This is a genomic window from Clostridium kluyveri DSM 555 (assembly GCF_000016505.1).
Lineage (GTDB): Bacteria > Bacillota > Clostridia > Clostridiales > Clostridiaceae > Clostridium_B > Clostridium_B kluyveri.
On the sequence record NC_009706.1, the window covers coordinates 230,495 to 345,837 of the forward strand.

Annotated in this window: 117 protein-coding genes, 4 pseudogenes and 2 riboswitches (2 of these 123 running past the window's edge); of the genes and pseudogenes, 73 read left to right on the plus strand and 48 right to left on the minus strand. The window is 35.1% G+C overall.

Translation table 11 applies throughout. The features are described from left to right. The 6 genes and pseudogenes from CKL_RS01255 to tnpA all read left to right on the plus strand — a co-directional run. On the plus strand, positions 1 to 292 hold the final stretch of the coding sequence (locus CKL_RS01255; protein WP_011988834.1) for an energy-coupling factor transporter ATPase. 563 nt of this gene lie to the left of the window's left edge; only the last 292 of its 855 coding nucleotides appear in the window; its start codon lies beyond the left edge, outside the window; the stop codon is at positions 290 to 292. Positions 293 to 304: 12 nt separating this feature from the next. After that, on the plus strand, positions 305 to 1,117 hold the full coding sequence (locus tag CKL_RS01260) for an energy-coupling factor transporter transmembrane component T family protein (protein WP_011988835.1): 813 nt from the start codon (positions 305 to 307) through the stop codon (positions 1,115 to 1,117). After that, the gene (truA, locus tag CKL_RS01265; protein ID WP_011988836.1) at positions 1,114 to 1,848 is read left to right on the plus strand and encodes a tRNA pseudouridine(38-40) synthase TruA; all 735 of its coding nucleotides are present in this window, start codon (positions 1,114 to 1,116) and stop codon (positions 1,846 to 1,848) included. Before CKL_RS01260 ends, truA begins: the two co-directional genes overlap by 4 nt. A 178-nt stretch (positions 1,849 to 2,026) precedes the next feature. After that, entirely contained in the window at positions 2,027 to 2,461 is a 435-nt protein-coding gene (gene rplM, locus CKL_RS01270; protein WP_011988837.1) for a 50S ribosomal protein L13, read from the plus strand. Positions 2,462 to 2,486: 25 nt separating this feature from the next. Continuing rightward, the gene (gene rpsI / locus CKL_RS01275; protein ID WP_011988838.1) at positions 2,487 to 2,879 is read left to right on the plus strand and encodes a 30S ribosomal protein S9; all 393 of its coding nucleotides are present in this window, start codon (positions 2,487 to 2,489) and stop codon (positions 2,877 to 2,879) included. Positions 2,880 to 3,065: 186 nt separating this feature from the next. Continuing rightward, a pseudogene (gene tnpA, locus CKL_RS01280) lies at positions 3,066 to 3,437 on the plus strand (IS200/IS605 family transposase); the annotation flags it as partial. 11 nt (positions 3,438 to 3,448) lie between these two features. Here the strand turns inward: tnpA and CKL_RS01285 are convergent. The 8 genes from CKL_RS01285 to CKL_RS01325 all read right to left on the minus strand — a co-directional run bounded on the left by CKL_RS01285 (position 3,449) and on the right by CKL_RS01325 (position 10,590). Beyond that, a complete protein-coding gene (locus CKL_RS01285) occupies positions 3,449 to 5,128 on the minus strand; it encodes a recombinase family protein (protein WP_011988840.1) in 1,680 nt (559 codons plus the stop codon). Positions 5,129 to 5,268: 140 nt separating this feature from the next. After that, entirely contained in the window at positions 5,269 to 5,532 is a 264-nt protein-coding gene (locus CKL_RS01290) for a DUF6870 family protein (RefSeq protein ID WP_009064822.1), read from the minus strand. A gap of 141 nt (positions 5,533 to 5,673) precedes the next feature. Then, complete coding sequence (locus CKL_RS01295; RefSeq protein WP_011988842.1) at positions 5,674 to 5,874, minus strand: hypothetical protein; 201 nt, start codon at positions 5,872 to 5,874, stop codon at positions 5,674 to 5,676. Between the two features lie 455 nt (positions 5,875 to 6,329). Beyond that, positions 6,330 to 6,749 carry an RNA polymerase sigma factor gene (locus tag CKL_RS01300; RefSeq protein ID WP_009064814.1) on the minus strand — a complete coding sequence of 140 codons (420 nt, stop codon included), beginning with the start codon at positions 6,747 to 6,749 and terminating at the stop codon, positions 6,330 to 6,332. 487 nt (positions 6,750 to 7,236) lie between these two features. Next, entirely contained in the window at positions 7,237 to 7,425 is a 189-nt protein-coding gene (locus CKL_RS01305) for a cysteine-rich KTR domain-containing protein (RefSeq protein ID WP_011988843.1), read from the minus strand. 240 nt (positions 7,426 to 7,665) lie between these two features. Then, positions 7,666 to 8,529 carry an aminoglycoside 6-adenylyltransferase gene (locus tag CKL_RS01315; RefSeq protein WP_011988845.1) on the minus strand — a complete coding sequence of 288 codons (864 nt, stop codon included), beginning with the start codon at positions 8,527 to 8,529 and terminating at the stop codon, positions 7,666 to 7,668. A gap of 53 nt (positions 8,530 to 8,582) precedes the next feature. Further along, positions 8,583 to 9,425 carry a histidinol-phosphatase HisJ family protein gene (locus CKL_RS01320; protein WP_012620084.1) on the minus strand — a complete coding sequence of 281 codons (843 nt, stop codon included), beginning with the start codon at positions 9,423 to 9,425 and terminating at the stop codon, positions 8,583 to 8,585. A 4-nt stretch (positions 9,426 to 9,429) separates the two neighbouring features. After that, positions 9,430 to 10,590 (minus strand): MFS transporter, encoded by a 1,161-nt coding sequence (locus tag CKL_RS01325; RefSeq protein WP_009064824.1) that lies wholly within the window; start codon positions 10,588 to 10,590, stop codon positions 9,430 to 9,432. A 111-nt stretch (positions 10,591 to 10,701) separates the two neighbouring features. Between CKL_RS01325 and CKL_RS01330 the strand changes: the two genes are divergently transcribed. Beyond that, a complete protein-coding gene (locus CKL_RS01330) occupies positions 10,702 to 11,598 on the plus strand; it encodes an AraC family transcriptional regulator (protein ID WP_009064827.1) in 897 nt (298 codons plus the stop codon). 82 nt (positions 11,599 to 11,680) lie between these two features. Here the strand turns inward: CKL_RS01330 and CKL_RS01335 are convergent, their stop codons facing one another. Both CKL_RS01335 and CKL_RS01340 read right to left on the minus strand, forming a co-directional pair. Next, positions 11,681 to 12,103, minus strand: a complete 423-nt coding sequence (locus tag CKL_RS01335) for a 2-thiouracil desulfurase family protein (RefSeq protein WP_011988846.1) — start codon at positions 12,101 to 12,103, stop codon at positions 11,681 to 11,683. A 30-nt stretch (positions 12,104 to 12,133) separates the two neighbouring features. Next, positions 12,134 to 12,658 carry a nitroreductase family protein gene (locus CKL_RS01340; RefSeq protein ID WP_009064821.1) on the minus strand — a complete coding sequence of 175 codons (525 nt, stop codon included), beginning with the start codon at positions 12,656 to 12,658 and terminating at the stop codon, positions 12,134 to 12,136. Positions 12,659 to 12,800: 142 nt separating this feature from the next. On the opposite strand from CKL_RS01340, the gene CKL_RS01345 reads away from it, so the two are divergent. Further along, positions 12,801 to 13,397, plus strand: coding sequence for a TetR/AcrR family transcriptional regulator (locus tag CKL_RS01345; RefSeq protein ID WP_009064831.1), 597 nt, complete (start codon positions 12,801 to 12,803; stop codon positions 13,395 to 13,397). Between the two features lie 562 nt (positions 13,398 to 13,959). Here the strand turns inward: CKL_RS01345 and CKL_RS01350 are convergent. Then, on the minus strand, positions 13,960 to 15,342 hold the full coding sequence (locus tag CKL_RS01350; protein ID WP_479723172.1) for a relaxase/mobilization nuclease domain-containing protein: 1,383 nt from the start codon (positions 15,340 to 15,342) through the stop codon (positions 13,960 to 13,962). Between the two features lie 98 nt (positions 15,343 to 15,440). Beyond that, positions 15,441 to 15,740, minus strand: a complete 300-nt coding sequence (locus CKL_RS01355) for a CD1845 family protein (protein ID WP_009064829.1) — start codon at positions 15,738 to 15,740, stop codon at positions 15,441 to 15,443. 151 nt (positions 15,741 to 15,891) lie between these two features. Here CKL_RS01355 and CKL_RS01360 point away from each other — a divergent pair, with 151 nt between their 5' ends. Continuing rightward, the gene (locus CKL_RS01360; protein WP_148204820.1) at positions 15,892 to 16,860 is read left to right on the plus strand and encodes a DUF5677 domain-containing protein; all 969 of its coding nucleotides are present in this window, start codon (positions 15,892 to 15,894) and stop codon (positions 16,858 to 16,860) included. Between the two features lie 73 nt (positions 16,861 to 16,933). Here the strand turns inward: CKL_RS01360 and CKL_RS01365 are convergent, their stop codons facing one another. From CKL_RS01365 to CKL_RS01455, 19 genes are all read right to left on the minus strand, one after another. Beyond that, positions 16,934 to 17,281, minus strand: coding sequence for a plasmid mobilization protein (locus tag CKL_RS01365; RefSeq protein WP_011988850.1), 348 nt, complete (start codon positions 17,279 to 17,281; stop codon positions 16,934 to 16,936). Beyond that, complete coding sequence (locus tag CKL_RS01370) at positions 17,278 to 17,460, minus strand: DUF4316 domain-containing protein (protein WP_011988851.1); 183 nt, start codon at positions 17,458 to 17,460, stop codon at positions 17,278 to 17,280. Before CKL_RS01370 ends, CKL_RS01365 begins: the two co-directional genes overlap by 4 nt. Positions 17,461 to 17,511: 51 nt before the next feature. Continuing rightward, complete coding sequence (locus CKL_RS01375; RefSeq protein WP_011988852.1) at positions 17,512 to 18,099, minus strand: defense against restriction DarA-related protein; 588 nt, start codon at positions 18,097 to 18,099, stop codon at positions 17,512 to 17,514. A gap of 141 nt (positions 18,100 to 18,240) precedes the next feature. Further along, positions 18,241 to 18,618: a cysteine-rich VLP domain-containing protein gene (locus tag CKL_RS01380; protein WP_041700746.1), complete on the minus strand. Its 378-nt coding sequence runs from the start codon at positions 18,616 to 18,618 to the stop codon at positions 18,241 to 18,243. 205 nt (positions 18,619 to 18,823) lie between these two features. After that, positions 18,824 to 19,501, minus strand: a complete 678-nt coding sequence (locus CKL_RS01390; protein ID WP_011988854.1) for a DUF4366 domain-containing protein — start codon at positions 19,499 to 19,501, stop codon at positions 18,824 to 18,826. Beyond that, entirely contained in the window at positions 19,498 to 19,767 is a 270-nt protein-coding gene (locus tag CKL_RS01395) for a DUF4315 family protein (RefSeq protein WP_009064758.1), read from the minus strand. Before CKL_RS01395 ends, CKL_RS01390 begins: the two co-directional genes overlap by 4 nt. A gap of 24 nt (positions 19,768 to 19,791) precedes the next feature. Further along, positions 19,792 to 21,771 (minus strand): C40 family peptidase, encoded by a 1,980-nt coding sequence (locus CKL_RS01400; RefSeq protein WP_011988855.1) that lies wholly within the window; start codon positions 21,769 to 21,771, stop codon positions 19,792 to 19,794. After that, positions 21,764 to 24,127 (minus strand): VirB4-like conjugal transfer ATPase, CD1110 family, encoded by a 2,364-nt coding sequence (locus CKL_RS01405; protein ID WP_011988856.1) that lies wholly within the window; start codon positions 24,125 to 24,127, stop codon positions 21,764 to 21,766. Before CKL_RS01405 ends, CKL_RS01400 begins: the two co-directional genes overlap by 8 nt. After that, positions 24,075 to 24,470: a PrgI family protein gene (locus CKL_RS19600; protein ID WP_009064709.1), complete on the minus strand. Its 396-nt coding sequence runs from the start codon at positions 24,468 to 24,470 to the stop codon at positions 24,075 to 24,077. The genes CKL_RS01405 and CKL_RS19600 overlap by 53 nt, the downstream gene beginning before the upstream one ends. A gap of 47 nt (positions 24,471 to 24,517) precedes the next feature. Continuing rightward, the gene (locus CKL_RS01410) at positions 24,518 to 24,913 is read right to left on the minus strand and encodes a DUF7007 domain-containing protein (protein ID WP_009064699.1); all 396 of its coding nucleotides are present in this window, start codon (positions 24,911 to 24,913) and stop codon (positions 24,518 to 24,520) included. 38 nt (positions 24,914 to 24,951) lie between these two features. After that, on the minus strand, positions 24,952 to 25,413 hold the full coding sequence (locus CKL_RS01415; RefSeq protein ID WP_009064773.1) for a SpoVG family protein: 462 nt from the start codon (positions 25,411 to 25,413) through the stop codon (positions 24,952 to 24,954). 88 nt (positions 25,414 to 25,501) lie between these two features. Continuing rightward, positions 25,502 to 26,368 (minus strand): VirB6/TrbL-like conjugal transfer protein, CD1112 family, encoded by an 867-nt coding sequence (locus tag CKL_RS01420; RefSeq protein WP_009064771.1) that lies wholly within the window; start codon positions 26,366 to 26,368, stop codon positions 25,502 to 25,504. A gap of 11 nt (positions 26,369 to 26,379) precedes the next feature. Continuing rightward, the gene (locus tag CKL_RS01425; protein WP_011988858.1) at positions 26,380 to 26,592 is read right to left on the minus strand and encodes a Maff2 family mobile element protein; all 213 of its coding nucleotides are present in this window, start codon (positions 26,590 to 26,592) and stop codon (positions 26,380 to 26,382) included. Positions 26,593 to 26,684: 92 nt separating this feature from the next. Beyond that, the gene (locus CKL_RS01430) at positions 26,685 to 28,517 is read right to left on the minus strand and encodes a VirD4-like conjugal transfer protein, CD1115 family (RefSeq protein ID WP_011988859.1); all 1,833 of its coding nucleotides are present in this window, start codon (positions 28,515 to 28,517) and stop codon (positions 26,685 to 26,687) included. Then, positions 28,507 to 28,980 carry a PcfB family protein gene (locus CKL_RS01435; RefSeq protein ID WP_011988860.1) on the minus strand — a complete coding sequence of 158 codons (474 nt, stop codon included), beginning with the start codon at positions 28,978 to 28,980 and terminating at the stop codon, positions 28,507 to 28,509. Before CKL_RS01435 ends, CKL_RS01430 begins: the two co-directional genes overlap by 11 nt. A gap of 75 nt (positions 28,981 to 29,055) precedes the next feature. Then, the gene (locus CKL_RS01440) at positions 29,056 to 29,853 is read right to left on the minus strand and encodes a DUF6674 family protein (RefSeq protein WP_011988861.1); all 798 of its coding nucleotides are present in this window, start codon (positions 29,851 to 29,853) and stop codon (positions 29,056 to 29,058) included. Positions 29,854 to 29,901: 48 nt separating this feature from the next. Next, positions 29,902 to 30,606 (minus strand): antirestriction protein ArdA, encoded by a 705-nt coding sequence (locus CKL_RS01445; protein WP_011988862.1) that lies wholly within the window; start codon positions 30,604 to 30,606, stop codon positions 29,902 to 29,904. Continuing rightward, the gene (locus CKL_RS01450) at positions 30,599 to 30,952 is read right to left on the minus strand and encodes a DUF7768 domain-containing protein (protein WP_011988863.1); all 354 of its coding nucleotides are present in this window, start codon (positions 30,950 to 30,952) and stop codon (positions 30,599 to 30,601) included. The genes CKL_RS01445 and CKL_RS01450 overlap by 8 nt, the downstream gene beginning before the upstream one ends. Before the next feature lie 300 nt (positions 30,953 to 31,252). Continuing rightward, positions 31,253 to 32,770, minus strand: coding sequence for a ParB/RepB/Spo0J family partition protein (locus CKL_RS01455; RefSeq protein ID WP_009064745.1), 1,518 nt, complete (start codon positions 32,768 to 32,770; stop codon positions 31,253 to 31,255). Between the two features lie 501 nt (positions 32,771 to 33,271). Here CKL_RS01455 and CKL_RS01460 point away from each other — a divergent pair. The 15 genes and pseudogenes from CKL_RS01460 (at position 33,272) to CKL_RS01530 (ending at position 47,783) form a co-directional block, all read left to right on the plus strand. Continuing rightward, positions 33,272 to 33,877, plus strand: a pseudogene (locus CKL_RS01460) (recombinase family protein). A gap of 460 nt (positions 33,878 to 34,337) precedes the next feature. Beyond that, positions 34,338 to 35,231: an Rpn family recombination-promoting nuclease/putative transposase gene (locus CKL_RS01465; protein WP_011988867.1), complete on the plus strand. Its 894-nt coding sequence runs from the start codon at positions 34,338 to 34,340 to the stop codon at positions 35,229 to 35,231. A 94-nt stretch (positions 35,232 to 35,325) separates the two neighbouring features. Beyond that, complete coding sequence (locus CKL_RS01470; protein WP_041700750.1) at positions 35,326 to 35,595, plus strand: hypothetical protein; 270 nt, start codon at positions 35,326 to 35,328, stop codon at positions 35,593 to 35,595. A gap of 515 nt (positions 35,596 to 36,110) precedes the next feature. Then, entirely contained in the window at positions 36,111 to 36,827 is a 717-nt protein-coding gene (gene cwlD, locus CKL_RS01475) for an N-acetylmuramoyl-L-alanine amidase CwlD (protein ID WP_011988869.1), read from the plus strand. Between the two features lie 285 nt (positions 36,828 to 37,112). Beyond that, positions 37,113 to 38,090, plus strand: coding sequence for a GntR family transcriptional regulator (locus CKL_RS01480; protein ID WP_011988870.1), 978 nt, complete (start codon positions 37,113 to 37,115; stop codon positions 38,088 to 38,090). 111 nt (positions 38,091 to 38,201) lie between these two features. Next, positions 38,202 to 39,494: a methylaspartate mutase subunit E gene (locus CKL_RS01485; RefSeq protein WP_011988871.1), complete on the plus strand. Its 1,293-nt coding sequence runs from the start codon at positions 38,202 to 38,204 to the stop codon at positions 39,492 to 39,494. Between the two features lie 42 nt (positions 39,495 to 39,536). After that, complete coding sequence (locus CKL_RS01490; RefSeq protein WP_011988872.1) at positions 39,537 to 40,379, plus strand: fumarate hydratase; 843 nt, start codon at positions 39,537 to 39,539, stop codon at positions 40,377 to 40,379. A 51-nt stretch (positions 40,380 to 40,430) separates the two neighbouring features. Further along, a complete protein-coding gene (locus CKL_RS01495) occupies positions 40,431 to 40,997 on the plus strand; it encodes a Fe-S-containing hydro-lyase (protein ID WP_011988873.1) in 567 nt (188 codons plus the stop codon). Between the two features lie 211 nt (positions 40,998 to 41,208). Next, positions 41,209 to 41,904 (plus strand): citrate lyase holo-[acyl-carrier protein] synthase, encoded by a 696-nt coding sequence (gene citX, locus CKL_RS01500; RefSeq protein WP_011988874.1) that lies wholly within the window; start codon positions 41,209 to 41,211, stop codon positions 41,902 to 41,904. Positions 41,905 to 41,999: 95 nt separating this feature from the next. Then, positions 42,000 to 42,713 (plus strand): tetratricopeptide repeat protein, encoded by a 714-nt coding sequence (locus CKL_RS01505; protein ID WP_011988875.1) that lies wholly within the window; start codon positions 42,000 to 42,002, stop codon positions 42,711 to 42,713. Between the two features lie 40 nt (positions 42,714 to 42,753). Beyond that, the gene (gene ptsP, locus CKL_RS01510) at positions 42,754 to 44,370 is read left to right on the plus strand and encodes a phosphoenolpyruvate--protein phosphotransferase (protein ID WP_011988876.1); all 1,617 of its coding nucleotides are present in this window, start codon (positions 42,754 to 42,756) and stop codon (positions 44,368 to 44,370) included. A 104-nt stretch (positions 44,371 to 44,474) separates the two neighbouring features. Further along, on the plus strand, positions 44,475 to 45,251 hold the full coding sequence (locus CKL_RS01515) for a DUF4652 domain-containing protein (protein ID WP_011988877.1): 777 nt from the start codon (positions 44,475 to 44,477) through the stop codon (positions 45,249 to 45,251). Further along, positions 45,244 to 46,476, plus strand: coding sequence for a tetratricopeptide repeat protein (locus tag CKL_RS01520; RefSeq protein ID WP_011988878.1), 1,233 nt, complete (start codon positions 45,244 to 45,246; stop codon positions 46,474 to 46,476). The genes CKL_RS01515 and CKL_RS01520 overlap by 8 nt, the downstream gene beginning before the upstream one ends. 85 nt (positions 46,477 to 46,561) lie before the next feature. After that, on the plus strand, positions 46,562 to 46,879 hold the full coding sequence (gene trxA / locus CKL_RS01525) for a thioredoxin (protein ID WP_011988879.1): 318 nt from the start codon (positions 46,562 to 46,564) through the stop codon (positions 46,877 to 46,879). A 49-nt stretch (positions 46,880 to 46,928) separates the two neighbouring features. Beyond that, entirely contained in the window at positions 46,929 to 47,783 is an 855-nt protein-coding gene (locus CKL_RS01530; RefSeq protein WP_011988880.1) for an NAD(P)/FAD-dependent oxidoreductase, read from the plus strand. A 127-nt stretch (positions 47,784 to 47,910) separates the two neighbouring features. Here CKL_RS01530 and CKL_RS01535 read toward each other — a convergent pair whose 3' ends face one another. Beyond that, positions 47,911 to 48,435, minus strand: coding sequence for a cell wall hydrolase (locus CKL_RS01535; RefSeq protein WP_011988881.1), 525 nt, complete (start codon positions 48,433 to 48,435; stop codon positions 47,911 to 47,913). A 1-nt stretch (position 48,436) separates the two neighbouring features. Continuing rightward, positions 48,437 to 48,570, minus strand: a riboswitch (cyclic di-AMP (ydaO/yuaA leader). A 124-nt stretch (positions 48,571 to 48,694) separates the two neighbouring features. On the opposite strand from CKL_RS01535, the gene cdaA reads away from it, so the two are divergent. From cdaA to CKL_RS01615, 17 genes and pseudogenes are all read left to right on the plus strand, one after another. Continuing rightward, the gene (gene cdaA / locus CKL_RS01540) at positions 48,695 to 49,558 is read left to right on the plus strand and encodes a diadenylate cyclase CdaA (protein ID WP_012620095.1); all 864 of its coding nucleotides are present in this window, start codon (positions 48,695 to 48,697) and stop codon (positions 49,556 to 49,558) included. Next, entirely contained in the window at positions 49,525 to 50,778 is a 1,254-nt protein-coding gene (locus CKL_RS01545) for a CdaR family protein (protein ID WP_011988883.1), read from the plus strand. The genes cdaA and CKL_RS01545 overlap by 34 nt, the downstream gene beginning before the upstream one ends. Then, on the plus strand, positions 50,759 to 52,360 hold the full coding sequence (locus tag CKL_RS01550; protein ID WP_011988884.1) for an NAD(P)/FAD-dependent oxidoreductase: 1,602 nt from the start codon (positions 50,759 to 50,761) through the stop codon (positions 52,358 to 52,360). Before CKL_RS01545 ends, CKL_RS01550 begins: the two co-directional genes overlap by 20 nt. Before the next feature lie 635 nt (positions 52,361 to 52,995). Further along, the gene (gene glmM, locus CKL_RS01555; RefSeq protein WP_011988885.1) at positions 52,996 to 54,345 is read left to right on the plus strand and encodes a phosphoglucosamine mutase; all 1,350 of its coding nucleotides are present in this window, start codon (positions 52,996 to 52,998) and stop codon (positions 54,343 to 54,345) included. A 568-nt stretch (positions 54,346 to 54,913) separates the two neighbouring features. Next, on the plus strand, positions 54,914 to 56,740 hold the full coding sequence (glmS, locus tag CKL_RS01560) for a glutamine--fructose-6-phosphate transaminase (isomerizing) (RefSeq protein WP_011988886.1): 1,827 nt from the start codon (positions 54,914 to 54,916) through the stop codon (positions 56,738 to 56,740). Positions 56,741 to 57,013: 273 nt separating this feature from the next. Next, positions 57,014 to 58,249, plus strand: coding sequence for an MFS transporter (locus tag CKL_RS01565; RefSeq protein WP_011988887.1), 1,236 nt, complete (start codon positions 57,014 to 57,016; stop codon positions 58,247 to 58,249). A 66-nt stretch (positions 58,250 to 58,315) separates the two neighbouring features. After that, positions 58,316 to 58,590: pseudogene (locus tag CKL_RS01570) on the plus strand (GNAT family N-acetyltransferase). A 536-nt stretch (positions 58,591 to 59,126) separates the two neighbouring features. Beyond that, positions 59,127 to 59,315 (plus strand): hypothetical protein, encoded by a 189-nt coding sequence (locus CKL_RS21160; RefSeq protein WP_242652517.1) that lies wholly within the window; start codon positions 59,127 to 59,129, stop codon positions 59,313 to 59,315. A gap of 19 nt (positions 59,316 to 59,334) precedes the next feature. Next, positions 59,335 to 60,096, plus strand: coding sequence for an EFR1 family ferrodoxin (locus CKL_RS01575; protein ID WP_011988889.1), 762 nt, complete (start codon positions 59,335 to 59,337; stop codon positions 60,094 to 60,096). Between the two features lie 841 nt (positions 60,097 to 60,937). Then, complete coding sequence (locus CKL_RS01580; protein ID WP_011988890.1) at positions 60,938 to 61,477, plus strand: helix-turn-helix domain-containing protein; 540 nt, start codon at positions 60,938 to 60,940, stop codon at positions 61,475 to 61,477. A 668-nt stretch (positions 61,478 to 62,145) separates the two neighbouring features. Next, complete coding sequence (locus CKL_RS01585; RefSeq protein ID WP_011988891.1) at positions 62,146 to 62,922, plus strand: glycyl-radical enzyme activating protein; 777 nt, start codon at positions 62,146 to 62,148, stop codon at positions 62,920 to 62,922. A 60-nt stretch (positions 62,923 to 62,982) separates the two neighbouring features. After that, positions 62,983 to 65,385 carry a trans-4-hydroxy-L-proline dehydratase gene (hypD, locus tag CKL_RS01590; RefSeq protein WP_011988892.1) on the plus strand — a complete coding sequence of 801 codons (2,403 nt, stop codon included), beginning with the start codon at positions 62,983 to 62,985 and terminating at the stop codon, positions 65,383 to 65,385. A 200-nt stretch (positions 65,386 to 65,585) separates the two neighbouring features. Then, positions 65,586 to 66,077: a hypothetical protein gene (locus CKL_RS01595; protein WP_011988893.1), complete on the plus strand. Its 492-nt coding sequence runs from the start codon at positions 65,586 to 65,588 to the stop codon at positions 66,075 to 66,077. Between the two features lie 72 nt (positions 66,078 to 66,149). Continuing rightward, entirely contained in the window at positions 66,150 to 66,776 is a 627-nt protein-coding gene (locus CKL_RS01600) for a hypothetical protein (protein ID WP_011988894.1), read from the plus strand. A gap of 62 nt (positions 66,777 to 66,838) precedes the next feature. Beyond that, on the plus strand, positions 66,839 to 67,645 hold the full coding sequence (gene proC / locus CKL_RS01605; RefSeq protein ID WP_011988895.1) for a pyrroline-5-carboxylate reductase: 807 nt from the start codon (positions 66,839 to 66,841) through the stop codon (positions 67,643 to 67,645). Positions 67,646 to 67,792: 147 nt separating this feature from the next. Continuing rightward, entirely contained in the window at positions 67,793 to 68,074 is a 282-nt protein-coding gene (ppnP, locus tag CKL_RS01610) for a pyrimidine/purine nucleoside phosphorylase (RefSeq protein WP_011988896.1), read from the plus strand. Positions 68,075 to 68,457: 383 nt separating this feature from the next. Beyond that, positions 68,458 to 68,934 (plus strand): SAM-dependent methyltransferase, encoded by a 477-nt coding sequence (locus CKL_RS01615; RefSeq protein WP_011988897.1) that lies wholly within the window; start codon positions 68,458 to 68,460, stop codon positions 68,932 to 68,934. A gap of 192 nt (positions 68,935 to 69,126) precedes the next feature. Here CKL_RS01615 and CKL_RS19615 read toward each other — a convergent pair. The 3 genes and pseudogenes from CKL_RS19615 to CKL_RS01625 form a co-directional block, all read right to left on the minus strand. Further along, positions 69,127 to 69,335, minus strand: a pseudogene (locus tag CKL_RS19615) (HoxN/HupN/NixA family nickel/cobalt transporter); the annotation flags it as partial. Positions 69,336 to 69,422: 87 nt separating this feature from the next. Beyond that, the gene (gene larB / locus CKL_RS01620) at positions 69,423 to 70,169 is read right to left on the minus strand and encodes a nickel pincer cofactor biosynthesis protein LarB (protein WP_011988898.1); all 747 of its coding nucleotides are present in this window, start codon (positions 70,167 to 70,169) and stop codon (positions 69,423 to 69,425) included. Positions 70,170 to 70,250: 81 nt separating this feature from the next. Further along, positions 70,251 to 71,384, minus strand: a complete 1,134-nt coding sequence (locus CKL_RS01625) for an aldo/keto reductase (RefSeq protein WP_011988899.1) — start codon at positions 71,382 to 71,384, stop codon at positions 70,251 to 70,253. Between the two features lie 252 nt (positions 71,385 to 71,636). Between CKL_RS01625 and CKL_RS01630 the strand changes: the two genes are divergently transcribed. The 5 genes from CKL_RS01630 (at position 71,637) to CKL_RS01650 (ending at position 75,225) form a co-directional block, all read left to right on the plus strand. Beyond that, on the plus strand, positions 71,637 to 72,023 hold the full coding sequence (locus CKL_RS01630; RefSeq protein WP_041700752.1) for a MerR family transcriptional regulator: 387 nt from the start codon (positions 71,637 to 71,639) through the stop codon (positions 72,021 to 72,023). 77 nt (positions 72,024 to 72,100) lie between these two features. After that, positions 72,101 to 73,300 (plus strand): nickel pincer cofactor biosynthesis protein LarC, encoded by a 1,200-nt coding sequence (larC, locus tag CKL_RS01635; RefSeq protein WP_011988901.1) that lies wholly within the window; start codon positions 72,101 to 72,103, stop codon positions 73,298 to 73,300. 611 nt (positions 73,301 to 73,911) lie between these two features. Continuing rightward, positions 73,912 to 73,971: riboswitch (Fluoride riboswitch) on the plus strand. Between the two features lie 76 nt (positions 73,972 to 74,047). Then, positions 74,048 to 74,491 (plus strand): fluoride efflux transporter CrcB, encoded by a 444-nt coding sequence (gene crcB, locus CKL_RS01640; protein WP_011988902.1) that lies wholly within the window; start codon positions 74,048 to 74,050, stop codon positions 74,489 to 74,491. Positions 74,492 to 74,493: 2 nt separating this feature from the next. After that, entirely contained in the window at positions 74,494 to 74,859 is a 366-nt protein-coding gene (crcB, locus tag CKL_RS01645) for a fluoride efflux transporter CrcB (protein WP_011988903.1), read from the plus strand. Between the two features lie 24 nt (positions 74,860 to 74,883). Next, positions 74,884 to 75,225 carry a DUF190 domain-containing protein gene (locus CKL_RS01650; RefSeq protein ID WP_011988904.1) on the plus strand — a complete coding sequence of 114 codons (342 nt, stop codon included), beginning with the start codon at positions 74,884 to 74,886 and terminating at the stop codon, positions 75,223 to 75,225. Between the two features lie 485 nt (positions 75,226 to 75,710). Here the strand turns inward: CKL_RS01650 and CKL_RS01655 are convergent, their stop codons facing one another. Genes CKL_RS01655 through CKL_RS01670 form a run of 4 tightly spaced genes read right to left on the minus strand, consistent with a single transcriptional unit; the run spans position 75,711 to position 79,875 of the window. Further along, positions 75,711 to 76,799, minus strand: a complete 1,089-nt coding sequence (locus tag CKL_RS01655) for a GerAB/ArcD/ProY family transporter (RefSeq protein WP_011988905.1) — start codon at positions 76,797 to 76,799, stop codon at positions 75,711 to 75,713. A gap of 21 nt (positions 76,800 to 76,820) precedes the next feature. Continuing rightward, the gene (locus CKL_RS01660) at positions 76,821 to 77,039 is read right to left on the minus strand and encodes a hypothetical protein (RefSeq protein WP_011988906.1); all 219 of its coding nucleotides are present in this window, start codon (positions 77,037 to 77,039) and stop codon (positions 76,821 to 76,823) included. A 49-nt stretch (positions 77,040 to 77,088) separates the two neighbouring features. After that, complete coding sequence (locus CKL_RS01665; RefSeq protein ID WP_011988907.1) at positions 77,089 to 78,273, minus strand: Ger(x)C family spore germination protein; 1,185 nt, start codon at positions 78,271 to 78,273, stop codon at positions 77,089 to 77,091. Positions 78,274 to 78,276: 3 nt separating this feature from the next. Next, a complete protein-coding gene (locus CKL_RS01670; protein WP_011988908.1) occupies positions 78,277 to 79,875 on the minus strand; it encodes a spore germination protein in 1,599 nt (532 codons plus the stop codon). 373 nt (positions 79,876 to 80,248) lie between these two features. Between CKL_RS01670 and CKL_RS01680 the strand changes: the two genes are divergently transcribed. After that, a complete protein-coding gene (locus CKL_RS01680) occupies positions 80,249 to 80,821 on the plus strand; it encodes a MarR family winged helix-turn-helix transcriptional regulator (protein ID WP_011988909.1) in 573 nt (190 codons plus the stop codon). Between the two features lie 38 nt (positions 80,822 to 80,859). Continuing rightward, positions 80,860 to 81,309 carry a Fur family transcriptional regulator gene (locus CKL_RS01685; RefSeq protein WP_041700756.1) on the plus strand — a complete coding sequence of 150 codons (450 nt, stop codon included), beginning with the start codon at positions 80,860 to 80,862 and terminating at the stop codon, positions 81,307 to 81,309. 139 nt (positions 81,310 to 81,448) lie between these two features. Here CKL_RS01685 and CKL_RS01690 read toward each other — a convergent pair whose 3' ends face one another. Then, positions 81,449 to 81,967, minus strand: a complete 519-nt coding sequence (locus tag CKL_RS01690) for a nitroreductase family protein (RefSeq protein ID WP_011988911.1) — start codon at positions 81,965 to 81,967, stop codon at positions 81,449 to 81,451. A gap of 505 nt (positions 81,968 to 82,472) precedes the next feature. Here CKL_RS01690 and msrA point away from each other — a divergent pair. Then, positions 82,473 to 82,955 (plus strand): peptide-methionine (S)-S-oxide reductase MsrA, encoded by a 483-nt coding sequence (gene msrA / locus CKL_RS01695; RefSeq protein WP_011988912.1) that lies wholly within the window; start codon positions 82,473 to 82,475, stop codon positions 82,953 to 82,955. A gap of 121 nt (positions 82,956 to 83,076) precedes the next feature. Next, complete coding sequence (locus CKL_RS01700; RefSeq protein ID WP_011988913.1) at positions 83,077 to 84,063, plus strand: NADH:flavin oxidoreductase; 987 nt, start codon at positions 83,077 to 83,079, stop codon at positions 84,061 to 84,063. A gap of 48 nt (positions 84,064 to 84,111) precedes the next feature. Here CKL_RS01700 and CKL_RS01705 read toward each other — a convergent pair whose 3' ends face one another. Next, a complete protein-coding gene (locus tag CKL_RS01705) occupies positions 84,112 to 85,935 on the minus strand; it encodes a serine hydrolase (protein ID WP_011988914.1) in 1,824 nt (607 codons plus the stop codon). A gap of 189 nt (positions 85,936 to 86,124) precedes the next feature. After that, entirely contained in the window at positions 86,125 to 86,457 is a 333-nt protein-coding gene (locus CKL_RS01710; protein ID WP_011988915.1) for a cupin domain-containing protein, read from the minus strand. Positions 86,458 to 86,976: 519 nt separating this feature from the next. Between CKL_RS01710 and CKL_RS01715 the strand changes: the two genes are divergently transcribed. The 3 genes from CKL_RS01715 (at position 86,977) to CKL_RS01725 (ending at position 89,879) form a co-directional block, all read left to right on the plus strand. Beyond that, positions 86,977 to 88,221 carry an HD-GYP domain-containing protein gene (locus CKL_RS01715; protein ID WP_011988916.1) on the plus strand — a complete coding sequence of 415 codons (1,245 nt, stop codon included), beginning with the start codon at positions 86,977 to 86,979 and terminating at the stop codon, positions 88,219 to 88,221. A 185-nt stretch (positions 88,222 to 88,406) separates the two neighbouring features. Then, positions 88,407 to 88,646 (plus strand): hypothetical protein, encoded by a 240-nt coding sequence (locus CKL_RS21165; protein ID WP_242649444.1) that lies wholly within the window; start codon positions 88,407 to 88,409, stop codon positions 88,644 to 88,646. Positions 88,647 to 88,772: 126 nt separating this feature from the next. Continuing rightward, entirely contained in the window at positions 88,773 to 89,879 is a 1,107-nt protein-coding gene (locus CKL_RS01725) for a helix-turn-helix domain-containing protein (RefSeq protein WP_011988918.1), read from the plus strand. Positions 89,880 to 89,988: 109 nt separating this feature from the next. On the opposite strand, the gene CKL_RS01730 is transcribed toward CKL_RS01725, so the two are convergent. Then, positions 89,989 to 90,540 carry a dioxygenase family protein gene (locus CKL_RS01730; protein ID WP_011988919.1) on the minus strand — a complete coding sequence of 184 codons (552 nt, stop codon included), beginning with the start codon at positions 90,538 to 90,540 and terminating at the stop codon, positions 89,989 to 89,991. Further along, positions 90,528 to 90,782 (minus strand): dioxygenase family protein, encoded by a 255-nt coding sequence (locus tag CKL_RS21680; RefSeq protein WP_011988920.1) that lies wholly within the window; start codon positions 90,780 to 90,782, stop codon positions 90,528 to 90,530. The genes CKL_RS01730 and CKL_RS21680 overlap by 13 nt, the downstream gene beginning before the upstream one ends. A gap of 159 nt (positions 90,783 to 90,941) precedes the next feature. Here CKL_RS21680 and CKL_RS01740 point away from each other — a divergent pair, with 159 nt between their 5' ends. From CKL_RS01740 to CKL_RS01765, 6 genes are all read left to right on the plus strand, one after another. Next, the gene (locus CKL_RS01740; protein WP_011988921.1) at positions 90,942 to 91,745 is read left to right on the plus strand and encodes a lipid II flippase Amj family protein; all 804 of its coding nucleotides are present in this window, start codon (positions 90,942 to 90,944) and stop codon (positions 91,743 to 91,745) included. Between the two features lie 235 nt (positions 91,746 to 91,980). Beyond that, positions 91,981 to 92,544: a sigma-70 family RNA polymerase sigma factor gene (locus CKL_RS01745; RefSeq protein ID WP_011988922.1), complete on the plus strand. Its 564-nt coding sequence runs from the start codon at positions 91,981 to 91,983 to the stop codon at positions 92,542 to 92,544. Further along, positions 92,541 to 93,578 carry a hypothetical protein gene (locus CKL_RS01750; RefSeq protein WP_011988923.1) on the plus strand — a complete coding sequence of 346 codons (1,038 nt, stop codon included), beginning with the start codon at positions 92,541 to 92,543 and terminating at the stop codon, positions 93,576 to 93,578. The genes CKL_RS01745 and CKL_RS01750 overlap by 4 nt, the downstream gene beginning before the upstream one ends. A gap of 144 nt (positions 93,579 to 93,722) precedes the next feature. Further along, complete coding sequence (locus CKL_RS01755) at positions 93,723 to 94,658, plus strand: helix-turn-helix transcriptional regulator (protein ID WP_011988924.1); 936 nt, start codon at positions 93,723 to 93,725, stop codon at positions 94,656 to 94,658. Between the two features lie 74 nt (positions 94,659 to 94,732). Continuing rightward, a complete protein-coding gene (locus tag CKL_RS01760; RefSeq protein WP_011988925.1) occupies positions 94,733 to 94,990 on the plus strand; it encodes a zinc ribbon domain-containing protein in 258 nt (85 codons plus the stop codon). Positions 94,991 to 95,193: 203 nt separating this feature from the next. After that, entirely contained in the window at positions 95,194 to 95,958 is a 765-nt protein-coding gene (locus tag CKL_RS01765; RefSeq protein ID WP_011988926.1) for a MerR family transcriptional regulator, read from the plus strand. Between the two features lie 124 nt (positions 95,959 to 96,082). On the opposite strand, the gene CKL_RS01770 is transcribed toward CKL_RS01765, so the two are convergent. After that, positions 96,083 to 96,391 carry an MGMT family protein gene (locus CKL_RS01770; protein WP_011988927.1) on the minus strand — a complete coding sequence of 103 codons (309 nt, stop codon included), beginning with the start codon at positions 96,389 to 96,391 and terminating at the stop codon, positions 96,083 to 96,085. A gap of 32 nt (positions 96,392 to 96,423) precedes the next feature. Further along, positions 96,424 to 96,909 (minus strand): peptide deformylase, encoded by a 486-nt coding sequence (locus CKL_RS01775; RefSeq protein ID WP_011988928.1) that lies wholly within the window; start codon positions 96,907 to 96,909, stop codon positions 96,424 to 96,426. 165 nt (positions 96,910 to 97,074) lie between these two features. Between CKL_RS01775 and CKL_RS01780 the strand changes: the two genes are divergently transcribed. Beyond that, positions 97,075 to 97,749, plus strand: coding sequence for a response regulator transcription factor (locus CKL_RS01780; protein ID WP_011988929.1), 675 nt, complete (start codon positions 97,075 to 97,077; stop codon positions 97,747 to 97,749). Then, positions 97,746 to 98,768: a sensor histidine kinase gene (locus tag CKL_RS01785; RefSeq protein ID WP_011988930.1), complete on the plus strand. Its 1,023-nt coding sequence runs from the start codon at positions 97,746 to 97,748 to the stop codon at positions 98,766 to 98,768. The genes CKL_RS01780 and CKL_RS01785 overlap by 4 nt, the downstream gene beginning before the upstream one ends. Positions 98,769 to 98,833: 65 nt before the next feature. Here CKL_RS01785 and ahpF read toward each other — a convergent pair whose 3' ends face one another. Continuing rightward, positions 98,834 to 100,363, minus strand: a complete 1,530-nt coding sequence (gene ahpF / locus CKL_RS01790; RefSeq protein WP_011988931.1) for an alkyl hydroperoxide reductase subunit F — start codon at positions 100,361 to 100,363, stop codon at positions 98,834 to 98,836. 12 nt (positions 100,364 to 100,375) lie between these two features. Continuing rightward, on the minus strand, positions 100,376 to 100,939 hold the full coding sequence (ahpC, locus tag CKL_RS01795) for an alkyl hydroperoxide reductase subunit C (protein ID WP_011988932.1): 564 nt from the start codon (positions 100,937 to 100,939) through the stop codon (positions 100,376 to 100,378). A gap of 318 nt (positions 100,940 to 101,257) precedes the next feature. Here ahpC and CKL_RS01800 point away from each other — a divergent pair, with 318 nt between their 5' ends. From CKL_RS01800 to nirJ1, 12 genes are all read left to right on the plus strand, one after another. Further along, positions 101,258 to 102,046 (plus strand): ABC transporter ATP-binding protein, encoded by a 789-nt coding sequence (locus tag CKL_RS01800; protein WP_011988933.1) that lies wholly within the window; start codon positions 101,258 to 101,260, stop codon positions 102,044 to 102,046. Continuing rightward, positions 102,046 to 103,959 carry an FtsX-like permease family protein gene (locus CKL_RS01805; RefSeq protein ID WP_011988934.1) on the plus strand — a complete coding sequence of 638 codons (1,914 nt, stop codon included), beginning with the start codon at positions 102,046 to 102,048 and terminating at the stop codon, positions 103,957 to 103,959. Before CKL_RS01800 ends, CKL_RS01805 begins: the two co-directional genes overlap by 1 nt. A 163-nt stretch (positions 103,960 to 104,122) precedes the next feature. After that, on the plus strand, positions 104,123 to 105,040 hold the full coding sequence (locus CKL_RS01810) for a helix-turn-helix domain-containing protein (protein ID WP_197530248.1): 918 nt from the start codon (positions 104,123 to 104,125) through the stop codon (positions 105,038 to 105,040). 119 nt (positions 105,041 to 105,159) lie between these two features. Then, on the plus strand, positions 105,160 to 106,959 hold the full coding sequence (locus CKL_RS01815; RefSeq protein ID WP_011988936.1) for an ABC transporter ATP-binding protein: 1,800 nt from the start codon (positions 105,160 to 105,162) through the stop codon (positions 106,957 to 106,959). Next, complete coding sequence (locus tag CKL_RS01820) at positions 106,952 to 108,697, plus strand: ABC transporter ATP-binding protein (RefSeq protein ID WP_011988937.1); 1,746 nt, start codon at positions 106,952 to 106,954, stop codon at positions 108,695 to 108,697. The genes CKL_RS01815 and CKL_RS01820 overlap by 8 nt, the downstream gene beginning before the upstream one ends. Positions 108,698 to 108,948: 251 nt before the next feature. Beyond that, positions 108,949 to 109,104 carry a Spo0E family sporulation regulatory protein-aspartic acid phosphatase gene (locus CKL_RS19620; protein ID WP_011988938.1) on the plus strand — a complete coding sequence of 52 codons (156 nt, stop codon included), beginning with the start codon at positions 108,949 to 108,951 and terminating at the stop codon, positions 109,102 to 109,104. Positions 109,105 to 109,620: 516 nt separating this feature from the next. After that, on the plus strand, positions 109,621 to 111,171 hold the full coding sequence (gene anfD / locus CKL_RS01825; protein ID WP_011988939.1) for a nitrogenase iron-iron protein, alpha chain: 1,551 nt from the start codon (positions 109,621 to 109,623) through the stop codon (positions 111,169 to 111,171). 30 nt (positions 111,172 to 111,201) lie between these two features. Next, on the plus strand, positions 111,202 to 111,552 hold the full coding sequence (gene anfG, locus CKL_RS01830; RefSeq protein ID WP_011988940.1) for a Fe-only nitrogenase subunit delta: 351 nt from the start codon (positions 111,202 to 111,204) through the stop codon (positions 111,550 to 111,552). 14 nt (positions 111,553 to 111,566) lie between these two features. Next, positions 111,567 to 112,955: a Fe-only nitrogenase subunit beta gene (anfK, locus tag CKL_RS01835; RefSeq protein ID WP_011988941.1), complete on the plus strand. Its 1,389-nt coding sequence runs from the start codon at positions 111,567 to 111,569 to the stop codon at positions 112,953 to 112,955. A gap of 130 nt (positions 112,956 to 113,085) precedes the next feature. Further along, on the plus strand, positions 113,086 to 113,796 hold the full coding sequence (locus CKL_RS01840) for a type 1 glutamine amidotransferase (protein WP_011988942.1): 711 nt from the start codon (positions 113,086 to 113,088) through the stop codon (positions 113,794 to 113,796). 15 nt (positions 113,797 to 113,811) lie between these two features. Then, positions 113,812 to 114,333, plus strand: coding sequence for a pyridoxamine 5'-phosphate oxidase family protein (locus CKL_RS01845; protein WP_011988943.1), 522 nt, complete (start codon positions 113,812 to 113,814; stop codon positions 114,331 to 114,333). Positions 114,334 to 114,393: 60 nt separating this feature from the next. After that, on the plus strand, positions 114,394 to 115,343 hold the 5' portion of the coding sequence (gene nirJ1, locus CKL_RS01850; protein ID WP_011988944.1) for a putative heme d1 biosynthesis radical SAM protein NirJ1. 229 nt of this gene lie beyond the right edge of the window; 950 of the gene's 1,179 nt are visible here — the first part of the coding sequence; the start codon lies at positions 114,394 to 114,396; the stop codon falls past the right edge of the window.

The following is a 115,343-nucleotide window of genomic DNA, read 5'->3' on the forward strand; positions in this document are numbered from 1 at the left end:
AAGTCTGCAGAAAGAATATAAGTTGACCATAATATTAGTATCTCATAGTATGGAAGATGTAGCTAAACTTGCAGATAGAATAATTGTAATGCACAATGGAAAGTGTATACTTGATGGGTCGCCAGTACAGGTTTTTAAGGAAATTGATACTTTGGAAAGTGTAGGACTTGCAGTACCTCAGGTGACTTATATGGTAAGAAAGCTTAAACATAAAGGAATAAATATATCAGAAGACATATTTACTATAGAACAGGCAAAAGAAGAAATACTCAGATTACTAAATAAAGGTTAGGAGAGCTATGAAATGATTAAAGATATTACAATAGGCCAATATGTACCTGGTGATTCTTTTATACATAAATTAGATCCAAGAGTTAAGATATTAATATCTTTAATATACATTGTGGATTTATTTATAGTGAATAGTTTTAAAGGATACATATTTATAGTAGTATTCACCCTGATTTCAATACTTGTGTCCAAAGTGCAATTTACATATATATATAAGGGCCTTAAACCTATATTTATATTGGTTCTTATAACTGCAGTATTAAATATATTTATGACTGGAGGAGCTAATCCGCCCTTGTTTAAATGGAAATTTTTAGTGGTATATAGAGAAGGGCTTATTATGGCTGCATTTATGGCATTAAGGCTTGTGTTTTTAATTATAGGAACATCACTACTAACTTTAACTACTTCTCCCATTGAATTGACTGATGGAATAGAGAAACTCTTAAAACCGGTAAGTAAAATAGGAGTACCTTCTCATGAATTAGCTATGATGATGACTATAGCATTAAGGTTTATACCTACTTTAATGGATGAGACAGATAAAATAATGAAGGCACAAATCGCAAGAGGAGCCGACTTAGAATCGGGAAATCTTATACAGAAAGCTAAAAATTTAGTTCCTATTTTAGTTCCGCTTTTCATAAGTTCTTTTAGGAGAGCTGATGAATTAGCTATGGCCATGGAAGCTAGATGCTACAGAGGAGGGGATGGCAGAACTAGAATGAAAGAGCTTAAATTAAGTAATAGGGATTTTATAGCTTCCTTATGCGCCCTAGTGTTAGTCTGTATTTCCATATTGAGCAGAATATGGTGGGGCAAGTGAAAAATATAAAATTGGTCATAGAATATGATGGTACAAATTATTCTGGATGGCAGAGACAATATAATGCTATTACCATTCAACAGAGATTAGAAGAGGCAATTGAAAAAGCTACAGGTGAATTTTCACCAGTTATCGGTTCTAGTAGAACAGATGCAGGTGTACATGCTAGGGGATTTGTGTGTAATTTTTTTACTGCCAGTAAAATACCTACCTCAAATATTAAAATGGTGTTAAATACATTATTACCTGAAGATATAGCTGTATTGGATTCAAAAGAGGTAGACAGTAGTTTTCATTCTAGATATTTTACAACAGGCAAAGAGTATAGTTATACTATAGTAACAGGAGACAGACCACCAGTTATTGGACGGCAATATGTGTACTACTTTAGAAGAAAATTGGATATAGAAAAAATAAAAAATTCCTGTGAGTATTTTATAGGGACTCATGATTTTTCCGCATTTAAAAAAAAAGGAAGTACAGCTAGATCTTCTATTAGAACTATAAAAGAACTAACGGTTTTAAAAGAGAAAAATATAATTAAATTTAATATTGTTGGAGATGGGTTTTTATATAATATGGTGAGGATAATAATTGGAACTCTTTTAGAAGTGGGATTAGGAAGGTTTAGTATAGAATATGTAAAATATATTTTAGAATCTAAGGACAGAGCAAAGGCAGGAAAGCCTGTACCAGCTAAGGGACTCTGCTTGGAAAAAGTATTTTATTAGATTGACACGCCAGGAGCATTGTATTATAATATAAATGTTTGTATTTTGAGTATAAAGGATTCATTAGCCCCGGATCTTTATATAGAGAATAAGTATATTCGAGTTTTATAAATTTCATTTTTGTAAGATTAGAGATAAGAGAGGAGTTGAAAACCGTTAATCATATAACGGGAAAGCCATGAAATCATATATAGCAAAAGCTGAACAGATTGAAAGAAAATGGTATGTTGTTGATGCTGCCGGAAAACCCCTCGGAAGAGTGGCAAGTCAGGTTGCTTCAGTGTTGAGAGGTAAACACAAACCTATATTTACACCACATGTGGATACAGGTGATTTTGTAATAGTAATAAATTCTGAAAAAGTACTTTTGACTGGTAAAAAGTTGGATCAAAAAATGCTGAGGCATCATTCATTATATCCTGGCGGATTAAAAGAAACTCCATATAGAGAAGCTTTAAATAAGAAACCAGAATTTGTATTTCAAGAAGCTGTAAGAAGAATGCTTCCAAAAGGAGTATTGGGAAGAAAGATGTTGAAGAAATTAAAAGTATATAGAGGTACTGAGCACAATAACGAAGCTCAAAAACCAGAAGTATTAGAATTAAAATATTAGGGTAAAGCTGGAAGGAGGATGAAAAATGGCTAAAGTTCAATATTTTGGTACGGGAAGAAGAAAAAAATCAATAGCAAGAGTTAGACTTGTTCCAGGTGAAGGCAAGATAACTATAAATAAGAGAAGTATAGAAGAATATTTTGGATTGGAGACTTTAAGGGTTATAGTTAATCAACCCTTAGTTTTAACTTCAACAAATGGAAAATTTGATGTATTAGTAAATGTTCATGGAGGAGGATTTACTGGTCAGGCTGGAGCTATAAGACATGGAATATCAAGAGCTCTTTTAAAAGCAGATGAAAATTTGAGATTAGAACTTAAAAAGGCTGGATTTTTAACAAGAGATCCGAGAATGAAGGAAAGAAAGAAGTATGGACTGAAAAAAGCAAGAAGAGCACCGCAGTTCTCAAAGAGATAGTTGGTATAAATTTTCAAGTAAAAGAGTTACAGAAGTGTGACTCTTTTATTGTTGTACAATAAAACCTTCGGATTGTCCGGGGGTCCCAAAAAGCTTTAGCGGAGAGATAATGAAAAAAAACCTCTATTGTATAATTAAAATGCGGTCTGCCAACTGCAAATAAAAATACAATGGAGGAAATTTGCGATGAATAATATACATAGTTTATCACACAGTAAATGGTGTTGCAAATATCATGTAGTATTTGCAACGAAATATAGGAGAAAGGCATTTTATGATGAGAAAAGACTTGAAGTAGGAGTAATCTTAAGAAATTTGTGTCAGTGGAAAGGTGTAAATATACTTGAAGCAGAAGTTTGTATTGATCACATTCATATGTTGTTAGAAATACCACCCAAAATGTTAGTATTAGGATTTATGGGGTTTCTGAAGGGAAAGAGCAGTCAGATGATATATGAAAAATGGGGAAATGCAAGATTTAAATATAGAAATAGGAGTTTCTGGTGCCGGGGATATTATGAGTGTTATATATTAGGAAAACCAACAAGCTCTGTTCGTGTGTAGGTGTCTTATCCTACCTGTAAATGCGAGTTGACTTCGATATACTGGATAATGCGGCGCAGCTCGTCGGCAAACTTAAACCGTATGCTTATGTCGCCGCCCTCGTATACTTTGATATGGTCAACCAGTTCGATTAAGATTTCTCTTGTCAGCTTGTCGATGTTCTCGTATTTTCGGAAAGTTGCTAAAAAAGGATTTTCGGTGTCAATGCCATTTTCCAGTTCGTCCCGCTCTTTTTTCAGATTGGCAATCACTGTGCCAATGGCTTCATTTTGCTGTTCATAATCTTCACTCATGTGGCGGTAATCATTATGTGTGATATGACCGTCTTTCCAGTCCTGATAAAGTGCTTGCTTGTACCGCATGATTTTGGTAAGCTCTTTTTCTTTTGCGGTAATCAGTTCATTCAGCCGTATCGACTGGCTTTTTTTGAGCGGAGCCAAGTTAATTTTTGATACAATAGCGGAATAGCTGACTGCAAGATGTACCTGTTGCCGGATTGCATAGAGTACAGCCGCTTCAAGCCTTGTGCTTTTAATAGAGTGCATAGTGCAGGCTTTTTTAGAAAGGCTCTTATATGTTCCGCATTGGTAGTAAACGTACAATTCCTTGCTTGCTATCCGCGACATTGCCCGGCCACAATCCGCACAGCGGAGAAAGCCGCTAAACAGATAAAGCTGTTTCTGTTTTGGAGAAGTGCGGGTGTCACGCTTTAGCAGTTGCTTAACCTTTTCAAAGGCTTCGCGGTCAATAATCGGTTCATGGGTATTCGGGACAACAATCCAGTCTTTTTCAGGTACAGCTTCGATTTTGTGTATCTTGTAGCTTTTCACACGGTTTCGCCCCTGTGCCATATCTCCAACATAGACGGGATTTTTCAGCATATTGCTGATAGTAATGGTACTCCACATGGGCTGTGTCTGTCCGTTGGGGCATTTGTACTTTAATCCCTGACTTTGCTTGTAAACGGAAGGACACATAACACCGTGGTCGTTCAGATGATTCACAATAGCCCTGACGGTCATACCGCTTAGACACATGGAAAAAATCTGCTTTACCACTTCGGCGGCTTCATGGTCTACCAACAAAGCGTGTTTATCATTGGGGTCTTTGATGTAGCCATAGGGGGCATAGGAGCCAATAAATTCGCCATTACGTTTCTTGTAGTCAAACACCTGACGGATTTTCTTTGAAGTTTGGTAACAATACTGGTCGTTCATTACGTTCGTTATAGGAACAAGAATACTTGATACGCTGTCAGGGTTCAAATAACTGTCTACGCCCTCTGCCAAGCTGATAAAGCGTACATTCATCTGAACAAACAAATTTTCAATCAGGCTCCCGGCGTCCGTATAGTTACGGGAAAGACGGGAAAGGTCTTTGACAATCACGCAGTTTACCTTTTTCGCGTAAATGTCGGCCAGCAGTCTTTGAAAATCTGCCCGGTTCGTGTCTGTACCTGTGCAACCGTCATCAACATAGGTTTCGGCGCTTTCAAATTCATCAAGGTGCTGTCTGTAATAATCATCAAGCAACTTTTTTTGATTGGTGACACTGTTGCTGTCGTCCTTGCCACGATTCAAGTCCTCTTTGGATAACCGGATATATTTTGCAAGATTCCACCGTGTAGGATTATACGAAAATTGAGAAACAGCAGTATTTGTTTCCCTGTTTTTGGTTCGTGCCATGCTTCCTCCTTCCTATCACATTACACTTACATTATACCATTTCAGCATAATGCGAACAATGTTGTCGAGGGCTTAAAAATACCGTTAGATAGCTGATATTACCGACTTCGGGCCAAGTTGGCCCGAAGTGGCATGACCGATTACAGGCCGCTTTTCTGCCGTATAAGAAAGTTTGTAATTACATCCTGCAAGGGGGGGCCGTCCTCCGGGAACTCTACCTTTACCGCAGTATCTCCATGACGGAAGCAGTAAGGGTTTTTTACCTGCTTCAAAATATGTGCCGCACGTTCCCTTTGAGGCAGGCTGTTATCAAAGTCGATTCCGCTAACATCTGTCAACTGTGATTTATCCACTGTGGCAATATCCACATCTTGCATTGTGATGATCTGTTCCAGATTTACCATCGCTTTGTGCCTCCTTCTCAAATGAAAAATGTACTTTATGTTTCCTGCTGTCCTATGAGGAAACATAAACAGTCACCACTTTATAAGCAAAAGTGATGGCTGTTAATCTTTCCTCATACTTCGGGCCGAGTTGGCCCGAAGTCAATAGGGACTGTTCCGGTAATGCCCGTCTGCTTCGTGAATGGATTTGAAGTCAAATCTTTCGTTCAGTTCCATAACCACGCGCCGAATATCATCAGAGCTAAAACCACAGCTTTCCATTGCCCAAATGACATAGCCGCGACAAGCATTGTTGCTCCACGGTTCAGGCAGTATTTCCGATAAATTCATATCTTTTTCCATTTCGATTCTCCTATGCCAGAATAGGGGGAGTGCCGCGCCGGGAAAGAATGGGCTGTCATTAGACAGAAATGCCCGGCGCGGCCTCCTATATGGTAAATAAGAGGATAACCCGGACAGGCGGCGGCAACCGCCCTCATGGGAATTTCACCCCGCCCCATGCTGATGGCGCGACGGTCAATACTGTGACGCGTTCAAACCGTAAGTATCATTGTACCAATCAAAAGATTATCGCCGGGTAGATTGCCATATCTGCTCTGTCACAGTTGGTAGGAATCGCTCACGCTCCGTTTGGTTTTTCCCCCTTTCAACGGGCGGTTTTGGCGTACCCTGTGGCTTGGCTCCCTTTTGATTGAACGTATCCGGGTTATCTGTATTCAGTTGTCAAAGAACGGCAGATGGAGAAAAAACTCCTTCTAATAGCCGTGTGATTTGAAAGGCAAATTCGGAACTGGAAATTAAGACTTTTTCAAAAATTTCTCCATGCTTTTCAACCCTTTCTCAATAGCAACTCTGACGGCTTTTTCATTTATACCCTCTGCCCGTGCAATATCGGATTTACTCATACCGAGTATGTAATGGGCATAAATTCGTTTTCCTTGCTTGTCCGGCAAGTAAGCGATTGCGGAGTGCAGTTGTTCGGAAGTAATTTTACGCTCGTAAATCTCGCAAGGGGAAAGGGATTCAAAAAGAATATCCTTTTCGATCCCGTCGTCAGCGTCCAGCGAATAGTGGGCTTTGTTATAGAAGCGGCGGCGAATGTAGTTTTTCTCCAAACGTTCTGCTTCCAGCAAAGCGTCCTTGATTTCATCTGATATCTCAACAAAAAAGTCTGAATTATAAAACGGGTAATAATCCCGCAGATTGATTTTTGCCATAAGGCGTTCCTCCATTTCGATTTTTTAGGGAATAGTGAATCGAAATGGAGCGGGAGGGGAACGACAGCGAGGTCGGACTTCGGGCCAAGTTGGCCCGAAGTGACAAGGCTTGTTCCATACGTTGTCAGTGAAAAAAGGATACAAAAAAACACCTTTACGCAAATTAGCGCGAAAGGTGTCGAATAAAAAATGGGCGCAATAGCCGCCCACAAGTTGATATAATACTTTTAAACTATGTAAATGAAATTTTTCTGCTATATTAAACCGTCACAATATGGCGGCGTTTCTCTCAGAGAAAAAAATGCTTTGGGGTACATAAAAACCTCCTTATCCCAAAGCCGCCAGAATAAGAAGAATTACAGGTATACTCTTTCCGATTTTTAACGGAAAATGACGGCTTTGTATGTCTGTTAAATTTGTCAGCAATCGTATAACAGAAAATTGTTATATGAAAAGAGCCGATAATCAAGAGATATGTACTCATTGATTATCGGCTCTGCGTCTTTGCGTCTGGCTCTTTGATAACTGACATATTGAGTTGTAGCACATTGATTAGAGATTCTTGTTTACATTTGGGACAGTATAGGGGGAAGTTTTCGAGGATTGTATCTTTCCTAATTTTCAGTCTTGTTTTATTGCCACATATAGGACATAGTAACCATTGAACTTCAATCATTATCACCCCCTACATCATTTCATTAGTTGCTATTTTTCTGCTCTAATAATTACTGTTCCACAATTTTGATACAAAACTTCAACCGTTTTAAAACCGGCGTTTTTCATAAGTTCAAATTGATGTACCAATGTCAGTGGAATATCAATTTGTATAAACATATCTTCGGGTGTATTATTTTGCTTGCGCTTATATTCGTATTCCTTAAGGCAAAGCGCTTCCTCTTCATCGCAATAGGCAAATCTAGTATATTTCTGTTGCGTTGGACGGTAAGCTTTTAACGCGCTCAAGGTAGCTCTTGCTATTTCTTGCTTCTGTCAAATCGTAGGGGAAATTTAATTTCTCACTTACCTCCAAAGAAATTTTCTGAAACAAATCGCACATGAGAAAAACAGCATCCCATATAGCGTTTATTTGTGCTTTCGAATAAGATTCTAAGTATTGTTCATAAATCCCTTTCGGCAAATACTTGTCCATGTATTTTGCGGATTTCCCTGCGCTGACTGAAAAATCATTATCAATCCCAATTTTCCATTCCAGCAGCCGCCTAAGCATTGGCCTTATTTGAAAATTTATCATATCCATTGCATATGGAATCTCATTCCTCCATAATCCCTTCGCCACATTATTTAAACACCACCAAAATTCATTACATGTACAATAGAATTGATTTGGCACCGGCTTTTTCACCCAATATTCTTCATCGGACAATACTTGTTTTTGAGGCATGATATTGTCCTTGTCAACTAGTGTTTTATACAATTCTAGACTATTAAGTACATTTTCTAATGTCTTTACATGTAAATCCAATCTATTTCCATCAGTGAATTGAATTAGCCAACCATAGCAATTTTCAACATCAGAAGTGTAGTAGATATTTTCCTCTGGATATTGCATATACAAGCGCTCACCAAATCGATCAATCCAGGCTTTGTCCTCTCTGAATGACCTTGTTTCTGTAACAACATATACAATATCATAATCTTGAAAGATATCTTTTGGTACATTTGGATTTGCACGTGAACCTTCTAAGTAGGCCGCACGAATGCGGACATCATTGTTGGCAACTGCTATGATTAAATCCATCATTTCTTTTTCTGATCGCATACTGTGTCTCCTTTTATAGTGAAGATAAACTAAGTTATCCGGACAATTTTCTATTATATCAACTTATGAAAATGCGGCCTCATATTCTCGTATGTACAATGATATCGAAATCCCATATCGAATAATACTTTCTTGGTATTTTCAATATGTGCACCTAGCTGTCCTTTTTTATGACTGTCGCTTCCAATCGTGATAATCTCACCGCCTAATTTTTTATATAAAGTAAGTATATCTTTGGATGGTGTCATATCCGTAAGTCCATATCTGTAGGATGACGTATTTACTTCTATTCCTTTTCCATCACGAATGACAATTTTTAAAATTTCATTAACTATGTCTGAAATCTTTTCAAACGGATATGTGCCATTTTTATCATATCTTATAATAATATCTAAATGTCCCAAAACACTATAATTTTTATATTGTTTTACAATTTCCAGCAGCTCTTGATAATATTTTTCGTTATATTCTTTCTGGCTCTTTCCTTTCTGAAAATCCTGTGTCCATAATTCCAAGTTATCTATTTGATGCACAGATAGAATAATAAAATCAAATGGATATTTCACAAAGAGCTTTTCATATTGAGAAATTGTATGCACCTGTACTCCAAACTCCATTCCCTTTTTTATAGCAATCAAGTCACCATATAAATATTGTAATTCCTTAATCGTCTCAAAATATTCTGGATAATACACATTTGCCATAGGCATACCATCGCGATATTGAATTTCTTTCTTATCATTCCAGTCCAGCTTAACTCCATAATCTACATGATCCGTAAAACATATTTCTTCCATTTTTATTTGTATTGCATCTTTTACAACCTCTTCCATTTCATAAACAGAATCATCGCTAAATTCTGTGTGAACATGATAATCAGCAAACATTTTCTTCATCCCTTCAAGCAGTTTTTTTTACCAGCAATTCATGCATCATCACCATTAATAAAAGAATGATTAGCAAATATACCGGCAGCAAAACAATATTTATATGCTTTGCAATTAAGCCGAATAGCGGCGGCATCACACAGGTTCCCACATATGCACTTGCCATCTGAACCCCGATGATTGCCTGTGACTTATCCGCACCAAAACGGGACGGAGTGGAGTGAATAATACATGGGTAGATTGGCGCACATCCAAAACCAAAGAAAAACAAGCCGACCAAAGATATTACTTCATTTAACGGCAGTAACATCATAATAATACCAGCCGCAATGATTCCCTGCCCCAGACGAATCATTTGTAAATCGCTTAATTTCATACTTATAAATCCACTTAATACCCTCCCAATGGTAATACCAATAAAAAACATACTTGCAAAACCAGCCGCTGTCTCAATTGAAAATCCTTTGATCAGGGTAAGATAACTGCTTGCCCATAAGCCGGTCGTCTGTTCCAAAGCACAGTAGCAAAAGAAACAAAGCATTACTTCTTTTGCTCCAGAAATCTGAATTACCTCTTTCAAAGGCAATGCTTTTCCCGCTAAAATATCATTCTCTTCTGCCGTCCCTTTTTGGTTCTTCCATAACGGCAGGCTAAAAAACAAAACTACTGCAAAAGCAATCTGTAAAAAGGAAATATACTGATAACCTGCATTCCAATTCTGACCATGCTTCAAGGCATATCCCATCATATAAGGCCCAATAGTTGCGCCGATTCCCCACATACAATGAAGCCAACTCATATGTCTGCTTGCATAGTGAAGTGCTACATAATTATTCAAGGATGCATCAACACTACCTGCTCCAAGTCCGTAAGGAACTGCCCAGAAACAAAGCAAACCAAATGAGTGTGAACTGGAAAAGCCAAATAAAGCAACTGCCGTCATAGTAATGCTGATGGTCGTTATCTTTCCGGTTCCAAATTTACGGGTAAGTTTATCACTCTGTAAACTTGAAACAACGGTTCCGATTGCAATAATCATAGAAATGACGCCTATGTATGAAATCGGCACCCCAAATTCCATATACATGGATGGCCATGCCGAACCCAATAAGGAATCGGGCAATCCAAGACTAATAAATGCAATATAGATAATTACTAACAGTAATTGAAACATATTGATCTCCTTCTCTTTTTTGTGATATAATAATATCATCATTCAACGAACTTTTATATAATATTTCACTCGAAATTATATAATAAAATCGTTAAAGAGAAGGTATCTTGTATGAGCATAGCAAAATGTAATGTAACAGTGAATTCTTCCGGTGAAGAAGTTCAAAAGCATGGAACGTCAGAATTCCCGATTGCTTTTTATGAGGAAAACTTATCAAGCTATTCTATTCCCTGGCACTGGCACGAAGATTTTGAGATTATATGGGTAATCTCAGGATCGATAAAAGTATCTGTTAATAGCACAGAACATATCCTAAACAAAAATCAAGGGATATTTATCAATGCAGGCTTTCTTCATTCCATTCATGCAACAAACGATGGCGAATACGTTTTAAGATCCATTGTTTTTCATCCAAGGCTAATCGGAAGCATAGATAGTATATACTGGCAAAATTATATTGAGCCGATTATCCAGAATAAAAATCTGCCATACATTTTATTAGACCCATTCATTAACTGGCAGGACAAAATACTCGCTTACTCGATTTCTGTATGGAACAGACTTTATAACACTGAAAATGGTTTTGAAATATATGTCAGGAACGAATTATCGCAATTGATTCTAATTGTGCTAACAAATCATTCCATATGTGAAGCAAAACCCAGCATTCGAAATCTTCGAAATGCCGATCGAATAAAAACCATGCTTCAATACATTCAGATGCATTTTTCAGAAACCATAACCATCTCTACTTTAGCAAGGGTAGCGCTGATCAGTGAAAGCGAAGTTCTGCGCTGTTTTCACCGTACAATCCATTCCACACCGAATCAGTACCTGAAACAATATCGAATCCAAAAAGCATGTCAAATGTTAATCGATACAGATATGACTTCTATCGATATTGCCTTTCAATGCGGATTTCAAAGCAGCAGCTACTTTACGAAAACTTTCCGAGAACAGATTGGCTGTACCCCTTTGGAGTACAGAAAAAGGGATCAGCAATGCTAATCCCTCTTTCTAATGTAATGAAAAGTTAGACACGACGACCAACTGATATTCGGCAAAAACATTGAATTTTTCTATTTCGAATCTACATATTAAAATCTTCTGCATCTTTTACGGGGTACCCTTTAGTAATCAGGGCTTTAGCAAAAAGTCCCTGACCAGATATTAGCTTCCCGGTAAATGTTCCATCATATATATTGTTAACTCCGCAAGTTGGACTTCTTGACTGCAAAATAGCCAAATCAATTTTTTCTCCTTCTATTTTTTCTAATGCAAGCGCAACTGCTTTCCTATAATCAGAATCAACATTATTTCCCTTATCATCCATCACTACTTCATCAACAATCTCAGCACATGGTCGGGGAATAGGCATATTGGCTAACATTTCAGGACAAATACTGAGAACCTCTTTTCCTTTTAGATATTCAATCACAGCTTCATTGCGATTGTTTCTTCCATTATATTTACAATTACATCCTAGTACACATGCACTTACTAATACTTTCATACTCAACAACTCCTATGGAAGACTTTTACCTTAATCTATATATTTCTCATACATCACCGTTTCGCTTATTTCTTTGCGTTGGGCAATATGACGCTCTGGACTTAAAAAGCCTTTTTCTGGATACCCCATTAAGAGTAAAGCTGTCGGTTCTATGTACTCTGGTAAATGAAATTCATTGCTTATAATTGCGGGATCAAACAAACCAACCATTACGCTTCCAATATTTAATTCTCTTGCTGCCAACATCAGGTGGTCACAGACAATACCTATATCCAAATCGCCAGAACATTTTTGATCAAATGGCCGTATTAATTCATCCCGTCGATCCCGACACACGATAAAAACACACTTAGAACCAAACGTTTGATAAGCCTTTTTAATTTTTAAAATGTTTTCTTCACTTTGAACAACAATAATCCTTTGTGGTTGTTTATTACAGGCTGTAGGGGCGACACGTCCAGCCGATAAAATCTGATTTAAGTCATCTTTTGGAATCTGTGCTCCCGTAAAGCCGCGTGTTGTGCAGCGTTGTTTTGCCAGTGTTAAAAAATCCATTATTCTTCCTCCTATATACGAATGATTATTCACATTATTATTATAGTACCCGCATTGATAGATGTCAACAAAATGCGAATAATGATTCACATTTCATTGACCTGATTTAAAGTTCCAAGTATAATAAAAAAGAGGTGATATTATGAATGATGTAAGAGAACCCATTCAAAAACGTTCTATTGAAACAAAGAAAAAAATACTAGATGCCGGGTTTGCCCTTTTTTGCGAAAAAGGATATTATAAAACCAATACAATTGAGATTGCCAAACGTGCTGGTATCTCAACAGGAGCGCTATATAGTTACTTTAAAGATAAGAAACAAATATACATTGCTGCTTTTCACGATTATCTTGAAAATATTTCAGGCCATTTACTTGAAAAATTAAGTTTGCAACAACCTTTTTCACTAGCTAGTTTTGTCGAAAATTGGATCTGTTATTATATTGACTTATATGCCGATACCAGTCACGCTCTGGCTCAGTTAAGAATGATGATATCAGAAGATACTGATATCAATCGTCATTTTTCCAATTTTGAAAATGAATATTTTTTAAAAATTAAAGAGCTATTAAATAAAAATGGCATAACGCAAGATGACTTATTTGAAAAAGTTTACACTTGCTGCATTTTAATTGATGCTCTTAGACAGGAAAAATCTGCATTTTCACACAACGGCTTAGACTTCAATATTTTTAAAGACCAAGTAACCAAAACTGTCATTGTATTATTGTCAAGTTGATTTTTTATTAAGGGCTAATAAAATCGCAGAGCAAGTCTATTTTTCTGTATGGCAATTCAATTTGTCATTTGATAACTCTATCTATGTAATCTATCAAGGGGTGTAAATGAGAGACTTCAATTAATTCGGAAGCTCTTTCAGACGTAAAGATGGCGTAAGAAATTGCTTTCTTACGCCGGTATTAGCCACAGGTCTAGAGGTCAGGTCTTACCTTTTTCAACTTGTTCAGTTCCCTCGCAAACACATATCAATATTCCATTGTATTAGATAAGGACATTTTCCTTTGGAAAGCGTCATTATTATGCAAATTTAAAATACAAATTTGGTAATCGGAATTTTGGGGCGGAAGGATATTAAAAGCAAACCACAATTTTTGTGCCATTTTTGGGGCTTACGCTAACCCGCAAGCAGGGCAAGTGTATTGACACTTGCACATTTTTAAGATTTTTCCCTGCGGTCAAATCTTAAAAATTGCTTGTTGGGGCAAGCCGCCCCAAACCCTGCCACTTCGGGCCAAGTTGGCCCGAAGTCGGCGCTTCGCACCTTATGTTGCGTCATGTCGCTATCGCTCCCTTTCCTTATTTTTCTGCGCGTCCATCAGGCCAAGCAGATGGTCAATATTGCTTTTCACCGTTACAATTTCCTGCATATCTTTTTTGGTTTCCCGATACTCCCGGTAAGCCTTTTTCTTGTCTGCCGACAACCGCTGAAACTCTGCTTTCAGCGTATCCATTTTAGGTAACTTTGCCCCGGACAGCAAACGCCGGAAGGTGTCCTGCGCCGCCCGGTAGGTGGCAATATCCGCTTCATGCTCCACAAGATATTTCTTGTTGTACTTCGCCGCCTTATACCCCTCAAACACAGACCGGGTTTTAGCGTAATCCACCACTGCCGCCTTTAGCTCCGCATTGACACGCATAGCGGCTTCGGTGGATTTTATGCTATCCGAAAGCACATGAAAGTGGTCGGTAAGCTCTGCGGCCTTTTGCTCTAAATCCGCATATTCTATCAAGCCGTTTTCCTGTAAATACTGTAAGGCTGCCGCCATTTGCTTTAGGTTGAATACCATTGCCCACCGTTCATAGGCAGGGCCTTTTCCAGCTTTCATACGGGATTGAATATCCACAATCAGATTGACCTTGCGCCGTTGCTGCGGGGCGGTTCTGCCCTCAATCGCCGCTTGTATATCCTCCTGCCCGTAGCCCTTGCCAAGAGTAGAAGCACGGAGCCGGGTAAAGCGTTCCTGCCCCTCTGCCCGAAAGCTAATTGCGCCGCCGCGCCCCTGCTTGATTTCATAGCCAGCCGCCACCATTGCTTGTAAAAAGGTATCCATATCCGGCGGCTTCGTTGCAAGGCAAATATCAATCTGCGCCTTTAATTTCTCTTGAAAGGTGGGCGGCTTATGACCGCCGAGCCATTCCCCGTAATGCTTGAATTTTCCCTTGCTGTGGCGTTTCGGATTGGTAATAACAGATAGCCTATTTTCAAAACATATACGGTCGGAGAGCCGCCGCACCGCACGGGCCGAACCGATAAAATCCCGGAATTTCCGGGTGCAGTCCAGCGAGGTTGAATTGTAGTAGATATGGCAATGAGGGTGGGGGCGGTCAGCATGGGAAACCACGAAAAAGGCGTGTCGGCCTTTCGTCCAGCGCATGGCAAGGTCATAACTGATTTTGAGGGCGGTTTCCGGATCTGTTTCGCCGGGCGGGAATGCCTGCCGGATTTGATAATACAGCACATCATTATCCCGTTTTTGTTCCCGCCCTGTGATAGCTTTGTACTTTGCTTTTGAGAGTAAAAATTCTGCGTCAGCCGTGTCGGGGTCACATTCATAGGCAAGAATTAAATCGCCGTTGCGGGTCTTGTCTGGATTTTTCCCGTAATCAAAACCGTCCTTTAAGGTTTCCATAATGGTCATGCCGCTTCCTGCATGACGGGTCATAAGGCGGGTGGTTGCTATGTGCATTTCCTCCTTTCCTCGAAAAAACAACTTCGGGCCAAGTTGGCCCGAAGTAGCCCGGCAGCTCTGTTATTCTGATGTTAGTTTACAATGAAAAAGCGAAGCGAGTTGTTCAGGCTGTGCAGTCCGTCAATCAGGTGTTCCGCAATGGCGGGAATCCCAAGAGGAGAAATCAAAAACGACAGGAACAGGAACACGCCGAAGCCCAGCTTTTCGCCGCTTATCAGCAGGGCAATACTGATAAGAACACCTATCCCGGAAACCACTTGCAAGAGAGCGGCTGCATAGCAGAACACAAATTCAATCATGGGTGTTACTATCGTCAGCAGAACCACAAACGGCGCGGCGATAATCTTAAATATCAGTTTGATAAACTTCATAAAAATTCTCCTTTCATTAAGCAACCTTATTGTTGTATCCTACCTATATTTTACCATTTCGTGCAGAGAGTAACAATGTTGTCGAGGCCACACCGATCTTGTCCCGGAACTTCGGGACAAGTTGGCCCGAAGTAGACATATACCGCTTGTGATGCCACGGGAATTATGTATAATAATTATAAAAAACACGTCTACAAGACAATACATACCTATATGTAAATCAAACTTAGCACACAGGAGTTTTACTAATATGGATAATACAATTTCTATACAGAAAGCAATTTCGCTTTCACGTCAAATTCAAGACCATCTTAATAAAGATATTCTTAAAGAAGGACAGCCATTTATAATTTTAGAAAAATATGAATGGCTTCGCGAAGTATTATCATTGCTTGCAAAACAATCAAATCTATTTGAAAGTTGCATTGTATTACTGGAAAATAATATGGAACAAGAAGCATATATTCTTGCTCGAAGTCAGTTTAACAACATGCTTTGGATTTCTTATATATGCAACGATAATGATAATTCCAGAGTAAAAGAATATTTTTATGAGCCTCATATAACTCAGTTACAACAACTTTACAACATAAAAAAATATTTACGAAGTTTGCCAGAGGACACTCCACAATTTGAAGAATTTTCCACACTGGATTTCAAGGTCATTAACTCAACAATTAATAAAATCAAGGGTATTCTTAGAACCGAGGGTTACACTGTAGACAACGCTCAAAAACCTTTAAAGAATAAGAGCATTTTTGAATTAACCGAAAAAGATCCATTGTTACTTGGAATGTATCTGTCATTCTACAATGATGCAAGTAAATTTGAACATGCAGATATATCAACTGTGAAAAATTATAGAAATGCTGTTGTAGATGACATTTCTGATAGTATTGCTTTCACATTTGAATTAAATCAATCAAACATAGCTTTATGGAAGTCGGTCTTTAAGCATACACTTACCATACTTTTTCAGTCAATTAATACACTATATACTCGCATTAAAAGTCAAGATAAACACTTATTTGATTTCAAGCAGTATGAGGAAGCTGATTTTTGTTCTATCATTGTTAATATAAAAATGGCATCTGATATAGTTGATTCTATATCAGAATGATTCACTCTCATGAATGTGTTTTGTGTAGCAAAAGCGGGGAGCGGCGGCATTGTGCCAACGCTCCCCGCTTTCCTTATAGCTCCACTACCGCCGTAAGCTGTTTGAGTACCTCTGAAACCCGGCCCCATAACTCGGTATAATCTTTTTGCAGGGCGGCAATTTCGGACGGATAAACGCCGTAGGTATTGGCATGAATGGCAACCTGATTCAGATTGTTGGCACATCTGCGTTGCAGGGAAACCAGCTCCCGGACGGGGGCAAGGTCAACATTCAGCACATAGCCATTGAGCGCCATTTTGCGGATATAGGCGCTTAAATTCTGTGTTCCGGCTTGTGCCATACGTTCCTGAATGGCGGCGTATTCATCATTACTCACCCAAACATAAAGGGGAACGCCCCGCCTGCGTTTGGGGCGGCTCACCGTTCCTCCCGTTCCCGGCTCCTGCGCTTTGCCGGCGGCTCCTTTACCCTGTCTTTCGGCCTTTCCTCCAGCATGGCCTGCGGAACAGGCAGAGGGGCATTATTCGGAATCCCATCAATCATGTTGTAATTCTGCTCGGTCGAAAGCTCTGCATTTTTCAAGTAGTTATCCTTTTCCATTCTCAAAAAACCTCCTTTTTTGTAACTTCGGGCCAAGTTGGCCCGAAGTGATTACCTGTCTTTCTCTGTGCCTTTTTCGGGAGCAGGACGGGCGGCGTTGTCCCGTGCCGCTTGTTTTGCCCCCTCTGCTAGCCGGGCGGCAATGGATTTACTTTCTCCCGGTTCCCGCATGGGGGCTTTTCTGTCGGGATTGCCGGGAGCCGCCCGAAGCTCATAGTCCGCCATCTGCTTTTCCGTCAGGGGCGCGTCATATACAAGATAGCCCCATGCCAGAAAGCGGCCTTGTTCCACACTTTCCCGCTTATCAAAATTCACAAGATATAATGGGCCGTTCTCCGTTTTAGGGAACGTGCCAATATCCACGGGCCGTTGAGTAGAATAATATCGGTAAGCCGATTTTTCGGATACGCCGTAATCATGCCGATATTCCGAAACACGGTTCTCATAGTCCCTTGTAGCGGCGGCTTTACTGGTGGTATAGTGTCCCCAATAATAGTCGCGCCTGCCGCTTGCGTCCTCGGTAAACTGCCATGTGGCAAAGGGCTGTACCGCCTGCGGATTTTCCCCAAGAGCAAAACCTCTTTCATTCTCAAAGGCAATGGCCCGTTTGATTTCATATCCTTTTACGTTATCGCTCATTTTTCCCTCCGTTCTCATACATAGAAATGTCACGCTGTTACCCTCAAAAAGCGGGGGTATGAAGCATAGATACCTTTTCCTTGAAACCGGGGCCGGAAAGCCCCGGAAATCAAGTTTTTTTCAAGCAAACTTCGTGACACCTTACCCCTTGTTTTTGCGCCTGTGCCGCTGTTGGCGGCGGCGGTCTGCTTCGCGTTTTCCTTTCCGGCGGCAGGCTTCGGAACAATAGGTCTGACTGGTGACAGGAAGATAGGCCGCACCGCAGACCGGGCAGGTCTTACGGGAAAGCACGGCGGGGGTTCCTGCTAAATTGGCTTCCAGTACCGGATCAAGCGGAAGCACGGCCTTTTGAAAATACTTGCAGTATGCGCCCGTCCAGCATTTATCCAGCATGTAACAGCCGCCGTAATCAAGGGGCAGACAGCCGTATTCCGGGTCATAGTTGGCGCACATACCTGTTACCAGCTTGCGGATTGCGGCACGTTCCCGGCGGGTCAGTTCGCGGGAATCGGCACTCATAGGTCTGACTTCGGGCCAAGTTGGCCCGAAGTTCCCTCCCTTTGCGGCAAAATCAAATTCCGGTAGCAAACGCCCACACAAACAGAGCCGTTCCAATAACTGCAATCCCGGCAGGGGGAGCCTTTCGGCGGCTTGCGCGCCGGAGCCGGGCGGCAGGGGCGGGGCCTTTCTTTCATCATTTTTTCATAGGGGCTGTTTGTGAAATTCATGCGTCCTCGTCCTCCCCGGTATCAGACTCCTCCCCGTCTACTTCCCACGGCGGGGTATCGTCCTCCTGTTCGTCATAGGGGTCGGCTTCGTATTCGTCAAATTCGTCCTCTGCCAAAGCGGCCTGTTCCTGCTTCGGGCGATAAATCTTGAAGTAATATCCGGCCCCGCCGCCAATAACTACAACCGCCAGCACCAGTAAGAGCATTTGGGTATCGCTTTTTTGCTCCGGCTCCGTAGAGGTTTCGGAAGAAGTTTCAGAGCTTATATCCGTTTCAGAATTGCTTTCCGGTTCGGGAGTGGACACAACGGCGGTTTCATTTTCCTCTGTATCCTCGGACTTCTCCGCAAGAGCCAGCAGGTCTTTTTCCGTCACGGCGTTCAGGAAATATACGTTATCCTGTTCGCGCTGAAGGTCAATCACAAGATAAAATACATTTTCGTCCGGGGTGGTAATGGTATAAAATTGCTTGCCGTCCTCGTCCGTGGCGGTATTGACTACCGTTCCCGTTCCGGCAGGGGTAAAGGGATTGGGGGCACTGGTTGTTTCAGAAGTAGCAGGGGCTTCCGTTACTTCCGGGGTTTCCTCACCGCCGCTGGCGTAGGCCATGGTGCTAAAGGAAAAGGTCATTAAAAAAACGGCGCACAGCGCCGCCATCATGCGAAATTTTCTCATTCTTCGATTTCCTCCTTTTTCGATTCGTCATGTACTGTGGACTTCGGGCCAAGTTGGCCCGAAGTGGCGCCGCCTGCCTTTGCCGCTTTCAGCAGGTCGGCAAGGTCGGTCAGGGAAATATCCATACCACGCACCGCGTCCACGATTTCCAGATTTTCAAGCTCGGTTTTCTGCTTTTCCAGCTCCCGCAGCTTCGTTTGAAACTCATTGATTTTTTCCTTTGTTTTCTGTATGTCCTTGCTTACACGCTCAATTTTCGCGTTCAAAAAACCACTCCTTTCAAAACGGGCCTATAACCGGCCCATTGCATAAAAATGTTCCGTCCAGTAATTGGTGTCCATACGGGCGTACTGAACGCCGCCGCTGGCACAATGTAGCATCATATTCCCGCCTACATAGATTCCAACGTGCGACACAGGCCCGGAACTGTCGTAGGTTCCCGTAAAAAAGATAATGTCGCCGGGTTTTGCTTCGGAGCGCGGGATCTTCGCACACTGGTTAAAAATGCCCTGCGCGGTTGTCCGGCTCATGGGATATACGCCGGACTGATCCAGCACATAGCACACAAAGCCCGAACAGTCAAAGGAAGTGGAGGGAGAAGCACCGCCCCAAACATAGGGATAGCCTAAATATTTTTCCGCTTCGGCAATCAGGGCGGCAAATTCCGGGTCGGCCAGAGCTTCCGGCGGTATGTCGTAATCGGTGTATTCGCCAGGGTGAACGTAGATATTGCCCTCAAAGAGATAAGGGCGGTTGCCTTTGGTCTTTTGGTAGATAAGGTAGCGTTCCGTCTGCTCCGGGTCGAGATTGGCAAGGGCCACGGCTCCCAATGACTTATTTTTCAAAGACACATTGAGGATATAGTAATCGTAGGGAACCTCGTAGGTGTCGGTATGGGTTTCGCCGTTTTCGTCCGTCCATGTGTCGGTTTCCGTGCGGTAGCGTACCTCCACCGTTTCCGTGATGGTCAGAATATACTGTTGCCCGAACAGGGCTTTCAGTTCTACCTGTACCTGTGCCGGGGTGTAGCCGCCGTATTTGGCGGTAAGATAGGAAGCCAGTTCAAAGGGGTCGTGCCCGATTTCGTCAACGGAATAACGGTACTCGTCATAGTTCGGATAATCCCGTTCTATTCGGGAGAGCCGTTCCCGCAAATCCTTTTCCAGCTCGGTATAATTTTCTTCCACGGCTTCAATATCGTTGTCCGACGAACCGTAGGAAGTGCCGCCCACAACGCTAATCAGTCCGTTTCCAATGGTGGTGATTCCCGCTATGCAGGATTGCAGAATCACAATCAGCAGGAACAGCACCAGACCAAGCAATATAACTTTGGGATTGCTTTTTACAAAGGCCGCAACCGTCCGGGCTACTTTTTCCGTGAATCTCACCGCTTTTTTGCCCTGCTTTGCCGCTTCCTTTGCCTGCTTTCGATACTGCTTTTTCAGCCTTTGCTTCTGCCAGAACCGGGAAACCGGATTGCTTTGCAGGCCCGGATTCTCTTTAACAAGCTGGCGGTAGGTGTAATCGGCCCTTGCACTGATATGTTTGTTTTCCCACTTGCGAACCTGCCGGGCGGGTCGGGTGCGGATACGGTGCTTGATGAAGCGTGTACCGCCCCGAACAAGGTGTTCCCCGGCAAGCTCGGTTTTGTGGACGGCTTCCGTGCCCGCATTTTCATGCTCCACCTGATGAATTTTCCCATGCACATACCACCACGATTGGTAACGGGCGGCGCGGCTAATGGTTTTTACCGGGCCGGGCTTTTTCGGGGGCTTCTGTGCCGCCAATTTCTCACGGGCGGTATTCAGCTTTTCACCGCTCTTTTCCATACGGAGCTTTGATTTCTCCATACGCTTACCGTCTTGCGCCGCCTTTTTGTTGGTAGAGCCATCACGGGAAGCGGATTCGTCGCCGGGCGGCGGCTCACCGTCACACCGCAGGCGTTCAGAGGGTCGGGGCTTCTTGCTGTCCTGCCGGAGCTTTCCCGACTTCGGGCCAAGTTGGCCCGAAGTGGCAGAAGTGCTTTCCACAGATGAAAAAGTGTCGGGGGAGGCTTCATCTTCAAACCGTAGCTTCTTATTTGCCGTGTCAGGCGGAACCGGGCCAGTGCTGTTTTTAACAGTCGAAGGTGCGTCCGGCGGTGTCATATTGTGGGAGCCGCCCTTTTTCGGTGCAGTCCGCTTTTTGGACTTCGGGCCAAGTTGGCCCGAAGTTGCCGCCTGTCCCTCAGGCTCAAACCGCAAACGGCCCGACCTGCCCGTATCACGCATTTTGGGCCTCCCTGATGTCCTCCGGGCGGGTGGTAAGCAGATTGTAGATTTCACCACGGGGGAAACGGTCTACAAAGGGAATGGTGGTATTGCCGAAGAACAAAAGCCCCTCCCCGGAATTGCTGTGGGCGATATAGGATAGCTGATGTTCTGATATGCCAAGCTGTTTGGCGAGGATTGCCCGGTCGCCCTGCGCCTGTGACAGCAGTATCATAAAGTCGCTGTTTTCCAAGATGTTTTCGATTTCCCGGCTGGCTAAAAGGTCTTTCACATTCTGTGTAAGCGCGCTCGGCACACAGCCCTTTTTACGAAGCATTTTCCACTCACGCACAAAATAGCTGGCGCTCAATGCGTCCTGCAACAAAATATGAAATTCGTCATAGTAGCACCAGGTCGCAAGACTTCTGGAAAAATTCTCGTCTACCGCCTGTGTCACCAGCTCGTTTGTGATGTGCATGGCGATTTTGCGTAAGTTTTCGCCCATGCTTTTCAGCACGATACAGGTAATGCGGTTGTCGGTCTGCACATTGGTAGGGTGGTTGAACATATTGAGGGAGCCGGTGCAGTAAAGCTCCAATGCGGTTGCAATCCGTCTGGCTTCCGGTTCAGGTTGCTGGCACAAGCTTTCATACAGGTCTTGCAGAAGCGGCATTTTCCCGTCCCCGATTCCAAGGGCAAGCTCCCGGTACACCAGCCGCACACAACGGTCAATCACCGTTTTTTCAATAGGCTGTAAGCCCTCCTTGCCGCCGATAATCAGTTCGCATAAGGACAATAAAAAATCCGCTTTCATAGAAAGCGGGCTGTCCTCTCCGGCTAAGTTCAGTTTTAAGTCCATTGGGTTGATGTTATGGGGGCTGTCCGGCGATATTTCTATGACCTCCCCGCCAAGCCGCCTGACCAGCGGGGCGTATTCGCCCATTGGGTCTACCACGATAATGCGGTCTTTGGTGGCAAGAAACACGTTGATTAGCTCACGTTTTGCGGCAAAGCTCTTGCCGGAGCCTGTACTGCCAAGATACAGGCCGTTGGCAGATTTCAGCTTTTTGCGGTCTGCCATAATGACGTTATGGGAAAGGGCGTTCATGCCGTAATACAATGCCTGCCCGTCCATGCGAAGCTCCTGCGTCATAAAGGGAACGAAAATAGCGGTGCTTGAGGTTGTCATGCCCCGCTGTATCTCGATTCCGTTGTACCCAAGAGGGAGCGAGGACATAAAGCCCTGTTCCTGCTGAAAATCCAGCCGTTTGAGAAAGCAGTTATATTTCTGCGTAATGCCCGATACCGTGAAAATGTCATTTTCCAACTGCTGGCGGGTGGGGGCTGTATTCACCACAAGGAACGTAAGCAGAAACATTCGCTCGTTCCGGCTCTGTAAATCTGCCAAGAGTGCCGCCGCGTCCTTGCTGTATGTCAGTAAATCCGGGGGAAGTATGTCAATATCATATCCGGCCCGTGCGGCTTTTTTCTGCTCGTCCATTTTCATACGGTCTATGTCGGTCAGCTTTGCCTTGACCGTTTTCACCGCTTTGGTCTGGTCTACTGTCTGGATATGCAGGGTGATGGTCATTTCCGCGTCCACTTCCAAAAGCTCCGCTAACAGCTTATCGGAAAGCTCAGAAGCCATAATCTGCATATACAGAGCCGCGCCCCATGTGGTTCCCACACGAAAGGCGCGGCTTTGGCGAAAGTCAAAGGAAGTGGGAGCAATAAAGTCCTTTGTCCCCATGCCTGTTTTGGGTATCATATCCCATGAAAAGCGGAACGGCTCCCGCCCTCCGGGGTGAAGCTGGCTGTGCAGCACTTCCAAGCGTTCCCGCCCGGAAAGGGTTGCCGACTGTACGCCAAGTTTCTTGAAGTTCCCCACAATATCCGCTTCGATACGCTCCAAGCGGGGTCGTGCCGCCGCGATCCCGTTCGCATTGATACCGAACGTAATGTATTTGGAACGGACAATGCCGTTGTTGCTTTTGGCAATCTGGTTTTCCAGCATGGCGGTAAATTCGCCTCGAATACTGTTGAAATCGTCGTCCTGCGGGGATATATTCACGCTGTAACGATTCTCCGGGCGGGAACGGTGATTGATAAAGGATAGCTGAAAGGGCAAGGCACTGTCAAAGTAATTGAGAAAGCCGCAATAGCCGTCAAAAATAGTGCTTTGGTCATCACTGGAAGCCACGGCGTAGTTAATATCCTCATAGGAAAGGGTCTTTGTATAGTAGCCCTCCCGCACCTTGCAGATACCGTCTTTCAGCATTTCCTTGTAGGGAATGGTCTGCTGTGCCGACTGCGGCCCGCGCTTTTTAGGCTTTCCACTTTTTACGGGAACGGGTGGGCGTTTTGTTTTTTGTGCCATTGGGTGAAACCTCCTTTCCGGGGTTACTTAGATAGGAATAGAAATTCTGTGTCTGATAGGGGCGTGTGCGGGGCCATAGGAATTTGGAGCGGACAATATTACGCACCACCTTTTCCAGCGGCTGTCCGTCACGCTCATACATGGCAATGAGAAAACAAGGGAGCATAAAGGTAATCATTAAGAGCATGGCCCCGGTATTGCCAATGGCGGTACGGGTAAAAAGATAAGGCGGAATCCCGACTACCGCCGCCGCTCCGAAGCATAGTAGCTGGCGTTTGGTGAGATTGAACGCCACTTTGGTTTTTATTTTTGATAAATCATTTGGTACGCTTACATAGGCCAATGAAAAATCCTCCTTTCTGACTTCGGGCCAAGTTGACCCGAAGTTGATTATCGTTCTGCATTGTGGATAGGAACCGTCTGCCGTGCCGGGGTCTTTTCCAGTCCAGCCTGCCGTACCCGCCAATAGTCCGGGTTATGTTCCCGGAGCGACTTATTGATGTTTTCCTCAAAAGCGGCCTTGTCTTTTATACGGTCTGGAACCGCCCACAGCTTTTTATCCAAAAGCTCCCGCAGGGCAACATCTTCCTGCGTATCTTCCTCAAAACAGAGAAAACCACTGTGACGAAAGCCGCACTTGATAGCGGCAGGAGAAAGCACCGCCGCCATATCCTTTGCAACCATTGTGCCGCCATGACTGGCGGTACTCACAAGAAACACGCCGGGGCAAAGAATATCACAGGTCTGCACCTTGCCCCACGGCGATTGTTCCGGTTGTTGATACATAAAAACTCCTTTCCACTTCGGGCCAAGTTGGCCCGAAGTTACCTTTCTGCATTTTTGGCTTTACCTGTCTTTACCGGAGCAGGCCGGGCGGCGTTCTCCTGTGCCGCCTGTTTGGATCCCTCCGCAAGCTGTTTCGGGATAGACTGCTTTTCGGGGGAAGCAATGGCAGCGGCGCGGGTCTGCAACTTTTCAAGCTCTGCATGGTAGGCCGCTGTCACGGCTTCGGTCAGCTCGGCGCGAAATTCCTTTGTGATGGGGCGGGATGTATCCCGGTAGCCGGTCTTGCTGGTCTTATCCGGCTTGCTCGGCATACCTACAAAAATGCCCTTGTCGTTCTGCAAAATCTTGAAATCGTCAATCACAAAGCAGTCGTTCAGTTTCAGACTGGCAAAGCCTACAAGGTTGCCCTTTGGCTCAATGAGCCGGGCGGTAACGTCCAGTTTCAGCGGCAAAGCCGCCTGTTCTGTTTCCTGCGGAGCTGTTGTTTTTTCGTTGCTCATAGTAAAAATTTCTCCTTTCTCACTTCGGGACAAGCTCTCACCCCAACAAATCTACGATTTGCCGGGGACCCCGAATGGCCCGAAGTCGTCAGTGCGCTCCAAAGATGGATTTTGCAAGGCTTCCCGTCTTGAACATGGTGAAGCACAAGAGAACCGTATAGCCGATTACCGTCCATATGGCTCCAATGGGGTCGCCGCCTACAGCGATACTCTGCACCAGCTTTGCGTAAATCCCCACGCATACCAAAATCAACAAGCCTTGAAAACCCACAGCACACAAAGATTTTAAATAGTTCTGGCCCATGCCGCCGATTTCCCTGTTGACCAAGGTTGCCATTGGCACCGGGGCTAAACTGGTGAGTAGGTAAATTTCAATCATTCTGCCGTACACAATGACAAACACAACAATATTGATTGCTACGACAATAATCTTTATCAGAAAGGATTGCATCCACAGGCCAAGCAGAGGGCCGATTTCCATTGTCATGAGCTGGGTTTCCAAGCTGTCCATCATATCGGGGCTTACCGCCGTGTTTCCTGCAATCACGCCCCCTGCACTGTTTATGACGCTTTGGGAAACATCAAATACCGCCATCACGATATTGAATGTGTTGGAAAGAAGCAGTACTGCGATAAAGGTTTTGAATATCCACTTGAAAAAAATCCATGTGTCAATATCGTGCAGGTTATTCCGGTCAATGAGCATTTGAATCAGCTCATAGCACATGACAAAGGTAAGCACCAGTCCGGCAATCGGCAAGACAACCGTTTCGGAAAGCTGCCGTATGAGAGAGAACACACCGGGGTTCCAATTCCCCGGCGTGGTTCCCACCTGTGTTGCAATCTCTCCGATCTGGTCGTTCACGTTCTCGAAAAGGCCGCTTAAATTGCCCATGATACCGTCCACCAGCAGGCCCTTTATCCATTCGTTAATCCAGTCGGTGAGAAAATCCATACCGGCCTACCTTAAAACAGGCTGGAAAGCATAGGCACAAGCGTTGTTCCCAGCAGGATAACGCCGCCCCCGGCCATGAGCTGTTTAATGCCTTGCGATTTCGCGCCCGGATTGTCCGACCCGTAACCTTCCAAAAGGTTGATAACGCCCCACACGGCAAGACCCGCGCCAAGAGCTACAACAAGGGTTTGCAAGGTACTAACTGCACTCGTAAAAAATCCCATAATCTGATTACCTCCATATTTTCATATTGTTTTCGGGTACAAAAAAACCGCCATTTTCGGCGGCTGTCACTTCGGGACAAGTTGGCCCGAAGTTATGCAAATGCTTCCGGGTCGTCCACATCATCATAGTTGAGAATGTCCTCGTTCTCGTCTATGGCGGCGGTTTCCTCGTCGGCATTTACTTCATAAACGGTATACTGCTCATTGGGATTGAGCTTTTTCATGCGGCGGTTTACCAGCTTTGAAGCGTCAAAAGCGTTGCGCTTATCAGCTTCGGCGGTATACCTGTAATTGGGGTGCTGTTTTAAATCGTATTTGGGGGAAAGGAATGGATGCAGGCCGCGAAGCTGTAAAATACACTTGTTGCCCGGCATAGTGGTCAATTCGTCCATTGTCATAAGCTCCTTGCCGAGCCGTTGCAAGTTCTGTCCATAGCTTTCCGACTGGCCCCGCGTCCGGCTTTCCGTCTGCATGGAAATGGTTTCTTTCCCCAAAACCTCCGAAAGTTCCTTGATGGTGGAATGTTCCCGGCCACCAAGAAAAATCACGCTGTCCATATTTCCCATAATGGTTTCAGCGTGGTCTTTATATAAGGCTTTGAGCTGGCTTTGCGCCTGTAAAAACAGGCATAAGGATATTTCGCGGGAGCGGATAACGGCAACCAATTTTTCCAATTGCGGAACCTGTCCCGTGTTGGCGGCTTCGTCCCATAATACCCTTACATGATGGGGGAGCCTGCCGCCGTATTTGCTGTCAGCCCGTTCACACAAAAGATTGAACATCTGCGAAAAAGCAAGGGCAACAATAAAGTTGTAGGTCGTATTGGTGTCGCTGATGATGAAGAAGGTGGCGGTTTTCTTATCGCCCATGCGGTCAAGTTCCATTTCATCATAGCTCATAATCTCCCGGAGCTGTCCAATATCAAATGGGGCAAGTCTGGCTCCGCAGGAAATCAGGATACTTTTCGAGGTTTTCCCGCTGGCGAGCTTGAATTTTTTATACTGGCGCACCGCAAAATGGTTGGGATTGCGCTTTTCCAAGCCAAGGAACATATAGTCCACGGCGTTCTTGAAATTTTCATCATCTTCCCTTGTTTCCATGCTGTTCAGCATATCCACTAGGGTATTGATATGGCGTTCTTCCTCCGGCCCCTCAAGGACGATATAGCCGATTAAAGCACAATAAAGCAAGGTTTCTGCTTTCGTCCAGAATGGATCACCCTCTTTACCGTCGCCCTTTGTGTTCTCAATCAGAGCGTTTACAAACTTCAAAATATCGCTTTCCGTCTTTAAGTAGGCCAGCGGGTTATAGTGCATTGACCGGGCAAAATCAATGGAATTGAATACCTTGATTTTGTAGCCCTGCTTTTTCAGAAAAGAGCCGACCTGCTCTAAAATGCCGCCCTTTGGGTCAACCACCACATAGGATGAATGAGCCTGTAAAAGCTGTGGGGTCAGCCAAAAGCGAGTTTTCCCGCTTCCGCTGGAGCCTATGATACAGCAGTTAAGGTTTCGGGCGTTGGCGGGATTGGCGGGTCGGGTATTCATGGTAAGAAGCTCTGTCCCGGTTAGTATCACGTTGTTGCTGAATTTTGGGTCGATAAAGGGCTTGATGTCCTTTGCCGTTCCCCACCGGGCCGAGCCATATTCCACATCCCTCCGAAACTTTTTTGCGTTTTTTACCTTATACCATACCACCAGCCGGAGTATGACCGCCCCGGCAAGGCCAATGAGCCAATCGGACAGCACAAAGCCCGGCGCAAATGAAGCAAACGCCGGGCTTATAGTCTTTATCATGCCAACCAGTTTATTTCCGAAGTCTGCACCTGCCGCAAGGCGGTAGGCTGTGCCGAGCTTCAGACAGAACCACAGCACCAACAGATAGGGAACATTGGGAATCACATATCTACGGATTTTATCGTTCATTCCGCACCACCTCCCGTTTTCGTTCCTTTTGTCGCGGTTTGGTGCGCTCCCTGTCGGCAAAGGCTTTTAACTGTTTCAGAATAGAGGGGTGGCGGCTCTTGCCCCGGTTCAGCACCAGCTTTGTATATTCGCCAAAACAGGCGGTAATAGCGTCAGCCTGCCCGGCCTTGAAGAATAACAAATATTTATCCGGCCCGGTTTTGTGAAAAGCATAATCTACATTGTACTTTCGGGCCACACGGTCAAAGAGCTTCGTATCCCCGGACAGGTCAAGACTGTTTGTAGAAACGCCGTGGTTCATCAACTTTTTTACGCTCTGTCTGCCCTGCGGGGTCTGCCGCTTCTGATGGCCCTTTTGTATCTGCCGGAGTGCTGCCGCCAGCACCTTTGCCAGCGTCCGGCCCGTCAGTTTTGTAGCATTGACAGATAGGGCAACCGTCCGGCGTTCAATATCTTCCTGCATGAAATTCCTCCTTTCCTGCCAGATATGGCAATCGTATAGGCGGGAGGACTTCGGGCCAAGTTGGCCCGAAGTGTGTTACCTCTCTGCATTGACAGGGCGGGGGCGTTCTGTGGTGGGAGCGTCCTTTTGTGCCTGCGCGATTTTTTCATTGTGAGTAGCAAGAGCTTCCCGGATAGAGGGCTTTTTCTCTGCCGCCCGTTCTTCCAACCGTGCCAGCGTATTCAAAGATTTTTCTATATGGCTTTTTATACTGGAAAAATGGGAACGCTCCGCACGGAATGGAGCGGATATGACCGCCGCCAGCTTGCCGGGCTGTTTTACTTCCTGTGCCGCTTCTCTGCCAAGCATGACCCGACCCATGTTTTTCAAATGCCGCCCGGCTTGATGGTATTCGGTGCTGATGGCTTCGATTTTGGCAATAGCCTTATCGTCGTACTGAATATCCTTTGTGAGCATATCCCGCATGGCTTCTAAAGTGGGGCGCACCTTGAAGAACCGGGCTACGTTATCCAGCGCGGAAATGCCGGTTTCCTTAAAAGCGGTAACGGCGTTCTTACAACCGTCTATGACGCTTTGCTTTAGCTCCGCCAATTTATCCCGCAAGTCCAATACCTGCCCCTGCATAACAATGACCGCCTTTTGCAAAGCGGTCTTAACCGGGTGGTTCTGTTCCTGTGCTGTTCGGAGTTCCTGCCGCATGGCGGCAAGCTCCTTTACAGCGGCGTCAAGCTGTTTTTCCATTGCTCCGACATGATGCAGAACCGCAAGAAAATCCTTTGTGGACGGGGAATTGTTTTCCCGCAATATCGCCAAAAGCTCCTTAACGTGTTCATTTTCCAAAATCGGCTCGGCGGTAGTTTTCGTTTTTGCCATAGGCTTTAACCTCCTTTCACACTTCGGGCCAAGTTGGCCCGAAGTTGGTTATCGTTCCGCATTGGCGGGGTGGGGGCGCTCACGGGCGGCGGTGACGGTTTCGTTTATCATCTTCCCGTAGCTTTCCAGCGTTTTCTTGATGGATTTTTCCGGTTCGGGATAAGCAAAAATTCGGTATTCCTCCGGTAAATCGTCCCTGCCGCTGTAATACTCAGTGAAGCTGTCGCCTGTCCGTACCACATAGCCGCCATCGGTAAAACGCCCGTCGTCGTCCAAGTTCATATCCCGCCCATAGGCTTCATAATCAATATTGTTTTCCAAATGCTCCGGGATTTCCAGCGTACACATTTCCTCAACATAGTAGCGGCCTAAATCTTCCTCATTCTCAACCCCGGCGTAAAACTCAAAACAATCCAGATTTTGCGTAAGGTTAATTAGGGCGGGTACACTGTTGTACTCCCCGAAGTCCACGGCGGCAGAAAACTTTTCTAACTCCCATTCCTCCATATCGTCCAGCAGGGAAGCCAAGAAGTTCAACTCATCAATGCTTTCATATTCTCCTAAGCAGTCACGCAGACCGGGAATGTCGGTTTCATAATTAGTAATGAAAATTTCCTCATACCGCACACCGTCCACATGGATACGCTTCAAAAGAGCCTGCACTTCCTCGGTGGTGGCAGGGAGCTTTAAAGGCTCCCCGTCCAAATATCCCTCGTTATACCGTCCAAGATTGGTAACAAAGGCTTCAAGCATGGTCTTTTTCCTGCCCCTGTGTTTTCACGGTCAGAATCCCGTCCAGCGTGGTTGCCGTGATGTTCAGCCGCCCGGCAACGGCAATGTCGTTTTTCACGTCCTCGTCAATATCGCTTCCGCATACGACAAGTACATGGGCGCGGCGCAGGAGATCCCGGCTCATATCAATGCCGCTTTTATGTTCCTCCGGGATTGCGTCATTGAGAAAAAGCGGAAGATACAGGGTCGGGCAAACCGGGGAAAACCCGGCTTCATAGACTGCCCGGCAATACTGCGCCGCCTGTTTGGTATCCGTATCGTGATTGCCGCACCACGCGGCAGTAATGTATGCTAAAGGTCGTTTCATGATTTAAGCACCTCCGTTCTTGTTGCGCTGAATGTGTCAACCTATCCCCCCGCCCTTTCCACGCTTGGAAAGGGAGCAGCTCAAAGGAATATATATCCCCGTCGCTTGACTGCCTTAAAGCATAACCGGGAGAAATCCGTCAAGAGTGCGAAGCACCGCCTACGGCGGCAAGCTCTTGACCGATTTTCCCGGCTATGCTACCCAATAAGCGGCGACGGGGAATATATTTATCCTTAGAGCTTTGGGGCACGGGGCAAAGCCCCGCATATACCGACTTCGGGCCAACTTGACCCGAAGTGCTTATTTTTCCTGTTCGGCTTTCTTTTGAGGAGCCGAAACCTCTTTCAGCTTCGCCTTGTTTTCCTCCAGCAGTTTCATAATGGTATCCTTCATTTCGCGAGGTGTTTTCTCCTTGCCGAAATACTGGCTTAATTCCTGACTTGAAATAATCACTTTGTCTGCCTCCTTTTTTTCTTCTAACATGATTCCGTCAATCACATCGGGGTTTAACAACTTCTTTTGGTCAAGGTCACGCATACGCTGTGCCTGTGAGAGTGAGGGAGCCGACTGCTGGCCCTCAATGGCGATAGCGATATACCGCTGATTTTTGGGCTTGATGAACGCAAGCTCCACGGCGGGAGTGAACGCGATTTTCTTTTCGTCCACCATTTTTATAAGGTCGGGAACCAACTCATTGAGCTTAATATACCGCTGAACCTGCTTGACCGTCATTTTGTTGCGCTCTGCTACAACCTCATTGGAGCGTTGCCCGTTGCCGGTTCGCGCGCCCTGCCGCTTGATGGCTTCCAACTGCATTTGCAGGGCTTTGGCCCGTTCACTGGGCAGGATATTTTCACGCTGGTTGGTGTTGTCCTCTACCATCTGCGTGATGGCCTGTTCGTCCGTCATGTTGCGGATAATACAAGGCATATCCGCAAATCCGGCTAATTCGCTGGCCTTCTGGCGGCGGTGGCCTGATACGATTTCATAGCCGCCATCTTCACGGGGGCGCACAATGGCAGGCTGGGTAACGCCCTTGTCCTTAACGCTTTCCACCATAGCCGCCATTTCTTCATCATTACGAACCTGAAACGGGTGATCTTTGAAAGCGAAAAGCTCGGAAAGATTGAGATAAACAATCTGTTCCTGTTCGCCGGGGCGGGGTGCTTCCCTCGGTTCGGACGGCAGTTCCGGGGCAGGGGACGGCGTTTCCTGCTGTGCCTGTTCCGTAGCTTGCGGGGAATCAGAAGCCCCGCCGCCAATTTCTGCGGCTTGTTTCGGTTTATCCGGCTTTTCCGGTTTTACAGCCTTTGGGGCTTTTTCCTGTTTGGCAGGGCGAGTAGGCTTTTTGTCCGCTTTTTCAGTGGTTTTTTGTGAGCGAGATTTGGGCTTGCTGTTAGCCGTTTTCGGCTCGTTTTCCTTTCCCTTATCCATACCGGGTTTCTCTGGCTCTGCCTTTTTTTCGGTGTGTGCTGATTTTTCCATGTCCTTTTTTTCGGGGGCGGTCTGCTCCGCTTCCTTTACCGCCGCCTGTTTCCCGGAAACAATCTCATTGATTTTGTCAAAGGAAACCACCACATCACCGGGGGCGGGAATGTCAATGGGGGTAGGTACTTTCGGCCTGTCCTTATCAGATTCATGCAGGGCGGCTCCGTCCTCATGGGGAAGTGCCGCTGTTTCTTCGGCAGTCTTTTCCGGGGCAGGAGCTTTGCCGCCAATCTCCGGCATGGGTTTGGGAGTGCTTTTTTCTTCTGCTGCGGCTTCCTGTGCCGGGGCGGTTTTTACTTCGTCCGGTTTGTTTGGCTCATTTTTTGCCATGCGTTTTTCCTCCTTGTCTGTTTTATGGCATGAAAAAGGGGCTTGATTTTTTAGGTCAAGCCCCACAGGGATTTGTAATCCCCCCTTTCCACTTCGGGCCAAGTTGACCCGAAGTTCCGCTATCCAGATACAAAAATACCGCCTATCTTGTCCAATTAGGCGGTATCCTGTGTAATGTGATAGCTCATATTTTATTTTGGTATTCCCTTATCCCGCATAGAATAAGGGTTTTTGCAGTTTTCCTAATACGTTTGGCTCATATGTAGACACTGTAGGAAAAAATACAAAAAAGATAAAAGAATATATAGCAAATCAATTAAAAGAAGATCAAGCCAGCGAACAATTAGCATTTGATATGGACGACCCTTTTAAGGGTAACTAATGGAATAATGTACGCGGCAGATCGTTTTTACATCTTGAGATGTTGCTTTGGGAGCAGGGCTATGCCCGAAAAAGCAAAACCACTAGTTTTACTAGTGGATTTTTATTGTGAATAATAAAATGTTTGGTTATGTAAGAGTTTCAAGTAAAGAACAAAATATTGAGCGACAAATAAAAGAGATACAGGAATTAGGTATTAATGAAAGAGATATATTTATTGATAAGAGAAGTGGTAAGGACTTTAATAGGCATCAATATCAAGCATTAAAACAATGTTTACGTGAAGGGGATCTATTATACATTAAATAACTTGATAGATTCGGACGTAATTATAAAGAAATAATGCAGGAGTGGAATATTATCACTAAAGAAATTAGAGCAGATATAAAAGTATTGGATATGGATTTATTGGATACGACTAAAAATAAAGACTTACTTGGAAATTTCATAAGTGATTTAGTATTGCAGGTACTGAGTTTCGTAGCTGAAAATGAGCGTAAAAATATAAAACAGAGACAAGCAGAAGGAATAGCAATCCTTAAAGCTAAAAATGGAGGTAAAGGAATAGGTAGACCGGCAGCACAATATCCAAATAATTTTAAAGAGGTACATGATAAATGGAGAGCAGGAGATATTACTGCTGTGGTAGCTATGAAGGAATTAGGGTTAAAAAAGAATACGTTTTATAAACTAGTAAGAAAGTATTCAAAAGTCGATTGTAAGTAGATAGGACAATCTTTATAAATACATAAACGTTTATGAAAATAAAAAATTGCTTCCTATTATATATGTATTTAATTAAGCAATAAAATTATCAAGAGTTAAAAGAAAAAAGAATTGAAAAAAATCATAGACAAAAAGTAAATGTTATAAAAACTAGTAAAGATTTACGGATGAACTTACTATAATGTGGTTGTGGCAGTAGTTACCAATAATACAAATGGAGAAGAAATGAAAGAGTTGGTGAAATAACAAAAGGTTATGTATGCAGACATAGAATAATGGGTGGAAATATAGAGTACAGAGTTAAAAAAAGGCTTACCTTTAGGTGGTATCTGTGATATAAAGATAGTAAGCCACTGGTATCTGAAGTTAATGGCTAAAGATATAAATATAAGTTTAATACATATCATAGCTAATATTGAAATTTTCTGATAAAATAAAGCTATAAGAGAGGAATGATTACATGGAAAGATTAAAGCCTTTAAATGACTTCATCTTTAAGAAAACCTTTGGTGAAGATGAAACAAAGGATAACCTAATAGCATTACTTAATGCGATTTTAAGTAAAAAAGATATAGATAAATTAGTAACACTGGAAATAGTTGAAAATAAGCAGCTAACACCAGAACTTATAGAGGATAAGACGGGTATAATAGATGTCAGAGCTAAAATAGCAGATGGTACACAACTAGAAATAGAAGTACAATTAACCAACCAGCATAATATGGATAAAAGAACCTTATGGTATTGGGGAGAAATATATTCAAATGGCATTAAAAAGGGAGAAGATTACAAAAAGCTTGCAAAGGTAATAACTATAAACATACTTGACTTTGAATATATTAAAATACCAGATAAATTCCATACAACATTCCACTTATGGGAAGATGAAGTTAAAGACTATATGCTAACAGATGTAATAGAGGTTCATTTCATAGAAGTTGAAAAATTTAAGAAGCTAGAAAATAAAAATCTAAAGGAAGATAAGCTTCAAAGGTGGCTATCATTCTTTAGAGAAGATATAAATAAAGAAGAATTAGAGGAGTTGATGGATATGGATGCAGATATCAGGAAAGCAGAAGAAAAAATAAAATATCTAAGTAGTGATCCAGAAACATTAGCACTTTACAAAGCAAGGGAAAGGTCACTGCATGAGAGAGCTAATATGATTAGTTCTGCTAAAGAAGAAGGAAGAGAAGAAGGAAGAGAAGAAGGAAGAGAAGAAGGAGCTAATGAAAAAGCAATAAAGTTAGCAAAAAATTTTTTGAAAATGGGATTGACAGTTAAACAAGTTGCAGAAGGTTCAGAACTTCCATTAGAGAAAGTAATTGAATTAAAAAAACAAATGTCTAACTAGGTATAGCTAATTTAGAGGAATAGTATATAAAAACTGTTCCTCTTTCTTTAGATAAGATATTATAAGTAAAGAAGAATTAGAGGAGTTGATGGATATGGATGTAGATATCAAGAAAGCAGAAGAAAAAATAAAATATCTAAGTAGTGATCCAGAAACATTAGCACTTTACAAAGCAAGAGAAAGGTCACTGCATGAGAGAGCTAATATGATTAGTTCTGCTAAAGAAGAAGGAAGAGAAGAAGGAGCTAATGAGAAGGCTATAGAAAGTGCCATAAACTTTTTAAGACTTGGTATAAATGAGGAAATAGTAGCTAAAGGAACAGGATTAACAATAGAAAAGGTAATCGACCTAAAAAACAGATAGCTAACTAAGTATGGAGTTATTGCCCTCATCTTTATATAAATACAAAATTGTGATGTAATTTAACAGGGTAAAATGAAGGCAAATTAATTGTATGATGAAGTGAAATAATATAAAATCAGTGATTTTTAAGATTTACACACAAATTACACACGACCAGAAATATGAGGTTTGGAATTATCAATATGTAGTATTTGAAGTGGCTGCATAAGCGTTATATATAGTAGATTTTAGAAAATTTGATTTAGTACCTCTGTTCTCAAAGAGATAAAGAAAATACATATAAATTATATGATTTATATTATACAATTCATTATCTTAGGTTCACAATATAAGAAATTAAGAGGTTGTAATTTAGATTTTAATGATTTAAATTACAGCCTCTATTTTTTATGATATTGTAAGTAAGGATAAGTAGATTTTTTAGTATATAAGTTTAAATTATAAAAATATATTAATAACTTTTAAATCCTTAGGTAAAAATATATATGTTGAAATAATTATAGGGAGTGAGTTTTTTGAAGGTAAAAAATATAGGTTTTGTATTTACTGTAACTTTAACGCTGATATTTATTTTTATATTAAATAATATATATATACCTTTAGGATTAAGTAGTAATAATATTGTTAAAGCTGTAGAGAAGGAGAGTATTACAGTACTCTTAGATCCTGGGCACGGGGGAATAGACAGTGGGGCTGTATCAAAAGATGGTATAATGGAAAAAGATATAAACTTAAAAATAAGTAATAAACTCAAGGACAAGTTATTGGGAAAAGGATATAAAGTGGTTATGACACGATATGAGGATAAAGGTCTTTATACGGATTGTGGAAGGATAAGGAAGAAGAAGATAGAGGATTTGGATAATAGGTGTAAGTTGAAAGAGGATTCTAAATGTAATATGTTTATAAGTATACATTTAAATATGTTTCCTCAGTCCAAATATTACGGTGCTCAAGTGTGGTATTCTAAAAATGAAAACAGCAGAAGATTTGCTGGTATTCTTCAGAAGAATTTAGTTAATGATTTAGATAATAGTAATAATAGAAAAGAAAAAGCAGCTTTTGATTCCTATAAAGTATTAAGGTGCAAAGACAGTATGCCTTCAGTACTAATAGAATGTGGCTTTCTATCTAACACTGAAGAAAAAAATAAATTGTTAAAGGATGAATATCAGGATAAAATAGCAGAATGTATAAAAAAATCTATTAATGAATATTATTCCTTAAATTAATGCCTAAAAATATTTGGCTTGCAATTTAGAAAGAATAAGACTGCAGTACTTAAATATAGGTAACTGCAGTTATTGAATTATATGCGAAAAAGGATAATTATCAGTCACATAGTGTAATTTAGCTTGTGTTATTATGTCTCATAAAATATTAAAAATAAAATATTTTATTCACAAATCTTCCTGATTGTAATAGCATTTAAAGAATATTGATATTTATCTTGCACTATGCTAACATTTAGGTAAAGAAATGGGTTTATACAATAGTAATAGTTCAGTAGTTTTGAGGTGAGTACCATAGACATTAAAATAAATAAGGACAGCAGTGTCCCGTTATATTTACAGATTAAAAAACAAATAATAAATTTATTAAAAAGAAATATTTTAAAGGTAGGTGATAAGATGCCTACAGAAAGGGAATTATCTGACAAGCTTAAGGTAAGTAGAAATACCATAAGTACAGCTTATAATGAATTAGAACAGGAAGGTATCTTGAGATCCTATCAGGGAAGAGGAACTTTTGTTGAAGGAGAATTAAATATTTGGAAAATTCAGAATATAAAACAAAAAATAATAAAATTTATAGATCTTGGATTTGAAGAAGCAGTAAGAATAGGAATGGATGTGGATGAATTTTTAGAGGTTATCACTCAAAGAGTAAGAGAAAAAAGAGATTTTATGAGTAAGATAACTGCCATATATGTGGAGTGTAATATTGAACAAGCTGAAATATTTGGAAAACAACTTATGGAAAATACAGATATGAATATAGTTTCTGTTACACTTGAGGATATAAGTAAGGGTAGTAATGAAATTAATAAAGTTATAGAAAAAAGTCAGATTATAATAACTACATTTAATCATGTTAATGAAGTAACTATGTTAACTAAAAAGTTTCAAAAAGAAATAATAGGAGTTTCAATAAATGTAGACTTAGAAACTATAGTTAAGATTGCAAGGTATCCTGAAGAAACTAAGTTTGCATTTATTTGTATATCAAATGAATTCATGTTTAAGGCTAGAGGAGCACTTGAAAAGGCTGGACTTCACAATATAAATATGCAATTTACCAATACCATGAATAAGCAGGAGCTTTTAAAGATAATAAATAGTTCGGATGTATTAGTAGTATCCCCCGGAAGATATAAAGATGTTAAGTTATATGATGTAAATCATAAACATATAATGAAATTTTTATATAATGTAGATGATAATTCTATAAGGGATTTAAAATCAAAAATAATTGAGCTTAAATACAATAAATGATAATTTTAAAGATACTTTTTGTACTAAGCAAATATAATTATAATGTAATAGATTTATTAAGTTTAAAAGGTCATAGAATGGAATAAGTTAAAAATATAGAGGGGAATAGGTATGAAATTAAAAAATGAAAAATGGCCGGAAGAATATTTTTTTAAAACTAGAAATAAAATATTAAATTATGATATTAAAGGTGCTGTGGATTATTTAAGAAAGGTGCCAGATTATAAAAATTTTTCGAAGAGACTTATAGCAGCAAAAGAGGATTTTATAACTTTAATACAACCAGGAATGGCTAACATACCAGAGGAACGGCTTGGATTATTAAAATATTTACAAGATGAAGGTAAACCAGACTTACTTTTGGTCAGTATGTACAATAGCGTAGCGCAAAATGAAAATAATAGTTCTTCAAATTTAAAATACTTTATCGAAGAATGTAGAGAAATATGTGAATCTGTTGATTTGCCTATTCAAGGTACATATAATACTTTTGATTGTAAACTTCTAGCAGAAATAATTTGTTTGTGTGGTTTTACATCTAGTCAAGGAGGAGCAATATCTCATAATATACTTAATGCAACAAATATACCTATAGAAAAATCTATTCTAGACTGGCAATATTGCGATAGATTAGTCGGATTTTACGAAGAACAGGGTATATCCATAAATAAGGAGACTTTTGGAGTGGCTAACTATAATGCTTTGATTCCTCCAAGTATTTCAAATGCAGTATCTATAATAGAAGGACTGCTTGCAGCAGAACAAGGTGTTAAGAATATAACCGTAGGAATAACACAAGGGGGGAATTTGATTCAGGATATAGCATCTATAAAAGCTTTAGAAGAACAGATAGGGGAATATATGAAAGATTATGGATATAAAGATGTTTATATAACTACATCATTTCATCAAAGTATGTTAAAATCTTCAGAGGATAAAGGGAAGAATTTTGGAACTACATCTGTAGGAACAGTTACAGCAGTTTTAGCAGGAGCTACAAAGGTTGTAATAAAGACCTCCAAATTAACTAAAGAAGTTAATAGTGCCATAATACGTGCTGCAAAAATGCCAGTAGATATTTTAGGTGGACAAAGGCTTGCTATGTCTAAGGAATTAGAAACAGAGGTAGTTATAATTAAAGCAGAAGTAAAGTGTATATTAGACAAGGTTTTAGAATTGGGAAGGGGAGATCTAGCTGTAGGAGTGGTAGAAGCTTTTGAAAATGGGGTCATAGACATTCCTGTGGCTTCTGAGAGATATAGTAAAGATGGAGGGATGACTTCTGCCAGAGATAACACAGGAGCAATAAGGTATATGAGATTTGGTAATATACCTTTTACACAAGAACTAAAAAATTTTAATAAGAGAAAGATGGAAGGTAAGAATATCAAAAATAAATTTTAAAATAATCTGATCAAATATATTAAGGGGGAACAGTGTTAAATTATGAGAGAGATACATATATCTGATATAGTAAAAGCCGTAAGGAAACTTTGCATAGATGCCAACCATTATCTTCCAGAGGATGTTAAAGAAGAAATAAAAAAGTATGCAGAAGAAGAAAATTGGCCTATGGCAAAAGATATTCTGTATAAGATACTTAAGAATATAGATATATGCAATAATGAAAATGTACCTATGTGTCAGGATACAGGAATGGCCTGTGTTTTTATAAAAATTGGGCAGGATGTTCATGTAGTGGGTGGAAGTATAGAAGATGCTGTAAATGAAGGAGTCAGGCAGGGGTATATAGAAGGGTACTTAAGAAAATCCATAGTTTGTGATCCTTTAAATAGGATAAATACTAGAGATAATACTCCAGCAGTAATATGTTATGAAATAGTTGCAGGAGATAAATTTAATATAACAGTAGCTCCCAAAGGATTTGGCTCGGAAAATATGAGTCAGATTAAAATGTTAAAACCGGCAGATGGAATAGAGGGAGTCAAGGATTTTATAGTAGGTGTGGTGAAAGAGGCGGGTGCTAACCCCTGTCCTCCTATAGTAGTTGGTGTAGGTATAGGAGGTACCTTTGATAAGGCTGCAAATCTTGCTAAAAAAGCACTTGTAAGACCTTTGTCTTTAAGAAATAAAAATAAATTTTATAAAGATTTAGAAGAAGAACTCTTAGTTAAAATAAATTCTCTTGGAATAGGTCCTCAGGGATTTGGAGGTAAAACCACAGCTCTTGCAGTAAATATAGAAACTTATCCTACACATATAGCGGGATTGCCTGTAGCAGTAAATATAAATTGTCATGTTACAAGACATAAAGAAATAGAATTATAATATTTAGTGATGATAGGAGTTGAAAAGTCGTTTAGTTGACGATAAGTATAAATGGAAAAAAATATTACATGTCCTTTAACAGAGGAAAAAGTTAAAAGTTTAAAAGTGGGAGATAGTGTGTTAATATCTGGAACCATATATACTGCCAGGGATGCTGCTCATAAAAGACTGATAAAATTAATAGAGGAAGGTAAAGAGCTTCCTATAGATATAAAAGATTCCATAATATATTATGCAGGACCTACTCCTGAAAAACCAGGCAATATTATAGGGTCTGTAGGTCCAACCACTAGCTATAGGATGGATTCTTTCACACCTATGTTATTAGACAAAGGGTTAAGGGGAATGATAGGAAAAGGTCTTAGGTCAAAAGAGGTTATAGAATCTATAAAAAAGAATAGAGGTATTTATTTTGCTGCTATAGGAGGTGCGGCAGCAATTATAGCAAAATGTGTAAAAAAAGTGGAAGTAGTGGCCTATGAAGATTTGGATTCAGAAGCTATAAGAAAATTGGAAGTAAAAGATTTCCCTGTAATTGTAGTGATAGATTCAGAAGGAAATAATTTATATGAGATAGGGAAAAAAAATTACTTAAACTTTAATAGTTCTGAAATTTAAAATTTCAACATACTTAAAAATAAATTAATATAATTTTTTATAAATAACTTTAAAAAATACAATGGAATCTTAAAAAAATTCTGCCTATTTACGACATAAAGCTTGTAGAGATTCAACGAAAAAAGTATAATTATGAGTATACTACTAAGTCTTAAAGTTTAAAAAAGGAGGTTAAGAATATATAAGAATTAACAATTCTTATTGGTGTATTATGGGTATTGATTTAACTGTAAATGATTTTAATGCTAAAGGTGGCATAAATAAAGGGAAAAATGATGATAATATAAATAAAAATGAAGTTGCTAGTGATGTAGAGGGAGAACTTATTAAATCCATATATATGAATTGTATTTCAGAGAATTATAATGGAATAGATGCAATTATAGATAAGGAATATACTAGAGATGATATTATTAAAGATAAAAAAGAAAGAGAATGTAGGAGAAAATGGCTTATAAAGGATTATTTAGCACCTCTGCTCTCTATGAAAGTCAACTATCCAGGAATTTGTAAGAATAATTGTGTGAGCTTTGGAATAATGAAGATATTTTGCAGTTTGGTAATTAATGAATTTAAAGATAGAATAATGTATAAAGATTTACAAGTAACAAGTGAAGGTCCTATACTGACCTTAGTTATTAATGGTGATGTCTGTAATATAAAGAGAAGGGTTATCGGTATAGAAGAAAATCACATCTTGGGAAAATATATTGATATAGAAGTATATAATAGTGATGGAACTAAGGTTAACAGAAAAAATCTTGGATTTAAACCTAAGAAATGCTATATGTGTGATGAAGAACTTTCGGATTGCATAAATGATAAAAGGCATGATGTAAATGAAATGAAACAGTGCATAAAAAATGAACTTGAAAAGTATTTAAAGAACAATGAATTTAAAAATTAAATCATGTGGAAAATTTAATTTTTAAGTAAATAATTTAGTCTTTCAGGCAAATTTTTCTGAAGGGCTAAATTAAAGCTGTTTAGGAGGAAATATAAATGGCTTTTAATAGAAAGAAAACGATAAATTCTAATCCACCTAGTAAAAATACCTTGAAGATAAAAGGTATAATATTTTGTATTTTGTGTATTATAGCAGGAGTTTTAATAACCAAAGTTTATTATGATAATAGATATAATAACAGCAATAAAAATTTACAAAATGTTACCACAGAGGATTCAGTGATAAAAAAAGCAGATACCAGCCAGGTTGAAAGTGAAAATAACAGAAAATTGGAACAAAAATATAAAGAAGCGGAAGAGTCTTTTAGTAATAAACAGTATGTAGATACTATAGCTAAAGCAGATGAAATAATCCGTGAAGATAACACATTTTATAAGGCTTATAACATAAAAGGGATAGCATTATGTTATAACAACAATTATGAAGAAGGAATGAATAATATAGATAAATCTCTTAATTTAAATCCTGATTTTGGATATGCAAGGTTCAATAAAGCTCTTGCCTATGAACTTTATGGAAAATATGAAGAAGCTCTTAATTGGTATGACAAAGCTTTAGAAGTAGAAAATTATATATGGAGTTATTATGGTAAAGCAAGTATATATGGAAGGCGTGGAGATGTTTCAAATACGGTAAAATTTTTAAAAATAGCTGTAGATATGTCTCCGGATATTAAGGAAATAGCTAGAGAAGAAGAGGATTTTAATCCTGTGAAGGATTCACAAGAATTTCAGGATTTAGTAAAATAGCATAGCTGTTTTATATAACATAATCTCAGGAGGAAAATAGATGAAGAAAGGTATACCAGCTTCTAAAGGTTATGCAATAGGTAGGATAGTTATAAAAGAAGAAAGTGGATTAAAAATTGAAAATACATATGTGTCAAATGTATCAGAAGAAAAAGCAAGATTTGAACGAGCATTGATTTTATCTAAAAAACAGCTTGAAAAAATAAAAACAAAAACTAAACATCAGTTGGGAAAGGGTAAAGCAGAGGTGTTCGAGAGTCACATTATGCTTTTAGAGGATATAGAATTTGCAGGTGCAATAGAATTAAAAATAGAAAAAGAACATATAAATGCAGAAAAAGCCGTTTATGATATAGTAAATTTGTATATGGAAACTTTCAAACTTATGAAAGATGAATATATAAGAGAGAGAGCAATGGATATAAAAGATGTAGGTGATAGAATACTTTCCAATCTAACAGGAAATATAACATCCTTAGGAAATTTGAGTAGTAATACAGTAATTGCAGCTCACGATCTAACACCATCAGATACAGTTCAGTTGGATAAAAATAAAGTAATAGCTTTTATTACGGATCTTGGGGGAAAGACTTCTCATAGTGTTATTATGGCGAAAGCTTTCCAAATACCTGCAGTAGTGGGTATGAAAGATATAACAAGTTATGTTAAAAATGGAGATTTGGTTATTGTAGATGGCGTAGAAGGGATAGTTATGGTAAACCCCGGCAAAGAATTAGTGGAAAAGTATAAAATTAAAATAGAAGAATATGGTATAGAAAAAGAAAAACTTAAAAGTATAATAAATTTAAAGACAGTTACGAAATCAGGAAAGCAGATAAAACTTTTAGGAAATATAGAGAGATGTGAGGATGTAGAGCAGGTCATAAAAAATGGTGGAGATGGTATAGGACTTTTTAGAACTGAATTTTTATATATGGATAGAGATGCTATGCCCCAGGAAGATGAGCAGTTTGAAGCATATAAGTATGTGCTTGAAAAGATGAAAAATAAGCCTGTAGTTATAAGAACGTTGGATATAGGTGGAGATAAAAAATTATCATACTTTCCTATGGAAGAAGAATGCAATCCTTTTTTGGGTTACAGATCCATTAGAATATCTCTTGATAGAAAGGATATATTTAAAGTTCAACTTAGAGCTCTTTTAAGAGCGTCAGTTTTTGGAAATTTAAAGATAATGTTTCCTATGATAAGTTCTGTAGAAGAATTTTTACAAGCTAAAGAAGTATTAAAAGAATGTATGGAAGAACTTGCTTTAGAAAAAAGGGAATTTAATAAGGAACTAAAAGTTGGAATAATGGTAGAAGTACCTGCTGCGGCCATAAATGCAGATGAAATGGCCAAATATGCAGATTTTTTTAGTATTGGAACTAATGATTTAATACAATATACTCTAGCTGTAGACAGAGTAAATGAAAAGGTAGCCTATCTCTATAACCCAATGCACCCAGCAGTATTATCTCTTATAAAGACCACTATAGAAGCTGCACATAAAAATAAAAAATTGTGCAGTATGTGTGGAGAAATGGCATCAGATGAGAATGCAATTAAATATTTAGTAGAATGTGGATTGGATGAATTTTCTATGAGCCCTCAATCTATATTAAAAATAAAGCAATTTATTAAAAGTTATTGTTAAAAGTAAAATTGGCGTAGTTTTTAGCAGGAAAATATTATGATATAATTTAATTAAGATATATGATAGGAATAATACCAGAGATTATATAAAAGGGGGATTACACGGTGAAATCTAAAAAAGTGAATTTTCTAATATGCTTGTCTTTGATGGTTTTAGCTTTATCATTTACAGCTTGTTCTTCTGATAAAAATACTTCTTCTAATAAGGTAAATACTAATACTTCTTCTAATAACAATGATAAAAAGGTAAACTCAGATACTGCAGCTGTTGATACTAAGGATAAAAATAATGAACAAACAACACAAAATAATGGTTCTTCCTCAAGTACTGCCAAAAATACAAGTGGAATAAATTTTATAAAAAAACAATTGGATAGTAGTACGGAAATAACCTTTAATACTGATTGGAAAAATTCAGAAGATGGAAGTTATAGTGCTTGTATAGAGGGCAAGGGCAGTGAAGCTTTAGAAGAAGGTATAGGAAAAATAATAATAAAAAGTGGACAAAATCTTTATAGTTATGAAATAGAGAATAATACTCAAATATCACCTAAATATATAGAATGGGCTGATGGAAAAAACCTATTTGTAGTCGTAGCATCTTCTCATGGAACACTAGCAAAAGGAGGAGATTTGTATATGCTTAATGTAAATACAGGAGAAGTTTCGCTTTTAATAAAGGATTCAAATAAAAAACAACAGATAATGTCTGTACAAAAAGATGGAAATAATATAAATTTGAAAGTGAATATTTATGATGATGATGCATATAATGAATCTCATGTAGAAGATTGGGTTATTACTCCCTTTAATACAAGCTTAAGTGGCAAGATAGAAGTTAAAAATTCTGATGGGAAAGTAGTATATAAGATAAATGAATAAATCACAGAAGATATATAATAAGGCCTTAAATAAATATAATAACGGATATATAAATGCTGCCATAAAGTTATGTGAGGAAAGTATATCTATAGATATAAAAAATAAAGCATCAATTAATCTTAAAGGGCTTTTGTTATATTTAAAAGGTGATTTGGATAAGGCACAGAAGCTTTGGAAAATGAATTATCAGGTTAATGGGGATGAAGTTGCCCAAAAATATCTTGAGAGTTCAAAGAAAGATAATGAGAAAATTCAATTCTATAAAAAAGCTCTAGGATTAATTGAGGAATTTAAAATAGATGAGGCTTTAGTATTATTAGAAAAATGTACTGAAAGTGATTTTAATTACATCAATATAAATAATTACAGTGCATTGTGCTATATGAAGAAAGGTCAATATGCTAAAGCCTTGGAGAAGATAAACAATGTACTTAAGCTGGATGTTAAAAATATTGAGGCTAAAGAAAATATAAAATTGCTTGAAAACGTGGATATAATAAGCAAAAAAAATAATATAAGAAAAGTATGTTGTATTTCCTTTATTGGTATTTTAATAGCTTGTGGTATATTTCTAATTGTGAATAGGGGCAATAAATCAATTGTAAGTTTTATAAAATTTTTTAATACAGGAACCATGAAAGCACAAAATATAAATTATGAAAATAATAAAAAAATTGAAAATGTCAATGGGAAAATTGATAAAAATGTAAAGAAGACTTTTCCTCTTGAAGATATGGAAAATTATATAAAAAATAAAGATTATGATTCTATGTATGTACAGGTTATGAACTGGAGAAGTAATAAACTGAACTCTAATGAGGAAAATTTGCTATCTGAGGCATACAAGCTTTTAACTACAGAAGGATGTGTTTATTTTTATAATTTAGGGTGTAACTATTTAAAAAATAAAGATTATAATAATGCAAAGACTTATTTAAAAAAATCCTATGAATTTGGAACAGGAAATGAATTATATCCTCATATAATTTATATGCTTGGAACTTCTTTCGATTTATCGGGAGATTTAAAAGGAGCTATAAAATATTATGAAGAATATGATGGTAGTTTTTCTGATGGAAGTTATGAAGAAACGGTGTTATATAGGCTTGCTGTCATATATAAGAATTTAAATATGGAACAATCTAAAAGCTATGCTAAAAAATTAGTAAACACTTATCCTGAATCTATTTATAATAATTCACAAATAAATAATTTAATAAATTAAGGACTAAAAAAGTTGACGTGAGAAATAATATAATATACAATATAATTAAAAAACATACCCCTACGGGGTATAAGGAGGGTGAAAAATGGTAGAGGAAATAAAAGATATAAATTTTTCAGAATCTGTTAAGGAATCATCAACTCCAGTGGTAGTTGATTTTTGGGCTTCATGGTGTGGTCCTTGCAAAATGCTTTCACCTGTTATAGAAGAGGTTGCTAGTGAACTAGAAGGAAAAGCTAAATTTTTCAAGATAAATGTAGATGAGAATCCCGTTACAGCAGCTCAATTTAAAATTGGAAGTATTCCAACTGTAATGGTGTTCAAAGATGGAAGTGTAGTGGAACAATTTATTGGTTTTAGGCCTAAAGATACAATAAAAGATGTCTTAGAAAAACACATATAATAAAAGTGTTTTATAATTGGAACAAAAATGCATTAGGGGGTGAGGTTAATTGGAACATAGATATGATATTGCCATAATAGGCAGTGGCCCTGCCGGAATTTCTGCAGCTATTAATGCTAAGATAAGGAATAAAGATATTATTATTTTTGGCAATGAAGAACTTAGCGATAAATTGATCAAGGCTCCTAAGATCAGCAATTATATTGGATTGCCAGATATAACAGGATTGGAGTTAAAAAGTAAATTCCAAAATCATTTGGATGTTATGGGAATAAACATAACATTTGAAAAAATAAATTCTATATATGCTATGGGACAATATTTTGCTCTTGCAGTTAATGAAAAGATGTATGAGGCAAAGGCAGTTGTACTGGCTACAGGTGTAGAATATACAAAACCTTTAAAAGGGGAACAAGAATTTCTAGGCAGAGGAGTAGGCTATTGTGCAACCTGTGATGCACCTCTTTATAAAGATAAAACAGTCACTGTTATTGGTTACAATAAAGAAGCGGAAAAAGAAGCCAACTATGTAAGTGAACTTGCAAGTAAAGTATATTATATACCTGTATATAGGGAAAATCCTAATTTAAAAGATAATGTGGAAGTGATACAAGATAAAGTCTTAGAGATATATGGTACAGATAAAGTAGAAAGAGTCGTTCTAAAGTATAAATCAATAAGTACAGATGGAGTTTTTGTATTGAAAAGCAGTATTGCACCAGATCAGCTTATGCCAGGACTTATCCTAGAAACAGGGCATATAAAAGTAGATGTAAATATGAGAACAAATATAGAGGGATGTTTTGCAGCAGGGGATTGTACAGGAAAACCATATCAGTATATGAAAGCTGTAGGTCAGGGACAGATAGCTGCACTTAATGCTGTTTCATATCTGGATAAATAAAATATTGGTTTAAAGTTTGATTTTATGGAAAGAGGCATCAGAGTTGAATGATGATGGATGTTTCTTTTATATATTTTAAGAAGGGTTGTGAAGAGCAATTGTTAAATTGCTTTGCACAACCCTTTTTTTAATTTACTACAAAAAACACATGGTTTCCTATATATTTAATATTTCTCTTATTAATATTTTTCATCCACTCTGATGTAGCTATCTTTGGATTATAAAAGAAAGTAGATCTTCCTGTGGGATCCACTCCTTTTAATGCCTGCGCTACTGCAGTGTAGCTATTTTGGTTTGGAGTTACATTTATATCTCCATTTTTTACACAAGAAAAAGCTCCTTTTTGTTTTATGACGCCTTGTATTGTCTTTGGAAATTCAGGATATTGCACTCTGTTTAATATTACAGATGCCACAGCTACCTGGCCTTCAAAAGGTTCAGAATTACTTTCGGCATAAACCACTTTAGCCATTAGGTCCACGTCATCCTGAGTTATGTATATCTTTTGGTTAGAGTAATTAAATACCTGCACAATCTCGTCTTGCTGATTAAATAACATAGAATTATCATTGTTAGCTTCCTCTGCGCTTACTTTTACAGAGAGTGTTAGTAGTAATAACGAAAAAATTATAAAACAAAAAAATTTTTTCAAAATATATCCTCCTTATTACCGACGGGGTTAGCTGACGGGTTCGGAAAAGGCATAACCTACGTAATAAATTACGATTCACCCCAAAATAGTACTGGTTTCCCCGTGTTTTTTATAAAACTTAGGCTAATGATATTGTACCCACTTAGTAAAATAAAATACTAAAAAATATACTTTATTAAAAATTTATTAAAATAAGTACTGCAGACATATAAACAATGTTAAATGGTATATAATTAATATAGATGTCAGTAACAACAGGATGGTGAAATTAGTGGAGCTATTGCAGCTAACGGTTAATTCAGTAAAAAATATAAGTATAACATCTATTATGGATATACTGGTAGTAGCATATATACTCTATAAAGTATATATGCTTATAAAGGAGACTAGAGCAGAGCAACTTTTAAAGGGAATTATGCTTATAATATTTCTTATACCTATAAGTAGTTTTTTCAATTTAGTGATGCTTAATTGGATACTTACAAAAACTTTAACTATAGGAGTTTTGTCTATTGTAATTATATTTCAGCCGGAAATTCGCAGGGCGCTTGAGCATTTAGGAAGAACGGCTTTTAACGATAAGCATATATTGGCGGATGAGGAGATAATGGAAAAGGTTGTAACAGAAATTGTAACTTCTGTAGAAAGTTTATCGCAGAGTAAAACTGGAGCTATTATTGTCATAGAGCAGGTCACAGGTCTTGGTGATGTAATAAATACAGGAACAAAGTTAGATGCAGTAATATCTTCTTCACTTTTAGAGAATATATTTGTGGTAAATACTCCTCTACATGATGGGGCAACTATAATAAGAAATGATAGAATAGTGTCAGCAGGTTGTTTTTTGCCCCTTACAAATAATAATCAATTAAATAAAAAATTAGGAACAAGACACAGAGCGGCAATTGGAATATCGGAAAACTCTGATGCTTTGGTTATAGTGGTATCAGAAGAAACTGGTATAATTTCTTTTGTGGCCAATGGAAAGCTCATGAGAAATTATACAAAAGATAGATTAAAAAAAGTTCTTACTGCTATAATGAAAAAAAGATTTCAGAGCAAATCTACATGGAGAGAGAAGGTGATTGAGTGGAAGGAAAAATTAAAGAAAATCAAATTTTAATAAAAATATGTTGTGTTGTTGCAGCATTTATTTTATGGTTATATATATACAATATAGAGAATCCTACAGTAGAAAGAAAAATTGTGGTGCCTGTAACTATAGTCAACAAAAATATACTTGCTCAATCAAAACTTGTACAAGTTGGAAAAAAAGAATTTAGTGTATCTCTTCTTGTAAAAGGAAATGCTTCCGATTTATATTCTATCAAGGCTGCTGATTTTGAATTGCAGTCAGATTTTAATTCTTATGTTATGAAAAAAGGGGAAAATACTGTACCTGTATCAGTAAAAAAAAGTCCTGATGATATAACTATTATTAATAATGAAAATCTATGGATAAAGATTCAATTAGATGAATTAAAACAAAAAACTTTTTCTATAAAAGCAGTGTCACAAGGGAAAGTTAAAGAAGGATATTATGCATTAGAACCTATATTGGAAATACAGCAGGTAGAAATTAGTGGGGCGGGAGATGTAATAAACAAAGTAAAAACGATTATAGGAAGTTATGATTTAAAATCTGCATCCTCAAATATAAATACTTCATTAGCACTACAGGCACAGGATGTATCAGCCAATGTATTAGGGGATGTAGTTATTAAGCCATCTTCTGTTAAGGTTACTATACCTGTTGTTAAAATAAAAACTGTTCCAATAAATATTAAATTGCAGAATAATACTTCAGATATTAGTAAATCAATAACTGCAGAACCAGAAAAAGTGGATATAGCAGGAGAGGAAAGGATTATTAAAGATATAAATGGAATAGATACGGAATCTATCGATTTAAGTAAAATTCAAAGTGAAGAAAACATTCAGGCAAAGTTGATAGTGCCGCAAGGTGTAAAACTGGTTACTGGTACTGGAGTGGTGAAATTAAAAATAAATTCAAGTGAATTAAATAATTCTAATAAAACTTCTCAGAAGGAAATGAATTTAAATATACAGATTAAAAATTTAAATGATGCTTATACAGCAGAGTTAAGTTCTAATAGTGTATCTGTAGTAGTTTCTGGCTCTGAAAGTATTATAAATAATTTAAGTGAAAATAGCATATCCTGTTATGTAGATGCCAGTTCTTTAACAGAAGGAGAACAAACTGCAGGAGTAGTTATATCTCTTCCAGAGGGGGTATCTTTAGTATCTCAGGATATACAAAATGTTAAGTTACAAGTTAGTAAAAAAACACCGGAGGGACAAAATGCCAATAGTAATCAATAATTTAAATATAAGTCTTGATCAAGGTTATGATGAGTTAAAAGCAAAAGCTGCTAAAAAGCTGAAGATAAGTAGTAGATATATTAAAGACTTTAAAATACTTAAAGAGTCTATAGATGCCAGGAAAAAAAATGATATAAAATTTAACTATTCAGTGAAAATAGTCTGTGAGAATGAAAAAAAAATAGTATCGAAATTAAAAAATAGAGATATAAAAATAGAAGAGCAAGGTTTAAAGGATAAATTAATTTGTGGCACAAAAAAAATGGAAACCAGGCCCATAATTGTGGGAATAGGACCTGCAGGTATGTTTGCAGGTCTTTTACTGGCAGAAAATGGATATAAACCTTTGGTAATAGAAAGGGGGGAAAAAATTGAAGAAAGGACGTTAACTGTAAATAAATTTTGGAATACCGGAGAATTAAATCTTGAATCTAATGTACAATTCGGAGAAGGAGGAGCGGGCGCTTTTTCTGATGGAAAGCTCACTACCAGGATAAAGGATAAAAAGTGTCATTTTATTTTAGATACTTTTGTGAAATATGGAGCTCCAGAGGAAATAATATATAGTGGCAAGCCCCATATAGGAACGGATAACTTAAAAATAGTGGTTAAAAATATAAGAAATAGAATATTGGAATTAGGAGGAGAAATACTATTTAAAAGTAAATTAGAAGATTTGATTATAGCACATAAAAAATTAAGAGCTGTGGTGATAAATGGCAGTGAAATCTCTTGTGATAATTTAATATTGGCTATTGGACACAGTTCGAGGGATACATATAAAATGCTCTACGAAAGAGATGTATTTATGGAACCTAAAGCATTTGCCATAGGGGTTAGAGTAGAGCATTCCCAATACATGATAGATATAAATCAATATGGAAAATTTGCAGGTCATCCAAAATTGAAAGCCTCGGATTATAGATTAGTATATAAAAGTAAAGAAGGAAGAGGTGTCTACAGTTTTTGTATGTGTCCTGGAGGAGAAGTAGTAGCTGCAGCTTCTGAGGAGGGCAGGCTTGTAACTAACGGTATGAGCTATTATAATAGGGCATCAAATAATGCAAATTCTGCTATAGTTGCAACTGTGGGAGAAAAAGATTTCCCGGGAAGTTCTCCACTTAAAGGCATAGAATTTCAAAGGCATTATGAGAATTTGGCTTATAATATTGGAGGAGGAAATTACATTGCTCCAGTACAGTTAATTAGAGATTTTTTAAAAGACAAAGTAACTTATAAACTGGGAGATGTAAAATCAACTTATAAGCCAGGATATGAATTTAGGGATTTAAATTTGTGCCTTCCTGAAAAGGTAACTTCGTCATTGAAAGAAGGATTTAATAATTTTGAGAGAAAGATAAAAGGGTTTTCAGAAGGGGACGGGATTATGATAGGAGTTGAAACTAGAACATCTGCACCGGTTAAAATAGTCAGAAATACTAATTTGGAGAGTATTTCAGTAAAAGGATTATATCCTTGTGGTGAGGGGGCAGGATTTGCAGGAGGTATAGTATCTGCTGCAGTGGATGGATTAAAAGTGGCTGAAAATATAATAAAAACTTATAGCAGTCTTGATAAATGATGTAAAATAGCCTTTATAAGAAGGTATTACAGTCAAATATATAATAGCAATAAATTTTGAACTTCAAAATTAAAAAAATTGTTTTAATAATGTTATTTTGTATTCCATTTATTTATAAAACATGATATACTAAAGAAAACAGATTGTTTACATATTAACAATATGAATAATTGATAATGCCAATATAAGTATGAGGCATTGAAAATTATAAAATATATATTACAAGTAAATGTAACTTAACTTAAATCATGGAAAATTTTTTATGATTTAAGGTTATATGTGGGTTGTATTTTTTAGCTGTGATATGTTGATTTAAAATAGATTGTTTATATATTAACAATTTGTATAATATAATTTTAATTCTATAACTGTAAAGAATTTGTGAATTTTGAATGGATTTTTTAATTAATATGCTATCTATATAATAAAAATTTTAATAAATAAGTCTTGCATAAGAATCCCATCAAATTGTTCTATTTTACCCTGTGATAATTAATAGGACAGTCTGATGGGATTTTTATATTACTGTAAATCAATAGATTTAAATTACATTGTAGAAATATTTTTAATATAATATAATATAATATGGATATTTTAATTAAAGAAAATTAACTTTTAATAAGCGAGGTATTAATATGCATAGAATGTTTGGGACCGATGGGGTAAGAGGAATTGCCAATAAGGAGTTAACTCCAGAATTAGCATATAAATTAGGAAAAGCAGGAGCATATGTACTGACAGGTAGGTGCCATAAACCTAAAATACTTGTAGGAATGGATACTAGAATATCTGGAGATATGCTTGAGAATGCATTAGTTTCGGGCATCCTTTCTATAGGAGCAGAAGCTATTTGTGTTGGAATAGTACCTACTCCGGCAGTTGCCTATTTAACTAGAAAGTATAATGCAGATGCAGGAGTTGTTATATCAGCATCCCATAATCCTGTGGAATATAATGGAATAAAGTTTTTTAATGGTAAAGGATATAAGCTATCAGATGAGTTAGAAGACAAAATACAATATGTTATTGAAAGTAATTTTAAGGATGTATCTATCCCCATAGGATCGAAAGTGGGAAGAAAAATTATGGAAACAGGAGAGGCCAGAAAAGCCTATATAGAATTTGCTAAGTCTACTATAGATACAGATTTAAAAGATTTAAAGGTAGTATTGGATTGTGCAAATGGAGCATCTTATGTAACTTCTGTGAAAGCCTTTCAAGAATTAGGAGCAAAAGTAAAGGTTATAAATAATGAACCCGATGGAATAAATATAAATCACAATTGTGGTTCAACACATCCAGAAAATCTCATGAAAACTGTAGTAGAAGAAGGCTATGATATGGGACTTGCCTTTGATGGAGATGCAGATAGATGTTTGGCGATAGATGAAAAAGGGAATCTTATAAATGGAGATTTTATTATGGCTATAATAGCAAAACATCTAAAGAATCAGGGAAAGTTATATAAGAATGTAGTGGTATCCACTGTGATGAGTAATGTTGGTTTTGATATAGCATTAAAAGAAGAAGGAATAAATACAATAAAAACTCAGGTGGGAGACAGATATGTACTAGAAGAGATGAGAAAAGAAGGATACAAATTAGGGGGAGAACAATCTGGACATATAATTATGCTGGATTACAATACAACGGGAGATGGATTAATTACTGCCCTGCAAATAGCTTGTATAGTTAAAAAAAGTGGTAGAAAACTATCTGATATTGCTTCTATGATGAAAAATCTTCCCCAAACTCTTGTAAATGCCAAGGTTCCTGATGATAAGAAAAAGATATATATGGAAGATGAAGAAATAGTATTAAAGATTAAGGAAATAGAAAGGAAACTGCACGGATGTGGAAGAGTGTTAATAAGGCCTTCAGGAACGGAACCTTTGGTTAGAGTTATGTTAGAAGGAGAAGAACAAGGTGAAATAGATAAAATGGCTCATAATTTAGCGGAGTTAATTGAAGTTAAATTAAATTAGTAATGTTAAAATAATAAAATGCATTGTCATAAAATTTGACAGTGTGTTTTTTTATTTGTGTACATTTTATGAATTAGAAAGATTTATAAAGTGTAAATTATTAGTTGACAAAAAATAAGTGAAGAGAATATAATAAGTTAATAGCTTTAATGCTGTAATATTTTTGAAGGAAGGTGTATATTTTATTATAAGATGTAAGCATAAAAAGCGCCAGAACTCAGGTGATTTTTTAAAATAAAATACATATAATTATTTTAAATGTATAAATTACTTTGAGTTGACGAGGATGGGGAGTATCGAATCTTCGGCGGGTGCCCCACGGTATCGCACTACCGTTAACAGCTGGTAAAACCAAAAAGTGATTTTTGGTACAATATCAGCCTGGTGTTAAAACCTTTAATAAATTAAAGCCTTATAACTGGTTTTAAATAGCATAGTTGCCTGTTTAAAATTTTGATAATAATCAGGTTTTATTTGATTGTGATTTTTGTATTCAATAGTTAATATTGGAGCTTTATTGAAAAACTATGCTTAAGTTTATTATATTAAATATGAAAGGAAGATTAGTATGTGCGGAATAGTTGGCTTTGTTGGAAAAAAAGATGCATCACCTATTTTAATTGAAGGATTAAGTAAATTGGAATATAGAGGGTATGACTCTGCAGGTGTTGCTATAATAGATAATGATCATATTAATGTAATGAAGTGTAAAGGAAGGCTTAAAAATCTTCAAAAAAAATTGTCAGGACATCCACTAAAAGGCATAGTTGGAATTGGTCATACCAGATGGGCAACTCACGGCAAACCTTCAGATTTAAATGCGCATCCCCACAATAGTCAGGATGGAATAATAAGTGTAGTTCACAATGGGATAATAGAAAATTATTCACAACTTAGGGAGTGGCTTATTTCTAAAGGATATAAATTTGTATCTGAAACAGATACTGAAGTTATACCACAGCTAGTGAATTATTTTTACAATGGAGACTTAGTTGAGGCAGTTATGAAAGCTGTATCTAAATTAAGAGGTAGTTATGCACTGGGAGTTATTTGTTCAAAGGAGCCAGGGAAATTGGTTGCAGTAAGAAAGGACAGCCCTCTTATAGTAGGCCTTGGAGAAGGTGAGTACTATATAGCTTCAGATATACCTGCTATATTGAATCATACCAGAGAGATATATCTTTTAAATAACAATGAGTTTGTAGTTATAACTGAAAGCGGTGTAAAACTTTTATCAGATGATGGCAGTGAAGTTAAAAAAGATATATATCATGTTACCTGGAATGCAAATGCCGCTGAAAAGGGTGGGTTTGAACATTTTATGATGAAAGAAATTCATGAACAGCCAAAAGCTATTAAAGATACAATGACATCTAGGATTATGATGGATAAGCCTATAACTTTGGATGATATAAAGATAACAAAGGATGAAATTAAAAATATAGATAAAATATATATAGTAGCTTGTGGAACTGCCTATCATGCGGGGATAGTTGGAAAATATGTAATTGAAAAGTTAGTTGGAATGCCGGTAGAAGTAGATATTGCTTCTGAATTTAGATATAGGGAACCTATAATAAATGAAAGAACACTTATGATAATTATAAGTCAGTCGGGAGAGACAGCAGATACGCTGGCGGCTTTAAGGGAATCAAAGGCTCGTGGAGCCAGAGTTATTGCCATAACCAATGTAGTGGGAAGTTCTGTATCCAGGGAAGCGGATGATGTTCTATATACCTGGGCAGGTCCTGAAATAGCAGTTGCTTCTACAAAAGCTTATGTAACTCAGCTTATTGCAATTTATATAATAGCTCTCTTCTTTGCACAGAATAAAAATACTATTAGTAAAGAAGAGATAGATGAAATAAAAAGAGAACTGCTTAGGCTTCCTATAAAGGCAGAAGAAGTTTTAGGAAATAAAGAAGCAATCCATGAATTTGCAGCAAAGATTTTTAAAGAAGAAGACTTATTCTTTCTGGGAAGAGGACTTGATTATGCAGTTGCTTTAGAAGGTTCTTTAAAATTAAAGGAAATATCCTATATCCACTCGGAAGCTTATGCTGGAGGGGAACTAAAGCATGGACCTATAGCACTTATTGAAGATGGAACTGTAGTTATTGCAGGGGCTACACAGGAAAAATTAGTTGAGAAAATGATAAGTAATATTAAAGAAGTGACTACAAGGGGAGCTAAGGTCTTAGCTCTTACATCGGAGGGAAATAATGAAATTGAGGAAACAGTGGATTCTGTAATATATCTGCCAAAGGTAATGGATATATTAGCACCGGTAGTTTCAGTAATTCCGCTGCAGCTTTTAGCATATTATATATCTATACAAAAAGGGTGTGACGTAGACAAACCAAGAAATTTGGCCAAGTCAGTTACGGTGGAGTAAAGGTAATGGATTAAGTAAAGTTTGTTGTAGTTTTGAAAGAAAGTTGAATCAGAATTAAATAGAATGTCAATACTAAACTTAGATATTTAGTATTGGGAAAAATATGAAAGTATATAAAGCTAGACATTTTAAATTAAGAATGCCTAGCTTTTTGTTATATTTAGAGTATTATGTTGCTGCTTATAAAAATAATTATTATTTAAAGTATTGAACTATTTCTTTTTCTAAATCTTTCTGCTACAATTTTTAATAACATATCAGTTTTGAAATGAGATGAGGATTATAATTCATAAAGATTTTAATAAGCTTAGAATTTTTGCGTTTATATACTGGGGTATGATAATTAGTGTCGGCGGAATGTATACAATGTACATATCACAGATCGGTTTTCATAAGGAAGAAATCGGAATAACAGTAACACTTTATAGTGTATCAATGCTTGTAGGCCATAGTTTTTTAGGATATCTTGTAGATAAATTAAGATGTATAAAAAAAATTATGTTGTCATCAATCAGCATTGGGTTAATCATAGCTGCAGGGCTACCCTTGGCCAGGTTAAATTGGCAAGTATGCCTTTTAATAGCTATGTGGGGCTTTTTTATAGGAGGTGCATCAACACTCTTCGATACCTGGTGTATCAGTACATTAAAAGCATATGGAGAGCAAAATAATTTTGGAAAGATCAGAGGTTTTGGTTCTGTAGGTTATGGCCTTTCGGGAGCACTTCTCGGATTGCTTCTTTCGAAGTTTGGATGGAACATATACTATTTGTATATTGCTGCGGTTGTTATGTTTACTTTGATAATTATATACATAAATGATGATAGGCATATAGAAAATATGAGAGACAAAAGTCCTAATGTTTCTATAAAGGAAGCACTGACTCAGATCCTTAAAATCAAACCTTTTATTATAATGTTAATCATAGTATTTACGTATAATTTTATATACATGGGAATATACAACTATCTGGGGGTCCTCGTTAAGGATTATGGTGGTGGAGCATTAAGCCTTGGCTTAACGTACTTTTTCGATGCTGCTCCTGAGATAGTTACTTATTTTCTTACTGCTAGTTTGCTTAAAAAATATAAGAATAAGAGTCTTATTTTTGTAGCTTTTCTTCTTCAGGCAATAAGACTCGTGGTAATTTATATATTTAGTAATGCACTTGCAGTGATGCTTATGGGCATATTATCAGGTTTTGCTTTTGGTCTTATGGATGCCTCTTATAAAACATATATATATGATCTTGCACCAGAAAAATATAAGACAAGCTGCTTAAGCTTATTTGATTGCATAGTTGGATTTTCGGGCATTATATGTGCACCTATATTTGGATTCTTATTTGTAAGGCTTGGTACAAATGCTATTATAGTTTTTGCACTTATTATAGATATAATTATGGCTTCTGTAATGTTAATAAATATGCTATATCCTGTAATGTCAAGAAAAGGTTTTTCAAAATGCAAAACAACCATTAAAAGTGAAAATACGAATAATGTGCGTTGACAATTAAATAATGTGGTGTTATATAGTAGTATAAATATATGTTACATTTTAAGAGAGGATAAAACGTTGGATTGGAAATTAAAAAAATTTAAAGAACTAAAAGTTGAGGAAATATATAAAATTTTAGAATTAAGAAATGAGGTATTTATTGTAGAGCAACAGTGTGCATATCAGGATTGTGATGGTAAAGACGAGGACTCATATCATTTATTTCTTCAAGAAAGTGAAAAAATCATTGCATATTTAAGAATCTTAAAAATGAAAAAAAGATTAGGATTCAGGCACAATCATATTTGGTTAACTTCTATAAAAGTCTTGGTTTTAAAAGAATTTCGAATTAATATTTAGAGGATAATATTCCACATATAAATATGTTATTATATTTGGACAATTATTAAAAAATGTCTAAGTATGTATAAAGGCTAAAATCTGTAGCTTGCTATAATAGTATTTTGCATTTACAATTAACTTGTATTTGACAGATGTCTAAAGCGGAACATTATAGCAATTCTATTTTATTGATACTGAAATGGAGCTTTTTCAAAGTTAGTTGTAAATCAAAAAAAGAAGCAACAGAGTATCTTAAGTTTATCTTGGGAGATTTGCAGAATAAATTAGAAAATATAAAATAACAAGGAGGAAATTATGTCAATTGCAATTATTACAGGTGCCTCATCAGGACTTGGCAAAGCATATGTTGAGTCAGTAACAAAGATATTTCCTGAAATAGATGAATTATAGTTGATTGCCAGGAGGGAAAAACGACTGAAACAGATTGCTTCAAAGTATTCAATTGTTGAAGTTTCTTCCACATCCGTATTTGTACCTAATACCAACCTAAGTTGTTTACTGTGCATCTAAATCATATGTTTCTGCGATGTGTATAGGACTTAGAGAAGAATTGAAAGATAGAAATATTAATGTATCAAATGCTGCTTTGAAATCTTTGAAAGCAGCTAAAAAAGGAAGAGGCGTATATACAACAGGCGTTTTTTATAAATTTTATCGTGTGTTGACTAAAGTATTTCCACAGTCGCTCATGGCCAAGTTCGCCAGATTGGGTTAAAATGAGGTGATAAGAAAATATGATTTTGTATTTTTCTGCAACAGGAAACTGTAAATATGTAGCGAAAAGAATTGCTGATGCCACAGATGATACAATGAGTGCCATTTCAGAACGTGTAAAGGAAGACAATTACAAAGTAGAATTGCTGGCAGGTGAGAAACTTGGTATTATAACGCCTACCTATTCATGGGAACTACCGATTATTGTAAGAGATTTTCTGAAAAAGGTGGAAATAAAAACAAGAGAAAAACATTACATTTATTTCATCGGTACATTTGGAACCACACCGGGAGCTGTTGGAGCAGATGCTAGAAGATATATGAAGAAAAAGAAACTTGATTTTGATGCACTATACAGTGTGCAGATGCCAGATACTTGGACACCAGTTTTTAATTTAAGCGATAAGGAAAAGATTGCTGAGCAAAATGCTAAAGCTGAAACACAGATAGAGAATATCATAGACAGCATTAAGCATGGTATAATAGGAAATCATATGAAACGTCGTGCACCTTATGTAGTTCGTATTATAAGTGATAGATATTATGAGAATATGCGCAAGACAAATCATTTCAACGTGGAAGATTCCTGCATTGGATGTGGACTTTGTGAAAAGAAATGTCCTGTAGAAGCCATTAAAATGAGGAATGGAAAACCTGTTTGGATTACAGAACAGTGTGCAATGTGTCTAGGATGTTTACACCGTTGTCCTAAATTTGCAATCCAATATGATGACAAGACAAAGAAGCATGGACAATATAGAAATCCAAATGTAGAAGTATAAATATTAAGGATTAACTTTTAACAGATAAATTGACAAATCCCAATTTATAGGGTTTCTATAGTATAATTTTAGATTCTTCGGTTATGTGGCATCTTTCCTTCAATATTTATTAGAGCATATTTATTTGTAAGTAGACATCCAACTGGAGCCTTTAGAGGAACTATACAGACTAATGAACTGCACATAAATTAGATACAAATATTTTTGATAACGAAAATGATGTGATTTACACTTTTGTGGATTATAACTTATATGATAAGGCAATATGCAGTATAATAAGGAATTATAAAGTTAAGAAGATAGAATTTTTACATCTTGACGAAGTTAAGCCATTTATAGGAAACATTCTGATTAAACTTTTTTACAAAGCTACATTTGTTGATTTAGACCAAAGTTGTATCAAAATTAAATAATAAGTTAATACTAAATTTAAATGTTTAGTATTAACTAAAACTAAAGCATAGAAGGCTAGGTATTTTAAGAAAGTTAAAATATCTAGTCTTTCGTTATTTTTTGAGATAATGAGATGTCTACAATATTCTATTCAGGAAAATAAGGATTTGAATATTAAGAAAATAAAGTATCCGACAATAGCACAATATAAAAATACATAAGTTAAAATCTATGATTAAGATGAAATAACATAGAGATAGTTGGAAGAAAATTAGTTCATACTTTTTCCGTGAATATACATGGAACTACCTTGACAAACGCTACATTCAAAGGCATAATTATTTATATTTGAAAGGACAATCTACATATATATTTGTTGCAGACTTAATTATAAAATAAATTTTATTGAGTTTAATGCTTTAAGCTTGTGAAAGGAATGATTATATTTATGAATATAGGAGAAAAGGTTAAAGAATTACGTAATAAAAAAGGATTAACATTAAAAACCATGTCTGAGAAGACTGGATTGTCTACTGGTTTTCTTTCTCAATTTGAGCGGGGTATCACCACAATTGCAGTAGAACACTTATCTACTATTGCCACTGTACTCAACGTCAGAATCAATTATTTTTTTGATGATGAAGAAAAGGAGCTGATTATCAGAAGTTATGATCAGCCATTCGTTCGCCAAATAAATAAAGCTATATACAAAAGTCTAAGTCGCTATCCTGAAGATAAAATGCTCTCCCCTGAGTTAATCGAACTTCTACCAAAAGATGAGCATCAATATCCAGATATCTATGCCCATCAAGGAGAAGAATTTATTTATGTTTTAGAAGGAATTTTAACTTTAATAATTGATGAGAACATATTCAAGTTGTATCCAGGTGATTCTGCTCATTATCTATCTACCCAAAAACATAATTGGGACAATCAGACCAATAAAGTGGTAAAATTTATTACTGTTCACTATCCCAGCAGTATCTGATTGTTTAAAAAAATGAAGACACTGGAGTTTTATTAGAAGTTTACTAAAATGCAGTTATAATAAATCGATGATTTCTGTCTTTAAAGTTGTTAAAATTATTGATTATATTATTATTCATATCCGTATGCTTGATTTTCTGGTTCTCTGCATACAGAAAACTTAAAGAGATATATAAGCTTTTCAAATTCAATTAATATTTCAATGAATTTTTCTTTAAGTAATCCTATAAAGTTGTCTTTCCTGTGATAATTTGAAATCTTATTTTGCTTTTTTAAGTATGATATTTTTTCTCATTTCTATTTCTTAAAATGTGCATTTTTATTTCCTATCATCCAAATTCAGATGGCAAATTCATCTCGTTTAGTTATAATTTCTCTTTCCTTTTATAATTATTTGAAAATAATCAAAACAAATAGTTAATGTCATTCTTGCAGAAATATTCTTTATTTCAGGTCGTATACTATTGACATATAAATTTATGAATATGAATTATGCTTTTTAGTTTTTTTTTGTATATGTAATTGTTTTAAACCTCGGCTTAACAAAGCAGATGGATATTTAGAACTCGTTAAATGGAAATCATTATTATGAAAAAATATATTAATAAAGCTTGAAATTTTCATAAAAATGAATTATAATTAGAAATGAAAAGAGAGGGGTTGGTTTCAATGATACCTTATATATTTAATATTCAAAAGTTTTCTGTTCATGATGGACCAGGTGTTCGTACCACGATTTTCTTTAAAGGCTGTCCTATCAGGTGTATGTGGTGTCATAATCCAGAAAGTCAAAAATATAAGCCTGAAGTTATGAAAAACAGGGATGGGAAAGAAGAAATGATAGGTAAGCAGTATACTATAAAGCAACTTGTAAAAATAGTTCAAGCAGATCAAATCTTTTATGATCAATCTGGCGGGGGCGTGACTTTATCTGGAGGAGAAGTTATGACTCAAGATATGGATTACATTGAAGAACTAGTAAAAGAGTTCCATAGAATAGGAATATCAGTAGTGATTGACACCTGTGGTGTAGTTCCACCTAGTAATTATGAACGAATATTACCATATACTGATCTTTTTCTTTACGATTTAAAGTTAATTAATTCACAAATGCACACAAAGTATACAGGAGTATCCAATGATTTGGTATTGGAAAATCTTAAGTTAATCAGTAATCATAGAGGGAAAATCAATCTGCGTTTAATTTTGATTAAGGATGTTAACGTGGATGATCAAGCAATTTGTGGAATTGTCGACTGGCTTCAAGAACAAAATATTTCTATAGAAAGTATTAATCTTCTGCCATATCACGACTTTGGCAGAGATAAGTATCGTAATTTGAATAGAGAATGTACTCAAAATTTTGAAAAACCAAGTGATGAGCGCATGAATGAAATTAAAGAATACTTCGAAAAAGCAGGGTATTCCGTGAAAGTCGGCGGTTAGTGATTGCTTGTAAGCATCTCTTTATAAGATTATAGTTTCACTTTTAAGGAGGATGATAAAATGACAAATTCAACATTAGAGCAGACAAAAAGAGGCTCTACAGAACGTATAAGACGATTGAGAGAAATCAGTGATAAGAAATGTAAACCCAGCATTTCTATGGAGAGAGCAGTTTTACTAACAGAAGCTTATAAAATGTATGAAGGAAAATTTTCAATTCCAGTTCTTCGTGGATTAGCCTTCAAGTACATTATGGAAAATCGTACACTCTACATTGAAAAAGGAGCTATCATAATAGGGGAAAAGGGACATAAGCCATGGGCTGCACCAACCTTCCCGGAATTATGCTGCCATACCTTGAAAGATTTCGACAATATGAATAATCGAGAAAAGGTTTTCTTTAAAGTTTCTGAAGAAGATAAGAGAATTCAAAAAGAAGTAATTATTCCTTACTGGAAAGATCGTGCATTGATGACACGAATGAATAAATTATTACCGGATGAATGGCACAAGCTATTTGATGCAGGATTGTATACTGAATTTTTGATGCAGCGTGGTCCAGGACATACTGTAGCTGATGGAAAAATATATCGTAAAGGATATATTGATTTTATTAATGATATCCAATATGAAATTGATCATTTGGATTATAACAATGATGTACTTGCACTTAATAAGAAAGAAGAATTAGAAGGTATGAAGTTAGTTTGCGAAGGCATGATTATTTTTGGAGAACGTTATGCAGATCAAGCACGTGCTTTGGCATCTGTTGAAAACGATCCTCAATGGAAAGAAGAACTGCTAGAGTTAGCTGAAGTTTGTGATGTGGTACCGAAACATGCACCAAGAACCTTCCGTCAGGCAGTACAAATGTACTGGTTTACTCATATAGGAGTTACTACTGAAATGAACAATTGGGATGCTTATTCTCCAGGTAAATTGGATCAGCATTTGGAACCATTCTATGAAAAAGATATTGAAGAAGGACGTTTGACTCGTGAAGAAGCTCTCGAAATTCTAGAAAATCTATGGATACAATTCAATAATCAGCCGACACCTCCTAAGGTTGGAATAACCTTGAAGGAAAGTGCGACTTATACGGATTTCTGTAATATCAATACTGGAGCACTACGTCCAGATGGAACAACAGGTGTAAGTGAAGTCAGCTACTTAATCTTGGAAGTAATGGATGAAATGAAATTGTTGCAGCCAAGTTCAAATGTGCAGATATCACGTAAGACTCCAGAAAAGTTTTTGCGTGAAGCATTAAAAATTTCACGTAAAGGATGGGGACAGCCAGCTTTCTATAATTCTGAAGCTATTATCCAGGAATTACTGTTTTTGGGTAAATCCATTGATGATGCCAGGGAAAGTGGAATTGCCAGTGGATGTGTAGAAACTGGTACAGCGGGCAAGGAAGCTTATGTATTGACTGGTTATTTGAATATACCAAAAATCTTTGAATTGGTATTGAATCGTGGATTTGATAGTTATACCAAAAAGCAAGTGGGATTAGATCTTGGAGATCCACGCAAATTCAAATCTTATCAAGAAGTTTATGATGCGTTCTATAAACAATTGGAGTATGTAGTCAATGTAAAAATTGCAGGAAATAACTTAATTGAACGTATGTATATGGAATATATGCCGGTTCCATTATTGTCTGTTATCACTGATGATTGTATTAAATCCGGTGTTGACTACAATGCGGGAGGAGCTCGCTATAATACAAGCTACATCCAATGTGTAGGTATAGCAACTATTACCGACTCACTTGTTTCCATAAAGAAGAATGTATTTGAAGATAAGAAGTTCTCTATGGACGAACTGTTGAAGGCTTGTAAAGCTGACTTTAAAGGTTATGATGAAATCTTTGAAACTGTTTATAACCATACACCTAAGTATGGAAATGATGATGATTATGCAGATGATATTTTAAGAGATGTTTCTCAGTCTCTACAAGATGCTATTGCAGGAAGAACTACACCTAAGGGTTCCACTACTGTAGTTGAATTCTTGCCAACAACTTGTCACGTATATTTTGGTCAAGTAATGGAGGCTAGCCCTAATGGCCGTCATGCTGGAATTCCACTACCAGGTGGTATTTCTCCTGAAAAGGGTGCTGATCGAAATGGGCCTACTTCTGTAGTTAAATCTGCTTCTAAAATTGATCAATTGAAGACTGGTGGAGCATTGCTGAACCAAAAGTTTACACCTTCAGTTGTTCAAGGCGAAGAGGGTATTTCCAATATGGCTACTTTGGTTCGTTCATACTTCTCCATGGACGGTCATCATATCCAATTCAATGTTATCGATCGTAAAACACTGCTTGATGCCCAAAAGCATCCAGAGGAATACGAGAATTTGATAGTAAGAGTTGCTGGATACAGTGATTACTTCAATAACCTGGATAGAGCTCTGCAAGATGAAATTATTAACCGTACAGAACAAAGTTTTGCTTGATTAAGTGATTCTTAGATTCAGATGGAGTCTGGCCATAAGGAATTCTTTTCTCCATCTGAATCTTAGGAAAACTTATCTATGTGCGTATTAGTGCGTATCTTCCACTTTCATGAAGATAACAGTCTGATATTTAAGTAAATTGTTAGGTTATTTTTAAAGAATGATACAGAAAATAATTAAAAAATGAGAGGAGCGAGATTATGGAATTAGAAAATAACGTCCATATGGAAGAAAATAGGTATAGGAAAGAAATCACTAAAGGAACTTACCTATGTATAGGATTTATTGTATTAATTTTAGGTTATTTAAGTATTGTAATGGGTGTAGGGAAAACCTTTAGCGTTATCATGAAGACAGCCCATGATCTATTAATTAATACTGCTTTTTATATAATGTCTGTAGCGGTTCTAGCAGGAGCTGTTTCCAGTGTGTTTTCTGAGTTTGGAGTAACTGCATTATTGAATAAGCTTATTTCTCCAATTATGAAGCCTTTGTTCAAGCTTCCAGGAGCAGCATCACTAGGAGCAATAACTTGTTATTTTTCGGATAATCCATCTATTGTTATAAATTCCAAGGATCCTGGTTATGCAAAATACTTTAAAAAGTATCAGTGGACAACAATGATAAATTTTGGAACTACCTTTGGAATGGGGATCATTATTACAGGTGGAATATTAGGCATACAAGGATGAAAATATGCCAGCAGCGTTGCATTAGGAACAATTTGTGCCTTTATAGGCGGAGCACTTAGTACACGATTACTTATGAGAAAAACTAAAAAAATGTATGGTACTGAACAAAATGTTGGTGAAGAATATCTTGATGCCGTAATGGATCAGGCACCTAAAGGTTATAGAAAAGTTCGTGAGGGAAATGCATTTCAACGTGGATTAAATGCAACTTTTGATGGTGGAAAAACTGGTGTGCAATTGGGATTGAGCATAATTCCAGGAATTTTGATTTTTACTACATTGGTAATGATCTTAACTAATGGACCAAGTATTGTTGATGGTCAAGCGGTATACCAAGGTGTGGCTTACGAAGGAACCGGATTACTTAAAGATATTGGAGATAAACTGTCATTTATTTTAACTCCATTATTTGGTTTTGCTAATTCAGAGGTTCTAGGATTGCCATTAACTTCATTAGGTGCGTGTGGGGCTTCCATCGCCGGGGCAAAACAGCTGGCTGAAAGTGGATTGTTAAATGGTCATGATATGGCAGTTTATTTTGCCATTGCTTACTGCTGGGCAGGATTTCTATCCAGCCATGCATCAATAGCAGATTCAATGAAAACACGTGAAATTACTACTTATGCTATGCTGACCCACTTTATTGGAGGCTTGGTGGCAGGTGTAATAGCAAATTATGCGTATATATTGATTTTTTAGGAGTTAATTTTATTTTTAATACCAATAAAACTAATAATTGATAAAGAAAGAAGGAGTTATTTATGAAAAATACAATTGGATTTTTTGGAGGAGGAAATATGGGAAGGGCAATTATGGGAGGCTTAATTAAATCTAAGCTCTATAAAGCAGAAGAAATATTTGTTTATGATGTTTATGCCCCTACCCTTGAAAAACTACAAAATGAGCTAGGCATTAAGCCTGTTAACAGAAATAAGGAATTGGTAGAAAATGCTCAGACTTTAATTATTTCTGTTAAACCAGTGGTATTACCAACAGTTTTAAAAGAAATTAAAGAAGATATTTCTAAAGATAAAATAGTAATCTCCATTGCTGCAGGTGTAACTGTAAATAAACTTGAGGAATTGCTGTCTCCACAACATAAGATTGTGAGAGTTATGCCGAATACACCAGCACTTGTTGGTGAAGGAATGTCAGCCATTGCTGTTAATGAGCATTTATCACAGGAGGAGCAAGAAAAAGTATTAGCAATCTTCTCCAGCTTCGGTAAAGGACAAATAGTCTCAGAAAAACTGATTGATGCTGTAGTAGGTGTTAGTGGATCTTCACCAGCTTATGTATATATGTTTATTGAAGCTTTAGCAGATGGTGCTGTTTTAGAAGGAATGCCTAGAAATATGGCTTATGAATTTGCAGCTCAGGCAGTTTTAGGCTCAGCTAAGATGGTATTGGAAACGGGTAAACATCCTGGAGAATTAAAAGATATGGTGTGTTCGCCAGGAGGTACTACCATGGCAGCTGTGAAAGTTTTAGAAGAAAAAGGTTTTAGATCAGCAGTAATTGACACTGTTCATGCAGCGACAGAAAAAAATAGAAATATGGGAGTTTAGATACCTTTATTGAAGTTGACATATAAATGTGTAAAGTTAAAATAGGATCATATTGGAACTTTTCATATGCAGTATTCCTCTATTTCATTTATTGTAAAAATGTTGAAAAAAAGTTTAATATTTTAAAATGATAAAAGGAGAATGTTTATGTTTAAATCTAATAGTTATTTCAATGGCAATGTTGTCTCTATTGCTTTTAATGGTGTGGATGGAGAAGCAACAGTAGGTGTTATGTCTCCAGGCGAATATGAATTTGGTACATCTAAACAAGAACACATGAAAATAATTAGCGGTTCAATGCAAGTTAAACTTCCTGGAGAAGATACTTTTAAAAGGTATGATAAAGATGATATATTTATAGTGAATGCAAATTTAAAGTTTAATCTGATAGTTGAAGTTGAAACTGCATATTTGTGTCTATATAAATAATTATTTTATAATATAATAAGAAAATGATTGTATTTTTATTTTAGATATAAAGATACAATCATTTTATTTTTATAGTAATTTTTTATCACTCAAATTAATCAGCCTTATCTGGCTACAACATAAATAAATTCCTTGGAAATAATGCTTTTCAAATTTATGCCATTCAGAACAATGTACCAGTTACACACTGTGTTGAAATTTATACTGATTTCTATCTTGTCAATCTACTAAGTTAATAAGGACAAAATAAAGGGTGTTTTAGAGTAAAAGAAGTTATTAATATAAAAATATAAAGTCAAAAAAATCCTTGTAGTATTAATTGATATCAGTATACTTAATATTAACGGCGCCGTAAATAAAATATAAAATAAGGAGATTTATTTATGGAACAGTTTAAATTAAGAGCAGTTGGGAAGATTTGTGTAGATGGCAAAGACATGAGAGTAGCTTTAAATAAAGAGTACATTCCTGCCCTTATAAATTTGGATGGATTTAGCTATGTAAATGTACTATGGTGGTTTGATAAGTGTGATAATTTTAAATCCAGAACAAAACTTATTGAGAAGAATCCCTATAAAAATGCTCCTGAAATATTAGGAACTTTTGCTACACGCTCCCCAGAGAGACCCAATCCTATTGGTCTCAGCTGCAGTTATGTTACTTACATTGATTATGACAAGGGCATTATTGGACTAGCTTATATAGATGCTATTAATGGAACTCCTGTTTTAGATGTTAAACCATATACTCCTAGTCTTGATAGAGTAGAGAAACCAGTAGTTCCAAAATGGTGTTCCAATTGGCCCAAAAGTATGGAGGAGTCTGGAGATTTTGACTGGAGTACAGTATTTAATTTTTAATCTACACCAAAACTAAAACTATTTAGTATCTTTAGTCTCCTCAAAATGAAGATAAGCATTGCAGTACACCTAGATAAGTTTTTCTAAGGTTCAGATGGAGATGGAGATAAGCATTTCTCTATAGTAAGCTTTACCTGAATCTAAGAAAAACTTGAAAAGTATAACTGCAGTTTGTAATTTGAACTAATATAGAAAAGTCTCTAACATAAAAATACCATCTGCTGTATCTAGTAAACTCATTCCTGAGGCAAAAAGAATTGGGAGACATATAAAAAAATAACAGGGAGAGATTAAGATGCCACCCTAGTAGAGATAGCCAATAGTGCTATTTCAGAGGCAGTATCAAATCCTAATCCAAACAAGAAACTAAGGGGATATATATGCCAGTTTTTATTGATAAAATTATCTATATGTAGCAATACCACTATAATAGTATAATCATTTTTGGAAGCGTTTTTAGATTAAAGCTCATATTTTAAATACTACTTTTATAATTTATTAATTATACTGGCACTATAAGCTGCACCGAAGCCATTATCTATATTTACTACAGTAACGCCGCTTGCACAGCTATTTAGCATTGTTAAAAGAGCTGATACTCCTCCAAAATTTGCTCCATATCCAACACTTGTTGGTACTGCAATCAAAGGTTTATCTATGAGACCTCCAACAACACTAGCAAGTGCTCCTTCCATTCCAGCTACAACTATGACTACCTTTGCGCCCCTAATAACATCCAAACTTTCAAATAATCTGTGAATACCAGCTACTCCAACGTCGGTAATTTTTACTACCTTATTTCCAAATATCATAGCTGTTTCTGCAGCCTCTTCTACTACAGGCAAATCAGAAGTTCCAGCCGAAACTATAGCTATATAGCTATTTGTGAGGCTGTTATTTCTTTTTTTGATAGTTATTGTTCTGCCAAGTGAATTATATTTTGCTTCTTTACAGATTTCTTTTACTGCTTTGTACATTTCGTCACTGGCTCTAGTAGCTAATATGTCATTATCTTTTGTAAGCATGAATTTTATAATATCTTTTACCTGTTCTACTGTCTTTCTTTCACAATATATCACTTCAGGATAACCCATCCTTATTTCTCTATGATTATCAATTTTTGAAAATCCTAAGTCCTTAAATGGTAATTCTATAATTTTTTCAACAGCTTCATCAATTTCCATTTTATTACTGCGTATCATTTTAAGCATTTCTATTAGATCATTCTTATTCATTCCATTCCTCCTAAAGTAAATCTCATGATTTTACTTCTTTCAATTGCTGCCTTCTTCCTTAAATTTTTTGTTCATTATTTTTTAGAAAGAAAGTTTTGCTTCAAATGTATCAGCTACATCCTTTAAACACTTCGTAATCTCAATATGCTGTGGACAACTTTTTTCACACTGTTTGCATCCAATACAGTCTGATGCTTTTCCATGTGTTTTTATATAATTATCATAATATAATCTTTGCGTGGAAAAACCTGAGCTCAGAGATTGTTTTTCTGTATTGTATAATGCAAAATACTTCGGAATAGCTATATTTTTGGGACAGCCCTCTACACAGTACTGACAGGCCGTACAGGGAATTGCAATGGCTTCATTAATAATTCCAACTGCTTTTTTGATGACATCATATTCTTCCTGTACAAATGGTTTAAACTCCTGCATGTAGCTTGTATTATCCAGTAACTGCTCCATATTAGACATTCCACTTAATACCATCATAATTCCCTCATGGCTTGCCACGAAACGGATAGCCCATGATGGTATAGACATGTTAGGATGATATTCTTTAAATAATTGCTCTGCTTTTTCAGGTACTTTTGCAAGGGAACCACCTTTGACAGGCTCCATGACAATAATAGGTTTGTTATGTTTTCTTGCTACTTCATAGCATTTACCTGACTGAATGCTTTCATTGTCCCAATCCATATAATTAATCTGCAGCTGAACGAAATCTACCTCAGGATGTGTTGTCAATATTTTCTCTAGTAAATCCGCATTATCATGAAAAGAAAAACCAATATGTTTAACTTTGCCTTGTTTTTTCTTTTCCTGAATAAATTCAAAACTATTTAATTTTTCAGCTGTTTTATAATTTGTTACACCTAGGTTATGAAGAAGATAATAATCAAAATACTCTACACCACATTTCTCTAACTGCTCGTTAAAAATTTTTTCCTGATCTTCTTTTGTTCTTAAAAGCATAGTTGGAAGTTTTGTAGTAAGGGTAAATTTATCCCTGCTGTGCCTTTTAATCAAAGCTTCTTTTATAGCTGTCTCACTCTTGAAACCATGATACATATATGCTGTATCAAAATAAGTAAAGCCTCTTTCTAAAAAGGTATCCACCATTTGATTCAGTGTATCCATATTAATACTTGATGGATCTTCCTGGTTCTTTAACGGCAAACGCATTAATCCAAATCCCAGTTTTTTCTTTTTCATATTTATATTTCCTCCTCTATTTTTATTTATTTCTGAAATGATTTTATGGATGCACGTCTTCGTCTTAGCATCTTTAAAATAATAATACACCTTAGAGTTAACTCCAAGTCAAGAATTTTCTTTTAAAAAATTTGTAGAGATATGAGCCATTAAAGTTTTTCAGAAAAATTACTTGACTTGGAGTACACTTAAAGTGATAAAGTATATATAGAACGAATAAATACAAGTAAAAAGTAAATGAGGTGCTTTTCTATGATGATTGCAGAAGTAAGTCAAAAATATGATATAACAGCTGATACACTGCGGTATTATGAGCGTGTAGGCTTGATTCCACCTGTGAATCGAAGTGCCAGTGGAATTAGGAACTATACGGAAGAAGACTGTAATTGGGTTGGATTTATAAAATGTATGCGTAGTGCCGGACTTTCCATTGAAGTATTAGTTGAATATGTAACTATGTTTCAACAGGGAAATTCTACAATTAAGGCTAGAAAAGAGCTTTTGATAGAACAACGTAGGCAGCTTATTGAAAGAATTAATGAAATGAAACAAACGCTGGAGCGCCTGGATATGAAAATTGATGGATATGAAGAAAAAGTATTGGTAAAAGAAGAACAATTGAAAAGAACGTATGACTAATTTGTGTTCTTTAGCATATTTAATTTCAGAGAATAAAAAGGAAAATTTAATTCAAATGCTCAGAGGAAGTGATAAATATGAAGATTTTATATTATGATTGTTTCTGTGGTATAAGTGGCGACATGAATTTAGCGGCACTAATAGATTTAGGAGTTCCAAAAGAATATTTAATGGAAGAACTTTCAAAAGTTAATTTGAATTCTGAATATGAAATGAAAATTGAAAGGTCTGTAAAACTTGGAATAACAGGAACTAGAGTAGATGTTAAGCTAAATGAAAGTAGTCATGGCGAAGAAGAACATGGTCACGACCACTATCACCATCATAGAAAATTAAAAGATATAGAGAAAATAATAAATTCAAGTCACTTAAGTGATAAAGTAAAAAATATTAGTTTAGGCATGTTTATGAAGATTGCAGAGGCAGAGGCAAAGATTCACGGAAAAAGTTTATGTGAAGTGCATTTTCATGAGGTAGGAGCTATCGACTCAATTGTGGATTTGGTGGGGGCAGCTATTTGTATAGATTATTTAAAAGTTGATAGAATTATTGCATCACCAGTTCAAGTTGGTGGTGGCTTTGTTGAATGTTCTCATGGTATTATACCAGTACCGGCCCCTGCAACAACAGAAATACTAAAAAACATTCCAATTAGTACAGGAATAGTGCAGTTTGAAACGACTACCCCTACTGGTGCTGCAATACTTGCAGTCAATGTTGAAGAATTCACCTCAAAAATTGATTTTTCAATTGAAAAGATAGGTTATGGAATAGGCCATAGAGATTTAGAAATTCCAAATGTTTTAAGGGTATATTTAGGTGAGCAGGAGCGTTCTGAAAAAGTGGAAGAACAGTATATACTTGAAACTAATATAGATGATATGAATCCAGAATTTTATGAATATGTACAAGAAAGACTTTTTGAAGTAGGGGCATTAGATGTATTTAAAACACCTATATATATGAAAAAAGGAAGACCAGGTATAAACTTAAGTGTGTTAATTAGTGAAAAAGGTGAAAAGGATGTTTTAGATGTTATTTTTGAAGAAACAACTTCAATAGGTGTGAGAAAACATAAAGTCGAAAAAATAATGTTAAATAGAGATTTTTCAAAAGTAAAAACAGAGTATGGAGATATTACAGTAAAAAAATCTTATTATAAAGGAAAACTAGTGAAATATAAACCAGAATATGAGGAATGCAAGGCTATAGCAAAAGAAAAAAATATATCTATAGATAAGATATATAAAGTAGTATATAGACAAGATTTAAATTGATGTTATAGATTAGGAATGTAATAATTAATATTAATTTTGCTTTCAATTCAGAACTGTAATTTAAGTATTTTTTATCTGAATCATTGGGTTTTTTACAGTGTAAATATTTATTTAACTTGTACAAAATAATATTGTAACAATTAGAGAATATAATCATAGCAAAAGTATATAATATCCCCAGGCGTTATAGATATGTAGGGCTGTGTCTGTGGTTGCAGGGCACAATAAATTTAAATGCAACTATCAGAAATTTATGTATCAAACTCGCACTCTTAAAATAAGATAACATTATTAAAAATAAGTCTTCGTCATTTAGAGGGCTTATTTTTATATTAACACATATTTAAAATGTCAATATTATTTAACCTATACATAATAATATCATAACAATTGATAAATATAATAATTACATACAATACCCAATAATAATGAAATACAACACTACATTCATGTAAGTATAATTCCTTGTAGTATAAGTATACTTATCAATCTAAAAACTTAAAACCACAAAAAGTACCAAGATAATATTTGGTACTTATTTTTTTATTTATTGTAATATGGAGATTTCAACGTAATTTCATAGCAATTTTTCTTATTTTATGCTATGATAAAAATAATAAGGTGATGGAGTTCACCATAACCGCAGAAATGCTTATGACTCCTACAAATAACATTCTGTTATTTGTAGGAGTCATTTTGTTTAAAGAGGTTATGAAAGAATACCTATGTAGGACAAGGAGAAAAGAAATGAGAGAGTATATATTTATTAGTATTGGGGGTATTCTAGGCGCTATATTAAGGTATGTTATCAGAAATATTCCTATTGTTCATTATCATGAGAATATTCCTTTAAATACTTTGATTATCAATATCACAGGAAGCTTCATTTTGGCTTTTATTTTAACAGTGGCTTATGAAGTTTTGGAGTTTGATTCTGACATCCGGCTCGGGATTGCCACAGGATTTATAGGAGCGTATACCACCTTTTCTACATTATGCAAGGAAACTGTGACATTGTTTTCTAAAGGGGATTATTTCTCGGCAATCTCCTATGTAACTGTTTCAACTATGTTAGGAATTGTCTTTGTGTATTTGGGTATCGTGCTTGCCAGAGAGGTTGTAGTAAAATTAATTAATAAGGAAGATAAAAAGTTAGAAGAAGAATCAATTAATGAAAGCGGGTCGGATTGAATATGAATTTTGTTTTTGTGGGGATAGGCGGCGCATTTGGAAGTTTAGCCAGGTATCAATTAGGAAAAGTTATTTCACAGAAATCTGCGACTACGTTCCCTGTAGGTACTTTTATAATCAATATAACAGGTGCTATTCTCTTAGGCATGGTCAGCAGTTTGAATATCAGTAAGAATATGTACCTGTTATTGGGAGATGGCTTCCTGGGTGCATATACTACATTTTCAACATTTATGTATGAAGGCTTCAATTTGTTTCAGGAGAACGAGAAGCTAAATGCATTTATTTATATTTTGGGTTCTTTGATTTTAGGTATTATTGGCTACATATTAGGTTTTTGGTTAGGCAATCTTATTAAAATAATATAAGAAAAAGGAAAGGTGGATAAACATATGGACATCAAGGGGAAATGTAAAATTTTAAAAATCTATATTGGTGAGGATTCTATGTATAAAAAACATAATCTTTATCATGCAATTGTGTTTAAGCTCAAAGAATTAGGAATAGCTGGAGTGACTGTTACACGAGGGATAGAAGGTTATGGTAAGGGAAAAAGATTAAGAACAATGAGAATTCTGGACCTTAGTTCAAGCCTGCCAATTATCGTGGAAGCCATCGATGTACAAGAGTGCATCGAAAAGGCTATACCGGCTATGGAAGAAATGGTGAACGAGGGGCTAATTATGGTTACAGATGTAGATGTTATAAAATACGGCAGAGAACAGACAAATTAGCAGCTGTGTCATGTACTGAAAAGCATATTACCATATAAAGTTAATTTACGAATATAATAGTAATCATATTCGTAAATCAACTTTATATGGTACAATAGATCCATTGAAATTTATTTATAAATTAACAAAAATTTGATCTAAGTCATAGAGTGTGCTATAGTTAGCGAGAATTTAAATGAGATGAGAGTAAAGCAGAATATAATACTTTGGTCAGGCTGCAAGGCTTTACGGACAATGACACAATGTATTTTGATAAAAAATAAATAAGACTATAGTAGTTATTTAACTGACTATAAACTTATTATACGGGGAGTGTATAAACATAGAAAATATAGGTGTGAATAATTTTATTTCTATTGTTGTGGGAATGTTTCTAATTTTATTATGTTGTATAATTTCTTATCTTTTCCAAAAGCATCTATTTAGTAAATATAAGAATAAAGTAAAAAATATAGTAGATAAAGATGACAAACCTATATCTTAATTTAACCTCTTTTCTTTAAAATTAGTGCCATGAAAAAGAGAAACATTTCTAGTACAGTTTCAATAAATATAGCCACAAAAGGATATGAGTAAAAATCAAAGGTTGCTAAATCTAATATGTTTTTAAATGAGGTCGTACTGATAACAAAAGAAAGTAATACAGCTGGGAATACAAGAGGCTTATATGTACTTAATCCTATAATTTGAGATATTCCTAAACTAAAGGCCCATATCATATTTGATGAAGCTATAATTGCTGCTCCAATAGAAATCATGAGCCAGATAGCTTCCACCCGTTCAAAAAATTCACCAATGTGAATAAACCTCGTAAGCTCAAGACTAGCATTAAGCATATTTTTTGCTTGGGGATAACTAAATATTCCTATTGTACTAATAATAAATATAATAATAATAAATGCACCCATGCTTACAGCAGTAAATTTCCCAATAAATCCATTCTCAGGATGATTACAAAGGGGAATATACATACCCATTATAAAACATATTCCTATAAAAGATAAAATAAGGGGAACACCTGTCAAAGTTGGATATAAACCAACATCAAACTGGGGTTTAAGTCTATCTATTTTTATATCTGGAATAACAAATAAAAAAAGTACAATAGAACTAAATAGATATACCGGTCCTAAAACTTCACATACTCTTCCTATTACTTCTATACCTTTTAGAACAGCATAACCAATCACAATATAGGAAGTAATAAGAAATATCAATTCTGAAGTTTTAGGAAAAAATACTACACTAAGAATCATACTTAGACCCCTTTGTAATATAGCAGAAACTAATAAAAAGAAAATAGGAAATAATATTCCTACAATTCTACCTAACTTTTTTCCAAGAATAGTCATACTATATTGCACCATGTTCTGTCCTGGAAAACGTATGCCCATATAAGCATAGACTACAGCTAAGAGAACATCCAAAAACCAGGCCAAAATTACAGCTAACCAGGCATCCCTTCTTGCCTGAAAAATTAATAATCTTAATACTTGCAAGCCGGTAAAAGAGGTAATAATACAAAAAAGTAGCCATATATATTGATTTGTACTAATAACTTCTTTTTCATGCATATTTTATTCCTCTCCAGACATTTATAATTTATTAAAAAGAATTTTTCCTAAAGGTTTAAATAATTGTTCTATAAAGTTTATTGGAGTTATTATATTTAAAATTTTACTAATTTCAAGAAGCAGGGATATTAATAATATAAATCCCATGGATAATAATTCTTTCCACATTTTTTTTTTGAATAGAGGAATTCCTTCCAGTACACATATTAACAATGCTGCAGTAATTATAATTGTTATCACCTAGCTTTTCCTCCTACGATATATTTAAATGAATAACTAGCCAATACACTTAGTTATTTGATACAACAGAATCTTTAATTATACCTATATTGGTTATCTTAATTTTAAAAGTAATTGTATAATTTATGTTTGGAAATGTTTTATCCCAATTTTTTTTCATGTTAATCCACTCTTGAGGATGATTATTATATATTTTTGTTGAAAAACCAACAAAATCTGCATTGAAATGTTTCTGTGATTTATCTATCAATTCATCTAATTGATTTGTCAGTACTGTTTCAATATCATGTTCCAATTTATTTAATATTTCAGGAGTTACAGTAATATTTTGTATTTCTCTAATAAAAGCATCTCCTGTACATTGAATTTCTATATTAGTTCCATCTTCAGTTATATGAGGGGTTATTCTATTAGATTTTTTAAAGATATCTGCAGTTATGGTCTCATTATTTTTTACTGATTTAACGAGAGATACAGCCATATGTCCCTTTGAATAATCAATTAACCACAATAAATTTTTAGATTCTTCATTTGTTAATATTCCAATTAAACGACTATTTTTAAAAACAGCTGTTTTTTCAATTATAACTTTTCCATTAATATTATCTTTTGACTTTTCAAGTTCAATTACAGGGGCAAAGCTTGTTCTTGATTCCTTTTTCGATTCTATAATAAAGCTGTTTAGAGTGACAGGCAAAATAGAGGGATCCTTTTTGAAATGATTCATCATATTGGTTACACCCCTTGAAGTAATATCTTCCCCAGGTATCCTACTCTCTAAAATTTCTCGAGCTGTTTTATTTGCAACGACTATCCAATTAGTACTACGAATTTGACGATTTCTGTTTAAGTAATCCAGTATATCAGAAACTTCTGATTCGCATAAATTTCTTGAAAAAATGATTATTTTAGCATGTGAAAAATCCAGAGCTGTAGAATTATTTTTTGAGAAGTTTTGTATTGCATCAAAAATAGAAGTCCCTGTGCTTACTTTTACAATAGATTTATTTTCTTTGCCAGAGGCATTATTGTCACCTTTACCAGATTTAGGATTAATAATTTCTAATGTTAAAAGAAATGGCCTATCACCGGAGATTTTATCAATACCCATACCCATTACAACAGAAACTTCATTTAGTTCAATTTTATCGCTGCTGCAGCCGTAAAGGAAAATAGAAAACATAAAAATGAAAATATTAAACAATATTAATTTATACTTTACAGTATATTTCATATCCTATTGCCTCTTCTCATCTTCTTTATTTTTACCAGGTGGCTCAGGTTTTAAATAAGGTTTCTGCCGCTGTGAGTCACTGGCATAATGGGGCCTATGACTCATATGCCACCATGGAAATCTTATTATAATATCTTTAAATTCTTTTAAATTTAGAGGTGAAATAGGAGAAAGATAATTTACACCAAAGGATCTTAGTGATGACAGATGAATCAAAATTAGAATAACACCAAGCATAATCCCATATAAACCTAAAAACCCTCCTAGAAAAATCATGCAAAAACGTAAAATACGAATAGCATAACCCATATCATAAGATGGTATACTAAAAGAAGCTATTGCTGTAATAGCTATAATAATAACTGTAATAGGTGAGACAATACCGGCTCTGACAGCTGCCTCGCCAATAACAATTGCACCAACCATACCTACAGTTTGATTAGAGGGCGCGGGAAGACGAATTCCTGCTTCTCTAAATGCTTCAAAGGTGATTTCCATTATTAGTGCTTCAATAAGAATGGGAAAAGGAACTCCACGTGCAGCTCCAAGAATACCAATAAGTAGTGGAGTGGGAATCATTTCTTTATGATATGAAATAATTGCCACAAAGCATCCAGGCAGTAAAAGTGAAATTCCAAAAAAAATCAGTCGTATTAATCGGATAAATAAGGCAGTTGGATATCTTTCATAATAATCTTCACTAGCCTGCAAAAATTGAATCATGGTGGCAGGAAGTATCAAAGCACAAGGTGTATCATCTATTAAAATGGCTACTCTACCTTCTAAAATGCCAGCTGCTACCCTATCTGGTCTTTCACTATGTTGAATTTGTGGAAATAATGTATATGAGGTATCTTCTATTAATTCTTCTATATATCCACTTTCTAAAATGGAGTCTACGTCTATTTTTTGAATTCTTTTTCTTACTTCTTTAACAATACTGTCGTCTACTATTCCCTGCAAATAAGTAATATTTATTTTTGTTTGAGTCTGTCTACCTACTATGAATTCTTCAATTTTTAATTGATAGGATTTAATTCTTCTTCTAAGCTGAGAGATGTTTGTGCAAATATTTTCCGTGAATCCTTCGTTTGATCCTCTAAGTACCTTTTCAACGTTTGTTTCTGATACATTTTTTTCTTTCCAACCTGGTGTTGTCATCTTTAAAGCTTTAATATCTCCATCTAATAAAAATATAGTATTTCCATTTAATAAGGCATATACTACTTCTCCAATAGTTGATATTTCACTTGTGTTAGCAATCTTAAAAAAATGTTTCTTGGTTATTTCTATAATATGATTTAATGCTAGATCCTCTGATGGTATTTCTTTAATATTCATAATTGATGTAAGTATATTTTCATTAATTAATTTAACATCTGCTAGGCCATTTATGAAAACAAGTGCAGAGGAACGTTTAATTGCATCTATAACAAATTCACGACAAACTATATCAGTGCAATTGGAAAATAAGCTGTGTAAAATATTTAAGTTGTCTGCAATAGATTTGCTTAGAGGTAAAGATTCTTCACTATTAGGTAATTTTTGCGTGTAAATACAGGCTGAAGTTGAAATATTGCTAGAGTTAAAAAATTTCTTCACAATTAAAATCACTCCAATAAAAATTATAATGTATAATTATTCTTTGCATTATGGAAGAAAATATGCAACTTGATATTATGTAGGCTGCACTTCTTAAATCTTGTAAGTGGTATTGTAGGAGCTTTAAATTATATAATATACTTTGCCCCTGGTTACAAAGCTGCTGGTATTACCCCTAACATTGAGATTCTAAGAAAAAAGGGATATGTTAATGTGAAAACAGGTTCAATTTTTCATCCATTTACTCAATAAAAGTAGTATAATAATCCATTAGGGACCTAAATATTTGTGTTGACATTTAATAAAAGAGTTGGTATACTGAAATTAAGTTAGGTACCTAAATTAATTTTAACATATTTAGGAGGAAGAAATTATGTCAAAAATAAATTTAAATGATTTGTATCGTGCTTTACATCGCTTGAACAGGCAGATGCATCGTGTATCCCATAAAGAAGGTCATAGAAAGGGGAGGCTTTATCACGGACAGGCGAACTTGTTATTGTTAATTTCCCAAAATGATGGTGCCAGTCAGAGAGAATTGGCAGAACAGATGGATATACGTCCATCTTCCATGACTGAAATGTTGACCAAGTTAGAGCAGAATGGCTTGATTGTGAAGAAACGGGATAACAAAGACCAGCGGGTAATGCACATTTATTTAACTGAAGAAGGTAAAAAAGCATCTGAGAAAATTACTGAAAGTAAAGATACACTTGCAGAATCTTTGTTTACAGGTTTAACAGAGGATGAACAAGAACAATTACTTATTCTTACTCAAAAATTGTGTGCAAGTTTAGAAATGATTGAGAATTCTTATGGAGAAGAAATGTACCATGGCCATCATGGGTTCGGTCATCATGGTGGGCATTGTCATGATTTCTGGAAAGAAAATGGTATGCATCATAGGCGTGGATATCATCATAAATATTATTCTGAGTATGAGTAAACCAATAGTTAAAAATTATAAATATAGGATTGAATATTATGGAAGATTTTGAGATGTTGCTTAAAGAAAAAGGATATAGATTCACTGAGCAGCGTCAAATTATATTGAATGTGATGCTGGAAAGTATGGGGGAACACCTAAGCATAAAGGAGATATGGGAGATAGCTAGGAAAAAAGACAGTACATTAGGAATCTCTACTGTCTATCGAACTTTAAAAATTATGGCTGAGATAGGGATTGTTACGGACTTTGATAAAAAGGATGAGATTAACAAATATGAACTTAATACAGATGAAAAAAACTTTATACATCCTCATCTGATTTGTATGCGTTGTGGAAAGATTATTGGAATTCAAGAAAATTTGCTTATAGGCAACCCAAAAGTAAAAATTTACAACAAGTATAACTTTAAAATAGAAGATATTCGAGTTAAATGTTATGGATTTTGTGAGAAATGTGCTGAAGAATCGGTTAAAAATGTAAAATAATACAATAAAATAATAAAAATGAATTTAAGATGTGTATATTCCATATTTGAATTTAGCTATATATAGAATATAGAATTGAATAAAAGCAGAGATACACTTTGAAGGATTTAGAGTGACTTCTGCTTTTATTTCATTTAAACTAAAAGTTATTATAGAATACTATTTTCTCCAATGACTCTCTTTTATAATGCAGTGGATTTGGTGAGGCATCTGCTGCAGGGTATCCTAAAGGCAGCAAGGCAACTGGCACAATATGATCTGGCAAAGAAAATTCTTTTTTGATAATAGCGGGGTCAAAATGTCCTACCCAGGTAGTACCCAGTCCAAGTTCCGAAGCTTGCAGTATTAAGTGTGTAGTTACAATACTGGCGTCTATATCTCCACTATCTTTACTGTCAAAACTGCGTTTCCAGCTTTCTGAATTGTCATAGCAGATGAGTAATACTACCGGCGCATTAAAATGATAGGGCGTGCATTTTCTTATTTTCTCCAAGGCTTCTTCATTTTCCATCACAAGAATACGCTGTGGTTGATTGTTACAAGCAGTAGGAGCAAGCAGGCTGGCCTTCAGCACAAAGTCAAGTTTTTCTTTTTCCACCGGTTTTTCGCTAAATTTGCGAAGGGAATATCTGCTTTTTGCAAGGTCAGTAAATTTCATACATCTCATCCTTTCATAACATATTTTTAATAATGTGGAGTGAGCTTTAATAAATTATAAGGGTTTAATATTAATAGTTTGTTTAAATACTTGTCAGTCTAACGCCTACATCAAAGGCTTTTTTAAAGTCAATAGGAAATTGCTCTGCCCTTATGTAAAATTTTACTTTTATTAATAAAAGTATTATACTAAGTAAAAAACAAATAATCAAGTACACATATTTTTGTGTCTTGAATTTGAGGAATATTTAAATTCGTGAATAAACTCTACCTGAACCAGAGAATCACTTGATAGAAAAAAGCTGACCCAAGGTCAGCTCAAAATAATTCGAAAGGATAATGATATTTATAGTATGTCCAAAATTTTGAAATTATATACATAATTATTTAGGTATAATATAAATGATGTAAGAAATATTATAAATAAAATTATTGAGTATAGAAATGGTTAGTAGATAACTATTTCAGTCTGATTAAGTATTGTACGGAGAAAGGAGATTTTATCTATGAAAAAAATTGTACTTGCAGGAGGATGTTTTTGGGGAATTCAAGCTTATTTTGACAATAAAAAGGGCATTTTAAGTACAAAGGTAGGATATGCAAATGGAAATGGGGAAAATCCTAGCTATGAAGAAGTATGTAATGAAGATACAGGCTTTGCAGAAGCTTGTCTTTTAGAATATAATGCTGGAGTTATAACTCTTGAAGAATTATTGGAGCTTTACTGGAGAATAATAGATCCAACCATTGTGAATAGACAGGGAAATGATATGGGAAATCAATACAGAACGGGAATTTATTACATAGATGAAGAAGACGTAGAGATAATAGAAAAATCTAGAGAAAAGCAGCAGAAGAACTATAATAAAAAAATTGTGACGGAAATTTTACCACTTAAAAATTTTTATGATGCAGAGGAATATCATCAAAAATATCTGGAGAAGAACCCCGGTGGCTATTGCCACATACCAGGAGAGTTAATGGAATGATTAAGTGAATATAGATTTCGGAGTTACAATGAACTCCATTTGAACCTAAAATTACTTCATTGACAAGTGGAAATATAGTGGTTATATTTAATGCATATCTGTGATTAAAGGAGGAAATATTATGAATTATTTAAATAAACCGTTAGATACAGGTAAATTATTACTAAAAAATAGATTGATTATGCCCCCTATGGCAACAGCAAAATCTGGGATAGACGGAAGGATAAGCAAAGATATTTTGGATTATTATGATGAAAAATCAAGAGGGGGATATATTTCTCTTATTATCATTGAACACAGTTTTGTATCACAGCAGGGGAAAGCTAGTAACAATCAGGTGTCCATTGCACAGGAAAGCATGGTGGAGGATCTAAAAAAACTAGCAGAAATTATTCATAAAAATGGATGTAAAACAATAATGCAGATAAATCATGCTGGAAGTGCAGCAAATGTGGAAGTCACAGGTATGGAAATTGTGGGGCCTTCAGCTGTTCCTAATCCCTTTGGAACCGGAATGCCTCCAAAAGAACTTCAAAAAAATGAAATTAAAACAATTGTAAATGAATTTAAAGAGGCAGCACTAAGGGTAAAAAATGCTGGTTTTGATGGTGTGGAGATCCACTCTGCCCATGGCTATCTTTTAAATCAGTTTTTATCTCCTATTACTAATAAAAGACAAGATGAATATGGAGGAGATATAACAGGAAGAATTAAGATTCATAGGGATATTGTAAAGAATGTACGTGAAGCTGTAGGTGAATCTTTCCCAATATTTATGAGACTGGGTGCATCTGATTATATGGATGGAGGTTTAACTATAGAAGACAGCAAGTTAGCTGCACAGCAGCTTGAAAAAACTGGAGTGGATGTTTTGGATATTTCAGGAGGGCTTTGCAGATATACTATTCCCGGGGTAAATGAAGAAGGGTATTTTACACCTCTTTCAAAGGCAATTAAAGAAGTTGTATCAATACCTGTAATTGTAACAGGTGGAATTATCCATGCAAAGACAGCAGATGAGATTTTAAGTAGGGGAGAAGCTGATTTAATAGGAGTGGGAAGAGCTATATACAAGGATTCAGATTGGGCTAGAAATGCTATGAAATAATTCGAATATAGTATTTAAGGAGTTATTAAAATAGACAGTTTTGAAAAATCAAAACTGTCTATTGATTTTCTCTGCATTTATTTTTTGACCTGACTCATATAAGAAGATTCCTGTAACCTGATTTTTGTCATTTATATTAAAATTTATTTGAACATCAGATACTCTCAGAAAAAATTTATTTTGTGATTGGGCAAAGAGTTCATATTTTTGTCCGCTATTGTTTTGTTCACAATATAGGTGTCCATTATCATGTGTTATGGATATGCTTCCAAGATTGTCCTCAATTTTATAATTTCCTATATATTTGTCAAGGAGGGCATCATCAACTTTTATTACGGATTTTTTCTTGGGCATCTCGTAGTTTTTTCCAAGGGATATATCTGCCAGAGTATCATTAAGAGAATTTATATTGTAATATCCCACATTAGTGAGGATAATTATAGTTAAATTTCTATTTGGATATCTTGCTATATTGCTTGTAAAGCCAAGTGTATTCCCGCCGTGATATATTTTTTTTCCGTAATTTTCTTTTGATAACATCCAACCATAGCCATAGTATATTCCAGATGATGTTATCTGTATGTGATTTGAAAAAATATCTTTTAAAGTGGATTGTTTTATCAGCTTATCTGTATAAAGGGCTCTATCCCATTTATACAAATCTCCTGTAGTGGAGCATAGGTTGCCTGCACCATAGGTACCGTTAATTGTCATCATGTCGCTTACAGGAAAGACATCCAGGTAACCACTATATCCCGTAGAGGTATACATCTTTTTCATTCCATTATAACCTACCCTTGTATTTTTCATGTTAAGAGGGTGAAATATATTTTTTTCAAGATAATCTATATAATTTATTCCACTTACTTTTTCCACTATATACCCAAGTAATATATACCCTGAATTGCTGTAGCTAAATTTACTTCCAGGCTGAAATTCCAGAGGCTTATTTTTAAATAAATTTATTACATTATTTATATCATTAAAGGAATCAATACTCATGGACCAGAACTCGGGTAGATTTGTACAGTTTACAATTCCTGAACTGTGGGTCAGAAGCTCTTGTATTGTTATAATATTACCATTTGGAAAATCTGGTATGTATTTGGATATAACATCATCTATATTTATAAGGCCTTTTTCAACCAGCTGCATTATTGCCATGGCTGTAAATTGTTTGGTCATGGAGCCTATGGGAAATATGGTGTCTTGAGTGTTTTTAATATTTTGTTCAAAGTCAGATTTCCCATATCCCTTATTAAGAATTATACTTCCATTTTGTGCCACAAGTACACTGCCGTGAAAGTTATCTGTAGTTTCCAGTGCACTTAAATAATTATCCAATTTTTGTGAAATGGTTAAATAATTCTTCAGATTTAACACATTTTTAAAAGAATATTCTATATTTTTTGAAGAAGTATATATTTCAATGGATTTTGTACTGTTGTCCCAATTTATTGTCTTACCAAATACTTCACTGAAAAATTCAAGAGGTACAAAAACAATATTCGTTTTAATAACAGGTGCTGTGGTTAAAGTAATATTTTTCCCATTTGCAGATATTTTTTTGTTATTGTTTTCGATTTTTACCTTATAATTGGAGGTATTCATTAGAGCACTGTCATTTTTTACTTCAAGCTTTGCATCTGTATCTAGTTTTTGACATAATACATTAAGGGAAAGCATAACTACTGAATTTAAATTTTGATAGGGTTGTACATATTTTGATGGAATATTGGTGCCGTCTACGTTTATGGTAAATTCATTTGAAATGGATGCTGACTCAGCATGTGCTGTTATCTCTATTATATTGCTACTTGAAAATGCTAAAAGGATTGAGAGAAAAATACACATCAATGATTTCTTAAACATTAAATTATCATCTCCTCTGTTAAAAATTAATGGAATAATATAATTATACCATAAAAAATAGATAATTTTTGTAAATGAGGTAAATTATTACTTTGATTCTGATGCATTAATTTCATCTCATATTATATGATAGCGAGATTCAGGTGGAGCTTGAATAAGGAATGTTTTTCTCCTCCCTGAATCTTAGAATTATCTGATAATTGTTAAAAGCATTTTGAATCTTTCTCCAGCTTCAAGTGCATGAGGAATATTAGAAGGCATTATTATGGCTTCACCTGCTTTGACAGTAAAAGTATTATTATCTATTGTAATTTCTGCTACTCCATCTAATATTTGAACCATAGCATCTCCAGAAGTTACGTGAGTGCTTATTCCTTCACCTTTATCCAGTGAGAATAGGGAAATATTCACAGAAGGTGTCTGTGCAATAGTTCTGCTTACAACTTGACCTTCTTGATAGGATATTAGTTCTTTTAAAGTAAGTATTTTTGAAAATGGTATATTTTTAATTAAAGTATTCATTGTTTTCCTCCTGCTGTAATTTTGATTTATTATTTATAGTATAAACCCAGCAGGTCTAAGAGTATGTAATATATGTTACTAACTTTAAAGGTAAATTAAAAATTTTTATTCAGTATAAAAAGGAGATTTAGACTCATGGACAAAAATCAAAGAATTGTAATTGATAAATAATCTATAAATGCAATATGAAGATAAGACTACGTTCGTAGTATATAAGAAAGAAACACTGGATAAGAAACAATATATTTTTTCGAGAATATATAATAGATCCTAAATTATATACCCTAAAATGAATAATTTTTTGCATTTAATAAAAACTAAATTTATTATATTATTTTATTTTATCTGAAGATGATAACTAGCTGATCCCCCTAACTTTTTGAAAGAAAGTGGGGGATGATAATCATTGCCATGCACCTAAATAAGTTCTTCTAAGTTTTATATAAAAATTAGCAAATTTAACATACCAATGGAACAATTTTAATAAATTGTTTCATTATTATACTAGGAGGTAAAAAGATGATTCAATTTAATGAATCCATATTTAATGATACCATTATTAATAAAGATATTGATAAGTTACTAATGAATATATATAAATTATGCAATTGTGATATAATTTCTATAATTACTTTGGATATAGATTCAAAATTGGCAATGTCTAATAAAATATTAAATAATAAAAACAATAATTGTTCTTATTGTTCATTTAAAGTATGGAAAAAGAGGTTGAATGAATCATATTTGAAGAAGCTAAAGTTACTTTTTGATAAAGGACAAATAATTTTTTCTAAAAAAGGTGAATTTCAAAATAATGATACTTTATTTGAAAAAATAAAAGAAGAAATTTTTATTCCTATAATAACAGACAAAGATAAAATTATAATTTGTACATATTTATGTATATTAGATAATAACAATGTCAATAAATCAATGCAGATAGATAGAACTAATATTGATAAACTTGTGTATTCCCTAAGAAATCTATATAAAATACTCTATCTATCCAATCAAAAAATAGAAGTTATATTTAATCTACTTAATGTTATGGTAGAAATAATCAGAAATAAAGAACCTCTTATGGTCTTTCACCCTTTCAATGTAGCTAATATGTCAAAACAAATAGCCATACAACTTGGGCTATGTGATTCTAAAATACAAAAGATTTATTTTGGAGGATTATTTCATGATATAGGTAAATTATACATAGATAGATCTATTTTAAATAAGACTACTGAGCTTACGGAAGATGAGTATAATATATTAAAAAAACACAGTATTTATGGATATAATATATTGAAAGATATATGGAAAGAGGCAGCCATTTATGTTAAATATCATCATGAAAGAGTAGATGGAAGTGGATATCCATATAAATTAAAGGGTGATGAAATTCCTATTGAAAGTAAAATAATTTCTATTGCAGATACTATAGATGCAATAACTTCTCATAGAAGTTACAAGGATTCTAAAAATTTAAATTTTTTAATTGCAGAGTTGGTACATTCTATTGGAAGTCAATTTAATAGTGAAATTGTAGATGCTGCAATAAAAGTAATAATAGAATATAAAAATAAGGATTGTTCTAAATCAATCAACTTTGTAGAGTTGGGTACCCTTACAGTGAAAACTTTTAAAAATTCACTTTCTATAGAAGGAATCATAGGAAAGACAAGTTTTGGATATGTATTTAGAGCTGATACATTTAATTTTACAACTGATATAGATATTACAGAAATACAAAGTATATATGCAGAAATATAAATAATATTTACCAGTATGAAGTTGTTTTAGATTATTATAGAGAAAATATGATTTATATATCTGGTATCAAAAATATTAAATTTAATGATTCCTTTAATTTATTGTGGAACTTACAGGGTGATTTGAATCTTGAAAAATTTATACTGTGTAAAATTACTATATGCAAAATTGGGGGAAGCTCTTTAATGTTTTACTGTGAAAATGAATTGGATAAAGCCTTGAAAGAACAGATTTTCAATATAAAGATTTATTTTAGTGACAATTATAATTTAGTGGTTTCAGGGGTATTATCAAAATTATTCAAATCCGGCGTAAACAATTATTATGAATTGGTATATGTAAATACCCCAGATACTATAAAGGATAAAATATTTTCCAAAATGTTCAAGAAACAAATGGAAATGAAAAGTGGTATTGGGTGGTAAAATACCATACTTAACCGTTAGTTAAATTCACCTGAAATATTCAACTATGTGTCCATTGGTATATATGCTGTAATCATATATACTTATCTTGTAAGGTCTTATAATAAATTATGGAGTGAATAAGTTATGGATAAATTACAGATAGGTGAGGTTATATTAAAACTTAGAAAAAAAAGAGAAATAACTCAAGAACAGCTGGGGAAATTTATAGGTGTGTCAACTGCTGCTGTATCAAAATGGGAGGTTGGCAATTCATATCCGGATATAACACTTCTTCCTGTACTTGCGTCATTTTTTAATATTTCTATAGATGAACTTTTAAATTATAAAATTGAATTATCGGAAAAAGAGGTTATGGAAATATTTAGAGAATGTGAAGCTATGTTTGCGGGAGAAAATATCGAAAAGGGAATAGACACAGCAAAGAAATACATAGAAAAATACAATTCAAGTTATTATTTAAAATTGAGAATTGGATTTTTATTCAACATGTATTCATGGAGAAGCGGCAGTGAGAAAAAAGCTGAGAAAATGATAAATTATGCTTCTAAATTATTCGAAGATATAGAAAAAAATTGTGGTAATAGTGAGATTACTGAGCAGGCATTATACTTATTAAGTGGCATTTATTTATCGAAAGATGAAGATGATAGGTCAGTAGAAGTGTTAAATAAAATTCATAAAAGTGAATACAATATTGATTTTATGCTTGCCAATATTTATATAAAAAAAGGTGATATAAAAAAAGGTAGAAAAATGCTTCAGATGCAGCTTTGGAAAAATATATTTGAAATGAGTTCTGTTTTAATGTGTTTGGCTAAATCCTATCTAAAAGATAAAAAGGATTTGGATATAATTGAAAAATACTGTAATTTATCCATACAGGTTAAAAAACTGCTTTCACCAGAAGCTGATTCTCTATTAGGTTTTCATATAGAGTATATGGGCTTTGCTCAGATTTATTTGAAACTGGGTGAGAAAGAAAAGGCTCTTGATATGCTCAAAAGATGGATAAATTATATTGAAGTCAACAATATAAATGACCCCAAAGATTTTGAGTCTGTATGGTGTTTCAATGAACTTTCATCTAATAAATCAAGCTTTACATTGAATATGTATGAAAATATGAGAAAGATTTTAGAAGAGGACATATTTGATTCAATGAGAGAAAATGAATATTTCAAGATAATTTTAGATAAAGTAAAAGATATGGAGAGAAAAACAGTAAAGTAATTTAAAAAACATGCAGCAGTATCCTCCATGTGTACAGGACAGCTGTTACATGCTTAATAATATATTATATTTCTAATTGATTTTAGTATTTTTATGGATAATGCAACTATTATTGAAATAAATAGCTTGTCATTGATAATGAGCCCATAACACAGGAATCATTGAATATTGAAAGTTGGTCATTTTCTCTCGATGCACCTAATACATATAAAAGAGGATAAAAATGATCCGGCGTAGAAAATGCTAATTTTGAAGATTGTCCAGCTAGAGAATAATTGACAACATTATCGTATTGTCTTTCAGTTATTTTGTTTTTAATGTAATTATCAAAATCTATGGCCCAGGGATAACCACCTTTCATTTCCCAGTTAATTTTTGATAGGTTGTGAACCACATTTCCACTGGCAAATATTAAAACACCTTTTTCACGCAATTCACTAATTTGTTGTCCTATTTGAAAATGGACAGATGCATTTGCCTTGCGGTCTACACTAAGTTGGTATACTGGTATATCTGCTTTAGGGTACATTTTATAGAGTACAGACCAGGTACCATGGCCATAGCCCCAACTGTTATCTATTTTTACATCTATTTTTATTAAATTTTTTGTAAAAAGGGCCAATTCAGGAGCACCCTTTGCCTTATATTCTACATTATACAATTCATCGGGAAATCCATAATATCATAAATTATTTTTGGATGAGCTTCATCTGTTATTCTGGTTCCATCTGTGTACCAATGTGCAGAAATAGCAAGTATTGCTTTAGGTCTTGGAATTTTATGTGCTATTTTGGACCAATTAGCGGTATATTCATTATTTTCAATGGCATTCATTGGTGAGCCATGTCCTATAAACAATGCGGGGATTTTATCTGTCGTTGAATTTTTTAAATTAATATCCATAATACCATACTCCCTTCAGTATTTGTCTAATATTATACCAGATGATTTGAAAATAAATTTGAAATTCAATTTACAAATGGCAAAAATGTGATAAAATGTGGTTATTATTTCATATTAATAAAAACTTATGAGTTTACAAATACAAGGTGGTAGTAAAAAATGACAATTCAAGTTTATTTGGTTTTTATTTTAACCTTTATTATTTACATAATAGGAACACTGGCATATTCTGCAAGAATTGTAGGGGTAAGAACAGGGAGAATTGCAGTATCTCTTGCAGTATTTAATGTATTTGTACTGATACAGAGAACAGCCAATACTATACAGGCACCTCTACTTGCAAAAACTATTGAAAATGGTATAAATTCAGGACAGTCTGCAGGTTTAATACATATCTTTAGGTGGGTAATTTTTTCTATTACGTTAGCTACAATAGCAGGTGCAATTTTAATGCCTACTTTTATAAAAATATTCAACAAATTAGTTATATCATTTAGTGTTTATAGATCTTTGCCAAGATTAATGATGCATGCATTTTCAAAGTCGGGAATTGAACAATTTAAAAATAGTATTTCAATCCCTAAAAGAGAAAACCTATCTGAACTTAAAAATTTTAACAAAACTTCTAAAAAGGTAATTTTATTAAATATGATTTCATTTTCGGTATCAAGTATAAGTGTTTTATCAGCTTTGTATGCAGGATGTCTTAGTCCAGATTTAAGAACTACATGCAGCACTTTATCAGCAGTGATTAATAGTATTTCAACAATATTTATGGTTATATTTATTGATCCCTATTTATCTATGATGACAGATGATGTAATAAGGGGAGAATCTACGGAATTAGAATTTAATCGCTGTATAATTTTTATTGTGGGAGGTTTGATTGCAGGAAGTATACTTTCCCAATTTTTATTATTGCCTGCTTCAAAGTTAATAGTAATTATTGCAAGGCTTATTTAAAAAACTGGAGTACATAGGAATACTGAGAATAATTGTTTAATATTTGTAATAGTATCGGGTCTTCAATCATTGGAAGTTTCTATAAAAGCAGTGAATATATATGTTTTAAAAAAATGTGCTGAATTAGTGCATTTTATTTTTTTTCATTAATTTAAATATTTCTATATAATCTTGTGAAATATTAATCCTATTATCCGTATTAATTAGTGATAGGACAAACTGAAAGGAGCTAAAAATGAAAATTAATGACGAAAATTTTTTATTAGAGCTTAAGAAAAAGAATCCTATAGCTTTAGAGTACATAATTAATACTTACTGTAATTTAGTTTTTAAAATCGTAATAAATGTACTTGGAAAGGATAATTATGAAAATGCAAAAGAATGTATTAATGATGTATACCTTTTAATATGGAATAAAAGCCATTTATACAATTCTGAAAAATCTTCATTTAAAAATTGGCTTTTAGCTGTAAGTAAATATAAAGCTATAGATTATAAAAGAAGTCTAGTCAAACAGGACAATCTTCAAATAGAAGAACAAATGTTAATTTCTAAAACTGATATTGAAAATGAGTATATATTCAAGGAAAAGAAAGAAATATTAATAAAGCTTCTGCAATGTGAACATGAGCTGGACAGAGAACTTTTTATACGAAAATACATTTTAGATGAAGATATGGGTAGCCTATGTAAAAATTTTAATTTATCAAGAGGAGCTGTTTACAATAGATTATGGCGCACTAAAAATTCACTTATAAGAAAATTAAATATTTCAAATGAAGTGGAGGAATTAAAATGAAATTAAATTTAAATGAAGATGATATTTTAATGCTTTTGAATGATATTAACATAAAGGAAAATGAATTTAGTAATACCGAACTTAATGAAATTGAAGAGAAAAAAATCTATAAAAATATCATTAGTAAAGTAAATCCTAAAAAATCTAAAAGTAAAAGAAATTTTATTGCAGCAGCGGTTATTTTGTTGATAAGTATTCCAATATTCATATCACAAAAGGATGTTTTAGCCAATATGATAGAAAAGCTCACTGTTATATCTGGCATTGGAGAAGTAAAGATTTCTTCAGATACGCCGAAAATTCTTAAAAACAGCCTTAAAAAAGGTAATATAACTTTAGCCAATATGTATATAGATAAAAATAAAATTGTAGTTACTTTAACCATTGAACCGGAAGAACCTGAGCGCTCTTATTACATTATTAGAGACGAACATGGTAATTCCTACGAACTCAATAGAAGTGATAATCTTGCTATGATGCCGGATAATCATATAGGCTCATACAGGGCAGAATACAATGGTAAAGTAAGAAAAGCTAATAGTTATACTTTAAGTATTATAGATAATGATAAAAAATTTACTAAGGCAACTTTTAAATTAAAAAGTTCTGATTTTAAAGAAGCCCCTAAATCAAAAATATTATATACTTCAACTAATGGAATAACTACATTAAACGTGACTTCATTAAAAAGAGAGGGAAATATTTTAAAGGTAGATTACTATTTTACAGATACCCTGCCAGATTTCAAATGGGAAAAAATAGATAAGGTTAATTATGGAACTTTTGAAGAAAGTAAAAAATTGGAGTTAAAAGAACCAACTAGTGTAAAATCAATAAATAATGATTCTATACAGGATTCTCGCATTATAATTTCCGATGAACATAATAATGCAGTATATGGACATGACAATACCAACTATTTAGATCAGGGAAATGAATCTCTATTTGATTTAAGCAAACTCACCGGTAAAAAGTTAAAATTAACTGTTCCAAAAGTAGTTTACCATGTACGTAATGATTACATGTTGAAATAGAATTAGATCCATCCATAATTAAATAGTTTTTAAAAAGCAAAAAGCAGCAGCTGTTTTACCCATATTCAAATATAGTTGTATAATTAAAGACAATAAGGTAATTGTTTTAAAATAATAAGCCGAGGAAAATGAGGTTTCATATTTATGAAAATAAACAGATTATTGGCAATTGTAGTTATGCTTTTAAATAGAGATAAAATATCTGCTGTGGAATTATCCGAAAAATTTGAGGTTTCCATAAGAACCATTTACAGGGATATTGATGCAATCAATATGGCAGGGATTCCTATAGCTTCAAAACAAGGGAACAATGGGGGATTCTACATTTTAGAAAACTATAAAATAAATCATCAATTCCTCACACTGGAGGATATGATCTCCATAGTGGAAGCTTTAAAAAATATAAATGGGGTATTAAATAATAAAAATGTAGAAATTGCCATGGAAAAGATGAAGAATATAATACCGTCTAATAAGAAAAGTGAAGTTGACCTGCACTTCAAGCAAGTTTTTATAGATACACTGCCTTGGGGGTTTAAAAAATCTGAAAATGAAAATATTAAATACAAAGTTATATATAAAGCACTAAAGGAAAATAAGTGTATAAGTTTTAATTACAGAAATTCAAGGGGAGAGTATATTTTAAGGGAGGTGGAACCTGTTACTCTTGTATTTAAAGGATTTTCCTGGTATATTTTTTCCTTTTGCCTTTTAAAAGAGGATTACAGAATATTTAAACTCACTAGAATGGATGGATTGGAGATTTTAAATAGGCAAGTTTCGAAGGAAAGAATTTCCTACGGAGAATATATAAGCAGTGAAAGTACGGAAAAAAGTCCCGTAAAACTTTTACTTAAGTTTTCAGAAGAAGTGAGGTATAGGATACAGGATTATTTCCATGAAGAGGAGATGACGTTTCTTGAAGATGGCAGTGTTATAGTAAATACGGAAGTTATAGAAGATGGCTGGGTATATTCTATGGTGTTGAGTTATGGTGAATATGTGGAAGTGCTTGCCCCAAAACATATAAGAGAAATTATAAGAAAAAAGTGCAAAAAAATAATTGATATGTATAAATAAATTCAAACATGACATAATGATGGCAAAGTTCTTCTATATAATGTAGATATCAAATATGAAAGGGGAAATATATTATGGAACAGAAATATTGTCAGAGTTGTGGAATGCCTTTAAGTGAGGAATTTTATGCCAGCGAATCGGATAATAAGAAAAACTATGAATACTGCATGTACTGCTATGGAAATGGAAGCTTTAAACAGCCGGATTTAACTATGGAAGAAATGATTGAGACTTGTATTCCTTTCATGAAAGAAAAAGGAATGGGAGAAAAGGAAGCAAGATCTCTTATGAAAGATGTCCTTCCAAATTTAAAAAGATGGAAAAAACAGTAGAATATTTTGAACTTTATGATAAAAGATACAATGACAATGAAAACCCTGAAGTGGATATATATGTGGCAGTAAAATAATTTAAAGAAGGATATTTTGATGCAGAATAGTATTTACATAAAATATATATGTAAATACTATTTCATATATCTATTGACATTAACGCTGCGTATAAGTTTATAGTTGAATTGTCAGGAGGTGCAGTTATGGAATATACAGTGCAGAAGTTGGCTCTCATGTCAGGTGTCAGTGCACGGACACTTAGGTATTACGATGAAATTGGAATTTTAAAACCTGCTAGGATCAATTCATCAGGTTACCGCATATATGGGGAAAAAGAAGTGGATAGGCTTCAGCAAATACTTTTTTACAGAGAATTTGGAATAAAATTGGATAATATCAAAAGTATTATGGATTCCCCCTATTTTGACAGGGCAAAGGCACTTAAAAAGCATCATAATAAACTTCTTGAAAAGAGAATACAGCTGGATCTATTGATTTCAAATGTGGAGAAAACAATTGAATCCATGGAGGGGAGAATTAAAATGAATGACAGTGAGAAATTTCAAGGATTTAAAGAAAAGCTCATTTATGATAATGAAAAAAAGTACGGAGGAGAAATCAGAAACAAATATGGAAGTGATGTGATGGATAGATCAAATAACAGGTTAAAAAATATAACCCGGGAAGAATATGAAAAAGTTACTAATCTTGAAAAAGAAATCCTTGAAACTCTGGATAAAGCTTATAAAACAGGTGATGCTTCAGGAGAGTTGGCTCAAAAGACTGCAAAACTTCATGCTAAGTGGATAAGTTTTTACTGGGGAGATTATAATAAAAAGGCTCATGCATCCCTTGCACAAATGTATGTGGAAGATAGTAGGTTTAAAGCATATTATGATAGAAAGCAGTCTGGAACAGCGGAGTTTTTAAGAGATGCAATTTTGATTTATACAGGAATAAAAAAATAGCAGTAATTTAACAAGAGCATTCAATACCTATTTGAGTTGAGTGCTCTTATGGTGCTGATATATATGGCTAAATTATATAGTCCAACTTATAATTTGCCAAGATTAATACTTAGTGAAAATATGATCATCTGCCATCCCATAAATATTTTTTCATATCTATATGTCCATCTTTCTTAAAAATGATTCCCTCTGATTTTAAAAGAGCTCTTTGTATGTCAGAACTTCCAAATACATAATCTGGAGACAGTTCACCGGATTTTTTCACAACTCTATGACAAGGAAGATGGGAAGGAGCTTTTCTCATTGCCCACCCAACTATTCGGGCACTTCTGGGTTCTCCCAGCATGAAGGCTATCTGACCATAGGTAGTTACTTTGCCCCTGGGTATTCTGGCAACTAGGTCATAAACTTTTGAGAAAAAATTTTTGGCCAACTTAAAACACCTCCTGAAAATATCAATGAATATTATACACTGTTTTTAAAATAAAAAGATTTACTGTCTATTGCCCTCATTGTAGCAAGTATACCGTCTAAGTGGTCATATTCGTGTTGTATCAGTTCTGAAAGATCACCTTCAAATTTTATGGAATTTTCTTTGAAATTCATATCCTTATAGGTTACTGTACAATTTTTAAAGCGCTTTACTTTTACTAAAAGGTCGGGAAAAGACATACAGTCATCCATTACTTCCATCATTTCTTTATTGGGAAAGGTAAGTATGGGATTAATGAAAATCAAAGGTTCGTCAATGTACATATATATAAGCCTTTTGAATACACCAATTTGAGGTGCGGCAATTGCCCTGCCTGCATTGTATTTTTTACGAAAATCAATTAAAGTGTCATGTAAATTAGAAATGGTTTGTTTTATTAAATCTATGTCTTTTTCTTCCACTGGTGAACTTTTTCTATATAAATCGTAATTTCCAAGAAGCAGTATTTCTTTTATCATAAATATAAAACCCCCCTGCTGTATAGTATTTCTTTTATATAATTTTACTACATAAGCATAGTTAAAAAAAGATTGCTATGATTATTTGGGTCTTTGTAGTTTATGATAAAATTAAAACATATGATGTATATGATTTTATCATTTTAGGAGGTAGTATATTTATATATGTATAAAATAATGATAATTGAAGATGACAGGGCGCTTTCAGATAATATTATAGAAATGTTGATTAAATGGGATTTTAATGTGTGTGGAGTAAGAGATTATTCCAATATTCTCTCTGAATTTATTGAAAATAAGCCCCATTTAGTTGTTATGGATATTAACTTACCTTATTTTGATGGGTTTTATTGGTGTAATAAAATCAGAGAAATGTCTCAATGTCCCATTATATTTCTTTCTTCAAGAGATAGCAATATGGATATTATTATGGCTGTAAATATGGGGGCAGATGATTATATAACAAAACCTTTTTCTATGGATGTTTTAATTGCAAAAATAAGTGCACTTATAAGAAGGACTTATTCATATGGGGAAGGAGCTTCTGAACTATTAGAGTGTAATGGAGCTATATTGAATTTGACATATAAAACACTTTCGTATAATGAAAGAGAAATTGAACTTACAAAAAATGAATTTAAAATCATGCTGTTTTTAATGAAAAATAGTGGAAAAACCATATCAAGAGAGAGAATAATGAGAACACTTTGGGATGATGACAATTTTATAAGTGATAATACCCTTACAGTAAATATTAATAGACTCCGTATGAGATTAAGAGATATAGGACTCTATGATTTTATAAAAACAAAAAAAGGACGTGGATATGAAATATCATGAATAAATTAGCTTATATGAAAAATTCAGTTTTTAAAATGATATATTTCATCTGTATTTTTGCTGTGATAAATTTAATATTATACAGTAGTGAGCCCGTTGGTGCATCATTTTATGATATAGTTTATATGGATTTTTTAATTATAGCTATATCAGTATTTTTCATGTTTATTGATTACAAAAGATGGAAATACAATTATAAACAAATATATGAATCTGTAACTAGTGGAAAGGAAATAAACTTAAGTATATTGGGAGGGAATCATGTTTTTGAAGTTTGGCTTATAAAGGAAATTCTAAAAATTAAGGATAGAGAAAAAAATGAAAAGGTTCAGGAAGTAAAAGATAATTTAGATGAAATCAATGATTACATGACAAAATGGATTCATGAAGTAAAGATCCCCTTATCTGTGTGTGAACTTATTTTAGATAAAATAGAGGAGACAGATATATCTGAACAGCTGAGACTTGAAATGGACAGAATAAAATTTCTTATAAATCAGGTACTTTATATAAGCAGAGCTTCAAGCTTTTCAGAGGATCTCCAGGTAGATGAAGTTAATATTACCCGCATTATTAAAGCAGTGGTGAAAAAAAATGCATCATTTTTTATAGCAAAAAAAATAAATTTAAATTTTGAAGATATTGATTTTAATGTAATAACGGATGAAAAATGGATTTCCTATATTATAGATCAAATTATAAATAATAGCTGTAAATATATGCATGAGAGCGGAAGAATAGATATATGGGGAGAAGAAAATGATAAGGAGGTAAAACTTTACATTAAAGATAATGGAATAGGCATAGAAGAAAAGGATATAAGGAGAATATTTGACAAAGGTTTTACGGGAGAAAATGGAAGACAATTTGGCAAATCTACAGGAATGGGTCTGTATCTTTCAAAAAAAATAATAGATAAGTTGAATCATCAATTAAAAGTTGAATCTGAAGTAGGCAGCGGAACAGAATTTGTTATATATTTTTACAAACTATCAGATTATTTTAATGTTAATACATAAATAATTTCAAAGAGAGAATTTAAAAACTGCCGTGTCATAATTATATGATACAGCAGTTTTTAAAATTAACTTCGGATTAGGTAATCAAATGCACTTAAAGCTGCAGTTGCACCTGAGCCCATGGAAATAATGATTTGTTTGTATGGACTATTTGTGCAATCTCCTGAAGCAAATACTCCAGGTATGTCCGTTGCACCATGGCTATCCACAACAATTTCACCTCGTGAATTGCGTGTTATAGTTTTGTCCAGCCAGTCAGTATTTGGGATGAGACCAATCTGAACAAATACACCCTGTAGTTCAATATGATGTTTTTCTCCTGTAAGGCGATCAGCATAAGTAATGCCATTTACTTTGTCTATGCCGGTGATTTCCTTTATTTTAACATTTTTTATGACGGTTACATTAGACAAACTGTTAAGGCGCTTTTGAAGCACATCGTCAGCTTTAAGTTCTGGCATGAACTCAAGGACAGTTACATGATTAACAATTCCTCCCAGATCAATGGCCGCCTCAATGCCGGAATTACCGCCGCCAATAACTGCTGTATTCTTTCCTTTAAATAAAGGACCATCACAATGAGGACAGTAAGTAACACCTTTGTTTTTTAACTCTTTTTCACCAGGTACACCAACATTCCGCCAGCTGGCGCCTGTTGAAAGAATTACAGTTTTGCTTTTTAGCAAGGTTCCATTTTTCAGCTGAATTTCTATTAATTCTTTCTTTTTTAAACCTATGGCATACTGGGAAGTAATTATATCTACATTATATTCTTTAATGTGTTCTTCAAGATTTGCGGATAGTTTAGGACCTTCAATGTATTTTGTGCCTGTAAAATTTTCAATACCAACGGTATCCGTAACCTGGCCACCCAAGCGTTCAGCAATGATTCCTGTGCGGATGCCTTTTCGTGCTGCATATATTGCTGCAGTTGCACCAGCTGGACCGGCTCCTACAACGAGAACATCATAAGGGGTTTTGTTGAAAATTTCTGATGGTTTGGTACTGCTGCCAATTTTGGAAAGAATATCTGTAAGTGTCATACGACCGCTGTTAAAGTGATTACCATTCAGATAGACAGAAGGTACTGCCATGATGTTTTTGTCTTCCACTTCTTTTTTAAAAACTGCACCATCAATCATAGTATGGGTGATATTGGGATTTAGGATACTCATAAGGTTAAGTGCCTGTACAACATCAGGACAATTGTGGCAGCTCAAGCTGGCGTAAGTTTCAAAATTATAGTTACCTTTGACATTTGTAATCTGTTCAAGTATTTCACTATCAACTTTTGGGGCTCTTCCACTGGTTTGTAGAAGTGCTAGTACTAATGAGGTAAATTCTTGACCTAAAGGTACACCTGCAAAAATTACACCAGTATCTTCATGGGGACGGTTAATACTAAAACTTGGAGTCCTCTGAAGTGTCACTTTTTCCACCTTGATTTTAGATGACATACCGGCTATCTCATTTATAAGAGTCAGCATGTCATTAGATGTATTATCCGATCCAGCACTAACTTTAAGCAGTATATCGCCTTCCATCAGGTTAAGATATTGGGCTAATTGTGATTTTATATCTGCATCCAGAATCATTTGTAGTACCTCTTAAATCTTTCCTACAAGATCGAGACTTGGCTTAAGGGTTGAAGATCCTTCTTTCCATTTGGCAGGGCAAACTTCACCTGGATTGTTTCTAACATATTGTGCTGCTTTTATTTTGCTGACAACAGTGTTGGCGTCTCTGCCTATGCTGCCAGCGTTGATTTCTACAGCCTGAATTATACCATCTGGATCAATGATAAAAGTACCACGGTTAGCGAGACCCTGTTCTTCAATGAGTACATCAAAGTTTCTGGTTAATGTTTGGGAAGGATCTCCAATCATAGTGTAAGTGATTTTATTTATAGTTTGTGAACTGTCATGCCATGCCTTATGTGTATAATGAGTATCTGTGGAAACAGAGTATACTTCAGTCCCAAGGCTCTTTAGTGTTTCATAATTGTTTTGCAAATCTTCGAGTTCAGTTGGGCATACAAAGCTAAAATCTGCTGGGTAGAAGCAAACTACGCTCCATTTCCCCTTAAAATCTGCCTCGGTGACGTCTATAAATTTTCCATTGTGATAAGCGGATGCTTTGAAAGGTTTCACTTCAGTTCCAATTAATGACATAATAATTACCTCCTAAAATTTAAATTTAATATCATATAAGCTCTTTTGTATATTGTATAAATGAAAATAATAATCATTATCTTATGGTATTAATTATTATATACCTTTAAGAAAAAGTCAAGAGGTTATGAAAAATTTTTTATAAATTTTTTTACAAAGTGATTTAAGATTGGTGAAGTTCTACTGTAAAAGCTACTTAAAGTTTGTTATGTTACATAAATGTAAGGTTAAAAGGGAAAATGTAAGTTAAATTGGATGGAAACCTGCAAAGTCAAGAGATAAAATAACACTGAGCTTTAAAAAAGGAGGATTTTTTATATGGGTATAGTTATAGAAACAAAAAATTTAAAAAAGGTTTACGGTTCAAAATCTATGTCTTTTACTGCTTTAGGTGGAATTGATTTGCAGGTTGAAGAAGGAGAATTTCTTGGCATAATGGGGCCTTCAGGAGCAGGTAAAACTACTTTGCTGAATATTATTTCTACAATTGATAATCCAACTAGTGGAAGTTATTTTTTTCAGGGAGAGGATATGTCGAAGGTTAAAGGTAAAGCTCTGGCAAGTTTTAGAAAGAATAAAATAGGTTTTATATTTCAGGATTTTAACCTTTTGGATAATATGTCAGTTCAGGATAATATAGCTCTTCCACTTGCACTCGGGAAGGTTAAATACAGTGAAATAACAAGGAAAGTCAATGAGATATCGGATTTTTTGGGACTTAAGGAACATCTAAATAAATATCCCTATCAGCTTTCTGGGGGACAAAAGCAGAGAGTTGCAGCGGCAAGAGCGCTTATGACAACGCCTTCTGTGATATTTGCGGATGAACCTACGGGTTCTCTGGATTCAAAGTCTGCGGCAGAGCTTCTAGGATGTCTTACAGATATGAATATAAAATATAAGACAACTATAATAATGGTAACACATGATGCCTTTGCTGCCAGCTATTGCAGAAGAATAATGTTTATAAAAGATGGAAAAATTCATGCAAGACTGGATAAAAACAAGGATAGAAAGGAATTTTTCCATAGGATTATGGATATGGTTTCCTCCATGAGCAGCGGTATAGATTATTATGTACAGGATGATAAGAGGAGGGATTATTAATGAATTCTCTCAATATGGCTTTTGATAATTTTAGGAGAAATATAAAAGTTTATGGGCTTTATGTAATGTCAATGATTTTTTCTGTATTTATATACTATAATTTTATTGCTTTAAAATATAATCCAGATTTTGAAAAGGCAAAAGAAGTTACACAGTACATTAAAGGAACCTCCACAGCAGTATCATATATACTTCTTTTGTTTATTATATTCTTTGTGTGGTTTTCAAGTTCATTTTTTTTAAATCAAAGGAAAAGGGAAATAGGGATTTATGCTTTTATGGGTGTTACAAATTCTGAAATTGCCCTTATATATTCTATAGAATTTATTTTTATAGGAATTACAGCAATTGTATTAGGGTTATTTCTTGGAATTATATTTTGCAAGATGTTTCTTATGATGTTGGCTAAAGTTGCCATAATGAACATGAAAATAAGGTTTTTTATATCCTATAAGGCAATGGTCGAAACAGCTGTTACATTTTTTATAATCTTTTTTGTAAATTCAATTTTAGGTTATATAAATATAATAAGGACTAAGCTTATTGATCTTTTGAATGCATCTAAAAAGGAGGAAAGTTATCCAAAAGTAAGTTATATAAAGGGCATATTGTCTTTGGTATGTATAGGTATGGGATATTATTTTGCCAGAAAAACAGCAGGTGGTGTAGGCAATTTTATGGAAAATTTGCCCCTGGCTATTATATTTGTATTGATAGGGACTTATTGGCTGTTTGGAGCGGCGTATTCTGTACTAATGAAGTTTATAATAAATCAAAAGAAAATACTTTACCGGGGGATAAATATAGTAAGCATGTCCAATATTGCTTTCAGAATAAAAAATAATTATAGGACTCTAGCAGCAGTAGCCATTTTAGTAACTGTAACGCTGACTTCCTATGGTACTGTGGCATCTCTTAAGTATTTTGTTAAAATAAGAGATTCTATACAGGCTCCCTATGAAATTTCATATATTTTAGAGGACAATGACAAAGTAAAATCTGAAGTAAAGGACAAGTTAAGAGAAAGTGGCAAAGATATAATGCTTGATGAAAATATAAAATTTCTTATTTTAAAACCACATATAGAAAATCAAACTGAGTTCAAAATGGAAGATTCTGATACGGCGGTAGTAAGATATTCTGATTTTGTAAAGATAAGCAGGAATTTAAAAGCAAAAAAGTTAAGGAAAATAGAAAAAGAAAAACTTTTAAAAGGAGAAGCTTTTTATGTGCAAACACCCACGGTAGTGATGAGCCTTATGAATTTTGAAAAGGTAAAGGCATATATAGATGGAAAAAGTTATTTTATAAAGGAAACCTATAAAACCCCTTTGTTTGGCAATGGTATGCCTACAGGATGTCTTATATTAAATGACGAGGATTATAACCTGCTAAGAAGTAAAAATAAGGAATATGATTTTACTGGATTCAAAATAAATAATGTAAATGATATAAAATCAACAGCTGAAAAATTAAAATCTATTGATGCAATTAGAGATACACTATATGTCACTGTAAGCAAAGATGTTACAAGTTACAGCACTTTTGGAATAATCTACTTTCTTGGTGCCTTTTTAGCTCTTGTATTTATAATAGCTACGGGAAGTATAATATATTTCAAGCTTGTAAGTGAAGCTTATATAGACAAAGAAAAATACAGCATTTTGAAGAGAATTGGAATGACTTATAAAGAAATATACAGTGCTTCTGCAAGGCAGATAGGTATTTCATATTTGTTTCCTCTCATAGTTGGAATAATTCACAGCTGTGTGGCAATGTCTGTATTAAGTAATCTTATGAGCTACAATATAATAGTGCCTGCAATTTTAAGTATAATAATCTTTATTTTTGTATATGGCATTTATTTTGTTGCAACCACCAAAAAGTATTTGAACATAGTATTATCAAAATGAATTATCTTTTTGGGTTTTTGCTTGTAAGGTGGTATTATAAAAATAACGGTTTTATATTTTTTCAAGCAGACAAAAGAAGCAGTGGATATTGATTCCAGTAAAAGGAAGTGATAAGATTAAAGTGAAAGTTGATAGGGAAGACAGACTATTTAGTTGTAATAATATGACTGTGATAGAAAGATGTGAAGATTTTACTGTATATAGAATAAAAGATGTTACCGGAGAAGGCATTATGACCTGTCACAAGGTATTTCCAGGTATTGATCTGATATATAATGACTTTCATATGCTGAATTGCTTTTCAGAGTTTGTACCAAAAGTGGAGATGATAGGGATTGATCACTGCAGGGAAGGGAGAATTGAGTGGGAATTTGAGGATAACTCTTATATGTATTTGGGAGAGGGAGATCTCCAGATTAATTCCAAGGATAACCACGCTATGGGATTTGGATTTCCTTTAAGTCATTATCATGGAATTACTGTAGCAGTATATGTTGAAGAAGCAGTGAAAACATTATGTAATGTATTAGATGGTTTTTCTGTGGATCCTTACAAATTACGGGAAAAATTCTGTATTAGGAAGAGACCTTTTATTATGCGTGCCGAGGATTCTATAGAACATATTTTTTCTGAATTGTATACTATTCCTAACAAAGTGAGAAAAAACTATTTTAAGATTAAGGTTTTAGAGCTTCTATTGTTTTTAAGCATATTGGATGTTCCATTAAATGGAGAAGAAAGACCATATTTCCCCAGAAAACAAGTTGAAAAGGTAAAGTCAGTTATGAAATATATAACTAAAAATGTAGATAAACATATTACATTGAAGGAATTGTCCCTAAAGTTTAATATGCCCATTACCTCCTTGAAACTTTGTTTTAAAGGTGTTTATGGTACTTCACCTTATTCATATATGCGCTATTATCGTATGCATGTTGCAGCATCAATGCTCCGTCGGAGTGATGAAAGTATTGCTGATATTGCAGGAAAGGTAGGTTATGATAATTCCAGTAAATTTTCAGCAGCTTTCAAGTCAGTTAAGGGAATGTGTCCCTATAAATACAGAAAATCTTTTGTCTAAATGGAGTTAAAATGGTTATTGTGGAGTAGATGGCAATAATGAATACAAATATAATATGGGTTGATTAGTTACGACTAATCAACCCATATTATATTTGTTATGAAAGGGGAGAATACAGAATGAATAAAAAAAATTGGCTGGGAGTGGTGTTGTATTTTGCCAGCTCCTGTAGGATACAGATGATCATTTCGGTAATATGTGCCATTATCAGTGTAGTAGGAGGACTTGTTCCCTATGTAGGTGTATATCAGATTATAATTTTATTTTTTCAGGGACAGGAAAATATAGACGCTATTTTGTTTTGGACAGCAATATGTGCCGGCGGATATGTGGTAAAGTTTATATTTTATGCAATATCTACTACACTAGCACATTATTCGGCATATAGCATATTAGAAAATATTCGTCTTGATATTGGGGATAAATTAATGAAAGCTCCACTTGGAACTGTTTTGAATCAGACAGTAGGAAAATTAAAAAGTGTAATTATAGATCGGGTGGAAACTATAGAGCTTCCACTGGCCCACCTTATTCCAGAAGGTATATCCAATCTTCTACTGCCAATAGCTGTATTTATTTATCTTATTATGATAGATTGGCGTATGGCGCTCATATCAATGATTACTATTCCTATAGCAGGCATAGCCTATGGCATTATGATGAGAAATTACAATAAAAAGTATAATGATTATATGGAATCCAGCAATTATGTAAACAGTGTTATTGTAGAATATATAGAGGGAATTGAGGTAATTAAAGCATTCAATCAGTCCACATCCTCTTATGAAAAATTTCAAAAAGCAGTGGAGTCTTTTAAGGAGTATACGTTAGATTGGTTTAGAAGTACATGGAAACTTATGAATTTTGGAGGAGCTGTTTTGCCTTCAACTTTACTTGGTACTGTGCCTCTTGGAATGTATTTATATATAAGAGGTTCTCTAAGTCCTGCAGAGCTTACCATGTGTTTGATATTGTCTTTGGGGATTGTGACACCTTTGACCAGTTTTACTGTATTTGTAAATGATGCAAAGTCCATAGAATATGCAGTAAAAGATGCAGATGAATTTTTAAATTTGGGTGAGCTTGAAGATGTAAAGGATCAGGCAAATCTTATGCACTATGACGTGGAACTTAAAGATGTATCTTTTTCTTATGATGTCCACAAAATTTCTGGAGCCGTTAATTCAACAAACAATGTGCTTCAAAATATAGATTTAAAACTTCCCCAGGGTACTTTTGCAGCTTTAGTAGGCCCTTCAGGAGGGGGAAAATCCACTGTTGCAAGGTTAATTGCAAGGTTTTGGGATGTAGATAGCGGAGAAATAAAAATTGGCGGAGTTAATATTAAAAAAATTCCACTGGTACAGCTTGCTGATACAGTGAGTTTTGTTACTCAGGATAATTTTTTGTTTAACTGTTCTATTATGGAAAATATAAGGCTTGGCAATCCAAAGGCATCTGATGCAGAGGTTATTAATGCGGCAAAAGCAGCTTGCTGTGATGAATTTATCAGAAACCTTCATAATGGATATGATACAAATGCAGGAGAAGCAGGAGGGAAATTATCAGGAGGAGAAAAACAGAGAATTGCAATTGCAAGAGCAATATTAAAAAATGCTCCAATTATTATATTGGATGAAGCAACAGCTTTTACAGATCCTGAAAATGAAGATAAACTCCAAAAATCCATAGCAGCTCTTACCAGAGGGAAAACATTATTGGTAATTGCCCATAGGCTGTCAACTGTTAAAAAAGCAGATCAAATTATTGTTATAGAAAAAGGACATATTGTAAATACAGGTACACATGAAAAACTCATTGAAGTATGTACTCTTTATAAAGATATGTGGGAAGCTCATATAGGCGCTAAAAAATGGGCGGTTAATAATGATGACAAAAGGGGTGAAGTATATGTTTAAATCCATAAAACGAATTATTAAGTGGTCTGGAAAACGGAGGAAACGCTTATATATAGGATTTGTATATTCTTTTTTTAATACCATATTCACAGCAATGCCAATTATGGGAGCTGCTTATGGATTGAGTCTTATCATGCAGGATATAAATGGTGAAATCACTTTGACAACAGAGTGGGTATTATATATGCTTATATTTATGATTTTTGCAGTGGCAGGTAGATTTTTATTTGCCTATCTTCGTGCCTCTATCCAGGAAAGCATAGGATATGAAGTAACTGCAGAACAAAGAATTCTAATTGGTGATATATTAAAACGGGTTTCACTTGGTTTTTTCAGCAAGAAAAATACTGGAGAGATTGCTTCTGCGGTAACAACAGATTTATCTTTTTTTGAAATGTTTGCCATGAAGATGATTGATGTGGTGATAAATGGATATATAAGCGCATTTACTATGGTACTTTGTGTGGCTTTCTATAATATATGGATTGCTTTAATTGCAGTAATAGGGATACTTCTATCTGCTTTTTTCTTAAAACTTATGGGTGATAGAAGTAATAAAAATGCACCCATTCATCAGAAGGCACAGGACAATATGATTGCAGCTACCATAGAATATATAAGGGGTATGCCTGTAGTTAAAGCATTTAAACAGGATGGAGTTTCAAAGGAAGGAATAAAGAAAGCTTATAATATGAGCAAGAATATAAATATTAAAATTGAAAAAAATTATGTGCCTTATAACTGCCTTCATCTGTTTTCACTTAAAATGGCATCTCTTGGAATTGTACTTGCATCTGCCATATTTGCTGTAAATAAAACTATGGATATACCTATTATGCTCATGATGACTATTTTTTCCTTTGTGATTTTTGGACATGTTGAATCCATAAATAATTCAGCCCACGTATTAGAAATTATTGATGCTACCATGGACAAATTGCAGGATATAGAAAAGGTGGAATTTATTGATAAGCAGGGCAGGGATGTTCAGTTATCTGCCTATGATATTAAATTTGACAATGTGACTTTTTCTTATGAAGATAATTATGTGTTAAAGAATGTGTCATTTACCATACCACAGAATAGTACTACAGCAATTGTAGGACCTTCAGGAAGTGGGAAGTCCACCATATGCAGTTTAATTGCCAGATTCTATGATGTAAATAGTGGAAGTATATTGGTGGGAGGTGTTAATGTAAAAGATATGACCTGCGACAGCCTTCTTAAAAATATGAGTATGGTATTTCAAAAAGTATATTTGTTCAATGATACGGTATTTAATAACATCCGCTTTGGAAAACCAGAGGCTAGTTTGGAGGAGATAGTGGAGGCAGCGAGGAAAGCTAGGTGTCATGATTTTATTATGGATCTTCCAAAGGGATATGAAACAGTTATAGGTGACAGCGGTTCCACTCTTTCTGGAGGTGAAAAACAACGTATATCCATAGCTAGGGCAATGCTGAAAAATGCTCCCATAATTATTTTAGATGAGGCAACTGCTAGTGTAGATCCGGAAAATGAACATGCCATTCAAGAAGCCATCAGTGCGCTTGTACATGGTAAGACTATTATAATTATTGCACACCGTTTGGCTACCATTGAAAATGCAGATCAGATTATTGTAGTGGATAAAGGCAGCATTGCACAGAGAGGAACTCATGAAGAGATTATGGAGCAAGAAGGGGTTTATAAAAGATTCTTATCCATAAGACAAATAGCAGAGGGATGGAATATTTAAATTAAAATAGAGAATACGGTGTAACAAATTTTAAATACTTTTAATTTATTAGTTAAAGTGCCAAAAAATGAGTTTGGTACTTTTTGTTATATATTTTTATGATGTTAAATGTAATTTTACATCAATTAATACAGCATAATTAATAAACTGATAAATTAACAAAAGTGATATTGAAATTAACAAAAATTAATTATATTATAATAATAAATATTAGTTTAAAATAATAATTGATTTTTATAAGGAGAGTGTTTATGAAAAAACAATTAGAGTATAAAGAAGATTTGAATAAAAAAATTGAGATAATAAGAGAATTGCTCTATGAAAAGATAGAAGGTAATGTTGATAGGGAAGAAATTCAGTTTGTAAGCGAGATTTTGGACAAACTTATAGTTGATTATTTTAAATGAGTGAGTGTTGTGTTGTTATCTAAATGTACTTAAGAACTGAACATGCAACTTTTATCCAATTTGACTTATAAAATACAACTCTATGTTTTAAATCAATTATTAAAGTAACGATTTGATAATTTTAAGGAGATTTTTTTGATAAATCGTCAAAAATCCTATTGCCTTTTGATAAAAGTTATGATATAGTTTAATACAAGTTATTATTCAAGATAATGTTAATTTACATTCAACAAAAATTAATTACTATTAAAGTCATCTCATAAACTATTAAAATGCTTTTAATAGTCTTGTAAAGTAAAGCTAGATTTAATTCCATTGTAACTTGTCAGCAAAAGTAACTATGTAAAACCACCACAAACAAGTGTATCCATTTAGTTAAAAAACCAAAAGATACACCCACAAATAAGTTAAAACCATCACATTTTAACCAACTAAATTTTATCATGAAAATCATTAATTGTCAATATGAAAGGATTAATAGAAATAATTTTTTGAAAAATAAGGAGGAAAATAATTATGCCATATCATGAATTTGAATGCAGCAAGTGTATTCCAGAAAGAAAACAGCACGCTGTTATAAAAGGTCCTGGAGAGAATTTGACAGATGCTCTTCCGTTGGGGTATCTTAACACAATCCCGGGGACTATTTCAGAACGAGGCTGTGCATACTGTGGGGCAAAACATGTTATAGGTACACCTATGAAGGATGCCATTCATATGAGTCATGGACCTGTCGGATGTACTTATGATACATGGCAAACCAAACGTTATATAAGTAATAACGACAATTTCCAGATAAAATATACCTATGCTACAGATATGAAAGAAAAACATGTTGTATTTGGTGCTGAAAAATTGCTGAGGCAGAACATCATTGAGGCATTTAAAGCATTTCCAGATATTAAGAGAATGTGTATTTATCAAACCTGTGCTTCAGCTCTTATAGGGGATGATATCAATGCGGTGGCTCAAAAAGTAATGAAAGAAATGCCTGGCGTAGATATTTTTGTTTGTAATTCTCCAGGGTTTGGAGGACCGAGCCAATCTGGAGGACATCATAAAATCAATATTGCCTGGATAGACCAGAAGGTAGGAACACTTGAACCAGAAATTAAAAGCGACTATGTTATCAATTATGTGGGAGAGTATAACATTCAGGGTGATGAGGAAGTTATGATGGACTATTTCAAGAGAATGGGTATTCAAATTCTTTCTACTTTTACAGGTAATGGGTCTTATGATGACCTCAGGAGTATGCATAAGGCACATCTAAACGTACTTGAATGTGCACGTTCTGCAGAATATATTTGTAATGAACTAAGAAAGAGATATGGCATTCCCCGTCTTGATATCGATGGATTTGGCTTTGGGCCACTGTCATTATCCCTTAGGAAAATTGGGTTGTTTTTTGGAATTGAAGATAAAGCTCAAGCTATTATTGATGAAGAAACGGCTAAATGGAAACCGGAACTTGATTGGTACAAGGAACGGCTTAAAGGTAAAAAAGTATGTCTCTGGTCGGGGGGATCAAAACTCTGGCACTGGGCTCATGCGATTCATGAAGAGATGGGAGTAGAAGTGGTATCAGTATACTCAAAATTTGGTCATCAGGGAGATTTTGAAAAAGGGATTGCCAGATGTGAAGAAGGTGCACTTGCTATAGATGATCCAAATGAACTTGAAGGACTGGAAGCTATGGAAATGTTAAAACCAGATGTTATCTTTACCGGTAAACGTCCGGGAGAAGTTGCAAAAAAAATTCGAGTACCATACTTAAATGCACATGCTTATCATAATGGACCTTATAAAGGATTTGAAGGATGGGTTAGGTTTGCTCGTGACATATATAATGCTATTTATTCTCCTATTCATAAGCTTGCTTATTTGGATATAAGTAAAGATGAAATACCTACAGATAAAGGATTCTCAACACAAAAGATGATTTCTGATGTGAATTTAAGTGAGGAAGTAGTTTCTTCACCTGATTTAAGAGAGTATACTGGTAAATGCAATATAATTCCAGATTTATGCAAAAAAACTTATCCGGATTTTCCTCTGAAAAAATAAGTGTCCACATTATAATGGAGGTAGTGATTTATGGAAGATATAATGAAAGATAGAATCGAACAACTTGTTGATTATATTATGAAGAACTGTCTATGGCAATTTAACTCGCGTGCATGGGACAGAGAGAAACAAAACGAGGGAATACTTACGAAAACCATGCAAATATTATGTGAGGAACCTGCAGAACATAAAACTCCAGCTGACAGGTGCTACTGGGTGGATGCGGTGTGTCTGGCTGATGCTTTCAAAAGCCGCTACTCCTGGTTGGCTGCCATGGACAAAACAGAAGTTAAAATATTGATGAAGGAACTTAAAGAGCGTATGGATTTTTTAACTATTACAGGCTCTCTTAATAAAGAACTTACGGTTCCACTCTATTAGAAAGGATTGATATTATGTCTTGTGAAGTGAAAGAAAAAGAACGTGCTGGTATTATCAACCCCATATTTACATGCCAGCCTTGTGGTGCCCAGTATGCCAGCATAGGTATAAAAGATTGTATTGGAATAGTACATGGGGGACAGGGGTGCGTTATGTTTGTCAGATTGCTCTTCTCCCAGCATTTTAAGGAGAGCTTTGAACTCGCATCTTCTTCTCTGCATGAAGATGCTGCGGTATTTGGTGCCCTAAGGCGTATAGAAGAAGCAGTGGATGTGCTTTTGATGAGATATCCCCATATAAAAGTTGTACCAATTATCACAACCTGTTCCACGGAAATAATAGGTGATGATATTGATGGCGTAGTTAATAAACTCAATAGAGGGCTTTTAAAGAAAAAATTTGCAGGCAGGGAAGTTTATCTTGTCCCAATTCATACACCAAGCTTTACCGGAAGTATGGTCAGTGGATACAATATTGCAGTAAAGGACTTTGTAAAATATTTTGCAAAAAAAGGTGAACCTAATGGGAAAGTCAACCTGATCACTGGCTGGGTCAATCCAGGGGATGTGACAGCACTGAAGCATCTTTTATCAGAAATGAAAGTAGATGCTACTGTTCTTTTCGAAATTGAAAGTTTTGATTCCCCTCTTATGCCGGAAGGAAATACAGTTTCTCATGGCAATACGACAGTTGAGGATTTGACAGGAACAGCCAATGCCATTGGAACTATTGCTCTTAACAGGTATGAAGGTGGTCAAGCAGCTGAATATTTAGAAAAAAAATTTGGTGTCTCAGCTGTTATTGGACCTACACCTATTGGCATACGTAACACTGATATTTTTTTAAAAAATTTAAGCACCATGACTGGAAAGCCAATTCCTAAATCTCTGGTTCACGAACGTGGAATTGCCATAGACGCCATTACAGATGTTGCACATATGTTTTTGGCAGATAAAAAAGTGGCCATTTATGGAAGTGCTGATCTTGTTATAGGCCTTGCACAATTCTGTCTTGATATGGAGATGAAACCTATGCTGCTTCTTCTGGGAGATGACAATAAATCCTATATAAAAGACCCACGGATTGAGGAACTTCAGAAAAATGTGGATTATGATATGGAGATTATTACTAATGCAGATCTATGGGAATTGGAGGACCGTATAAAAAATAAGGGACTTAAACTCGATCTGATTCTTGGTCATTCCAAAGGAAGGTTTATTTCTATTGATAACAATATTCCAATGTTACGGGTGGGTTTTCCGGTTTATGACCGTGCAGGATTTTATCGTTATCCTATAATGGGATATGCAGGTGCCATATGGCTGGCAGAGGCTATAGCAAATACCATATTTACTGATATGGAGTACCAAAAAAATAGGGAATGGATATTGAATGTGTGGTAATATATATTTTAAGAAGATACATCTTTAAGTAACTAAATGATAGTAAGATTTATTTTTGATTCTATTAAATTCTGCCAGATATTGCTTGTTACTAAATGCTGGCAGAATTCTTAAAAAGAGGTGTAAATAATTGAGTAATATTAAAATTCACTATTTACAGCATGTGTGTTTTGAAGGACCTGCAGATATTGTGAGGTGGGCACGTAAAAAAGGGCACAATCTTACAGGAACTCATTTATATAATTATGAAACACTTCCAGATATGGATGAGTTTGATTGGCTGGTGATCATGGGGGGACCCATGAATATTTATGAAGAAGAAAAATATCCATGGCTTAAATGTGAGAAACAATTCATTAAAAAGGCTATTGAAAGAAATAAGGTTGTACTTGGAATATGCCTAGGTGCACAGCTTATAAATGATGTTTTGGGAGGGGAAGTTACTAAAAATTCGGAGCGTGAAATAGGATGGTTTCCCGTTACTTTTAATTCAGCAGTTTTAAAATCCAATTTTTTTAAAAATTTTCCAAAAGGGCCCTATGTGTTTCAGTGGCACGGTGATACATTTAGTACATTGCCTGAAGGTGCCGTTTGTATCGCCAGCAGCGAGGCCTGTAGTAATCAGGCGTTTATTTATAATGAGAATGTAATAGGCCTTCAATTTCATATGGAAAGCACTAAAGATAGTATTTCCCTGCTTATAGACAACTGTTTGGATGAAATAAAAGAGGGGGGCAGCTATGTACAATCAGAGAATGAGATCAAATCCAAAATGGATTTGTTAATTGATGCCAATTCATTGATGGAGGATTTTCTCAATGGACTTGAGGCGTATTATTGAAGGGAAGTAATAATTATGGAAGAAATAAGTTATACAGCAAGAATATGCAGTGACGAAAGAAAAATCAATAGTTTTTTGACTGAAAAAAGAGTAGGGGTATTGGGTATGTGTGATAAGGAGGGTAAACCTTACTCCATACCTGTAAATTATATATATGAAGATGGCAAAATATATATTCACGGCATGGGAAGTGGTAAAAAAAATAATATACTCAAAGAAAAATCTTCCGTCTGTTTTACGGTTTTTCAAGAATTTGGAACAGTTAAAGACTCCGTACCCTGTAAATGTGATACTTCTTATTTTAGTGTAGTTATCTTTGGAAAAGCAATTTTAGTGGAAGATTTGGAAGAAAAAGCCCGGGTACTTACACTGATTGCAGAAAAATTTGTTCCCGGGTTTTTAAAAAATCCCCTTTCCAAAGAATTTGTAAGTAAATATCGCTCTTCCCGTGATAATAATACCACAGCCGTTTATTGTATTTCCCCAGAAGATATTACTGCTAAAGAAAATCCGATTGATATGGAGAATATGGTATAATTTAGCTAATAGAATAGATGAAAATTATTTTACATACTTTTAGTGTAGAAAGGATAAAAAATGCTTGGTATTACTAAATTATTATGCGAATCTGAAAATTTTGGAGACAGGCTGCGCTATGCTTCTGGTGCAGGAAGTGAAAAAAGTGGTGCAGCTAAGGGAAAGGGACCTGTAGTTGTATGGAATTGTACTAATAGCTGTAATCTAAAGTGTAGGCACTGTTACGCCGATTCTCAAAATAAAAAGTTTGAAGAAGAACTGGATTCAAAGGAAGCAAAATATTTAATAGAGGATCTGGCAGAATTAAAAGTACCAGTACTTCTTATTTCTGGTGGGGAACCTCTTATGAGAGAGGATTTATTTGAATTATTAAATTATGCAAAAAATTATAACATTAGAAGTACAATTTCAACTAATGGAACATTGATAGATAAAAGAACAGCTAAAGACTTAAAACTAAATGGTGTAAGCTATGTAGGTATCAGCCTAGATGGAATAGGCACAAATCATGATAAGTTCAGAGGGGTAATTGGAAGCTTTAACAAGTCTTTAGAGGGAATCAGAAATTGTGTGGAAATAGGTCAGAAAGTTGGACTTAGATTTACAATAAACAAGAGCAATTACCATCAGCTAGAAGACATTTTTTACTTAATAAAAGAAGAGAAAATACCCCGGGTATGTTTTTATCATTTAGCCTATTCTGGAAGAGGAAATGCTATGGCCAGGGAAGACATTACCTTTGAACAAAAAAGACAAGCCCTTGATATTATAATGGATAGGGCAGTGAGATTTGGAAAGGATGTTGAGATTCTAACAGTGGGTAACCATGCGGATGCGGTTTATTTATACCTTCAAGTTAAAAAGAAATATCCCCATTTAAGAGATAGGATATGGGATTTAATACAGACAAATGGTGGCAATAGATCGGGAATGGCTCTTGCAAATATTGATTTTAAGGGACATGTACATGCAGATCAATTTACCCAGCAGCACAGCTTTGGAAACATAAG

Bases quoted from the DNA above. Each gene is read 5' to 3' on its own strand.
- CKL_RS01260 (WP_011988835.1), top strand. From the start codon at position 305: ATGATTAAAGATATTACAATAGGCCAATATGTACCTGGTGATTCTTTT.
- rplM (WP_011988837.1), top strand. From the start codon at position 2,027: ATGAAATCATATATAGCAAAAGCTGAACAGATTGAAAGAAAATGGTAT.
- rpsI (WP_011988838.1), top strand. From the start codon at position 2,487: ATGGCTAAAGTTCAATATTTTGGTACGGGAAGAAGAAAAAAATCAATA.
- CKL_RS01285 (WP_011988840.1), bottom strand. From the start codon at position 5,128: ATGGCACGAACCAAAAACAGGGAAACAAATACTGCTGTTTCTCAATTT.
- CKL_RS01290 (WP_009064822.1), bottom strand. From the start codon at position 5,532: ATGGTAAATCTGGAACAGATCATCACAATGCAAGATGTGGATATTGCC.
- CKL_RS01295 (WP_011988842.1), bottom strand. From the start codon at position 5,874: ATGGAAAAAGATATGAATTTATCGGAAATACTGCCTGAACCGTGGAGC.
- CKL_RS01300 (WP_009064814.1), bottom strand. From the start codon at position 6,749: ATGGCAAAAATCAATCTGCGGGATTATTACCCGTTTTATAATTCAGAC.
- CKL_RS01305 (WP_011988843.1), bottom strand. From the start codon at position 7,425: ATGATTGAAGTTCAATGGTTACTATGTCCTATATGTGGCAATAAAACA.
- CKL_RS01315 (WP_011988845.1), bottom strand. From the start codon at position 8,529: ATGCGATCAGAAAAAGAAATGATGGATTTAATCATAGCAGTTGCCAAC.
- CKL_RS01320 (WP_012620084.1), bottom strand. From the start codon at position 9,425: ATGAAGAAAATGTTTGCTGATTATCATGTTCACACAGAATTTAGCGAT.
- CKL_RS01325 (WP_009064824.1), bottom strand. From the start codon at position 10,590: ATGTTTCAATTACTGTTAGTAATTATCTATATTGCATTTATTAGTCTT.
- CKL_RS01330 (WP_009064827.1), top strand. From the start codon at position 10,702: ATGAGCATAGCAAAATGTAATGTAACAGTGAATTCTTCCGGTGAAGAA.
- CKL_RS01335 (WP_011988846.1), bottom strand. From the start codon at position 12,103: ATGAAAGTATTAGTAAGTGCATGTGTACTAGGATGTAATTGTAAATAT.
- CKL_RS01340 (WP_009064821.1), bottom strand. From the start codon at position 12,658: ATGGATTTTTTAACACTGGCAAAACAACGCTGCACAACACGCGGCTTT.
- CKL_RS01345 (WP_009064831.1), top strand. From the start codon at position 12,801: ATGAATGATGTAAGAGAACCCATTCAAAAACGTTCTATTGAAACAAAG.
- CKL_RS01350 (WP_479723172.1), bottom strand. From the start codon at position 15,342: ATGACCCGTCATGCAGGAAGCGGCATGACCATTATGGAAACCTTAAAG.
- CKL_RS01355 (WP_009064829.1), bottom strand. From the start codon at position 15,740: ATGAAGTTTATCAAACTGATATTTAAGATTATCGCCGCGCCGTTTGTG.
- CKL_RS01360 (WP_148204820.1), top strand. From the start codon at position 15,892: ATGCCACGGGAATTATGTATAATAATTATAAAAAACACGTCTACAAGA.
- CKL_RS01370 (WP_011988851.1), bottom strand. From the start codon at position 17,460: ATGGAAAAGGATAACTACTTGAAAAATGCAGAGCTTTCGACCGAGCAG.
- CKL_RS01375 (WP_011988852.1), bottom strand. From the start codon at position 18,099: ATGAGCGATAACGTAAAAGGATATGAAATCAAACGGGCCATTGCCTTT.
- CKL_RS01380 (WP_041700746.1), bottom strand. From the start codon at position 18,618: ATGAGTGCCGATTCCCGCGAACTGACCCGCCGGGAACGTGCCGCAATC.
- CKL_RS01390 (WP_011988854.1), bottom strand. From the start codon at position 19,501: ATGAGAAAATTTCGCATGATGGCGGCGCTGTGCGCCGTTTTTTTAATG.
- CKL_RS01400 (WP_011988855.1), bottom strand. From the start codon at position 21,771: ATGCGTGATACGGGCAGGTCGGGCCGTTTGCGGTTTGAGCCTGAGGGA.
- CKL_RS01405 (WP_011988856.1), bottom strand. From the start codon at position 24,127: ATGGCACAAAAAACAAAACGCCCACCCGTTCCCGTAAAAAGTGGAAAG.
- CKL_RS01410 (WP_009064699.1), bottom strand. From the start codon at position 24,913: ATGTATCAACAACCGGAACAATCGCCGTGGGGCAAGGTGCAGACCTGT.
- CKL_RS01415 (WP_009064773.1), bottom strand. From the start codon at position 25,413: ATGAGCAACGAAAAAACAACAGCTCCGCAGGAAACAGAACAGGCGGCT.
- CKL_RS01420 (WP_009064771.1), bottom strand. From the start codon at position 26,368: ATGGATTTTCTCACCGACTGGATTAACGAATGGATAAAGGGCCTGCTG.
- CKL_RS01425 (WP_011988858.1), bottom strand. From the start codon at position 26,592: ATGGGATTTTTTACGAGTGCAGTTAGTACCTTGCAAACCCTTGTTGTA.
- CKL_RS01430 (WP_011988859.1), bottom strand. From the start codon at position 28,517: ATGAACGATAAAATCCGTAGATATGTGATTCCCAATGTTCCCTATCTG.
- CKL_RS01435 (WP_011988860.1), bottom strand. From the start codon at position 28,980: ATGCAGGAAGATATTGAACGCCGGACGGTTGCCCTATCTGTCAATGCT.
- CKL_RS01440 (WP_011988861.1), bottom strand. From the start codon at position 29,853: ATGGCAAAAACGAAAACTACCGCCGAGCCGATTTTGGAAAATGAACAC.
- CKL_RS01445 (WP_011988862.1), bottom strand. From the start codon at position 30,606: ATGCTTGAAGCCTTTGTTACCAATCTTGGACGGTATAACGAGGGATAT.
- CKL_RS01450 (WP_011988863.1), bottom strand. From the start codon at position 30,952: ATGAAACGACCTTTAGCATACATTACTGCCGCGTGGTGCGGCAATCAC.
- CKL_RS01455 (WP_009064745.1), bottom strand. From the start codon at position 32,770: ATGGCAAAAAATGAGCCAAACAAACCGGACGAAGTAAAAACCGCCCCG.
- CKL_RS01465 (WP_011988867.1), top strand. From the start codon at position 34,338: ATGGAAAGATTAAAGCCTTTAAATGACTTCATCTTTAAGAAAACCTTT.
- CKL_RS01470 (WP_041700750.1), top strand. From the start codon at position 35,326: ATGGATGTAGATATCAAGAAAGCAGAAGAAAAAATAAAATATCTAAGT.
- CKL_RS01485 (WP_011988871.1), top strand. From the start codon at position 38,202: ATGAAATTAAAAAATGAAAAATGGCCGGAAGAATATTTTTTTAAAACT.
- CKL_RS01490 (WP_011988872.1), top strand. From the start codon at position 39,537: ATGAGAGAGATACATATATCTGATATAGTAAAAGCCGTAAGGAAACTT.
- CKL_RS01495 (WP_011988873.1), top strand. From the start codon at position 40,431: ATGGAAAAAAATATTACATGTCCTTTAACAGAGGAAAAAGTTAAAAGT.
- citX (WP_011988874.1), top strand. From the start codon at position 41,209: ATGGGTATTGATTTAACTGTAAATGATTTTAATGCTAAAGGTGGCATA.
- CKL_RS01505 (WP_011988875.1), top strand. From the start codon at position 42,000: ATGGCTTTTAATAGAAAGAAAACGATAAATTCTAATCCACCTAGTAAA.
- ptsP (WP_011988876.1), top strand. From the start codon at position 42,754: ATGAAGAAAGGTATACCAGCTTCTAAAGGTTATGCAATAGGTAGGATA.
- CKL_RS01520 (WP_011988878.1), top strand. From the start codon at position 45,244: ATGAATAAATCACAGAAGATATATAATAAGGCCTTAAATAAATATAAT.
- trxA (WP_011988879.1), top strand. From the start codon at position 46,562: ATGGTAGAGGAAATAAAAGATATAAATTTTTCAGAATCTGTTAAGGAA.
- cdaA (WP_012620095.1), top strand. From the start codon at position 48,695: ATGGTGAAATTAGTGGAGCTATTGCAGCTAACGGTTAATTCAGTAAAA.
- CKL_RS01550 (WP_011988884.1), top strand. From the start codon at position 50,759: ATGCCAATAGTAATCAATAATTTAAATATAAGTCTTGATCAAGGTTAT.
- glmM (WP_011988885.1), top strand. From the start codon at position 52,996: ATGCATAGAATGTTTGGGACCGATGGGGTAAGAGGAATTGCCAATAAG.
- glmS (WP_011988886.1), top strand. From the start codon at position 54,914: ATGTGCGGAATAGTTGGCTTTGTTGGAAAAAAAGATGCATCACCTATT.
- CKL_RS01565 (WP_011988887.1), top strand. From the start codon at position 57,014: ATGAGGATTATAATTCATAAAGATTTTAATAAGCTTAGAATTTTTGCG.
- CKL_RS21160 (WP_242652517.1), top strand. From the start codon at position 59,127: ATGTGTATAGGACTTAGAGAAGAATTGAAAGATAGAAATATTAATGTA.
- CKL_RS01575 (WP_011988889.1), top strand. From the start codon at position 59,335: ATGATTTTGTATTTTTCTGCAACAGGAAACTGTAAATATGTAGCGAAA.
- CKL_RS01580 (WP_011988890.1), top strand. From the start codon at position 60,938: ATGAATATAGGAGAAAAGGTTAAAGAATTACGTAATAAAAAAGGATTA.
- CKL_RS01585 (WP_011988891.1), top strand. From the start codon at position 62,146: ATGATACCTTATATATTTAATATTCAAAAGTTTTCTGTTCATGATGGA.
- hypD (WP_011988892.1), top strand. From the start codon at position 62,983: ATGACAAATTCAACATTAGAGCAGACAAAAAGAGGCTCTACAGAACGT.
- CKL_RS01595 (WP_011988893.1), top strand. From the start codon at position 65,586: ATGGAATTAGAAAATAACGTCCATATGGAAGAAAATAGGTATAGGAAA.
- CKL_RS01600 (WP_011988894.1), top strand. From the start codon at position 66,150: ATGAGAAAAACTAAAAAAATGTATGGTACTGAACAAAATGTTGGTGAA.
- proC (WP_011988895.1), top strand. From the start codon at position 66,839: ATGAAAAATACAATTGGATTTTTTGGAGGAGGAAATATGGGAAGGGCA.
- ppnP (WP_011988896.1), top strand. From the start codon at position 67,793: ATGTTTAAATCTAATAGTTATTTCAATGGCAATGTTGTCTCTATTGCT.
- CKL_RS01615 (WP_011988897.1), top strand. From the start codon at position 68,458: ATGGAACAGTTTAAATTAAGAGCAGTTGGGAAGATTTGTGTAGATGGC.
- larB (WP_011988898.1), bottom strand. From the start codon at position 70,169: ATGAATAAGAATGATCTAATAGAAATGCTTAAAATGATACGCAGTAAT.
- CKL_RS01625 (WP_011988899.1), bottom strand. From the start codon at position 71,384: ATGAAAAAGAAAAAACTGGGATTTGGATTAATGCGTTTGCCGTTAAAG.
- CKL_RS01630 (WP_041700752.1), top strand. From the start codon at position 71,637: ATGATGATTGCAGAAGTAAGTCAAAAATATGATATAACAGCTGATACA.
- larC (WP_011988901.1), top strand. From the start codon at position 72,101: ATGAAGATTTTATATTATGATTGTTTCTGTGGTATAAGTGGCGACATG.
- crcB (WP_011988902.1), top strand. From the start codon at position 74,048: ATGAGAGAGTATATATTTATTAGTATTGGGGGTATTCTAGGCGCTATA.
- crcB (WP_011988903.1), top strand. From the start codon at position 74,494: ATGAATTTTGTTTTTGTGGGGATAGGCGGCGCATTTGGAAGTTTAGCC.
- CKL_RS01650 (WP_011988904.1), top strand. From the start codon at position 74,884: ATGGACATCAAGGGGAAATGTAAAATTTTAAAAATCTATATTGGTGAG.
- CKL_RS01655 (WP_011988905.1), bottom strand. From the start codon at position 76,799: ATGCATGAAAAAGAAGTTATTAGTACAAATCAATATATATGGCTACTT.
- CKL_RS01665 (WP_011988907.1), bottom strand. From the start codon at position 78,273: ATGAAATATACTGTAAAGTATAAATTAATATTGTTTAATATTTTCATT.
- CKL_RS01680 (WP_011988909.1), top strand. From the start codon at position 80,249: ATGTCAAAAATAAATTTAAATGATTTGTATCGTGCTTTACATCGCTTG.
- CKL_RS01685 (WP_041700756.1), top strand. From the start codon at position 80,860: ATGGAAGATTTTGAGATGTTGCTTAAAGAAAAAGGATATAGATTCACT.
- CKL_RS01690 (WP_011988911.1), bottom strand. From the start codon at position 81,967: ATGAAATTTACTGACCTTGCAAAAAGCAGATATTCCCTTCGCAAATTT.
- msrA (WP_011988912.1), top strand. From the start codon at position 82,473: ATGAAAAAAATTGTACTTGCAGGAGGATGTTTTTGGGGAATTCAAGCT.
- CKL_RS01700 (WP_011988913.1), top strand. From the start codon at position 83,077: ATGAATTATTTAAATAAACCGTTAGATACAGGTAAATTATTACTAAAA.
- CKL_RS01705 (WP_011988914.1), bottom strand. From the start codon at position 85,935: ATGTTTAAGAAATCATTGATGTGTATTTTTCTCTCAATCCTTTTAGCA.
- CKL_RS01710 (WP_011988915.1), bottom strand. From the start codon at position 86,457: ATGAATACTTTAATTAAAAATATACCATTTTCAAAAATACTTACTTTA.
- CKL_RS01715 (WP_011988916.1), top strand. From the start codon at position 86,977: ATGATTCAATTTAATGAATCCATATTTAATGATACCATTATTAATAAA.
- CKL_RS21165 (WP_242649444.1), top strand. From the start codon at position 88,407: ATGTTTTACTGTGAAAATGAATTGGATAAAGCCTTGAAAGAACAGATT.
- CKL_RS01725 (WP_011988918.1), top strand. From the start codon at position 88,773: ATGGATAAATTACAGATAGGTGAGGTTATATTAAAACTTAGAAAAAAA.
- CKL_RS21680 (WP_011988920.1), bottom strand. From the start codon at position 90,782: ATGGATATTAATTTAAAAAATTCAACGACAGATAAAATCCCCGCATTG.
- CKL_RS01740 (WP_011988921.1), top strand. From the start codon at position 90,942: ATGACAATTCAAGTTTATTTGGTTTTTATTTTAACCTTTATTATTTAC.
- CKL_RS01745 (WP_011988922.1), top strand. From the start codon at position 91,981: ATGAAAATTAATGACGAAAATTTTTTATTAGAGCTTAAGAAAAAGAAT.
- CKL_RS01750 (WP_011988923.1), top strand. From the start codon at position 92,541: ATGAAATTAAATTTAAATGAAGATGATATTTTAATGCTTTTGAATGAT.
- CKL_RS01755 (WP_011988924.1), top strand. From the start codon at position 93,723: ATGAAAATAAACAGATTATTGGCAATTGTAGTTATGCTTTTAAATAGA.
- CKL_RS01760 (WP_011988925.1), top strand. From the start codon at position 94,733: ATGGAACAGAAATATTGTCAGAGTTGTGGAATGCCTTTAAGTGAGGAA.
- CKL_RS01765 (WP_011988926.1), top strand. From the start codon at position 95,194: ATGGAATATACAGTGCAGAAGTTGGCTCTCATGTCAGGTGTCAGTGCA.
- CKL_RS01775 (WP_011988928.1), bottom strand. From the start codon at position 96,909: ATGATAAAAGAAATACTGCTTCTTGGAAATTACGATTTATATAGAAAA.
- CKL_RS01780 (WP_011988929.1), top strand. From the start codon at position 97,075: ATGTATAAAATAATGATAATTGAAGATGACAGGGCGCTTTCAGATAAT.
- CKL_RS01785 (WP_011988930.1), top strand. From the start codon at position 97,746: ATGAATAAATTAGCTTATATGAAAAATTCAGTTTTTAAAATGATATAT.
- ahpF (WP_011988931.1), bottom strand. From the start codon at position 100,363: ATGATTCTGGATGCAGATATAAAATCACAATTAGCCCAATATCTTAAC.
- ahpC (WP_011988932.1), bottom strand. From the start codon at position 100,939: ATGTCATTAATTGGAACTGAAGTGAAACCTTTCAAAGCATCCGCTTAT.
- CKL_RS01800 (WP_011988933.1), top strand. From the start codon at position 101,258: ATGGGTATAGTTATAGAAACAAAAAATTTAAAAAAGGTTTACGGTTCA.
- CKL_RS01805 (WP_011988934.1), top strand. From the start codon at position 102,046: ATGAATTCTCTCAATATGGCTTTTGATAATTTTAGGAGAAATATAAAA.
- CKL_RS01810 (WP_197530248.1), top strand. From the start codon at position 104,123: ATGACTGTGATAGAAAGATGTGAAGATTTTACTGTATATAGAATAAAA.
- CKL_RS01815 (WP_011988936.1), top strand. From the start codon at position 105,160: ATGAATAAAAAAAATTGGCTGGGAGTGGTGTTGTATTTTGCCAGCTCC.
- CKL_RS01820 (WP_011988937.1), top strand. From the start codon at position 106,952: ATGTTTAAATCCATAAAACGAATTATTAAGTGGTCTGGAAAACGGAGG.
- CKL_RS19620 (WP_011988938.1), top strand. From the start codon at position 108,949: ATGAAAAAACAATTAGAGTATAAAGAAGATTTGAATAAAAAAATTGAG.
- anfD (WP_011988939.1), top strand. From the start codon at position 109,621: ATGCCATATCATGAATTTGAATGCAGCAAGTGTATTCCAGAAAGAAAA.
- anfG (WP_011988940.1), top strand. From the start codon at position 111,202: ATGGAAGATATAATGAAAGATAGAATCGAACAACTTGTTGATTATATT.
- anfK (WP_011988941.1), top strand. From the start codon at position 111,567: ATGTCTTGTGAAGTGAAAGAAAAAGAACGTGCTGGTATTATCAACCCC.
- CKL_RS01845 (WP_011988943.1), top strand. From the start codon at position 113,812: ATGGAAGAAATAAGTTATACAGCAAGAATATGCAGTGACGAAAGAAAA.